The organism is Pseudomonas sp. Root71 (assembly GCF_001429045.1).
GTDB classification, from domain to species: Bacteria; Pseudomonadota; Gammaproteobacteria; order Pseudomonadales; family Pseudomonadaceae; genus Aquipseudomonas; species Aquipseudomonas monachiensis.
The window spans coordinates 227,329-309,497 of the sequence record NZ_LMHY01000030.1 but is presented as its reverse complement, the minus strand read 5'-3'; the positions used below and the strand labels follow the sequence as shown (position 1 = coordinate 309,497).

At 59.0% G+C, this 82,169-nt stretch carries 87 protein-coding genes, 4 tRNA genes, 1 rRNA gene and 1 pseudogene (1 of these 93 running past the window's edge); 73 read left to right on the top strand and 20 right to left on the bottom strand.

The genetic code is table 11. The features are described from left to right. The 50 genes from rrf to bfr all read left to right on the top strand — a co-directional run. Positions 1–81, top strand: a 5S ribosomal RNA gene (rrf, locus tag ASD95_RS30465); the annotation flags it as partial. A 135-nt stretch (positions 82–216) separates the two neighbouring features. Further along, on the top strand, positions 217–1,176 hold the full coding sequence (gene birA, locus ASD95_RS28155) for a bifunctional biotin--[acetyl-CoA-carboxylase] ligase/biotin operon repressor BirA (protein WP_056728984.1): 960 nt from the start codon (positions 217–219) through the stop codon (positions 1,174–1,176). Beyond that, complete coding sequence (locus tag ASD95_RS28150) at positions 1,166–1,915, top strand: pantothenate kinase (RefSeq protein ID WP_056728982.1); 750 nt, start codon at positions 1,166–1,168, stop codon at positions 1,913–1,915. The genes birA and ASD95_RS28150 overlap by 11 nt, the downstream gene beginning before the upstream one ends. Positions 1,916–1,922: 7 nt before the next feature. Continuing rightward, complete coding sequence (locus ASD95_RS28145; RefSeq protein ID WP_056728980.1) at positions 1,923–2,363, top strand: hypothetical protein; 441 nt, start codon at positions 1,923–1,925, stop codon at positions 2,361–2,363. Positions 2,364–2,506: 143 nt separating this feature from the next. After that, a tRNA-Tyr gene (locus ASD95_RS28140) sits at positions 2,507–2,591 on the top strand. Between the two features lie 24 nt (positions 2,592–2,615). Then, positions 2,616–2,689: transfer RNA gene (locus ASD95_RS28135), tRNA-Gly, on the top strand. Between the two features lie 26 nt (positions 2,690–2,715). Next, a tRNA-Thr gene (locus ASD95_RS28130) sits at positions 2,716–2,791 on the top strand. 174 nt (positions 2,792–2,965) lie between these two features. Beyond that, a tRNA-Trp gene (locus ASD95_RS28125) sits at positions 2,966–3,041 on the top strand. Positions 3,042–3,086: 45 nt separating this feature from the next. Continuing rightward, a complete protein-coding gene (secE, locus tag ASD95_RS28120) occupies positions 3,087–3,455 on the top strand; it encodes a preprotein translocase subunit SecE (RefSeq protein WP_007984402.1) in 369 nt (122 codons plus the stop codon). A gap of 9 nt (positions 3,456–3,464) precedes the next feature. Further along, positions 3,465–3,998 carry a transcription termination/antitermination protein NusG gene (nusG, locus tag ASD95_RS28115; RefSeq protein WP_007984405.1) on the top strand — a complete coding sequence of 178 codons (534 nt, stop codon included), beginning with the start codon at positions 3,465–3,467 and terminating at the stop codon, positions 3,996–3,998. Positions 3,999–4,115: 117 nt separating this feature from the next. Beyond that, entirely contained in the window at positions 4,116–4,547 is a 432-nt protein-coding gene (rplK, locus tag ASD95_RS28110) for a 50S ribosomal protein L11 (RefSeq protein WP_007933726.1), read from the top strand. Continuing rightward, on the top strand, positions 4,547–5,242 hold the full coding sequence (gene rplA / locus ASD95_RS28105; protein ID WP_003186095.1) for a 50S ribosomal protein L1: 696 nt from the start codon (positions 4,547–4,549) through the stop codon (positions 5,240–5,242). The genes rplK and rplA overlap by 1 nt, the downstream gene beginning before the upstream one ends. A 198-nt stretch (positions 5,243–5,440) precedes the next feature. Beyond that, on the top strand, positions 5,441–5,941 hold the full coding sequence (gene rplJ, locus ASD95_RS28100) for a 50S ribosomal protein L10 (RefSeq protein WP_007970413.1): 501 nt from the start codon (positions 5,441–5,443) through the stop codon (positions 5,939–5,941). 75 nt (positions 5,942–6,016) lie between these two features. Continuing rightward, positions 6,017–6,382, top strand: a complete 366-nt coding sequence (gene rplL / locus ASD95_RS28095; protein WP_007970414.1) for a 50S ribosomal protein L7/L12 — start codon at positions 6,017–6,019, stop codon at positions 6,380–6,382. A 220-nt stretch (positions 6,383–6,602) separates the two neighbouring features. Continuing rightward, positions 6,603–10,676: a DNA-directed RNA polymerase subunit beta gene (rpoB, locus tag ASD95_RS28090; protein ID WP_053162836.1), complete on the top strand. Its 4,074-nt coding sequence runs from the start codon at positions 6,603–6,605 to the stop codon at positions 10,674–10,676. 64 nt (positions 10,677–10,740) lie between these two features. Next, positions 10,741–14,940, top strand: a complete 4,200-nt coding sequence (gene rpoC, locus ASD95_RS28085) for a DNA-directed RNA polymerase subunit beta' (RefSeq protein ID WP_056728978.1) — start codon at positions 10,741–10,743, stop codon at positions 14,938–14,940. Between the two features lie 216 nt (positions 14,941–15,156). Further along, positions 15,157–15,528 (top strand): 30S ribosomal protein S12, encoded by a 372-nt coding sequence (gene rpsL / locus ASD95_RS28080; RefSeq protein WP_003186084.1) that lies wholly within the window; start codon positions 15,157–15,159, stop codon positions 15,526–15,528. Between the two features lie 108 nt (positions 15,529–15,636). Continuing rightward, positions 15,637–16,110, top strand: a complete 474-nt coding sequence (rpsG, locus tag ASD95_RS28075) for a 30S ribosomal protein S7 (RefSeq protein WP_007994653.1) — start codon at positions 15,637–15,639, stop codon at positions 16,108–16,110. Positions 16,111–16,140: 30 nt separating this feature from the next. After that, positions 16,141–18,246 carry an elongation factor G gene (fusA, locus tag ASD95_RS28070; protein ID WP_007994652.1) on the top strand — a complete coding sequence of 702 codons (2,106 nt, stop codon included), beginning with the start codon at positions 16,141–16,143 and terminating at the stop codon, positions 18,244–18,246. A 30-nt stretch (positions 18,247–18,276) separates the two neighbouring features. Next, positions 18,277–19,470: an elongation factor Tu gene (tuf, locus tag ASD95_RS28065; protein WP_008053875.1), complete on the top strand. Its 1,194-nt coding sequence runs from the start codon at positions 18,277–18,279 to the stop codon at positions 19,468–19,470. A gap of 157 nt (positions 19,471–19,627) precedes the next feature. Beyond that, entirely contained in the window at positions 19,628–19,939 is a 312-nt protein-coding gene (gene rpsJ, locus ASD95_RS28060) for a 30S ribosomal protein S10 (RefSeq protein WP_003186070.1), read from the top strand. Positions 19,940–20,019: 80 nt separating this feature from the next. Beyond that, positions 20,020–20,655: a 50S ribosomal protein L3 gene (gene rplC, locus ASD95_RS28055; protein WP_003186059.1), complete on the top strand. Its 636-nt coding sequence runs from the start codon at positions 20,020–20,022 to the stop codon at positions 20,653–20,655. Between the two features lie 12 nt (positions 20,656–20,667). Beyond that, complete coding sequence (gene rplD, locus ASD95_RS28050) at positions 20,668–21,270, top strand: 50S ribosomal protein L4 (RefSeq protein ID WP_003228735.1); 603 nt, start codon at positions 20,668–20,670, stop codon at positions 21,268–21,270. Then, a complete protein-coding gene (gene rplW, locus ASD95_RS28045; RefSeq protein ID WP_002555488.1) occupies positions 21,267–21,566 on the top strand; it encodes a 50S ribosomal protein L23 in 300 nt (99 codons plus the stop codon). Before rplD ends, rplW begins: the two co-directional genes overlap by 4 nt. Positions 21,567–21,580: 14 nt before the next feature. Beyond that, on the top strand, positions 21,581–22,405 hold the full coding sequence (gene rplB, locus ASD95_RS28040) for a 50S ribosomal protein L2 (protein ID WP_003176423.1): 825 nt from the start codon (positions 21,581–21,583) through the stop codon (positions 22,403–22,405). A gap of 16 nt (positions 22,406–22,421) precedes the next feature. Then, the gene (gene rpsS, locus ASD95_RS28035) at positions 22,422–22,697 is read left to right on the top strand and encodes a 30S ribosomal protein S19 (RefSeq protein WP_002555486.1); all 276 of its coding nucleotides are present in this window, start codon (positions 22,422–22,424) and stop codon (positions 22,695–22,697) included. An 11-nt stretch (positions 22,698–22,708) separates the two neighbouring features. Beyond that, on the top strand, positions 22,709–23,041 hold the full coding sequence (rplV, locus tag ASD95_RS28030) for a 50S ribosomal protein L22 (RefSeq protein WP_003103908.1): 333 nt from the start codon (positions 22,709–22,711) through the stop codon (positions 23,039–23,041). Between the two features lie 13 nt (positions 23,042–23,054). Beyond that, the gene (gene rpsC / locus ASD95_RS28025) at positions 23,055–23,741 is read left to right on the top strand and encodes a 30S ribosomal protein S3 (protein WP_007970424.1); all 687 of its coding nucleotides are present in this window, start codon (positions 23,055–23,057) and stop codon (positions 23,739–23,741) included. Positions 23,742–23,753: 12 nt separating this feature from the next. Beyond that, positions 23,754–24,167 carry a 50S ribosomal protein L16 gene (gene rplP, locus ASD95_RS28020; protein ID WP_003228729.1) on the top strand — a complete coding sequence of 138 codons (414 nt, stop codon included), beginning with the start codon at positions 23,754–23,756 and terminating at the stop codon, positions 24,165–24,167. Continuing rightward, entirely contained in the window at positions 24,167–24,358 is a 192-nt protein-coding gene (rpmC, locus tag ASD95_RS28015; RefSeq protein WP_002555481.1) for a 50S ribosomal protein L29, read from the top strand. Before rplP ends, rpmC begins: the two co-directional genes overlap by 1 nt. A 2-nt stretch (positions 24,359–24,360) precedes the next feature. Further along, on the top strand, positions 24,361–24,627 hold the full coding sequence (gene rpsQ, locus ASD95_RS28010; RefSeq protein ID WP_003176419.1) for a 30S ribosomal protein S17: 267 nt from the start codon (positions 24,361–24,363) through the stop codon (positions 24,625–24,627). A 23-nt stretch (positions 24,628–24,650) separates the two neighbouring features. Further along, on the top strand, positions 24,651–25,019 hold the full coding sequence (gene rplN / locus ASD95_RS28005) for a 50S ribosomal protein L14 (RefSeq protein WP_002555479.1): 369 nt from the start codon (positions 24,651–24,653) through the stop codon (positions 25,017–25,019). An 11-nt stretch (positions 25,020–25,030) separates the two neighbouring features. Beyond that, complete coding sequence (gene rplX / locus ASD95_RS28000; RefSeq protein ID WP_003176416.1) at positions 25,031–25,345, top strand: 50S ribosomal protein L24; 315 nt, start codon at positions 25,031–25,033, stop codon at positions 25,343–25,345. A 22-nt stretch (positions 25,346–25,367) separates the two neighbouring features. Next, a complete protein-coding gene (gene rplE, locus ASD95_RS27995) occupies positions 25,368–25,907 on the top strand; it encodes a 50S ribosomal protein L5 (protein WP_003210069.1) in 540 nt (179 codons plus the stop codon). A 13-nt stretch (positions 25,908–25,920) separates the two neighbouring features. Next, positions 25,921–26,226 (top strand): 30S ribosomal protein S14, encoded by a 306-nt coding sequence (gene rpsN / locus ASD95_RS27990; protein WP_003176414.1) that lies wholly within the window; start codon positions 25,921–25,923, stop codon positions 26,224–26,226. Positions 26,227–26,435: 209 nt separating this feature from the next. Continuing rightward, positions 26,436–26,828: a 30S ribosomal protein S8 gene (gene rpsH, locus ASD95_RS27985; protein WP_003186040.1), complete on the top strand. Its 393-nt coding sequence runs from the start codon at positions 26,436–26,438 to the stop codon at positions 26,826–26,828. 12 nt (positions 26,829–26,840) lie between these two features. Further along, positions 26,841–27,374: a 50S ribosomal protein L6 gene (gene rplF, locus ASD95_RS27980; protein ID WP_003176412.1), complete on the top strand. Its 534-nt coding sequence runs from the start codon at positions 26,841–26,843 to the stop codon at positions 27,372–27,374. Positions 27,375–27,384: 10 nt separating this feature from the next. Further along, on the top strand, positions 27,385–27,735 hold the full coding sequence (rplR, locus tag ASD95_RS27975) for a 50S ribosomal protein L18 (RefSeq protein ID WP_003186037.1): 351 nt from the start codon (positions 27,385–27,387) through the stop codon (positions 27,733–27,735). Between the two features lie 3 nt (positions 27,736–27,738). Beyond that, entirely contained in the window at positions 27,739–28,239 is a 501-nt protein-coding gene (gene rpsE / locus ASD95_RS27970; RefSeq protein WP_003186035.1) for a 30S ribosomal protein S5, read from the top strand. A gap of 2 nt (positions 28,240–28,241) precedes the next feature. Further along, positions 28,242–28,418 carry a 50S ribosomal protein L30 gene (rpmD, locus tag ASD95_RS27965; protein ID WP_003186033.1) on the top strand — a complete coding sequence of 59 codons (177 nt, stop codon included), beginning with the start codon at positions 28,242–28,244 and terminating at the stop codon, positions 28,416–28,418. 3 nt (positions 28,419–28,421) lie between these two features. After that, positions 28,422–28,859 carry a 50S ribosomal protein L15 gene (gene rplO, locus ASD95_RS27960; protein ID WP_003228720.1) on the top strand — a complete coding sequence of 146 codons (438 nt, stop codon included), beginning with the start codon at positions 28,422–28,424 and terminating at the stop codon, positions 28,857–28,859. After that, positions 28,860–30,188: a preprotein translocase subunit SecY gene (secY, locus tag ASD95_RS27955; protein WP_003228718.1), complete on the top strand. Its 1,329-nt coding sequence runs from the start codon at positions 28,860–28,862 to the stop codon at positions 30,186–30,188. It abuts the gene before it with no gap. 24 nt (positions 30,189–30,212) lie between these two features. Then, entirely contained in the window at positions 30,213–30,329 is a 117-nt protein-coding gene (rpmJ, locus tag ASD95_RS29320; RefSeq protein WP_002555468.1) for a 50S ribosomal protein L36, read from the top strand. Positions 30,330–30,459: 130 nt separating this feature from the next. Then, positions 30,460–30,816: a 30S ribosomal protein S13 gene (gene rpsM / locus ASD95_RS27950; protein ID WP_009045849.1), complete on the top strand. Its 357-nt coding sequence runs from the start codon at positions 30,460–30,462 to the stop codon at positions 30,814–30,816. A gap of 30 nt (positions 30,817–30,846) precedes the next feature. Beyond that, on the top strand, positions 30,847–31,236 hold the full coding sequence (gene rpsK, locus ASD95_RS27945; RefSeq protein ID WP_002555466.1) for a 30S ribosomal protein S11: 390 nt from the start codon (positions 30,847–30,849) through the stop codon (positions 31,234–31,236). An 18-nt stretch (positions 31,237–31,254) separates the two neighbouring features. Next, complete coding sequence (gene rpsD / locus ASD95_RS27940; protein ID WP_003176404.1) at positions 31,255–31,875, top strand: 30S ribosomal protein S4; 621 nt, start codon at positions 31,255–31,257, stop codon at positions 31,873–31,875. A gap of 22 nt (positions 31,876–31,897) precedes the next feature. Further along, positions 31,898–32,899 carry a DNA-directed RNA polymerase subunit alpha gene (locus ASD95_RS27935; protein ID WP_007970428.1) on the top strand — a complete coding sequence of 334 codons (1,002 nt, stop codon included), beginning with the start codon at positions 31,898–31,900 and terminating at the stop codon, positions 32,897–32,899. A gap of 42 nt (positions 32,900–32,941) precedes the next feature. Further along, positions 32,942–33,328: a 50S ribosomal protein L17 gene (gene rplQ / locus ASD95_RS27930; protein ID WP_046041617.1), complete on the top strand. Its 387-nt coding sequence runs from the start codon at positions 32,942–32,944 to the stop codon at positions 33,326–33,328. A gap of 237 nt (positions 33,329–33,565) precedes the next feature. Further along, entirely contained in the window at positions 33,566–35,020 is a 1,455-nt protein-coding gene (locus ASD95_RS27925; protein WP_056728976.1) for a catalase, read from the top strand. Positions 35,021–35,168: 148 nt separating this feature from the next. Next, positions 35,169–35,633, top strand: coding sequence for a bacterioferritin (gene bfr / locus ASD95_RS27920; RefSeq protein ID WP_008053867.1), 465 nt, complete (start codon positions 35,169–35,171; stop codon positions 35,631–35,633). Positions 35,634–35,698: 65 nt separating this feature from the next. Here bfr and uvrA read toward each other — a convergent pair whose 3' ends face one another. Continuing rightward, positions 35,699–38,533, bottom strand: a complete 2,835-nt coding sequence (gene uvrA / locus ASD95_RS27915; protein WP_056728975.1) for an excinuclease ABC subunit UvrA — start codon at positions 38,531–38,533, stop codon at positions 35,699–35,701. Between the two features lie 191 nt (positions 38,534–38,724). On the opposite strand from uvrA, the gene ASD95_RS27910 reads away from it, so the two are divergent. Next, positions 38,725–40,122 carry an MFS transporter gene (locus ASD95_RS27910; RefSeq protein WP_056728973.1) on the top strand — a complete coding sequence of 466 codons (1,398 nt, stop codon included), beginning with the start codon at positions 38,725–38,727 and terminating at the stop codon, positions 40,120–40,122. A gap of 9 nt (positions 40,123–40,131) precedes the next feature. Further along, on the top strand, positions 40,132–40,650 hold the full coding sequence (locus tag ASD95_RS27905; protein WP_007984430.1) for a single-stranded DNA-binding protein: 519 nt from the start codon (positions 40,132–40,134) through the stop codon (positions 40,648–40,650). Between the two features lie 110 nt (positions 40,651–40,760). Here ASD95_RS27905 and ASD95_RS27900 read toward each other — a convergent pair whose 3' ends face one another. Beyond that, a complete protein-coding gene (locus ASD95_RS27900) occupies positions 40,761–41,309 on the bottom strand; it encodes a cysteine hydrolase family protein (RefSeq protein ID WP_056728971.1) in 549 nt (182 codons plus the stop codon). Between the two features lie 101 nt (positions 41,310–41,410). Between ASD95_RS27900 and ASD95_RS27895 the strand changes: the two genes are divergently transcribed. The 3 genes from ASD95_RS27895 (at position 41,411) to ASD95_RS27885 (ending at position 44,564) form a co-directional block, all read left to right on the top strand. Continuing rightward, positions 41,411–42,403 carry a GlxA family transcriptional regulator gene (locus tag ASD95_RS27895; RefSeq protein ID WP_056728969.1) on the top strand — a complete coding sequence of 331 codons (993 nt, stop codon included), beginning with the start codon at positions 41,411–41,413 and terminating at the stop codon, positions 42,401–42,403. A 303-nt stretch (positions 42,404–42,706) separates the two neighbouring features. Continuing rightward, positions 42,707–43,816, top strand: coding sequence for a DUF3182 family protein (locus ASD95_RS27890; protein ID WP_056728967.1), 1,110 nt, complete (start codon positions 42,707–42,709; stop codon positions 43,814–43,816). After that, positions 43,806–44,564, top strand: a complete 759-nt coding sequence (locus tag ASD95_RS27885) for an alpha/beta hydrolase family protein (protein ID WP_056728965.1) — start codon at positions 43,806–43,808, stop codon at positions 44,562–44,564. Before ASD95_RS27890 ends, ASD95_RS27885 begins: the two co-directional genes overlap by 11 nt. A gap of 168 nt (positions 44,565–44,732) precedes the next feature. On the opposite strand, the gene ASD95_RS27880 is transcribed toward ASD95_RS27885, so the two are convergent. The 5 genes and pseudogenes from ASD95_RS27880 to ASD95_RS29000 form a co-directional block, all read right to left on the bottom strand. Continuing rightward, positions 44,733–45,719 (bottom strand): lysylphosphatidylglycerol synthase domain-containing protein, encoded by a 987-nt coding sequence (locus ASD95_RS27880; protein ID WP_056728963.1) that lies wholly within the window; start codon positions 45,717–45,719, stop codon positions 44,733–44,735. Continuing rightward, positions 45,706–46,998 carry a cardiolipin synthase ClsB gene (gene clsB, locus ASD95_RS27875; protein WP_056728961.1) on the bottom strand — a complete coding sequence of 431 codons (1,293 nt, stop codon included), beginning with the start codon at positions 46,996–46,998 and terminating at the stop codon, positions 45,706–45,708. Before clsB ends, ASD95_RS27880 begins: the two co-directional genes overlap by 14 nt. Continuing rightward, on the bottom strand, positions 46,995–47,792 hold the full coding sequence (locus ASD95_RS27870; RefSeq protein ID WP_056728959.1) for an endonuclease/exonuclease/phosphatase family protein: 798 nt from the start codon (positions 47,790–47,792) through the stop codon (positions 46,995–46,997). The genes clsB and ASD95_RS27870 overlap by 4 nt, the downstream gene beginning before the upstream one ends. Next, entirely contained in the window at positions 47,789–48,715 is a 927-nt protein-coding gene (locus ASD95_RS27865; protein ID WP_056728957.1) for a DUF72 domain-containing protein, read from the bottom strand. The genes ASD95_RS27870 and ASD95_RS27865 overlap by 4 nt, the downstream gene beginning before the upstream one ends. A 101-nt stretch (positions 48,716–48,816) precedes the next feature. Continuing rightward, positions 48,817–49,054 (bottom strand): annotated as a pseudogene (locus ASD95_RS29000) (MFS transporter); the annotation flags it as partial. Positions 49,055–49,226: 172 nt separating this feature from the next. On the opposite strand from ASD95_RS29000, the gene ASD95_RS27860 reads away from it, so the two are divergent. Continuing rightward, positions 49,227–51,356, top strand: a complete 2,130-nt coding sequence (locus tag ASD95_RS27860; protein ID WP_056728955.1) for a mechanosensitive ion channel family protein — start codon at positions 49,227–49,229, stop codon at positions 51,354–51,356. A 163-nt stretch (positions 51,357–51,519) separates the two neighbouring features. Here the strand turns inward: ASD95_RS27860 and ASD95_RS27855 are convergent, their stop codons facing one another. Then, on the bottom strand, positions 51,520–55,827 hold the full coding sequence (locus tag ASD95_RS27855) for a DEAD/DEAH box helicase (RefSeq protein ID WP_056728952.1): 4,308 nt from the start codon (positions 55,825–55,827) through the stop codon (positions 51,520–51,522). A 305-nt stretch (positions 55,828–56,132) separates the two neighbouring features. Between ASD95_RS27855 and ASD95_RS27850 the strand changes: the two genes are divergently transcribed. Continuing rightward, a complete protein-coding gene (locus tag ASD95_RS27850) occupies positions 56,133–57,017 on the top strand; it encodes a sugar nucleotide-binding protein (RefSeq protein ID WP_008053852.1) in 885 nt (294 codons plus the stop codon). Continuing rightward, the gene (locus ASD95_RS27845; protein ID WP_056728949.1) at positions 57,010–57,939 is read left to right on the top strand and encodes an NAD-dependent epimerase/dehydratase family protein; all 930 of its coding nucleotides are present in this window, start codon (positions 57,010–57,012) and stop codon (positions 57,937–57,939) included. The genes ASD95_RS27850 and ASD95_RS27845 overlap by 8 nt, the downstream gene beginning before the upstream one ends. Positions 57,940–58,202: 263 nt before the next feature. On the opposite strand, the gene ASD95_RS27840 is transcribed toward ASD95_RS27845, so the two are convergent. The 5 genes from ASD95_RS27840 to ASD95_RS27820 form a co-directional block, all read right to left on the bottom strand. Then, on the bottom strand, positions 58,203–58,901 hold the full coding sequence (locus ASD95_RS27840; protein WP_056728947.1) for an OmpW/AlkL family protein: 699 nt from the start codon (positions 58,899–58,901) through the stop codon (positions 58,203–58,205). A gap of 262 nt (positions 58,902–59,163) precedes the next feature. Beyond that, a complete protein-coding gene (locus ASD95_RS27835) occupies positions 59,164–59,682 on the bottom strand; it encodes a DUF3299 domain-containing protein (RefSeq protein WP_056728945.1) in 519 nt (172 codons plus the stop codon). Between the two features lie 11 nt (positions 59,683–59,693). Continuing rightward, positions 59,694–60,959, bottom strand: a complete 1,266-nt coding sequence (locus ASD95_RS27830) for an ABC transporter permease (RefSeq protein WP_056728943.1) — start codon at positions 60,957–60,959, stop codon at positions 59,694–59,696. Between the two features lies 1 nt (position 60,960). Continuing rightward, the gene (locus ASD95_RS27825; protein ID WP_056728942.1) at positions 60,961–61,671 is read right to left on the bottom strand and encodes an ABC transporter ATP-binding protein; all 711 of its coding nucleotides are present in this window, start codon (positions 61,669–61,671) and stop codon (positions 60,961–60,963) included. A gap of 130 nt (positions 61,672–61,801) precedes the next feature. Next, a complete protein-coding gene (locus ASD95_RS27820; protein ID WP_056728940.1) occupies positions 61,802–62,392 on the bottom strand; it encodes a DUF2796 domain-containing protein in 591 nt (196 codons plus the stop codon). Positions 62,393–62,527: 135 nt separating this feature from the next. Here ASD95_RS27820 and ASD95_RS27815 point away from each other — a divergent pair, with 135 nt between their 5' ends. Continuing rightward, entirely contained in the window at positions 62,528–62,869 is a 342-nt protein-coding gene (locus ASD95_RS27815) for a hypothetical protein (RefSeq protein ID WP_056728938.1), read from the top strand. An 89-nt stretch (positions 62,870–62,958) separates the two neighbouring features. Here ASD95_RS27815 and trxA read toward each other — a convergent pair whose 3' ends face one another. The 3 genes from trxA to ASD95_RS27800 form a co-directional block, all read right to left on the bottom strand. Beyond that, on the bottom strand, positions 62,959–63,831 hold the full coding sequence (gene trxA / locus ASD95_RS27810; RefSeq protein WP_008053844.1) for a thioredoxin: 873 nt from the start codon (positions 63,829–63,831) through the stop codon (positions 62,959–62,961). Positions 63,832–64,030: 199 nt separating this feature from the next. Beyond that, positions 64,031–64,684, bottom strand: a complete 654-nt coding sequence (locus ASD95_RS27805; protein ID WP_056728936.1) for a class I SAM-dependent methyltransferase — start codon at positions 64,682–64,684, stop codon at positions 64,031–64,033. After that, positions 64,681–65,145, bottom strand: a complete 465-nt coding sequence (locus ASD95_RS27800; RefSeq protein ID WP_056728934.1) for a YbaY family lipoprotein — start codon at positions 65,143–65,145, stop codon at positions 64,681–64,683. The genes ASD95_RS27805 and ASD95_RS27800 overlap by 4 nt, the downstream gene beginning before the upstream one ends. A gap of 127 nt (positions 65,146–65,272) precedes the next feature. On the opposite strand from ASD95_RS27800, the gene nrdR reads away from it, so the two are divergent. The 11 genes from nrdR (at position 65,273) to ASD95_RS27745 (ending at position 73,331) form a co-directional block, all read left to right on the top strand. Next, positions 65,273–65,737 carry a transcriptional regulator NrdR gene (nrdR, locus tag ASD95_RS27795; RefSeq protein ID WP_003228656.1) on the top strand — a complete coding sequence of 155 codons (465 nt, stop codon included), beginning with the start codon at positions 65,273–65,275 and terminating at the stop codon, positions 65,735–65,737. Then, complete coding sequence (gene ribD, locus ASD95_RS27790; protein ID WP_056728932.1) at positions 65,734–66,867, top strand: bifunctional diaminohydroxyphosphoribosylaminopyrimidine deaminase/5-amino-6-(5-phosphoribosylamino)uracil reductase RibD; 1,134 nt, start codon at positions 65,734–65,736, stop codon at positions 66,865–66,867. Before nrdR ends, ribD begins: the two co-directional genes overlap by 4 nt. Positions 66,868–66,914: 47 nt before the next feature. After that, positions 66,915–67,580, top strand: coding sequence for a riboflavin synthase (locus ASD95_RS27785; RefSeq protein ID WP_046815884.1), 666 nt, complete (start codon positions 66,915–66,917; stop codon positions 67,578–67,580). Positions 67,581–67,610: 30 nt separating this feature from the next. Continuing rightward, positions 67,611–68,702 carry a bifunctional 3,4-dihydroxy-2-butanone-4-phosphate synthase/GTP cyclohydrolase II gene (gene ribBA, locus ASD95_RS27780; RefSeq protein WP_007984459.1) on the top strand — a complete coding sequence of 364 codons (1,092 nt, stop codon included), beginning with the start codon at positions 67,611–67,613 and terminating at the stop codon, positions 68,700–68,702. A gap of 91 nt (positions 68,703–68,793) precedes the next feature. Then, positions 68,794–69,270, top strand: coding sequence for a 6,7-dimethyl-8-ribityllumazine synthase (gene ribH / locus ASD95_RS27775; protein ID WP_003228649.1), 477 nt, complete (start codon positions 68,794–68,796; stop codon positions 69,268–69,270). Continuing rightward, positions 69,267–69,767: a transcription antitermination factor NusB gene (gene nusB / locus ASD95_RS27770; protein ID WP_056728930.1), complete on the top strand. Its 501-nt coding sequence runs from the start codon at positions 69,267–69,269 to the stop codon at positions 69,765–69,767. The genes ribH and nusB overlap by 4 nt, the downstream gene beginning before the upstream one ends. A 28-nt stretch (positions 69,768–69,795) precedes the next feature. Then, positions 69,796–70,761, top strand: coding sequence for a thiamine-phosphate kinase (thiL, locus tag ASD95_RS27765; protein WP_056728928.1), 966 nt, complete (start codon positions 69,796–69,798; stop codon positions 70,759–70,761). Continuing rightward, the gene (locus ASD95_RS27760) at positions 70,758–71,261 is read left to right on the top strand and encodes a phosphatidylglycerophosphatase A family protein (protein ID WP_007970166.1); all 504 of its coding nucleotides are present in this window, start codon (positions 70,758–70,760) and stop codon (positions 71,259–71,261) included. Before thiL ends, ASD95_RS27760 begins: the two co-directional genes overlap by 4 nt. Before the next feature lie 236 nt (positions 71,262–71,497). Further along, a complete protein-coding gene (gene ribA, locus ASD95_RS27755) occupies positions 71,498–72,115 on the top strand; it encodes a GTP cyclohydrolase II (protein ID WP_056728926.1) in 618 nt (205 codons plus the stop codon). Further along, the gene (locus ASD95_RS27750) at positions 72,112–72,531 is read left to right on the top strand and encodes a hypothetical protein (RefSeq protein WP_056728924.1); all 420 of its coding nucleotides are present in this window, start codon (positions 72,112–72,114) and stop codon (positions 72,529–72,531) included. The genes ribA and ASD95_RS27750 overlap by 4 nt, the downstream gene beginning before the upstream one ends. Next, positions 72,531–73,331 (top strand): cobalamin-binding protein, encoded by an 801-nt coding sequence (locus tag ASD95_RS27745; protein ID WP_056728923.1) that lies wholly within the window; start codon positions 72,531–72,533, stop codon positions 73,329–73,331. The genes ASD95_RS27750 and ASD95_RS27745 overlap by 1 nt, the downstream gene beginning before the upstream one ends. Before the next feature lie 149 nt (positions 73,332–73,480). Here the strand turns inward: ASD95_RS27745 and ASD95_RS27740 are convergent, their stop codons facing one another. The 4 genes from ASD95_RS27740 to ASD95_RS27725 form a co-directional block, all read right to left on the bottom strand. Continuing rightward, positions 73,481–75,364, bottom strand: a complete 1,884-nt coding sequence (locus ASD95_RS27740) for a TonB-dependent receptor domain-containing protein (RefSeq protein WP_056728921.1) — start codon at positions 75,362–75,364, stop codon at positions 73,481–73,483. 151 nt (positions 75,365–75,515) lie between these two features. Further along, positions 75,516–77,414 carry a 1-deoxy-D-xylulose-5-phosphate synthase gene (gene dxs, locus ASD95_RS27735; protein WP_056728919.1) on the bottom strand — a complete coding sequence of 633 codons (1,899 nt, stop codon included), beginning with the start codon at positions 77,412–77,414 and terminating at the stop codon, positions 75,516–75,518. Positions 77,415–77,505: 91 nt separating this feature from the next. After that, positions 77,506–78,393, bottom strand: coding sequence for a polyprenyl synthetase family protein (locus ASD95_RS27730; RefSeq protein ID WP_056728917.1), 888 nt, complete (start codon positions 78,391–78,393; stop codon positions 77,506–77,508). Next, entirely contained in the window at positions 78,390–78,632 is a 243-nt protein-coding gene (locus ASD95_RS27725; RefSeq protein ID WP_056728915.1) for an exodeoxyribonuclease VII small subunit, read from the bottom strand. The genes ASD95_RS27730 and ASD95_RS27725 overlap by 4 nt, the downstream gene beginning before the upstream one ends. Before the next feature lie 497 nt (positions 78,633–79,129). Here ASD95_RS27725 and ASD95_RS27720 point away from each other — a divergent pair, with 497 nt between their 5' ends. The 3 genes in view from ASD95_RS27720 to ASD95_RS27710 are tightly spaced (at most 39 nt apart) and all read left to right on the top strand, a layout consistent with a single transcriptional unit that may run on beyond the window. After that, on the top strand, positions 79,130–79,921 hold the full coding sequence (locus tag ASD95_RS27720) for a YfaP family protein (protein ID WP_056728913.1): 792 nt from the start codon (positions 79,130–79,132) through the stop codon (positions 79,919–79,921). 39 nt (positions 79,922–79,960) lie between these two features. Next, complete coding sequence (locus tag ASD95_RS27715) at positions 79,961–81,673, top strand: DUF2138 domain-containing protein (RefSeq protein WP_056728911.1); 1,713 nt, start codon at positions 79,961–79,963, stop codon at positions 81,671–81,673. Further along, positions 81,643–82,169 carry the 5' portion of a DUF1175 domain-containing protein gene (locus tag ASD95_RS27710; RefSeq protein ID WP_056728909.1) on the top strand. It continues 139 nt past the right edge of the window, so only the first 527 of its 666 coding nucleotides appear in the window; the start codon lies at positions 81,643–81,645; the stop codon falls past the right edge of the window. Before ASD95_RS27715 ends, ASD95_RS27710 begins: the two co-directional genes overlap by 31 nt.

Here is an 82,169-nt window from a genome sequence, read left to right as displayed (position 1 = left end):
CATCCCGAACTCAGCAGTGAAACGATGCATCGCCGATGGTAGTGTGGGGTTTCCCCATGTGAGAGTAGGTCATCGTCAAGATTAAATTCCGAAACCCCAATTGCGAAAGCAGTTGGGGTTTTGTTTTTGTCCGCAAGAAAGCCACGGCTGCTGGATTTCTATGCAATCGCTCGATGCGTGGCTATCATGCGGGCCTCATTGTGAGTCGAGACCTGCATGCTGACGTTGTTAAAGCTTCTTAAAGATGGCCGATTCCATTCGGGCCAAGCATTGGGTGCCGCCCTGGGCGTCAGTCGTAGTGCTGTGTGGAAGCAGCTTCAGCATTTGGAAGCTGAGCTGGGTCTGTCTATTCATAAGGTTCGTGGGCGCGGCTATCAACTGTCCGCGCCATTGGCGCTGCTCGATCCTGCCGAGATTAGCGCTCAGGCGCACTCCTGCGCCTGGCCCGTCCAGGTTTACGACTCAATCGACTCCACTAATGCCGAAGCACTGCGTGCTATCGAGCGTGGGCAAGCGGCACCCTTTGTGGTGCTTTCGGAGCGGCAGACAGCCGGACGCGGGCGACGTGGTCGCAAGTGGGTCAGTCCATTCGCAGAAAACGTCTATTACAGCCTGGTGCTACGCATTGATGGTGGGATGCGCCAGCTGGAGGGCTTGAGTCTTGTCGTTGGGCTCGCTGTCTTGCAGGCGTTGCGCGAGCTCGGTATTGCATCCGCTGGATTGAAGTGGCCTAACGATGTCCTTGTAGGCCAGAAAAAGATCGCGGGAATACTGCTCGAGTTGGTTGGTGATCCTGCTGATGTGTGCCACGTGGTCCTGGGGGTGGGGATCAATGTGAACATGCAGTCCGCTGATGAGGTGGACCAGCAATGGACATCCCTGCGGCTCGAGTCAGGCAAATTTTTTGACCGCAACCAATTGGTTGCGGTGCTGGGGGAGATGCTGCAGCGATACCTGGCTCGTCACCAGGCGGGTGGTTTTTTGGCCATCCAGTCGGAGTGGGAGCAAAATCACCTATGGCAGGGGCGAAGCGTGTCCTTGATTGCCGGCGTCAATCAAATTGATGGTGAAGTACTTGGTATTGATGGCCAGGGCGCTTTGCGCCTGAAGGTGGATGGTGTGGAGAAAGTCTTCAGTGGTGGTGAGTTGAGCCTGAGGTTGCGTGATGATTCTTGAGCTCGATTGTGGGAATAGTTTCATCAAGTGGCGTGTGCTTGCCGCTAATGCCGGGCAGGTGCTCGGTGAAGGGGTCGTCGATTCCAATCTTGGATTGCTGGAGGGTTTGGGGGCGATCAAAGGGCTTGCCCTCACGTTTTGCCGGTTGGTGAGCGTCAGGACCGCGGAGGAAACCGCTGCGTTGACGTCATTGCTCGGCGATACCTTTGATGTGCCGGTTGTATGCGCAACGCCTGCTCGCGAAATGTCAGGCGTGCGTAATGGGTATGAAGAGTTTGAGCGGTTGGGGCTGGATCGGTGGCTCGCAATGCTCGGAGGCTTTCATCTGGCCTCGGGTGCGTGTCTGGTGCTCGATTTCGGTACGGCCGTGACCGCTGACTTTATCGCGGCGGATGGAGGACACCTGGGTGGTTTCATCTGTCCAGGGATGCCGTTGATGCGCAACCAGTTGCGCACCCACACCCGCAAAATTCGTTATGGGGATCTGGCGGCCGAGCAGGCTCAGGAAAGTCTTGTTCCTGGTCGCGCGACTGTCGAGGCTGTAGAGCGTGGTTGTCTGTTGATGTTGCGCGGCTTCGTGCTGACCCAGCTCGAGTTGGCGCGCAGTTACTGGGGTGAGGACTTTGTCGTGTTCCTCACCGGGGGGGATGCGAGCCTGGTTGCCGAGGTCGTGCCTCAGGCCAGGGTTGTTCCGGACTTGGTGTTTGTCGGATTGGCCATGGCCTGTCCCTTGTCCTGAGGTTTTTATGCGTTGGTTGTTTCTGCTGCTGCTTGTCCTCAATGGCTTCTACTACATCTGGCATCAACAAGAGGCTCCTTTGCGCGCGAAGGATGTCACGCCTTTGAGTCTGTATCGCGGATCTCAACAAGATATTCGCTTGTTGAGCGAAGCAAGTGACGTATCCAAGGATAAGGGAAAAGCTGCCTCGGCAGACAATGGCTGCCTTTATCTGGGCGGCTATGCGCGCCAGGAGGCCGCACAGGCGGTTGAGCGTCGTTTGAGCGGGATGGAGGTCAAGTTTCAGTCCCTGCCGAAAGCTGCGGCTGAAGGAGCGGCGTATTGGGTGCGTATCGCACCGGAAAGCCGGCGTTGGCTGGACGATTTGCAGCTGCAAAACCTTTCTAAAGAATTCAATGAGTTAAAACATAAAATAATGCCGTGCGAGGGGGTTGCACCCACCGAATAGTTTGCATAGAATGGCGCCCGCTCCACAGCGAACACCGGAAACGGTAAGCGGTGTGAAGCGAGGTCAACGCAGCTAAGCTCAGGTTTTTAATGAGAAAAATGCTTGACAGAAGGCTGGCATGATGTAGAATGCCGGCTCGCTTAGGAGGGGTTCCCGAGCGGCCAAAGGGATCAGACTGTAAATCTGACGTCTACGACTTCGAAGGTTCGAATCCTTCCCCCTCCACCATTTTTAGCGAGAGCTGTAAGCCTCGCGGGTATAGTTTAGTGGTAGAACCTCAGCCTTCCAAGCTGATGATGCGGGTTCGATTCCCGCTACCCGCTCCAAGTTTACGGGTTTTGCACAGTGTTACGCTCTTGTAGCTCAGTTGGTAGAGCACACCCTTGGTAAGGGTGAGGTCAGCGGTTCAAATCCGCTCAAGAGCTCCATATAACAAGGCAGATATGAAAATATCTGCCTTTGTTTTAGGTGGTAGTGGTTGCGCCTGATTGTGTTTCTGAGGGTTGCCGGTGTCATGGATATCGGTGTTGCAGCCAGGATTGCCTCGTAAGTGTTGTAAAGTCTTTTTCGGGTCGGCATAATGGTCGGCCTGATTTTGTTTTAGGTCAGTAGCTCAATTGGCAGAGCGACGGTCTCCAAAACCGTAGGTTGGGGGTTCGATTCCCTCCTGACCTGCCAGATTCACTCGGTGTGTCTGGCTTTCTTTTCACAGGATCTTCATAGATGACTCCTAAAGCTGAAGCTCAAGGCTCTCGTTTCGACCTCCTCAAGTGGCTTGTAGTAGTCGCTCTGGTGGTTGTTGGCGTTGTTGGCAATCAGTACTTTTCTGCTTCGCCGATCCTGTACCGCGTACTCGCATTGCTTGCTATTGCTGCCGTAGCTGCCTTTGTAGGCCTGCAGACAGTCAAGGGCAAGTCTTTCTTTGTACTGGTTAAGGAAGCGCGCACCGAAATTCGTAAAGTCGTTTGGCCAACTCGCCAAGAAACCACGCAGACCACGTTGATCGTTGTGGCTGTTGTCCTGGTTATGGCGTTGCTGTTGTGGGGGCTTGATTCCCTGCTCGGCTGGCTTGTTTCCTTGATCGTCGGCTAAGGGTGTCCCGTGGCTAAGCGTTGGTATGTTGTGCATGCTTACTCCGGTTACGAGAAGCATGTAATGCGCTCGCTGATCGAGCGCGTAAAGCTGGCTGGTATGGAAGATGGCTTCGGCGAGATTCTGGTTCCCACTGAAGAAGTGGTTGAAATGCGCAATGGCCAGAAGCGCAAAAGCGAACGCAAATTCTTCCCTGGCTATGTGCTGGTGCAAATGGATATGAACGAGGGTACTTGGCACTTGGTCAAGGATACGCCTCGGGTGATGGGTTTCATTGGCGGTACTGCCGATAAGCCTGCGCCAATCACCGATAAAGAAGCAGAAGCGATTCTGCGTCGCGTTGCCGATGGCAGCGACAAGCCGAAGCCGAAGACGTTGTTCGAGCCGGGCGAGTCGGTGCGTGTCAATGACGGTCCGTTCGCAGACTTTACCGGTGTTGTTGAAGAAGTTAACTACGAAAAGAGCCGGATCCAGGTCGCAGTGCTCATTTTCGGTCGCTCTACTCCGGTGGAGCTCGAGTTCAGCCAGGTCGAAAAGGTCTAGTTGAGCAAAAATCCCAACCCCGCAGCCGTAGGCTGTGGGGTTTTGTCGTCACTGGGATAAACGCGCAAGTAACCGGGGAGCCTCTCGAGGCGTTCGAACCCGTAATTGGAGTGCCTCATGGCCAAGAAGATTACCGCTTACATCAAGCTGCAAGTGAAGGCCGCTCAGGCTAACCCAAGCCCACCTGTTGGTCCTGCTCTGGGTCAGCACGGCGTGAACATCATGGAATTCTGCAAGGCTTTCAACGCCCGTACTCAGGGTCTTGAGCCAGGTCTGCCGACTCCAGTGATCATCACTGTCTATAGCGACCGTAGCTTCACTTTCGAAACCAAATCCACCCCTGCTTCGGTTCTGCTGAAGAAGGCGGCCGGTCTGACCAGCGGTTCCGCTCGTCCGAACACCGTTAAGGTTGGCACCGTGACTCGTGCTCAGCTGGAAGAAATCGCGAAAACCAAAAACGCGGATCTGACTGCAGCTGATATGGAAGCAGCCGTGCGTACTATCGCCGGTTCTGCTCGTAGCATGGGCCTTAACGTGGAGGGTGTGTAATGGCTAAGCTGACCAAGCGTCAAAAGGCTATCGCCGGCAAAATCGAAGCAGGCAAGGCCTACAACTTTGTAGACGCCGCTGCCCTGCTGGCTGAGCTGTCGACTGTCAAGTTCAGCGAGTCGTTCGACGTAGCTGTAAACCTGGGTGTTGACCCGCGTAAATCCGACCAGGTCGTTCGTAGCGCTACTGTGCTGCCACACGGCACTGGCAAGACCGTTCGCGTTGCTGTGTTCACCCAGGGTCCAGCTGCTGAAGCCGCTCTGGCTGCTGGCGCTGACCGCGTAGGCATGGACGACCTGGCTGCCGAAATGAAAGGCGGCGACCTGAACTATGACGTAGTGATCGCATCCCCGGATGCAATGCGTGTTGTAGGTCAGTTGGGTCAGATCCTCGGTCCACGTGGCCTGATGCCTAACCCTAAAGTCGGCACCGTAACTCCAGACGTAGCTACCGCGGTTAAGAACGCCAAGGCTGGTCAGGTTCGTTATCGCACCGACAAAAACGGCATCATCCACACTTCCGTTGGCAAGATCGGCTTCGACGCCGTCAAGCTGAAGGAAAACGTTGAAGCCCTGATCGCTGATCTGAAGCGTATCAAGCCAGCTTCCTCGAAAGGCATTTACGTCAAGCGCGTTACCCTGAGCACCACTATGGGCCCAGGTCTGGTCATCGACCAGAGCTCGCTCGACGCGTAAGACACAAATTGGCGCAAGCGATTGCGCCAATTGAAAAATTGGGGTCCCTGCCTGGCGGGGGCTATCCAAGACCGTAGGCGACGCAAGTCTTAAACCACAAGCCTACGCAGATGGTGCTCCCGGTTCCTTACCGAATCAGACACCAAAACGACATCCGGTTTCGACCAGATGAAACGGTAACAAGCAGGAGTTAAACCCGTGGCAATTAAACTCGAAGACAAGAAGGCCATCGTCGCTGAAGTCAACGAGGCTGCCAAAGTCGCTCTGTCCGCTGTCGTGGCTGATGCCCGTGGCGTAACAGTAGGCGCGATGACCGGACTCCGTAAAGAGGCTCGTGAAGCTGGCGTTTACGTACGTGTTGTACGTAACACCCTGCTCAAGCGCGCTGTTGCTGACACTGAATTCAGTGTCCTCAACGACGTGTTCACTGGCCCTACCCTGATTGCGTTCTCCAAGGAACATCCAGGCGCTGCTGCCCGGATCTTCAAGGAATTCGCAAAGGGTCAGGACAAGTTCGAGATCAAGGCAGCTGCGTTCGAGGGCAAGTTCCTCGCAGCTAACCAAATCGACGTACTGGCAACTCTGCCGACCCGTGACGAAGCAATTTCTCAGCTGATGAGCGTGATTCAAGGCGCTACCAGCAAGTTGGCTCGTACTCTGGCGGCAATTCGCGACCAGAAAGAAGCTGCTGCAGCCTAAGGCTCGTCAACTTCTCGCGTTTTTTGTTTTTTTCGATGGTCGCGTAGGCCGTCCCCAATATCAGGAATTAGATTCATGTCTATCTCTCAGAACGATATCCTTGAAGCAGTTGGCAACATGTCCGTAATGGAAGTTGTTGAGCTGATCAAAGCTTTCGAAGAAAAATTCGGTGTTACCGCTGCTGCTGCATCGGCTGGTCCAGCTGTTGCTGCTGCCGTTGCTGAAGAGCAAACCGAATTCAACGTCATGCTGACCGAAGCTGGCGAGAAGAAAGTTAACGTGATCAAGGCTGTACGTGAACTGACCGGTCTGGGCTTGAAAGAAGCCAAGGCTGTAGTTGACGGCGCACCTGCCATGGTTCTGGAAGCTGTTGCCAAAGACGCAGCTGACAAAGCCAAAGCAGCTCTGGAAGAAGCAGGCGCTAAAGTCGAGCTGAAGTAAGCATCGACTTTGCTCCTCCAGCCCGAGCGTTAAGCGACAGGCTGATGGCTGGTGGCTCTTGCCACCGGCCTTTTTCCGTTATTGGCAGCCGACTGGGTCGGTGCCGATAACGTGCTGTAACCACCCGATGCGGTGGCGCAAACCATGGGGTTTGCACGATTTTCTGGCTGCTCCCGTCGGGAGGGGCCAAACAAGCAGGTGACCAAGCTGGGGAACGCTGATGGCTTACTCATATACTGAGAAAAAACGTATCCGCAAGGACTTTAGCAAGTTGCCGGACGTCATGGATGTGCCGTACCTCCTGGCCATCCAGCTGGATTCGTATCGTGAATTCTTGCAAGCGGGAGCGACTAAAGATCAGTTCCGCGACGTGGGCCTGCATGCGGCCTTCAAATCCGTTTTCCCGATCATCAGCTACTCCGGCAATGCTGCGCTGGAGTACGTCGGTTATCGCCTGGGCGAACCGGCATTTGATGTCAAAGAATGCGTATTGCGCGGTGTAACTTACGCCGTACCTTTGCGGGTAAAAGTGCGCCTGATCATTTTCGACAAAGAGTCGTCGAACAAAGCGATCAAGGACATCAAAGAGCAAGAAGTCTACATGGGTGAAATCCCCCTGATGACTGAAAACGGTACCTTCGTAATCAACGGTACCGAGCGTGTAATCGTTTCCCAGCTGCACCGTTCCCCGGGCGTGTTCTTCGACCACGACCGTGGCAAGACGCACAGCTCCGGTAAACTGCTGTACTCCGCGCGCATCATTCCTTACCGCGGTTCGTGGCTGGACTTCGAGTTCGACCCGAAAGACTGCGTATTCGTGCGTATCGACCGTCGTCGCAAGCTGCCTGCATCGGTACTGCTGCGCGCGCTGGGCTATACCACTGAAGAAGTGCTGGACGCGTTCTATACCACCAACGTATTCCATGTGAAGGGCGAGACCCTGAGCCTGGAGCTGGTGCCTCAGCGCCTGCGTGGTGAAATCGCTGTCCTCGATATTCAGGATGACAAGGGCAAGGTTATTGTCGAGCAGGGTCGTCGTATCACCGCTCGCCACATCAACCAGCTGGAAAAAGCCGGGATCAAAGAGCTGGATGTGCCTCTGGACTACGTCCTGGGTCGTACAACCGCCAAGGTCATCGTGCACCCGGCAACCGGCGAAATCCTGGCAGAGTGCAACACCGAGCTGAACACCGAGATCCTGGCCAAAATCGCCAAGGCTCAGGTTGTTCGCATCGAAACTCTGTACACCAACGATATCGACTGCGGTCCGTTCGTCTCCGACACCCTGAAGATTGACTCCACCAGCAACCAACTGGAAGCGCTGGTCGAGATCTATCGCATGATGCGTCCTGGCGAGCCGCCAACCAAAGACGCTGCCGAGACCCTGTTCAACAACCTGTTCTTCAGCCCTGAGCGCTATGACCTGTCTGCGGTCGGCCGGATGAAGTTCAACCGTCGTATCGGTCGTACCGAGATCGAAGGTTCGGGCGTGCTGTGCAAGGAAGATATCGTCGCGGTACTGAAGACCCTGGTCGACATCCGTAACGGTAAAGGCATCGTCGATGACATCGACCACCTGGGTAACCGTCGTGTTCGCTGCGTAGGCGAAATGGCCGAGAACCAGTTCCGCGTTGGCCTGGTACGTGTTGAGCGTGCGGTCAAAGAGCGTCTGTCGATGGCTGAAAGCGAAGGCCTGATGCCGCAAGACCTGATCAACGCCAAGCCAGTGGCTGCGGCGGTGAAAGAGTTCTTCGGTTCCAGCCAGCTGTCCCAGTTCATGGACCAGAACAACCCGCTGTCCGAGATCACCCACAAGCGTCGTGTTTCCGCACTCGGCCCTGGCGGTCTGACTCGTGAGCGCGCCGGCTTCGAAGTTCGTGACGTACACCCGACTCACTACGGTCGTGTATGCCCGATTGAAACGCCGGAAGGTCCGAACATCGGTCTGATCAACTCCCTGGCCGCTTATGCGCGCACCAACCAGTACGGCTTCCTGGAAAGCCCGTACCGCGTGGTGAAAGACGCTCTGGTCACCGACGAGATCGTGTTCCTGTCCGCCATCGAAGAAGCCGATCACGTGATCGCTCAGGCCTCGGCCACGATGAACGACAAGAAAGTCCTGATCGACGAACTGGTAGCTGTTCGTCACTTGAACGAATTCACCGTCAAGGCGCCGGAAGACGTCACCTTGATGGACGTATCGCCGAAGCAGGTAGTTTCGGTTGCTGCGTCGCTGATTCCGTTCCTCGAGCACGACGACGCCAACCGTGCGTTGATGGGTTCGAACATGCAGCGTCAAGCTGTACCAACCCTGCGCGCTGACAAGCCGCTGGTAGGTACCGGCATGGAGCGAAACGTAGCCCGTGACTCCGGCGTTTGCGTCGTGGCTCGTCGTGGCGGCGTGATCGACTCCGTCGACGCCAGCCGTATCGTGGTTCGTGTTGCCGATGACGAAGTTGAAACCGGTGAAGCCGGTGTCGACATCTACAACCTGACCAAGTACACCCGCTCCAACCAGAACACCTGCATCAACCAGCGTCCGCTGGTGCGTAAGGGTGATCGGGTTCAGCGTAGCGACATCATGGCCGACGGCCCGTCCACCGATATGGGTGAACTGGCACTGGGTCAGAACATGCGCATCGCGTTCATGGCATGGAACGGCTTCAACTTCGAAGACTCCATCTGCCTGTCCGAGCGTGTTGTTCAGGAAGACCGCTTCACCACGATCCACATCCAGGAACTGACCTGTGTGGCTCGTGACACCAAGCTTGGCCCAGAGGAAATCACCGCCGACATCCCGAACGTGGGTGAAGCGGCTCTGAACAAGCTGGACGAAGCCGGTATCGTTTACGTAGGTGCCGAAGTTGGCGCAGGCGACATCCTGGTCGGTAAGGTCACTCCGAAAGGCGAGACCCAGCTGACTCCGGAAGAAAAACTGCTGCGTGCGATCTTCGGTGAAAAAGCCAGCGACGTTAAAGACACTTCCCTGCGCGTACCTACCGGTACCAAGGGTACTGTCATCGACGTACAGGTCTTCACTCGCGACGGCGTTGAGCGTGATGCTCGTGCCCTGTCGATCGAGAAGTCCCAGCTGGACGAGATCCGCAAGGACCTCAACGAAGAGTTCCGTATCGTTGAAGGTGCTACTTTCGAACGTCTGCGTTCCGCTCTGGTCGGCCACAAAGCCGAAGGCGGCGCCGGTCTGAAGAAAGGCCAGGACATCACCGACGAAGTTCTCGACGGTCTTGAGCACGGCCAGTGGTTCAAACTGCGCATGGCTGAAGATGCTCTGAACGAGCAGCTCGAGAAGGCTCAGGCCTACATCGTTGATCGTCGCCGTCTGCTGGACGACAAGTTCGAAGACAAGAAGCGCAAACTGCAGCAGGGCGATGACCTGGCTCCAGGCGTGCTGAAAATCGTCAAGGTTTACCTGGCAATCCGTCGTCGCATCCAGCCGGGCGACAAGATGGCCGGTCGTCACGGTAACAAGGGTGTGGTCTCCGTGATCATGCCGGTTGAAGACATGCCGCACGATGCCAATGGCACCCCGGTCGACGTCGTCCTCAACCCGTTGGGCGTACCTTCGCGTATGAACGTCGGTCAGATCCTTGAAACCCACCTGGGCCTCGCGGCCAAAGGTCTGGGCGAGAAGATCAACCGCATGATTGAAGAGCAGCGCAAGGTTGCCGAGCTGCGCAAGTTCCTGCACGAGATCTATAACGAGATCGGCGGTCGTCAGGAAAGCCTCGATGACTTCTCGGACCAGGAAATCCTGGACCTGGCTCAAAACCTGCGTGGCGGCGTTCCAATGGCCACTCCAGTGTTCGACGGCGCCAAGGAAAGCGAAATCAAGGCCATGCTGAAACTGGCGGACCTGCCAGAAAGCGGCCAGATGCAGCTGACCGACGGCCGTACCGGCAACAAGTTCGAGCGCCCGGTTACCGTTGGCTACATGTACATGCTGAAGCTGAACCACTTGGTAGACGACAAGATGCACGCTCGTTCTACCGGTTCGTACAGCCTGGTTACCCAGCAGCCGCTGGGTGGTAAGGCGCAGTTCGGTGGTCAGCGTTTCGGGGAGATGGAGGTCTGGGCACTGGAAGCATACGGTGCCGCTTACACTCTGCAAGAAATGCTCACAGTGAAGTCGGACGATGTGAACGGCCGTACCAAGATGTACAAGAACATCGTGGATGGCGATCACCGTATGGAGCCGGGCATGCCCGAGTCCTTCAACGTGTTGATCAAGGAAATTCGTTCCCTCGGCATCGATATCGATCTGGAAACCGAATAACACGTGACGCGAATCGAGAGCGGGGCAGGATTGCCCGCTCTCTGCTCCGCCAGGAGGAAAGGCCTTGAAAGACCTACTGAATTTGCTGAAAAACCAGGGTCAAGTCGAAGAGTTCGACGCCATCCGTATTGGATTGGCATCGCCTGAGATGATCCGTTCGTGGTCGTTCGGTGAAGTTAAAAAGCCGGAAACCATCAACTACCGTACGTTCAAACCTGAACGTGACGGCCTGTTCTGCGCCAAGATCTTTGGCCCGGTAAAGGATTACGAGTGCCTGTGCGGTAAGTACAAGCGCTTGAAGCACCGTGGTGTGATCTGCGAGAAGTGCGGCGTTGAAGTCGCGCTGGCAAAAGTTCGCCGTGAGCGCATGGCGCACATCGAACTGGCCTCGCCAGTTGCCCACATCTGGTTCCTGAAATCGCTGCCGTCCCGTATCGGCTTGCTGATGGACATGACCCTGCGTGATATCGAGCGCGTTCTCTACTTCGAGAGCTACGTCGTTATCGATCCAGGCATGACCACCCTTGAAAAAGGTCAGCTGCTCAACGACGAGCAGTACTTCGAAGCGCTGGAAGAGTTCGGCGACGATTTCGATGCCCGCATGGGTGCCGAAGCTGTCCGCGAACTGCTGCACGCTATCGACCTGGAACACGAGATTGGCCGCCTGCGTGAAGAAATTCCGCAAACCAACTCCGAAACCAAGATCAAGAAGCTGTCCAAGCGTCTGAAGTTGATGGAAGCCTTCCAGGGTTCCGGCAACCTGCCAGAGTGGATGGTGCTGACCGTTCTGCCGGTTCTGCCGCCAGATCTGCGTCCACTGGTCCCGCTCGATGGCGGTCGCTTCGCGACTTCCGACCTCAACGATCTGTATCGTCGAGTGATCAACCGTAACAACCGTTTGAAGCGCCTGCTGGATCTGTCCGCTCCGGACATCATCGTGCGCAACGAAAAGCGTATGTTGCAGGAAGCCGTCGACGCACTGCTCGACAACGGTCGTCGTGGCCGCGCTATCACAGGTTCCAATAAGCGTCCTCTGAAGTCCCTGGCTGACATGATCAAGGGTAAGCAGGGTCGTTTCCGTCAGAACTTGCTCGGTAAGCGTGTTGACTACTCCGGCCGTTCGGTAATTACCGTAGGTCCGACCTTGCGTTTGCACCAGTGCGGTCTGCCGAAGAAAATGGCTCTCGAGCTGTTCAAGCCGTTCATTTTCGGCAAGCTTGAAATGCGTGGTCTTGCTACCACCATCAAGGCTGCCAAGAAGATGGTCGAGCGCGAGCTGCCAGAGGTTTGGGACGTTCTCGCTGAAGTGATTCGCGAACACCCGGTTCTTCTCAACCGTGCACCGACCCTTCACCGTCTGGGTATCCAGGCGTTTGAACCGGTACTGATCGAAGGTAAGGCTATCCAGCTGCACCCTCTGGTCTGCGCCGCGTACAACGCCGACTTCGACGGCGACCAAATGGCCGTGCACGTACCGCTGACGCTGGAAGCCCAGCTCGAAGCGCGTGCGTTGATGATGTCGACCAACAACATTCTGTCGCCAGCCAACGGTGAGCCAATCATCGTTCCGTCGCAGGACGTTGTATTGGGTCTGTACTACATGACTCGTGAAGCGATCAACGCCAAGGGCGAAGGTCGTGTGTTCGCGGATCTGCAGGAAGTTGACCGTGTGTTCCGTGCCGGCGAAGCCGCACTGCACGCCAAGGTTAAAGTCCGGATCAACGAAACCGTCAACGACCGTGATGGCGGCAGCGTGAGCAACACCCGTATCGTCGACACCACTGTCGGCCGTGCTCTGTTGTTCCAGGTTGTGCCAAAGGGTTTGTCGTACGACGTCGTCAACCTGCCGATGAAGAAGAAGGCAATCTCCAAGCTGATCAACCAGTGCTATCGCGTGGTTGGTTTGAAAGAGACTGTGATCTTCGCTGACCAGTTGATGTACACCGGTTTTGCGTATTCGACCATTTCCGGCGTTTCCATTGGTGTTAACGACTTCGTTATCCCGGATGAAAAAGCCCGCATCATCAATGCTGCCACTGATGAAGTGAAAGAGATCGAAAGCCAGTACGCCTCCGGCCTGGTAACCCAGGGCGAGAAGTACAACAAAGTGATCGACCTTTGGTCGAAAGCGAACGACGAAGTTTCCAAGGCAATGATGGCCAACCTCTCGAAAGAGAAGGTTATCGACCGTCATGGCGTTGAAGTCGATCAAGAGTCTTTCAACTCGATGTACATGATGGCCGACTCGGGTGCGCGGGGTTCCGCAGCGCAGATTCGTCAGCTGGCCGGTATGCGTGGTCTGATGGCCAAGCCGGACGGTTCCATCATTGAAACGCCGATTACTGCGAACTTCCGTGAAGGTTTGAGCGTACTTCAGTACTTCATCTCCACTCACGGTGCTCGTAAGGGTCTTGCGGATACCGCGTTGAAAACGGCTAACTCCGGTTACCTGACTCGTCGTCTGGTAGACGTTGCACAAGATCTGGTTGTAACCGAGATCGATTGCGGCACTGAACACGGTCTGCTGATGACTCCGCACATTGAAGGCGGTGACGTTGTAGAGCCGCTGGGTGAGCGCGTATTGGGTCGTGTTATCGCCCGTGACGTATTCAAGCCAGGTACCGAGGACGTCATCGTTCCTGCCGGCACCCTGGTAGACGAAAAGTGGGTCGAGTTCATCGAACTCAACAGCATCGACGAAGTGATCGTGCGTTCGCCGATCAGCTGCGAAACCCGCTTCGGTATTTGCGCCAAGTGCTACGGCCGCGATCTGGCTCGTGGTCACCAGGTGAACATCGGTGAAGCGGTCGGCGTTATCGCTGCCCAGTCCATCGGTGAGCCGGGTACCCAGCTGACGATGCGTACGTTCCACATCGGTGGTGCGGCAAGCCGGACCTCCGCAGCCGACAGCGTTCAGGTGAAGAATGGCGGTACCGTCCGTCTGCATAACCTGAAGCACGTTGAGCGAGTGGATGGTCACCTGGTTGCTGTGTCCCGTTCCGGTGAGCTGGCCATCGCTGATGACTTCGGTCGTGAGCGTGAGCGTTACAAGCTGCCGTACGGTGCCGTGATTTCGGTTAAAGAGGGTGACAAGGTCGAAGCTGGCGCCATCGTGGCCAAGTGGGATCCGCACACTCACCCGATCGTTACCGAAATGAAAGGTACCGTGACCTACGTGGGCATGGAAGAAGGCATCACGATCAAGCGTCAGACTGACGAATTGACCGGTATGACCAACATTGAAGTACTCGACGCCAAAGATCGTCCAGCTGCCGGTAAGGACATCCGTCCTGCCGTGAAGATGGTCGACGACAACGGCAAGGATCTGTTGCTGCCAGGCACTGACGTTATCGCTCAGTACTTCCTGCCAGCCAACGCCCTGGTCGGTGTAGCGGATGGTGCGAAGATCGCGATCGGTGATGTTATCGCTCGTATCCCGCAAGAGACTTCGAAAACTCGCGACATCACCGGTGGTCTGCCGCGTGTTGCCGACTTGTTCGAAGCCCGTCGTCCGAAAGAAGCGTCGATTCTGGCTGAAGTCAGCGGCACCATCGCGTTCGGTAAAGAGACCAAAGGCAAACGCCGTCTGGTTATCACCCCGAACGACGGTACCGATCCGTACGAAGAGCTGATTCCGAAGTGGCGTCACCTGAACGTGTTCGAAGGCGAACAGGTAAACCGCGGCGAAGTTATCTCCGACGGTCCGAGCGATCCACACGACATCCTGCGTCTGCTGGGTGTGAGTGCGCTGGCCAAGTACATCGTCAACGAGATCCAGGACGTTTACCGTCTGCAAGGCGTGAAGATCAACGACAAGCACATCGAGACCATCCTGCGTCAGATGCTGCGTAAAGTTGAGATCGCTGAATCCGGCGATTCCAGTTTCATCAAGGGCGACCAGATGGAATTGACTCACGTACTGGTAGAGAACGAGCGTCTGAGCGGCGAAGACAAGTTTGTCTCCAAGTTCACTCGCGTTCTGCTGGGTATCACCAAGGCGTCGTTGTCCACCGAATCGTTCATCTCGGCGGCTTCCTTCCAGGAAACCACTCGCGTACTGACCGAAGCGGCGGTAACCGGCAAGCGCGATTACCTGCGCGGCCTGAAAGAAAACGTGGTCGTGGGTCGTCTGATCCCGGCTGGTACCGGCCTGGCTTATCACAGCGAGCGTAAGCGCCGCCGTGATGCAGACAAGCCGTTGCGCGTAAGCGCCAGTGAAGTGGAAGCTGCACTGACCGAAGCGCTGAACTCGAGCGGTAACTGAGTTCTGCGGTAAATGAGTGTGAGGCCCTGGTCACTCCGTTCATCGAATCGAGACAATTTGTCGAGATTGGATGAGCGGGGAGGGCGGGGCCTTGCCTTGACTGGGGACAAGATCCTCTTTAGACTCTTGTACCCCTAAATTTGGCGGGAACTCGTTCCTGCCATTTTGCTTTTCTTGCAAGACAATAGCGTCGCAAGACAACAGTGGAGCTAGTAGATGGCAACTATCAACCAGCTGGTACGTCAGCCGCGTAAGCGTATCGTCGAGAAATCCGACGTGCCTGCGCTGCAGAACTGCCCGCAACGCCGTGGCGTGTGCACCCGTGTGTACACCACCACGCCGAAAAAACCTAACTCGGCACTGCGTAAAGTATGCCGTGTGCGCCTGACCAACGGTTTCGAGGTTTCCTCGTACATCGGCGGTGAAGGCCACAACCTGCAAGAGCACAGCGTGGTACTGATCCGCGGCGGTCGTGTAAAAGACTTGCCAGGTGTTCGTTACCACACCGTTCGCGGTTCGTTGGATACTTCCGGTGTTAAAGGTCGTAACCAGGGTCGTTCGAAGTACGGTACCAAGCGTCCGAAGTAATCGGCCGTTTTGCAGTTTTTCATTTTATTGAGTCGATAAGAGTAAGGTCGGGCACGCATCCATAGGAGCTGTCCCGGGCTAACCTGAAGACCGTTTGAGGGCTTATCAATGCCAAGACGTCGCGTAGCAGCCAAGCGTGAGATTCTGGACGATCCGAAATACGGAAGCCAAATCCTCGCCAAATTCATGAACCACGTAATGGAAAGCGGCAAGAAAGCCGTTGCCGAGCGTATCGTTTATGGTGCCCTGGATACCGTGAAGGCTCGTAAGGCCGGCACCGATCCCCTGGAACTCTTCGAAAAAGCACTCGACGCCATCGCTCCGCTGGTCGAAGTGAAGTCGCGCCGCGTTGGTGGTGCTACTTACCAGGTTCCGGTCGAGGTTCGTCCTTCCCGTCGTAACGCTCTGGCAATGCGCTGGTTGGTAGACTACGCCCGCAAGCGCGGCGAGAAGTCTATGGCTCTGCGTTTGGCTGGCGAACTGTTGGACGCTGCCGAAGGTAAAGGTGCTGCAGTTAAGAAGCGTGAAGACGTTCACCGTATGGCTGAAGCCAACAAGGCTTTCTCGCACTACCGCTTCTAATTTTAGCGTCACTAATTTTGCGAGGGCTTTATGGCTCGTACAACACCGATTAATCGCTACCGTAACATTGGTATCGTTGCACACGTGGATGCTGGTAAAACCACCACCACTGAGCGCGTCCTTTTTTACACTGGCAAAAGTCACAAAATGGGCGAGGTGCATGACGGCGCCGCGACCACAGACTGGATGGTTCAGGAGCAGGAGCGTGGTATTACCATTACTTCTGCTGCCATTACCGCCTTCTGGCAGGGTTCCGCCAAGCAGCACAAAGACCAGTACCGTTTCAACGTCATCGATACCCCGGGCCACGTAGACTTCACTATTGAAGTTGAGCGTTCCCTGCGTGTACTCGACGGCGCGGTCGTTGTGTTCTGCGGTACTTCCGGCGTTGAGCCTCAGTCCGAAACCGTATGGCGTCAAGCCAACAAGTACGGTGTTCCACGTATCGTTTACGTGAACAAGATGGACCGTGCCGGTGCGAACTTCCTGCGCGTGATCGCTCAGATCAAGCAGCGTCTGGGTCACACTCCGGTGCCTATCCAGCTGGCTATCGGTTCCGAAGACAACTTCCAGGGTCAGATCGATCTGATGACCATGGAAGCCGTTTACTGGAACGATGCCGACAAGGGTATGACCCCTCGTCGTGAAGCCATCCCTGCTGAACTGCAGGAACTGGCTGAAGAGTGGCGCAACAACATGGTTGAGGCTGCGGCCGAAGCCAGCGAAGAGCTGATGAACAAGTACCTTGAAGGTGAAGAACTCACCATCGAGGAAATCAAGGGTGCTCTGCGTCAGCGTACTATCGCTGGTGAGATCGTTCTGGCTGTTTGCGGTTCTTCCTTCAAGAACAAGGGTGTTCCCCTGGTTCTCGACGCCGTTATCGACTACCTGCCGGCTCCAACCGACATTCCTGCCATCAAGGGTACTGACCCGGATGACGAGGAAAAGCAGATGGAGCGTCATGCAGACGACAACGAGCCGTTCTCGGCTCTGGCGTTCAAGATCGCTACCGACCCATTCGTGGGTACCTTGACTTTCGTCCGTGTTTACTCGGGCGTGTTGGCCTCCGGCGACGGCGTGATCAACTCGGTCAAAGGCAAGAAAGAGCGCGTGGGTCGTATGGTGCAAATGCACGCAAACGCCCGTGAAGAGATCAAGGAAGTACGCGCTGGTGACATCGCGGCCCTGATCGGCATGAAGGACGTCACCACTGGTGAAACCTTGTGCAACGCTGACAAGCCAATCATCCTGGTTCGCATGGACTTCCCGGAGCCGGTTATTTCGGTTGCCGTTGAGCCTAAGACCAAGGATGACCAGGAAAAAATGGGTATCGCTCTGGGCAAGCTTGCTCAGGAAGACCCGTCTTTCCGCGTCAAGACTGATGAAGAGACTGGTCAAACGATCATCTCTGGCATGGGCGAGTTGCACCTGGACATCCTGGTTGACCGGATGCGCCGTGAGTTCAACGTCGAAGCCAACATCGGTAAGCCTCAGGTTTCGTATCGTGAGCGCATCACGAAGAATTGCGAAATCGAAGGCAAGTTCGTTCGTCAGTCCGGCGGTCGTGGCCAGTTCGGCCATTGCTGGATCCGTTTTGCTCCTGCTGACGAAGGTCAGGAAGGTCTGCAATTCGTGAACGAAGTAGTGGGTGGTGTGGTTCCTAAGGAATACATCCCGGCTATCCAGAAGGGTATCGAAGAGCAGATGAAGAACGGCGTAGTTGCCGGCTATCCGCTGATCGGCCTGAAGGCTACCGTGTTTGATGGTTCTTACCACGACGTCGACTCGAACGAGATGGCGTTTAAGGTGGCTGCTTCCATGGCGACCAAGCAACTGGCCCAGAAGGGCGGTGGTGAGTTGCTGGAGCCGATCATGGCGGTAGAGGTTGTTACGCCTGAAGACTATATGGGTGACGTGATGGGCGACCTTAACCGTCGTCGCGGCATGATTCTGGGTATGGAAGACACGGTCTCCGGTAAGGTGATCCGTGCTGAAGTTCCGTTGGGCGAGATGTTCGGTTATGCGACCGACGTTCGTTCGATGTCCCAGGGTCGCGCAAGCTACTCTATGGAATTCAAAAAATACAATACAGCTCCGTCGCACATCGTCGAAACTGTAACCAAAAAACAAGGCTGATTCAGTCCTTTAGGCAAGGAGTTAATTGTCGTGGCTAAAGAAAAATTTGATCGTTCCCTACCGCACGTCAACGTTGGCACCATCGGTCACGTTGACCACGGTAAAACCACTCTGACCGCAGCTCTGACTCGCGTTTGCTCCGAAGTTTTCGGTTCCGCAATCGTTGATTTCGATAAAATCGACAGCGCTCCAGAAGAAAAAGCTCGTGGTATCACCATCAACACCGCGCACGTCGAGTACAACTCGAAGATCCGTCACTACGCTCACGTTGACTGCCCAGGTCACGCTGACTATGTGAAGAACATGATCACCGGTGCTGCCCAGATGGACGGCGCGATCCTGGTTTGCTCGGCCGCTGATGGTCCGATGCCGCAAACTCGTGAGCACATCCTGCTGTCCCGTCAGGTAGGCGTTCCGTACATCGTGGTTTTCCTGAACAAGGCTGACCTGGTAGACGACGCTGAGCTGCTGGAACTGGTCGAGATGGAAGTTCGCGACCTGCTGTCCACCTACGACTTCCCGGGCGATGACACTCCAATCATCATCGGTTCGGCTCGTATGGCGCTGGAAGGCAAAGACGATAACGAAATGGGCACCACTGCCGTTCGTAAGCTGGTTGAGACTCTGGACAGCTACATCCCAGAACCAGAGCGTGCTATCGACAAGCCATTCCTGATGCCAATCGAAGACGTATTCTCGATCTCGGGTCGTGGTACTGTTGTGACTGGTCGTATCGAGCGCGGTATCGTTCGCGTTCAAGATGCACTGGAAATCGTTGGTCTGCGTGACACCACCACCACCACCTGCACCGGTGTTGAAATGTTCCGCAAGCTGCTCGACGAAGGTCGTGCTGGCGAGAACTGCGGCGTTCTGCTGCGTGGTACCAAGCGTGACGACGTTGAGCGTGGCCAGGTTCTGGTTAAGCCAGGTTCGGTTAAGCCGCACACCAAGTTCACCGCAGAAGTTTACGTTCTGAGCAAGGAAGAAGGCGGTCGTCACACTCCGTTCTTCAAAGGCTACCGTCCACAGTTCTACTTCCGTACTACTGACGTGACTGGTAACTGCCAGCTGCCAGAAGGCGTTGAAATGGTAATGCCAGGTGACAACATCCAGATGGAAGTTACCCTGATCAAGACCATCGCAATGGAAGACGGCCTGCGTTTCGCTATCCGTGAAGGCGGTCGTACCGTCGGCGCTGGCGTCGTAGCCAAAATCATCGAGTAAGCATCTCTTTTGAGATAGCTTCGATGCTTTGAAAAGCCCCCGCTCAGCGGGGGCTTTTTTATTGGGTTGACACCCATCTGGGGCGTCTATAGAATTGCGCCTCCTTTTAACGGGCGTATTGCGCTCGGTGGGAATAGCAGCCGGAGTCTGAAATCCAATGCAAAATCAGCAAATCCGTATCAGGTTGAAGGCTTTCGACCATCGCCTGATCGACCAATCAACCCAGGAAATCGTGGAAACCGCGAAACGTACTGGTGCTCAAGTGCGTGGTCCAATTCCACTGCCTACCCGTAAAGAGCGGTTCACCGTTCTGGTCTCCCCGCACGTCAACAAAGACGCGCGTGACCAGTACGAGATCCGTACTCATAAGCGCGTTCTGGACATCGTCCAGCCAACGGATAAAACCGTTGATGCTCTTATGAAGCTTGATCTTGCGGCCGGTGTGGAAGTGCAGATCAGCCTCGGCTAAGACTCGGTCTTAGTCGTGTAACGCTCTGAAATGGGCGGCCATAGCGGGTGAAAGCCCCGTACACTCATGAGGTTTACAACATGACTATTGGTGTAGTCGGTCGTAAATGCGGTATGACCCGTATTTTCACCGAAGAAGGTGTCTCCATTCCGGTCACGGTCATTGAGATCGAACCGAATCGCGTCACCCAGTTCAAAACTGAAGAGACCGATGGCTATCGTGCAGTGCAAGTCACTGTCGGCGAGCGTCGTGCTTCGCGTGTAACAGCAGCTCAGGCTGGCCACTTCGCTAAAGCGAACGTTGCCGCTGGTCGTACCGTAATGGAATTCCGCCTTGAAGAAGGCGAGTACCAGGCCGGCGATCTGATCAACGCTGAAATCTTCGCCGCTGGTCAACTGGTTGATGTAACCGGTCAGTCCAAGGGTAAAGGCTTCCAGGGTACGATCAAGCGTTGGAATTTCCGCGGGCAAGATAACACCCACGGTAACTCCGTATCCCACCGCGTTCCAGGCTCTATCGGCCAGTGCCAGACTCCTGGTCGTGTATTCAAGGGCAAAAAAATGTCCGGTCATATGGGCGCTGAGCGCGTGACCGTGCAGTCCCTCGAAGTAGTGCGCGTGGACGCTGAACGCAATCTGTTGTTGGTCAAGGGCGCTGTTCCTGGCGCTACTGGCGGCAACTTGGTTGTACGTCCAGCAGCCAAGGCTCGCGGTTAAGGGGAAGCTGACATGCAATTAAATGTAAATGACGCTCAAGCGATCGAAGTTTCCGAACTGACATTTGGCGGCGAGTTCAACGAGACGCTGGTTCACCAAGCAGTCGTAGCCTACATGGCTGGCGGTCGTCAGGGTTCCAAGCAGCAAAAGACCCGTTCCGACGTTCGTGGTGGCGGTAAGCGCCCATGGCGTCAGAAAGGTACTGGCCGTGCTCGTGCCGGTACTATCCGTAGCCCAATCTGGCGTGGCGGCGGTACCACTTTCGCAGCTCGTCCTCAGGATCACTCCCAGAAGCTGAACAAGAAGATGTATCGCGCAGCAATGCGTTCCATCCTTGCTGAGCTGGTGCGTACTGATCGTCTGGTCGTGGTTCAGGATTTCGCCGTTGAAACGCCGAAAACCAAAGACCTGCTGGGCAAACTGAACAACATGAGCCTGACCGACGTTCTGATCGTGTCCGACGCTGTTGATCAGAACCTGTACCTGGCTGCTCGTAACCTGCCACACGTAGATGTACGTGACGTGCAAGGTTCCGATCCAGTTAGTCTGATCGCATACGACAAGGTGTTGATCACCGTGTCGGCCGTGAAGAAATTCGAGGAGCTGCTGGGATGAACCAGGAACGCGTATTTAAAGTTCTGCTTGGCCCGCACGTTTCCGAGAAGGCTACGGTTCTGGCAGACAAGAAAGGCCAGTTCGTTTTCAAGGTTGCTACCGACGCAACCAAGCTGGAAATCAAGAAGGCCGTCGAAAGCCTGTTCAGCGTGAAAGTAGAGCGTGTTACTACCCTGAATGTTCTGGGTAAGAGCAAGCGCACTGCTCGCGGTCTGGGCAAGCGTAATGACTGGAAGAAGGCAGTTATCTCCCTTCAGCCAGGCCAAGATCTCGATTTCAGCAGCAGTGCTGAGTAAGGAAGGGGTGCATCATGGCAATCGTTAAATGCAAACCGACTTCCCCTGGCCGCCGTTTTGTGGTCAAGGTGGTCAACCAGGAGCTGCATAAAGGCGCTCCTCACGCACCGCTGCTCGAGAAGAAATCGAAGACTGGTGGTCGTAACAACAATGGCCGTATTACCACTCGTCACATCGGTGGTGGTCATAAGCAGCATTATCGTCTGGTCGACTTCCGTCGCAACGACAAAGATGGCATCTCTGCCACTGTCGAGCGTATCGAATACGATCCAAACCGTACTGCTCACATCGCTCTGCTGCTGTACGCAGATGGCGAGCGTCGCTACATCATCGCCCCTAAAGGCGTGAGCGCTGGCGACCAGCTGATCGCAGGTGCCCTGGCACCGATCAAGCCGGGCAACGCTCTGCAACTGCGCAACATTCCAGTTGGTAGCACCGTACACGGCATCGAATTGAAGCCAGGTAAAGGCGCTCAGATCGCTCGTTCCGCTGGTGCTTCGGCTCAGCTGATCGCTCGTGAAGGCGTGTACGTTACCCTGCGTCTGCGTTCCGGTGAAATGCGTAAAGTCCTGGCTGAATGCCGTGCGACCCTGGGCGAAGTCTCGAACTCCGAGCACAGCCTGCGTTCGCTGGGTAAAGCTGGTGCCAAACGCTGGCGTGGCGTTCGCCCAACCGTTCGTGGTGTTGCCATGAACCCGGTTGACCACCCACATGGTGGTGGTGAAGGTCGTACCTCTGGTGGTCGTCATCCGGTATCGCCATGGGGCTTCCCGACTAAGGGCGCGAAGACTCGTGGTAATAAGCGTACCGACAAAATGATCGTCCGTCGTCGCAAGTAAATAGAGGGATACGACAGTGCCACGTTCTCTGAAAAAAGGTCCTTTTATCGATCTTCACCTACTGAAGAAGATCGAAGTGGCGGCGGAAAAGAACGATCGCAAGCCGGTGAAAACCTGGTCGCGTCGTTCGATGATCCTGCCACAAATGGTCGGTTTGACCATCGCAGTACACAACGGTCGTCAGCACGTCCCAGTTCTCGTGAACGAAGACATGGTCGGCCACAAACTGGGCGAGTTCGCCGGTACCCGCACTTATCGCGGGCACGTGGCAGACAAGAAAGCCAAGCGTTAAGGGGTTAGGAAATGGAAGTAGCCGCTAAGTTGTCGGGCGCTCGAATCTCCGCCCAGAAAGCCCGCTTGGTCGCCGACCAGATCCGCGGGAAGAAGGTGGGCGAAGCGCTCAACCTGTTGGCTTTCAGCAGTAAGAAAGCCGCCGAGATCATGAAGAAAGTGCTGGAGTCGGCCGTAGCCAACGCCGAGCATAACGAAGGCGCAGACGTTGATGACCTGAAGGTCAGCACTGTTTTCGTCAACGAAGGGCGTTCGCTGAAGCGCATCATGCCACGTGCCAAAGGCCGTGCTGATCGCATCGTCAAGCGGTCTTGCCATATCACTGTCAAGGTTGCTGACAAGTAACGGAGTCGAAGAGATGGGTCAGAAAGTACATCCCATTGGCATTCGCCTGGGAATCGTCAAGGAGCACACCTCCGTCTGGTACGCAGACGGTCGGACTTATGCGGACTATTTGCTCGCAGATCTGAATGTGCGTGAGTACCTCCAAGACAAACTAAAAAGCGCATCCGTAAGCCGTATCGATATCCATCGTCCGGCCCAAACTGCACGCATCACCATCCACACCGCTCGTCCAGGTATCGTTATCGGGAAGAAAGGTGAAGATGTTGAGAAACTGCGTCAGGACCTGACCAAGCAAATGGGTGTGCCTGTGCACATCAATATCGAAGAGATCCGCAAGCCGGAGCTCGACGGTATGCTGGTTGCGCAGAGCGTAGCTCAGCAGCTGGAGCGTCGCGTAATGTTCCGTCGCGCTATGAAGCGCGCTGTACAGAACGCCATGCGCATTGGTGCCAAAGGCATCAAAATCCAAGTGAGCGGTCGTCTCGGCGGTGCTGAAATCGCACGTACTGAATGGTATCGCGAAGGTCGTGTGCCGTTGCACACCCTGCGTGCCGACATCGACTATGCCAACTACGAAGCTCACACCACTTACGGTGTGATCGGTGTAAAGGTTTGGATCTTCAAAGGCGAAGTAATTGGTGGTCGCCAAGAAGAACTGAAACCACAAGCACCAGCGCCTCGTAAAAAAGCTGCTAAGTAAGGGGTACGCCAAATGTTGCAACCAAAGCGTACGAAGTTCCGCAAGCAAATGACTGGTCACAACCGTGGCCTGGCATTGCGCGGTAGCAAAGTCAGCTTCGGCGAGTTCGCGCTGAAGTCTGTTGCTCGTGGTCGTCTCACCGCTCGTCAGATCGAGTCAGCGCGTCGTGCTCTGACCCGTCACGTAAAACGTGGCGGCAAGATCTGGATCCGTGTATTCCCGGACAAGCCTATTTCCAAGAAGCCACTCGAAGTTCGGATGGGTAAAGGTAAGGGTAACGTCGAATACTGGGTTGCCCAGATTCAGCCAGGCAAAGTCCTGTATGAAATCGAGGGTGTTTCTGAAGAGCTGGCGCGTGAGGCTTTCGCCCTGGCTGCTGCAAAGCTGCCGCTCGCCACCTCCTTTGTTAAACGGACGGTGATGTGATGAAAGCGAATGAACTTCGTGAAAAATCCGCACAGCAGCTGAACGAGCAACTGCTCGGCTTGCTGCGCGACCAGTTCAATCTGCGTATGCAGAAAGCAACTGGCCAGTTGGGGCAGTCTCATCTGCTCTCGCAAGTTAAGCGTGACATCGCTCGCGTGAAGACTGTGCTCAACCAGCAGGCAGGTAAGTAATCATGGCTGAAGCCGAAAAAACTGTCCGTACGCTGACTGGCCGTGTTGTCAGCGACAAGATGGACAAAACCATCACCGTTCTGATCGAGCGTCGCGTTAAGCACCCGATCTACGGTAAATACGTTAAGCGTTCGACTAAGCTGCACGCGCACGACGAAACCAATCAGTGCCACATCGGCGACAAAGTCACTATTCGTGAAACTCGTCCTTTGGCCAAGACCAAGTCTTGGGCGCTGGTTGATGTTCTCGAACGCGCTGTGGAAGTCTAAGGACTAGGGGTCGGAGAAATTATATGATTCAGACTCAATCCATGCTCGATGTGGCCGATAACAGCGGCGCTCGCCGCGTTATGTGCATCAAGGTGCTGGGTGGCTCCCATCGTCGTTACGCTGGTATCGGTGACATCATCAAAGTTACCGTGAAGGAAGCAATTCCTCGCGGTAAAGTGAAAAAAGGCCAAGTGATGACTGCTGTTGTAGTCCGCACTCGTCACGGCGTACGTCGTGCTGATGGCTCCATTATCCGCTTTGATGGCAACGCTGCTGTTCTGTTGAACAACAAGCAAGAGCCGATCGGCACCCGTATCTTTGGGCCAGTGACCCGTGAACTTCGTACTGAGAAGTTCATGAAGATCGTCTCGCTCGCCCCAGAAGTGCTGTAAGGAGATCCGACATGCAAAAGATTCGTCGTGACGACGAGATCATCGTGATCGCCGGCAAAGACAAAGGTAAGCGCGGTAAGGTGCTTAAGGTTCTCGCTAACAACCGTCTGGTTATTGGTGGTCTGAACCTGGTCAAGCGTCATACCAAGCCTAACCCGATGTCGGGCGTGCAGGGCGGTATCGTCGAAAAAGAAGCTCCACTGGATGCTTCTAACGTCGCCATTTTCAACGGCGAAACCAACAAGGCTGACCGCGTTGGTTTCAAAGTAGAAGACGGCAAGAAAATTCGTGTCTTCAAGTCGACCCAAAAAGCGGTTGATGCTTGAACACTGCTAGGTAGATGAGACCATGGCACGACTAAAAGAGATTTACCGGAAGGAAATTGCTCCGAAACTTAAGGAAGAACTTAAGCTTTCGAACGTGATGGAAGTTCCGCGCGTTACCAAAATCACCCTGAACATGGGTCTGGGCGAAGCGATCGGTGACAAAAAAGTCATCGAGCACGCTGTTGCTGACCTGGAAAAGATCACCGGCCAGAAAGTCGTTGTGACCTACGCTCGCAAATCCATCGCTGGCTTTAAAGTCCGTGAAGGTTGGCCGATCGGCGTCAAAGTGACCCTGCGCCGTGAGCGTATGTACGAGTTCCTGGATCGTCTGCTGTCGATCTCCCTGCCTCGGGTTCGCGACTTCCGCGGCCTGAATGCCAAGTCCTTCGATGGTCGTGGCAACTACAGCATGGGCGTGAAAGAGCAGATCATCTTCCCGGAAATCGACTACGACAAGATCGATGCTCTCCGCGGTCTGGACATCACCCTGACCACCACTGCCAAGAACGATGATGAAGGCCGCGCTCTGCTGCGTGCGTTCAAATTCCCGTTCCGCAACTGATTGGAGTAGGACCATGGCCAAGATGAGCATGAAAAACCGCGAGCTGAAGCGTCAGCTCACGGTTGCCAAGTACGCCAAGAAGCGTGCAGCACTGAAAGCTATCATCGTTGATCTGAACGCAAGTCCAGAAGCGCGTTGGGAAGCTACAGTAGCCCTGCAGAAGCAGCCACGTGACGCAAGCGCTTCGCGCATGCGTAACCGCTGCCGCCTGACCGGTCGTCCACACGGCGTTTACCGCAAGTTCGGCCTCGGCCGTAACAAGCTGCGTGAAGCTGCCATGCGTGGTGACGTACCGGGTCTGGTTAAAGCCAGCTGGTAAGTACTGTCAAAGTCTCGGTGTCCAGGATCGCAAGATCCTGACCACCGGTGGCCTTGAATCTGGATCAAGCCCCTTTTGGGGCTTGATTCATTTCCGGGGTGTGTCTAGAATACCCGGCTCGCCTGAGCCCGTGTTTTTCATGCTCGGAGATTCTCGGCGACACGTAATAGCCGCAAGGCTAATTTTTTTGTATTAGGAGCGTCTAGCCCATGAGTATGCAGGACCCGTTAGCGGACATGCTAACTCGTATCCGTAATGCCCAGATGGCTGAAAAGTCCGTCGTAAGCATGCCATCTTCCACGTTGAAGGTAGCTGTTGCCAAAGTCCTGAAGGACGAAGGTTACATTGCGGGTTATCAGATCAGCAGCGAAATCAAACCACTGCTGTCCATCGAGCTGAAGTACTTCGAAGGCCGTCCGGTTATCGAAGAAGTGAAGCGCGTTAGCCGTCCAGGCCTGCGTCAGTACAAGTCCGTCGATGATCTGCCAAAAGTTCGTGGCGGTCTCGGTGTGTCTATCGTCTCCACCAACAAGGGTGTGATGACTGATCGTGCTGCGCGCGCTGCCGGTGTCGGCGGCGAAGTTCTTTGCACTGTGTTCTAAGGGGGGATAAGCATGTCTCGCGTCGCTAAGAACCCCGTTAAGCTGCCAGCCGGTGTCGAAGTAAAATTCGCAGGCCAACAGCTTTCGGTGAAGGGTGCCAAGGGCACTCTTGAACTGAACATCCATTCGTCCGTTGAGATCGTTGAAGAAGCCGGTGAGCTGCGTTTCGCTGCTCGCAATGGCGATCAACAGACTCGCGCAATGGCTGGTACCACTCGTGCGTTGGTAAATAACATGGTCCAAGGCGTAAGCCAAGGCTTCGAGCGCAAGCTCCAGCTGGTCGGTGTTGGTTACAAAGCGCAAGCAAAAGGCACAGTGCTGAACCTGGCTCTTGGCTTCTCGCACCCAGTGGATTACGAACTGCCGGAAGGCATCACCGCTGAGACTCCTAGCCAGACCGATATCCTGATCAAGGGCATCGACAAGCAGCTGGTAGGTCAAGTGGCCGCCGAGATCCGCGACTTCCGTCCACCAGAGCCGTACAAAGGCAAAGGTGTGCGCTACGCGGACGAAGTCGTCCGTCGTAAAGAAGCCAAGAAGAAGTAGGGCATAGCAAATGACCGACAAAAAAGTTACTCGACTGCGTCGCGCTCGCAAAGCACGCCTGAAAATGCACGAACTCGAAGTCGTGCGTCTCTGCGTGTTCCGCTCTTCGCAGCACATCTACGCCCAGGTCATTTCGGCCGACGGCAACAAAGTCCTGGCAAGCGCCTCGACTTTGGATAAAGAACTGCGTGATGGTGCCACCGGCAACATCGACGCGGCCACTAAGGTTGGCCAGCTGGTCGCTACGCGTGCTAAGGCCGCTGGCGTCTCGCAAGTGGCTTTCGACCGCTCTGGCTTCAAGTACCACGGCCGCGTTAAAGCGCTGGCTGATGCTGCTCGTGAAGCTGGGCTGGAGTTCTAAGTTATGTCAAATAACGACCAAAAGCGCGACGAAGGCTACATCGAGAAGCTGGTTCAAGTTAACCGCGTAGCCAAAACCGTTAAAGGCGGCCGTATCTTCACTTTCACCGCGTTGACCGTGGTTGGTGATGGTAAGGGCCGTGTTGGCTTCGGCCGTGGCAAGTCGCGTGAAGTGCCTGCTGCGATCCAGAAGGCAATGGAAGCTGCTCGCCGCAACATGATCCAGGTTGATCTGAACGGCACCACTCTGCAGTACGCAATGAAGTCCGCTCACGGCGCTTCGAAGGTGTACATGCAGCCTGCTTCTGAAGGTACCGGTATCATCGCTGGCGGCGCTATGCGTGCTGTCCTCGAAGTTGCTGGCGTTCAGAACGTTCTGGCCAAGTGCTACGGCTCGACTAACCCGGTAAACGTGGTTCACGCCACTTTCAAGGGTTTGAAAGCAATGCAGTCTCCTGAATCCATTGCCGCCAAGCGTGGCAAAAGTGTCAAGGAGATCTTCTGATCATGGCTACCGTAAAAGTAACGCTGATCAAAAGCATGACCGGCCGTATCCCTAACCACAAACTGTGCGTTAAGGGTCTGGGTCTGCGTCGCATCGGTCACACTGTAGAAGTCCTGGATACTCCCGAGAATCGCGGGATGATCAACAAGGCTTACTACATGCTGCGTGTCGAGGGTTAATCGATGAAACTCAATGATCTGAGTCCAGCGCCGGGTTCCCGTCGCGAAAAGCATCGTCCGGGCCGTGGTATCGGTAGCGGTTTGGGTAAGACTGGTGGCCGTGGTCACAAAGGTCAGACCTCCCGCTCCGGTGGCACCATTGCTCCAGGCTTTGAAGGCGGTCAACAGCCGCTGCATCGTCGCCTGCCGAAGTTCGGTTTCGTTTCCCTGAAGGCCATGGACCGCGCAGAAGTGCGTTTGTCCGAGCTGGCTAAAGTGGAAGGCGACATCGTCACCGTGCAGTCCCTGAAAGATGCCAACGTGATCAACGTCAACGTACAGCGTGTGAAAATCATGCTGTCCGGTGAAGTGACTCGCGCTGTCACTATCGGCAAGGGAATCGGCGCCACCAAAGGTGCGCGTGCGGCTATCGAAGCAGCTGGCGGCAAGTTCGAGGAATAAATGGCTAAGCAAGGTGCTCTCTCTGCGCTCGGCAAAGGCGGTATGTCTGAACTCTGGGCTCGTCTGCGTTTTCTGTTCCTGGCGATTATCGTCTACCGAATAGGCGCACACATCCCGGTTCCAGGTATCAACCCGGACCGACTCGCGGACCTGTTTCGACAGAATGAGGGGACCATTCTTAGCTTGTTCAACATGTTTTCCGGCGGCGCGCTGGAACGGATGAGCATCTTTGCACTGGGGATCATGCCGTACATCTCGGCATCGATCATCATGCAACTGATGACCGCCGTCAGCCCGCAGCTGGAGCAGTTGAAGAAGGAAGGTGAAGCTGGCCGTCGCAAGATCAGCCAGTACACCCGCTACGGCACTGTCGTCCTCGCTCTCGTCCAGGCCATTGGCATGTCCATTGGTCTGGCGGGGCAGGGCGTTGCGTTCACTGGTGACTTTGGCTTCCATTTCGTCGCGGTATCCACTTTTGTGGCTGGTGCGATGTTCATGATGTGGCTGGGTGAGCAGATTACTGAGCGTGGTGTTGGCAACGGTATCTCGATGTTGATTTTTTCGGGTATCGTCGCCGGTCTTCCGAGAGCGATCGGGCAGTCTTTCGAGTCTGCACGTCAGGGTGATATCAACATCTTCGCCCTGGTTGCCATCGGTTTGCTGGCAGTAGCGATTATCGGTTTCGTGGTGTTCATTGAGCGTGGTCAGCGTCGTATTGCTGTTCACTACGCCAAGCGTCAGCAGGGCCGTAAGGTCTTCGCTGCGCAGACCAGCCACTTGCCGCTGAAGGTGAACATGGCCGGTGTTATTCCGGCTATTTTCGCGAGCAGCATTTTGCTGTTCCCGGCTTCGTTGGGTGCCTGGTTCGGTCAGTCTGAAGGTATGGGCTGGTTGCAGGACATCTCGCAGTCGATCGCTCCTGGTCAGCCGTTGAATATTCTGCTGTTTAGTGCAGGGATTATTTTCTTCTGCTTCTTCTATACGGCGTTGATGTTCAATCCGAAAGACGTAGCGGAAAACCTGAAGAAGTCCGGTGCCTTTATTCCGGGCATCCGTCCAGGTGAGCAGTCTGCGCGCTACATTGATGGCGTTCTGACTCGCTTGACCATGTTCGGTGCTCTTTACATGACGGCCGTCTGCCTGTTGCCCCAGTTCCTGGTGGTTGCAGCCAACGTACCGTTCTACCTTGGCGGGACCTCGTTGCTGATCGTCGTCGTGGTTGTGATGGACTTCATGTCCCAAGTACAATCGCACCTCGTTTCGCACCAGTACGAATCCCTGATGAAGAAAGCCAACCTGAAGGGTTACGGCAGCGGCATGCTGCGCTGACCCATAAGGTTCGAGGAGTTGGTGATGAAAGTTCGTGCATCGGTGAAAAAGCTGTGCCGTAACTGCAAGATTATTCGCCGCGAAGGTGTTGTTCGAGTAATTTGCAGCGCGGAACCGCGTCACAAACAGCGCCAAGGCTGAGTGTGATTGTGCTTCAAGCCCGGCAGCTAGTGCGCTGCCGGGTTGATTATTTGTTATTACAGCGATATTATCTCGCGCCCTATTTCTTGGCTTCCGGGGCGTAGGTAGCTGTCAATTGGAGTCCCACTGAATGGCCCGTATTGCAGGCGTTAACATTCCAGATAACAAGCATACTGTTATCTCGCTGACCTACATCTATGGTGTTGGTCGCACTACTGCACAGAAAATTTGTGCAGAGACTGGGGTAAACCCAGCAGCAAAGATCAAAGATCTGAGCGACGAGCAGATTGAACAGCTGCGTGGCGAAGTGGCGAAGTTCACCACTGAAGGTGACCTGCGTCGCGAAATCAACATGAAAATCAAGCGCTTGATGGACCTCGGTTGCTATCGCGGTCTGCGTCATCGTCGCGGTCTTCCAGTACGCGGTCAGCGTACCAAGACCAACGCGCGTACCCGTAAAGGTCCGCGTAAGCCGATCCGCAAGTAATCGCCCCAGCGAATCGACAGGAATTTAATCATGGCAAAACCTGCTGCTCGTCCTCGTAAAAAAGTTAAAAAGACAGTGGTTGATGGCATCGCCCACATCCATGCATCTTTTAACAACACCATCGTGACCATCACCGACCGTCAAGGTAACGCTCTTTCCTGGGCTACCTCCGGTGGTTCGGGTTTCCGCGGTTCCCGCAAGTCCACCCCGTTTGCTGCTCAAGTAGCTGCTGAACGTGCTGGTCAAGCTGCGCTGGAATACGGCCTGAAAAACCTTGACGTCAACGTCAAAGGTCCAGGTCCAGGTCGTGAATCCGCAGTCCGCGCTTTGAACGGCTGTGGCTACAAGATCGCCAGCATCACCGACGTGACGCCAATCCCGCACAACGGGTGCCGTCCGCCGAAGAAGCGCCGCGTGTAATCCAGGAGATTGTAAAGAATGGCTCGTTACATTGGTCCAAAATGCAAACTCGCTCGTCGCGAAGGCACCGATCTCTTCCTGAAGAGCGGCGTGCGCGCGATCGAATCGAAGTGCAACATTGAAGCAGCACCTGGTATCCACGGCCAACGCCGCGGTCGCCAGTCCGACTACGGCACCCAACTGCGTGAAAAGCAGAAGGTCCGTCGTATCTACGGCGTTCTCGAGCGTCAATTCAGCGGCTACTACAAAGAAGCTGCTGGCAAGAAAGGTGCAACCGGTGAAAACCTGCTGCAACTGCTCGAATGCCGTCTGGACAACGTTGTATACCGTATGGGCTTTGGTTCGACTCGCGCCGAATCCCGTCAGCTGGTATCGCACAAGTCGATCAGCGTAAACGGTCAGACCGTTAACGTTCCGTCCTACCAGGTTCGTGCTGGTGACGTGGTCGCTGTTCGCGAGAAAGCAAAAAATCAACTTCGCATTGTCCAAGCTCTCGATCTGTGTGCCCAACGTGGCCGCGTAGAATGGGTAGAAGTAGACACTGAGAAGAAGTCGGGCGTTTTCAAGAACGTTCCAGCTCGCAGTGATCTGTCCGCCGACATCAACGAAAGCCTGATTGTCGAGCTCTACTCCAAGTAAGGGCTAGAAAATAGGTGCATCCATGCAGATTTCGGTAAATGAGTTCCTGACACCCCGCCACATTGATGTGCAGGTTGTCAGTCCAACCCGCGCCAAGATCACTCTCGAGCCTCTCGAGCGTGGCTTTGGCCATACCCTGGGCAACGCGCTGCGCCGCATCCTGTTGTCCTCAATGCCCGGCTGTGCAGTAGTCGAGGCCGAGATTGACGGTGTGCTCCACGAGTACAGCGCCATCGAAGGTGTACAGGAAGACGTAATTGAAATCCTGTTGAACCTTAAAGGTCTGGCTATCAAGCTGCACGGTCGTGACGAAGTTACGCTGACCTTGTCGAAGAAGGGTTCGGGGGTGGTTACCGCTGCCGATATTCAGCTGGATCATGATGTCGAGATCGTTAATCCCGATCACGTAATCGCTAACCTGGCGTCTAACGGCGCCCTGAACATGAAGCTCGTAGTGGCTCGTGGTCGTGGTTATGAACCGGCAGACTCGCGTCAGAGCGATGAAGACGAAAGCCGCAGCATCGGTCGCTTGCAGCTTGACTCTTCGTTCAGCCCGGTTCGCCGTATCGCATACGTGGTGGAAAACGCCCGTGTCGAGCAGCGTACTAACCTGGACAAGCTGGTTATTGATCTGGAAACCAACGGTACTCTGGATCCTGAAGAGGCAATTCGCCGCGCTGCAACCATCCTGCAACAGCAGTTGGCTGCGTTCGTCGACCTCAAGGGTGACAGTGAGCCAGTGGTTGTCGAGCAGGAAGACGAGATCGATCCGATCCTGCTTCGCCCGGTTGACGATCTGGAACTGACTGTACGTTCGGCTAACTGCCTTAAGGCGGAAAACATCTACTACATCGGTGACCTGATTCAGCGTACCGAAGTAGAGCTGTTGAAGACTCCGAACCTGGGCAAGAAATCCTTGACTGAAATCAAGGACGTTCTGGCCTCCCGCGGTCTGTCCCTCGGCATGCGCCTCGACAACTGGCCGCCTGCAAGTCTTAAGAAGGACGACAAGGCGACTGCCTGATCGTCGTAATCACCGAACGTAGTGTTTGGTAAGGAATGAACCATGCGTCATCGTAAAAGTGGTCGTCACCTGAGCCGCACCAGCTCGCACCGCAAGGCCATGTTCCAAAACATGGCGGTGTCGCTGTTCGAGCACGAGCTGATCAAAACTACTCTGCCAAAAGCTAAAGAACTGCGCCGCGTTGCCGAGCCGCTGATCACTTTGGCCAAGATAGATAGCGTTGCTAACCGCCGTCTGGCTTTCGACCGTACTCGTTCGAAAGCTATCGTTGGTAAGCTCTTCAACGACCTGGGCAAGCGTTACGCTACCCGTGAGGGTGGCTACCTGCGCATCCTCAAGTGCGGTTTCCGCGCTGGCGACAACGCGCCTATGGCGTACGTCGAGTTGGTTGATCGTGCTACTGCCGGCGAAGCTGTATCTGCCGAGTAAGACGTCAGTCTGAAACAAAGAACCGGGCCTAGTGCCCGGTTTTTTGTGCCCGTAAGAAACGCGCCGTTTGTACAAGCGTCTCCTTCGTCCGCATCGGCATTATGTGATGGGGATGATCATTAGTTTTTCTCTATCGATGTCTGCAAGTTAATGAATTTGTAGCTGTCGTATTGATGATCAATACTCCTTCTCAGCCGATAGCCGGCAGTTCAAGACCGACAGAGGAAGGAAGATCGCATGAGCCAAAACAAAACGCTTACCACCGCCAGTGGCGCTCCTGTTGCCGATAACCAGAATTCCCGTTCCGCCGGCCCTCGTGGCCCGCTGCTGCTCGACGACTTTCACCTGATCGAGAAGCTTGCCCACTTCAACCGTGAAAACATCCCTGAGCGCCGTGTACACGCCAAAGGCTCGGGTGCCTACGGTACGTTCACTGTGACGCGCGATATCACTCAATACACCAGCGCGAAGCTGTTCGAGGCAGTCGGCAAGCAAACCCCGACTTTCCTGCGGTTTTCCACCGTGGGCGGCGAGCGTGGTTCGGCCGATACCGAGCGTGATCCGCGCGGGTTCGCCTTGAAGTTCTACACCGAGGAAGGCAACTGGGACATCGTTGGCAACAATACCCCCGTGTTCTTCATTCGTGATCCACTGAAGTTTCCAGACTTTATCCACACCCAGAAGCGTTTACCGCAAAGCAACCTGAAGAGTGCCCAGGCGATGTGGGACTTCTGGTCGCATTCGCCCGAGGCGCTGCACCAGGTCACCATCCTGTTCTCTGACCGGGGTATCCCTGACGGATACCGCCACATGCACGGCTTTGGCAGCCACACTTACAGCCTCATCAACGCTCAAGGTGAGCGTCACTGGGTGAAGTGGCACTACAAGACCAAACAGGGGATCAAGAACCTTGCTCCTGCCGAGGCTGCGCGCCTGGCGGGTACTGATCCGGATTACGCCCAGCGCGACTTGTTCAATGCAATCGACCAGGGTGATTTTCCGAAATGGCGCGTGTGCATTCAGATCATGAGCGAGGCTCAAGCAGCGGCGCACTACGAGAACCCGTTTGATGTCACCAAAACCTGGTCGCAGAAAGAGTTTCCACTGATTGAAGTCGGAGAACTTGAGCTCAATCGCAATCCGCAGAACTACTTCGCGGAAGTCGAGCAAGCCGCGTTCGGGCCCAGCAACATGGTTCCAGGCGTTGGACTATCGCCGGATCGTATGCTGCAAGGTCGGGTCTTCGCCTATGCGGACGCTCATCGCTACCGTGTCGGCACCAATCACCAGCAGTTGCCCGTCAATGCTCCTCGGAGTCCGGTCAACAGTTATCAGCGCGATGGTTCGATGGCTTTTGGCAGCAATGGCGGTGCGACGCCGAACTACGAGCCCAACAGCTACGTCGAGTCGCCGAAGCAGGCGCCTCGTTACGCAGAGCCGGCGTTGGCCCTCAGTGGTGCCGCCGATCGTTACGACCACCGTGAAGACACGGACTACTACAGTCACGCCGGCGCATTATTCCGCTTGATGACTGAAGAGCAGAAATCACTGCTGGTCAGCAACATCGCCGGTGCGATGGCGGGTGTGTCGAGTGATGTGGTTGACCGCCAGTTGCAACATTTCTACAAGGCTGACCCGGCGTATGGAGACGCAATCGCAAAGTTGCTCAACGTACAGCTTAACGAAGTCTAAATGAGAAGCAGAACCGCCCTTGTTTGGGCGGTTTTTGCGTTATTTCAGCCGGTTTTCTCAGAATATCTTCGCTTTTATTGCGTCTTGCGAGTGACGATACCGGCATGTTGGTTCAAACTACAACTTTCAAGCAGGGAGATGTAGGGCGATGCAGGGCCACCCAGATGTAATCGATTACCTCAACACGTTGCTGACCGGCGAACTGGCCGCGCGTGATCAATATTTCGTCCACTCGCGGATGTATGAGGACTGGGGTTTCACCAAGCTCTACGAACGAATCAACCACGAGATGGAAGAGGAAGCAGGGCACGCTGATGCCCTGATGCGCCGGATTCTGATGCTCGAGGGCACGCCGCGGATGCGTCCGGACGATCTCGATGTCGGCACCACAGTCACCGAGATGCTCGAAGCGGATTTGCGCCTGGAATACAAAGTGCGGGCAGCGCTGTGCAAGGGCATTAAGCTCTGCGAGCAACACAAGGACTATGTCAGCCGCGAAATGCTGCGGGTTCAATTGCATGACACCGAAGAAGATCACACCTACTGGCTCGAGAAGCAGTTGGGTCTGATCAAGTTGATCGGTCTTGAGAACTACCTGCAATCCCACACCTGATTGCTGCGAATACAAAAAAGCCCCTGTCACTGATGAAGTGACAGGGGCTTTTTCATGGGGCCCGGTTAAGCCCTGTCGCGTTCCAGCAGCGGCTTGAGGTAGTAACCGGTGTGGGATTGCTTCATCTCTGACACCTCCTCCGGCGTGCCGACGGCAATGATCTGTCCGCCCTTGGAACCGCCCTCCGGACCCAGGTCCACCAGCCAGTCGGCGGTCTTGATCACGTCCAGGTTGTGTTCGATCACCACCACTGTATTGCCGTGGTCGCGCAGGCGGTGCAAAACGTCCAGCAGTTGCTGGATATCCGCGAAGTGCAGCCCGGTAGTGGGTTCGTCGAGGATGTACAGGGTCTTGCCGGTATCGCGCTTGGACAGTTCGCGGGACAGCTTCACCCGCTGGGCTTCACCGCCGGAAAGCGTGGTCGCCGATTGCCCCAGCTTGATGTACGACAGTCCGACGTCCATCAAGGTTTGCAGCTTGCGCGCCAGGGCCGGTACGGCATCGAAGAACACCCGTGCTTCCTCGATGGTCATCTCGAGGGTCTCGTGGATGCTCTTGCCCTTGTACTTGATCTCCAGGGTCTCGCGGTTGTAACGCTTGCTCTTGCACACGTCACAGGGCACGTAGATGTCCGGCAGGAAGTGCATTTCCACCTTGATCAGGCCATCGCCCTGACAAGCCTCGCATCGCCCGCCTTTCACGTTGAAGGAGAAACGCCCCGGCCCGTAGCCCCGGGAGCGGGACTCCGGTACGCCGGCGAACAACTCGCGGATCGGTGTGAACAACCCGGTGTAGGTCGCCGGGTTGGAGCGCGGTGTACGGCCGATCGGGCTCTGGTCGATGTCGACGACCTTGTCCAGGTGTTCCAGACCCTTGATGCTGTCGTGAGCGGCAGCTTCAAGCGTCGTCGCGCCGTTCAGCGCCGTGGCGCTCAATGGAAACAGCGTGTTGTTGATCAGCGTCGACTTGCCCGAGCCGGACACGCCGGTCACGCAGGTCAACAAACCGATTGGAATCTCCAGGTCGACATTGCGCAAGTTGTTGCCGCGAGCGCCCTTGAGCGACAGCGACAGCTTCTTGTTGCGCGGCGTGCGGTTGGCCGGGACTTCGATCTTCACCCGGCCCGACAGATATTTGCCGGTCAGGGAGTCAGGGTGAGCCATGACTTCGGCCGGTGTGCCTTCGGCGACGATGTGCCCGCCGTGCACGCCTGCGCCCGGTCCGATGTCCACCACGTAATCGGCCAGACGGATCGCGTCTTCGTCGTGCTCGACCACGATCACCGTGTTGCCGATATCGCGCAGGTGCTTGAGGGTGCCGAGCAACCGGTCGTTATCGCGCTGGTGCAGGCCAATCGAAGGTTCGTCGAGGATGTACAGCACGCCGACCAGGCCAGCGCCAATCTGGCTGGCCAGACGAATACGCTGGGCCTCGCCACCGGACAGGGTGTCCGCGCTGCGATCCAGCGACAGGTAGTCGAGGCCGACGTTGACCAGGAATTGCAGGCGCTCGCGAATTTCCTTGAGGATCTTGTCGGCGATTTCGCCACGTCGGCCGGTGAGCTTGAGCCCGCCAAAATAATCGGATGCATCGCCGATTGGCAGGTTGGTCACCGCCGGCAGGGTTTTCTCGCCAACCCACACGTGCCGCGCTTCACGCCGCAGACGGGTGCCACGGCAATCCGGGCACGACTGGGTGCTGAGGAACTTGGCCAGTTCTTCGCGCACCGATGCCGATTCGGTTTCGCGGTAACGGCGTTCCAGGTTCGGCACGATGCCTTCGAACGGGTGCGAGCGTTTGACGATATCGCCACGGTCGTTCAGGTATTTGAAATCGACGTTTTGCGAGCCGCTGCCGTGCAGGATGAATTTCTGCTGATCGGCGGGCAGTTCGTTGAACGGAACTTCCAGGCTGAATTTGTAGTGCGAGGCCAGCGAGCCGAGCATCTGGAAGTAATAGACGTTACGCCTGTCCCAGCCACGAATCGCCCCTTCGGCCAGGGTCAGTTCGCCATTGACCAGGCGCTTGATATCGAAGAACTGCTTCACCCCCAAACCATCGCAGGTCGGGCAAGCGCCGGCCGGGTTGTTGAAGGAGAACAGCTTGGGTTCCAGTTCGCTGATCGCGTGGCCGCAGATCGGGCAGGCGAAGCGTGCGGAGAAGATCATCTCTTCACCCGGCTCGTCGTCCATCGGCGCCACCAGGGCGATACCGTCCGCCAGTTTCAGCGCGGTCTCGAAGGATTCGGCCAGGCGCTGTTGCAGGTCGGCGCGAACCTTGAAGCGGTCGACCACGACATCGATGGTGTGTTTTTTCTGCTTGTCGAGCTTGGGCGCTTCGTCCAGTTCATAGAGCTTGCCGTTGATTCGGGCGCGGACGAAGCCCTGTGCGCGCAGCTCTTCGAAAACCGACAGGTGCTCGCCTTTGCGCTCGCGGATGACCGGCGCCAACAGCATCAGCTTGCTGCCCTCCGGTTCGGCGAGGACCAGGTCGACCATCTGGCTGACGGTCTGCGCTTCCAGCGGGATGTCGTGATCCGGGCAGCGGGGAATACCCACGCGTGCATAAAGCAGACGCAGGTAGTCGTAGATTTCGGTGATGGTGCCGACCGTCGAACGCGGGTTATGCGAGGTCGACTTCTGTTCGATGGAAATCGCCGGCGACAGGCCTTCGATGGTGTCGACGTCGGGCTTTTCCATCATCGACAGGAACTGCCGGGCATAGGCCGACAGCGATTCGACGTAGCGACGCTGACCTTCGGCGTACAGGGTGTCGAAAGCCAGGGACGACTTGCCGGAGCCGGACAGGCCGGTGATGACGATCAGCTTGTCCCGCGGCAGGGTCAGGTCGATGTTCTTCAGGTTGTGGGTTCGAGCCCCACGAATCAGGATCTTGTCCAAGGTGGCCTCGCTCGGCGGGCGTCGAAAACGTAGGAGTATACGGCCAAATACTGGATGGATGCACACTATCAAACGAGTGGGCTACTGTCTTACATGAAGAGTGTGTCAGCAATGCGCGTCAAAGCGTCGCGATATACCCTGCCAATCGATGGGACTGGTAGAATCGCCGCCGGTTCACATGAGGTTTTTCCATGCACGATCCCCACAGCGAGCGCATGAGTGGCAGCGAGACCCGCGCGGCAAGCGGTCTGGCCCTGGTGTTCGCCTTCCGTATGCTTGGCATGTTCATGGTGTTGCCGGTACTGGCGACCTATGGGATGGATCTGGCTGGCGCCACGCCGGCGCTGATCGGTCTGGCGATTGGCGCCTATGGCCTGACCCAGGCAGTGTTCCAGATTCCTTTCGGTTTCATTTCCGACCGCATCGGTCGCCGCCCGGTGATTTACCTGGGCCTGATCGTGTTTGCCCTCGGCAGTCTGCTGGCAGCCAATGCCGACTCGATCTGGGGCGTGATTGCCGGCCGGATCCTGCAGGGCGCCGGGGCGATTTCCGCGGCGGTCATGGCCTTGCTGTCCGACCTGACCCGCGAGCAGCACCGGACCAAGGCCATGGCCATGATCGGCATGACCATCGGCCTGTCGTTTGCGGTGGCCATGGTGGTCGGCCCGCTGCTGACCCGCGCCTTCGGGTTGTCCGGGCTGTTCCTTGCCACGGGCGGTATGGCGCTGTTCGGCATCGTGATCGTGATGTTCATGGTGCCGCGCTCCACCGGCCCGTTGCAGCACCGTGAGTCCGGTGTCGCGCGCCAGGCGCTGATCCCGACCCTCAAGCATCCGGACCTGTTGCGCCTGGACCTGGGCATTTTTGTGTTGCACGCGATGCTGATGTCCAGCTTCGTCGCCTTGCCGCTGGCGCTGGTCGAGAAAGCCGGGCTGCCCAAAGAGCAGCACTGGTGGGTATACCTGACCGCGTTGCTGATTTCTTTCTTCGCCATGATCCCGTTCATTATCTACGGCGAGAAGAAACGCAAAATGAAACGAGTTTTACTCGGCGCCGTCGTGACGCTGATGCTCACTGAGCTATTCTTCTGGCAGTTCGGCGACAGCTTGCGGACTCTGGTGATCGGTACGGTGGTGTTCTTCACCGCGTTCAATCTGCTGGAAGCTTCGTTGCCGTCGCTGATCAGCAAGGTTTCACCGGCCGGCGGCAAGGGCACGGCGATGGGGGTTTACTCCACCAGCCAGTTCCTCGGCTCGGCACTGGGGGGAATCCTCGGTGGCTGGCTGTTCCAGCATGGCGGTCTGTCGGTTGTGTTCCTCGGATGCGCCGCTCTCGCTGCCCTCTGGCTGGCCTTTGCTGTTACCATGCGCGAACCTCCCTACGTCACGAGCCTGCGCTTGCCGTTGTCGCCCGAGGCGATCCGCGAAGCGGGTCTGGTCGAGCGCCTGAAGGCGGTCGTAGGGGTAACAGATGCAGTCATCGTCGCGGAAGAGGCGGCGATTTACATCAAACTGGACACCGAACTATTGGATCGCACCACCCTTGAGCGCCTGGTGAACAACCCGGCCGGGGCAGCGTGCGTAGCCTAGGAGAACGTTATGGCCCGTGGGGTTAACAAAGTCATATTGGTCGGCACTTGCGGCCAGGATCCCGAAGTTCGCTACTTGCCTAACGGTAACGCCGTGACCAACCTGAGTCTGGCGACCAGCGAACAGTGGACCGACAAGCAAACCGGTCAGAAAGTCGAAAAGACCGAATGGCACCGTGTGTCGATGTTCGGCAAGGTTGCAGAAATCGCTGGCGAATACCTGCGTAAAGGTTCGCAGGTCTACATCGAAGGCAAGCTGCAGACCCGCGAGTGGGAAAAAGACGGTATCAAGCGCTACACCACCGAAATCGTGGTCGACATGCAAGGCACCATGCAACTGCTGGGCGGCCGTCCACAGGGCGACCAGCAAGGCCAGGGCGGCGGTAACAACTACCAGCAATCCGCTCCGCGCCAGCAGGCTCCGCGTCCACAGCAGTCGGCACCGCAACAGTCGCGCCCGGCTCCACAGCAGGCGGCTCCTCAGCCGGCTCCGGATTTCGACAGCTTTGATGACGATATTCCGTTCTAGCCTGGCTGCAAGCCTCAAGCCTCAAGCTACAAGCGGCAAGCTGAAACACAAAACCCGCACTTCACTTCGAAGTGCGGGTTTTTTATGGGCGGTAAAATTTGGTTGCAGACTCAGGCCGCTAGGAACTCGTTGGTCGACACCACGCTGGCATAAGCAAACGCCAGGGCTGCCATGAACGCCGCATGAACCTGCACCGCCGCAACCGTCACGCCATTGAACTCCAGGTCACGGGTGGCGCAGGCGTCGTGGATCACGGTGACCGTATAGCCAAAGTCCGCCGCCGCACGGGTGATGCCGTCGACGCACATGTGGCTCATGCTGCCCACGACCACCAGTTCCTTGATGCCTTGCTCGTCGAGGATCGATTTCAATTCGGTTTCGCGGAATGAGTTGACGAAGTGCTTGAGTACCACCGGTTCGTCGGCGCGGTTGAGCACTTTCGGATGCAGCTTGGCGCCTTCGGAGTTCGGAGTGAAAAACGGCGCCTCTTCGGAGGTGAATTCGTGGCGGATGTGCACCACCGAATCCCCCGCGTCGCGGAAGGCCTTGATCAGGCGGACGGCGTTGTCGGCGGCGGCGTCGGCACCGACCAGCGGCCACTTGCCTTGGGGGAAGTAGTCGTTCTGGATATCGACTACGATGAGCGCTTGCTTGGCCATGACTGTTTCCTCGAAGTGTGTGTTGGTGTGGAATGAAGTATTGGCTGTGGCAGGCAATCCGAGGATTGGCCGCACCGACAATAGAAGGGGGAAAACTGACAATGGACGCAGAAAGGGCAATCGCCGAACTCGGTGTGCTGATCTATCCCGGCGCGCAGATGGCGGCGGTGCACGGCTTGACGGACTTGTTCGGGGTGGCGAACCGGATCGCCGCCGAGCATCAGGCTGCGCAGTTACCGCTGTTGCGGGTCAGCCATTGGCAGGTCGAGGGTGATCAGCCGCCGGTTCGGGTATTCGATAGTCATTCCGGCCCGGGGCGCGCCCTGGTGGCCGTGTTGATTCCGCCGTCGATCGGCGGTTTTTCCGAGGGCCAGGCGCCACAGGGATTGATCCGCTGGTTGCGTGAGCAACATGCCAGCGGTGCGACACTGGGCGGGGTTTGCGTGGGTTCTATCCTGTTGGCCGAAAGCGGTCTGCTTGACGGTCGCAGCGCCACTACCCACTGGACCTCGGCCAAAGCCTTCGCCGAGCGTTATCCGGCGATCAGACTCAAGGCCGATACGCCGATTGTCGATGACGGCGACCTGATTACCACCGCCGGGCTGATGGCCTGGTCCGAACTGGGTCTGCGCCTGGTCAATCGACTGCTGGGGCCGAGCATCGCCACCAACACCGCACGTTTTCTGGTGGTGGAACACAGCGACAGCGCCAGTGAGTGCGGCAGCAACTTTGCGCCGATCCTCAGTCATGGCGATGCGGCGATCCTCAAGGTGCAACACTGGCTGCAAAGCACCGGGGCGACCGATGTGTCGCTGGCGGCGATGGCCGAAAAGGCAGGGCTGGAAGAACGTACCTTCCTGCGCCGCTTCCGCGCGGCCAGCGGGCTCAAACCCACCGAATACTGCCAGCATCTGCGGGTCGGCAAGGCCCGGGAAATGCTTGAGTTCACCAACGGCACTATCGATCACATCGCCTGGACCGTGGGGTATCAGGACCCCGGGGCATTTCGTGCGACGTTCAGGAAAATCACCGGGTTGGCGCCGAGTGATTATCGGACGCGGTTTGGGGTGACGCCGGGGGCCGCGGCGCGGTAGGCCGTTCACAACAAATCCCCCTGTGGGAGCGGGCTTGCTCGCGAATGCGGACTTTCAGTCAACATTTGCGGTGAATGACACTCTGCTTTCGCGAGCAAGCCCGCTCCCACATGTGTTCTGTGCCAGTCTGGAATCGTGCAAAATGCCGGAGTATCAAAGGGCGTCGTGCAGAATAAAACAGGCCTAATGCCATCGCTGTCTGTGCAACTGGCTGATTTTAAACCACTTTTCCCTCGACGGGCCTTGGCCTGATCTCTGCACCCCTTCAGCTACATTCATCAAGCGTCGATTGAAGGGGGATGCATGACCCCAGCAAACTCCAGGAGACTGGTGGTCGCCCATTCGGTGCTCGCCGATGCACCGCAGCACGAAGTTGAAACCAACCGTGCGCTGGCCCGCTGGCTGGCTCAGATACTGGGGCTCAAGTATGGCGGCAGCTACGACCCGCAACTGCATGTCGGGCGGGACCTCTACCTGTTGCCGACCCAGACCCTGGTGGGCGCTGCGATTGCCCGGCAACTGGGGGTCAAGGGGCCGGAGGATTTGTGGGGTGGTTATGTCGACCACGACTTCATTTGCACCAAGGCCATCAGCCACGGATTGCTCAACCGCCACGCCCATGCGCCGCCAGGCTGGGCTCCGTTGTTTTCCGAGCGGGTGCGCAGCGTGGTGCTCGACGGTCTCAGTGTGTTCTCTCTGAAGGATGCGCGTCCGGCGGCAGAGCATTTGCTGTACACCGGGCCGATCCGCCTGAAACCGATTCATGCCTGTGCCGGACGTGGTCAGGAAGTGATCAAAAGCCTCGACGAGTTCGATGAGCTGCTTGCCCAGCCGGAGGCTGAGGCGATGTTCACCGAAGGCGTGGTACTCGAACAGGACCTGGACCAGGTGATCACCCACAGCGTCGGCCAGAGTCGTATCGGCGGCCACGTACTCAGTTACTGCGGTGATCAATATTTGACCGAGGACGCTCAGGGGGAACAGGTGTATGGCGGGTCCAACCTGCTGGTGGTGCCAGGCGGCTATGACGCATTACTGGAACTGGATCTTCCGGAAGACGTGCGCCTGGCGATCCATCAGGCACAGGTGTTCGACAGCGCGGCGGATGAAGCCTATCCCGGTTTCTATGCCTCGCGGCGCAACTACGACATCGCCCAGGGCGTCGGCAGCGACGGCCGGCCACGCAGCGGTGTGCTGGAGCAGTCTTGGCGCATGGGCGGTGCCAGCAGCGCCGAGGTGGCGGCCTTGCAGAGTTTCGTCAACGATCCGGGGATATGCGCGATTCGTGTGTCTTCGGTGGAAACCTACATCGACCAGCCGCTACCGGCGGACGCCATCGAGGTGTACCGCGGGCCGGCGCAGGCCAGTGACTTTCTCCTCAAGTACGTGACGGTTGAATCCTATGACGGCTAGAAGCGAATCCATTCAGATCGACATCGACGACGAACAGATGAGCGGGACCTTCCTGAGTCCCAAATCGAAAGTTCCCGGTGTGCTCTTCGTGCACGGTTGGGGCGGCAGCCAGGAGCGGGACCTGGAGCGCGCCAAAGGCATCGCCGGCTTGGGATGCGTGTGCCTGACATTCGATTTGCGCGGGCACACCAATGGCACCGGTATCCCATTGACACGGGTGACCCGGGAAGACAATTTGCGCGACCTGCTGGCGGCCTATGACCGCTTGCTCGCGCACCCGGCTCTCGATACCTCGGCGATTGCCGTGGTCGGCACCAGTTACGGGGGGTATCTGGCCTCGATCCTGACCTCGCTCAGGCCGGTTCGCTGGCTGGCGTTGCGGGTGCCGGCGCTGTATCGCGACGAGCAATGGCACGCGCCGAAACGCGATCTGGACAAGCTGGACCTGCGTGATTACCGAAGCACCCTGGTGCGTGCCGACAGCAATCGCGCCTTGCATGCCTGCTCGCAATTCACCGGGGATGTCCTGCTGGTGCAGTCCGAGACCGACGACTATGTGCCCCATTCGACGATCATGAGTTACCGCGCGGCGTGCCAGCAGACTCACTCGCTGACCCATCGCATCATCGATGGTGCCGACCACGCGCTGAGCGACCCGGTTTCGCAGCAGGCCTACACCTCGATCCTTGTCGGCTGGATTACCGAGATGGTGGTGGGGGAGCGGTTGAGCATTATTCAATCCCGGTGATTTGCGGTGTGCTTGTGGACGCCTTCGCGGGCAAGTCGGATCGCCGCACCGCCGCTCCCACATGGATCGAGGGTGTACATAGAATCTGCATCCACCAACAGACCCTGTGGGAGCGGCGGTGCGGCGATCCGACTTGCTCGCGAAGGCGTCTTCACAACCAGCACAAAATCACTTGGGTTTTTTCTCTATCCGCAGCGCCTTGGCCTTGGCTTCCACCAGCAAATACATCACCAGGGTAATCAACAGCGGCAGGATGAAATAAATCGCCCGATAGGCCAGCAGTCCCGCCACCAGGCTGCCCCGCGAAGCCTCGTGTTGCAGCAGGGCCACAAACACGGCTTCCAGCACGCCGAGCCCGGCCGGGATGTGAGTGATGACCCCGGCGATGGCGCTGATCAACAGCACGCCCAACACCAGTGGATAGTCCAGTTTGCTCGGCAGCAAGGTGAAAATCACCGCCGCCATCAGCGACCAGTTCAGGGCACCGAGGGCCAGTTGCAGCACCGCCATGCGCAAGGATGGCAGGTCGATTTCGATGCCGCGAATCGCCCACTCCCGACGCCTGGCAAACCGGCACGCCGCCAGGTACCCGGCGCTCAGCAGCAACAACAAGACCCCCACGCCTTGCAGCGTGCTACTGCTGAGCTTCCAGCCCGGAGGCATGCGTACCAGCCCGCTGCTGAACACGGCGCCGGCAATTACCATGTACCCAAACCAGTTGGTCGCCAGGCTCAGGCCGAGGATTTTCGCGATGTTGCTCTTGCTGACCCCGAGCCGCGAATACAACCGGTAACGCATGGCGATGCCGCCGACCCAGGCGCTGAGGTTCAGGTTGAAGGCGTAGCTGATGATTCCCACCGGCAGGATTTGCTTCCAGGTCAGGTTCTGGCGGATGTAAGTGCGGCCGATCAGGTCGAAGCAGGCGTACACCAGAAAACTCACCAGGGTCAGCCCCGACGCAATGATCAGTGTGCGCACCTTGAAGTCCGCCAGGTTATCGAACACTTCGTTCCATTCCAGGCGCTGGGCGAGCATCGTGAACAGCACGATCAGCATCAGGAAGAACAGCATCGTCAGCGGTCGTTTCCAGCGGCTCCAGTGCGACTTGCCCGGGCTTTTGGCGTGAGTTGCCGTGTGGGGATCAGCGCGGTTCATGGTCAGCGCTCTCGGTCGGAGGGGGGAAGGGTTTCAGGCGAGGTTTATGCGCCGGCAACCAACCGGCCCATGCCGGGAAATGTCGCAGGAAGTGAAACACCAGAAAACCGATGGTCATGTGCCAGACACGCCCGCGTGGCGCGATGTCGTGAGACATGACCTTGCAGTGGTTGTCGCTGAGGTCTTCCAGGCGATCGAACAGAACTCGATTGAAGCCACGGTCGCGGATCAGCACGTTGGCTTCCAGATTCATCGACAGGCTCAACGGGTCGAGATTGCTCGAGCCAACGGTGCTCCAGTCCTCATCCACCAGTGCGACCTTGCCGTGCAGTGGGCGGTCGCAATATTCGTAGATCTTCACCCCGGACTTGAGCAAGTAATCGTAGGTCATGCGCGCCGCGAGCTTGGCCACCCGCATGTCTGGCTGTCCCTGCAGGATCAACCGCACATCCACCCCTCGGCGTGCCGCGTTGCGGATCTCGCGCAGCAAGCGGAAACCGGGAAAGAAGTAGGCGTTGGCGATCACCACCCGGCGCTGCGCCTGGCGCAACACCTGGCGGTAAACCTCCTCGATGTCGGTCTGGTGTTCCCCGTTGTCGCGGTACACCAGCCGCACCTGGCCATCGTGATCACTGAAGGCCAGTTCCGAACGCCGCTGCCGACGGCGCTGCCACCAGTATTTGGCGTGTGCCGGGCGACCGCATTGCAGCAGGGCAAAGTGATGGATGTCGGCAACGGCCGGACCCTGAACCTCTACGGAATAATCCTGTTTGGCCTCGGGGCCGAAATCGGCCAGATGATCGGCGGAAAAGTTGATCCCGCCGACGAACGCGACGGTGCCATCGACCACCACAATCTTGCGGTGCAGGCGCCGGAACCAGTTGGTGCGGATGCCCAGGCGTTTCGGTGCCGGATCGAACATTTGCAGGTGCACGCCGGCGGCTGTCAGGGCGGTGAGGAACCCGGTACTCAGTTCGCCGCAGCCAAAGCCGTCGAGGCTGACGGTGGTGCGCACGCCCCGTTGAGCAGCTTCGATCAGGATTTGTTGCAGCTCATTGCCCACCTTGTCCTCGAACAGAATGAAGGTTTCCAGCAAGATTTCACTTTGCGCCCGGCGCAGGGCTTCAAACACCCGGGGAAAATACGCCTCACCGTTTTCCAGCAACTCGACACGATTGCTGCCTTGCCAGCCGTATTCGACATCGACCGCTGTCGGCTCGCGGGTCGGCGGAGCGGGGATGTGTTCCAGCGTGGTTTTTTCCATCGACTGGCTGCTCATAGCTCGATCTCCACCGACAGCGGGACGTGGTCGGAAAGGTGCGACCAGGGCCGGGAGGTCAGCACTCGCGGATGGCTGGCCTTGAGGTTGCGCACGTAGATTCGGTCCAGGCGCAATGCCGGCAAGCGCGCGGGGAAACTGCGTGCCGGTTTGCCATGGTGCGCGGCGAAGACTTCACGCAAACCACTGGGTTTTAGCAACGCATCGGCGCGCTGGCGCCAATCGTTGAAGTCACCGGCGACAATCACCGGGGCGTCGCCGGGCAGTGCGTCCAGGCGTTGGGCGAGCAGCTTCAGTTGTGCGGTGCGATGGGTTTCGAGCAACCCCAGGTGTACGCAAATGGCATGCACCTCCTGGCCATCGCCGGGCAGGCGCAACACGCAATGCAGGAGCCCGCGGTTCTCGTGGCCGCTGATGGATACATCGAGGTTGTCGTGGCGGATGATCTGGAACTTCGACAACAGCGCATTGCCGTGATCGCCCGCCGGATACACCGCATTGCGGCCATAGGCGAACTGTGGCCACAGGCTGTCGGCGAGGAATTCGTATTGCGGCATCGCCGGCCAGTTGGTGTAGCGCCTGGGATGCTGTTCGTGGGTGCCGTGGACTTCCTGCAAAAACACCACATCGGCAGACACACTGCGCACCGCTTCACGCAGTTCCGGCAGGATGAAACGGCGATTGAGCGCGGTGAAACCTTTGTGGGTGTTGACCGTCAGCACTGTGAAGCTGCGCACTGTCGTATTGATGGGTGTCTGCTCGTCCGTGACGCCGACCGGCTCGGGAATGTTCATGGCAACACGCCCTCGGTGGCAGGCTCACCGGGGACGGTGGCGAGGTTTTTGTCGAGGTGCAGGCGTTGCAGCAAATGGCGTGCATCAAAGGGGGCGCGGATTTTGATGTCGTTATCGAAATAGCAGAATACCTCCCGGGATTTGCACGCCTTTGGTTTCTGCCGGGGCGCGATCAGTTGTGCATCATCCGGTTGCCGGCCGTGATGCCAGGCTTCGATTCGTTCGCCCCAGTGTTTTAGTGCCTGCGGGGTGTAGCCGCTGGCATAGAGTGTTTCGGCGCCATGCAGGCGCAGGTAGACGAAATCGCTGGTGATGTCTTCGCGGTACGGCCATTTACCTGCCGTGTCGGCGATGACCAGGGCCGTGTTGTAGCGCTTGAGCAAGCGGACGAACAGCGGATCGATAAAACTGTCGTGACGGATCTCTACGGCATGGCGCAAGGGCTGTTTTTTGTGAGCCTTCAGACTCGCATGGCCGGTGACGTGGGAGTCGTGCTGGCGGGCGAGGGCGGCGGCCTGTTCGGTATTGTGGGGCAATTGGTCGAGGAAGTTTTCGAACAACTCGGCATCGAATTTGAAACTGGGGGGAAACTGCCAGAGGACAGGGCCGAGCTTTTCTTTTAATTCCAGCACTCCGGACGCAAAGAAATTGGCCAGCGGTCTGTGGATGTCCCGCAGCCGCTTGATATGGGTAATGAAGCGCGGGGCCTTGACGCTGAAAACGAAGTCGAGCGGGGTTTCGCCGTACCACTGGGCATAACGTTCGGGCCGCTGCAGCGCGTAGAACGATCCATTGATTTCGATGCTGTTGACCGCCCGCGAGGCGAATTGCAATTCGCGCTTGTGGGTCAGGCCACTGGGGTAGAAATCTCCCCGCCAGGGCGTGTAGCGCCAGCCTGAAATACCGATATGAATCGTCGCCATGTCGCCTCCGGTCTGACAGCGCCTGTCTTGAGATGACTACGAGGCTGCGGCGAAAGTTTCGATGGCGCTACGGACGGTAAATTTTCTACAGAGCACCACTTGTGGGCGATATATTCCGGCACGTAGCTGCCGATGAGGGCGATTACACCCGGAGCCAAAACGGCAAGGACGGTTTCACACCAGTCCAAATGCTGGCCGATGAATGTCCCCAGCGGCACGCCGGTGACCAACGCCGGCCAGGCTGGTGAACATGCTCGCAATCGTGCTGGCGGCTTTTTCCTTCGGCACTAGACTGGTGGCGATAGTCGAGTTGATCGAGAAAAACACCCCGTGGGCAGCGCAGCGTCTGGATTTGGCTCGTTCAGAAAAATACAGGGAAGGACATTTGATATTTGCCTCGGGCGCAAAGATCGCGAGCGCGGGTGTTAGTCTGTGGCGAGGGATCTATATCCGAACTTGTCCGGCATTTCTCGATCAGTTCCCTACCGACACAGCCAAAGGAGCGGGTGTTTTGATCAGGCTCAAGACCGCGATACTGCTCGGAGCGTTGCTGTTTGTGGGCAGCGAGCAACTGGAAGCCGCCGCGATACCGGGGCTGCCCGCCACCGCGACCGCCGCGACGCCGCCGGCCCACCCCGAGCCGCTGGTGCAAGGCGGGTTACTGGGGGCCATCAGTTCAAGCATCGACGAGGTCCAGACCAAACTCGATCTCAATGAAAATCTCGTCGACGTCTGGCGCCTGCGTGCCGACCTCGCAGTCGATGAAGTGGATCAGTTAGTCAATCAGCCTTCGGCCCGTTCGCCCTGGAGCGTGGCTGGCGATTTCCTGCTGCTGACCTGCGTGTGGGCGGTGGTGTTTGCCTGTCTTTGGCTGCTTGGGCGGATGGCCGTCAGGCGCCTGTGCGAGCATCGTCTGCTGCTCAGTCGTGAGCGGGGCCAGGCGTTGCTCGGCTACGTGCTGCCCTACACCCTTGCGGCGGTGATCAGTCTGCCGTTGACGATTTATGCCAGTCAGTTCTTGTCGATATCGGCGGGACGGGCGCTGGCGCTGTGTCTGGCTTATGCCGCCAGCGCGGGGATATTTGCCGCGTCATTGGTGCTGTCGCTGGTGGTGGTGTTCAATGTCGGGCACAAGCGGCGGGCGGTGCAGATCATCCGCGAGAAGAGTCCCCGCCCCTTGTTCGTCATCGGCTTTCTGGTTGCATTGAGCGATGCCCTGACCAGCCCGCAGATCGCCCATCAACTGGGCAGCAACCTCACCAGCAGCATCGCCGTGTTCACCGGGTTGGCAGCATCGATGTCCTTCGGCTTACTGGTGATCCGCATGCGCCGACCGGTCGCCCAGGTGATCCGCATCCTGCCGCTGGCCCAGCGCCTCAGGCAGCCGGCGCTGCGTGAAACCCTGCGGATATTTTCCGGGCTCTGGTATTGGCCGATTCTGTTGATGGTACTGGTTTCGATCATCAACCTGATCGGTGCCGGGGCCGACAACCAGAGAGTGCTGCGCAGCGCCTTGTTCACCACGGTGTTGCTGATTGCCACGGTGTTCCTCAGCACCACGCTGCACCATTTGTTCAAGGCCCGCAGCGAGACGGAGCTGCGCCGCAGCAGCGCCTACAAGGAACGCTTTCTCAATCTGTCCCACGCCTTGCTGCGCATCGGCATGGCCATCGTGTTCATCGATATCCTCGGACGGATCTGGGGCGTGTCGCTGTTCGAATTCGCAGTGACCAATGCCGTGGGCCGGGCGATCAGCGATTCCCTGAGCCACATCGGTTTGATCCTCCTGGTGACCTGGATGGTCTGGGTGTTGCTCGACACGGCCATTCAGGAAGCCCTGAAACCACCCACCAACAAGCGCTCGGCGCGCCAGCCGAGTACGCGGGTGAAAACCATCCTGCCGCTGCTGCGCAACGCGATCAAAATCATCCTGGTGGTGATTTGCGCGATCACCACCATGGCCAACCTGGGAATCAACGTCGCGCCATTCCTGGCCGGTGCCGGGGTCATCGGCCTGGCGATCGGTTTCGGTTCCCAGCAACTGGTGCAGGATGTGATTACCGGGTTGTTCATCATCATCGAAGACACCTTGTCCATTGGTGACTGGGTGGTGCTCGATTCCGGCCACGCAGGCACCGTCGAAGGCCTGACCATCCGCACCTTGCGCCTGCGCGACGGCAAGGGATTCGTGCACTCGGTGCCGTTCGGGCAGATCAAGGCCGTGACCAACCAATCGCGGCAATTCGCCTATGCGTTTTTCTCGGTGCAGTTCACTTACGACACCGATGTCGACAAGGCCATCGAACTGATCCGCGAGGCCGGGCACTCCATCAGCAACGACCCGTTCCTGCGCTACAACCTGCAAGGATCGCTGGATGTGTTTGGCGTCGACAAGATGGACCTCAACGGTGTGGTGCTGACCGCGCAATTCCGCACGGTGTCCGGTGGTCAATACGCGGTGAGCCGGGCCTTCAACCAGCGGTTGAAAAAGCTTGTGGATAACTGCCCGTGGGTGAACTTCGCGCAGACTTATCCACAGCAGGCATTGGTGCCGCGGCATCCGGTCGAAGCGCAACCCGAGGCAGGGCATGAGCCGGATCACTCGGCGGTGCTGATGCCGGATCGGCCGCGGTCTCAGTAGAAGGTTTTGTCCTGAGGTTCTTTGTTGGCTGTGATGGCCTCTTCGCGGTCGGATCGCCGCACCGCCGCTCCCACAGGGTTTTGTGTTGGAACACCAATCTGCGTCCGAACATAGATCCAATGTGGGAGCGGGCTTGCTCGCGAAGGCGCCAGACCAGACAACTTCAATGCCGGATCAGTTTGTTGCGCACCTCGGCACCACCGAGCTGATCCAACTCCCCCCAGAACTGCTGCTTGCCGGCAATCTCGGCAGCCACCGGCAACCCGTCCCGATACACCAGCCGATTGCTCGCCAGCGCTGGGACTTTCATGCCGGGCAATAGCGTGCCAGCGAGGTTCAGCGGATCGCCCCCGCACACCGCGACCAGGCTGCCGTCATGGGGCCGACGCCGCACCTCTCGCAACAAGGGGATCGCCTCGGGCAGGGCGAATTGCTCGCCCGCCAGGCCACTGACAAACCGCCCGCCGCGAATCTCGCCGCGTGCCTCCAACCGATGGAAGGTACGCAGCAGTTCCCGCCAGCTCGGCAACCAGTCCGCCTCGCGTTCCAGCAAGCGCCAGAACACCACGCCGTAGCGGCGCAGCAAGGTCATGGCGATGTGTTCAAGGGTTTCGGCAGACATCCGCAGGTTTTGCACCATCGGCCCGGTAGGTGCGCGTCGCAACAGGGCCCAGCGTCCGGCGTCGTCCATGCCACCGATGAATGCTCCGCGTCCACGCCGACTGTTGCGCGGCTGGCGCTTGCTGGCCGGGGTAATCAGGGCGCGCAATCCGGCGAAGCTGTCGGCGTTCACCAGCCCCGCGCCCACCAGTTCCTGCAGGGCGATTTCCAGCTCTGAACGCAGCAGGTGGGCCTCATGGATCAGCTCATCGAAAAACAGCGCGCCATGCTGGCTGAGGGCGGCGTGGACCTTTTGCGTTTTCGGCGACAGTTCGCTGACCGGCGTCTGTTCGGTCAAGCTGCTCCAGAGGCCGACCTGGTTGCGCGGCAGCAACACGATCGGCGTGCTGCGCAGGGCGGTGCTGGCGCTTTTGTTGTGCGCAGTCAGGCGTGTCCATACCAGTCTGCCGCTGCGGCACAACTCATCCAGCCAGGTCGCCGAGTAGTCCTTGATTCGCGCTGGCAGGATATCGCTGTCCCAGGCTGAAGCAGCGGCGGGGTAGCCTTCGAATTGCGCAATAACGGCCGGCAAAACCGCCGCGCCCTGGCCCTGGCTTGCGCTCGATACATGCTGCCAGTCGAACAGGAATCGCATGAAATCCTGCAACGCCACCGGCTCGATTTCCCGGCGCAGGCGCTTGACCGTATAGCGGTGAATCCACGCCAGCAAATGCCGCTCGCACCATTCTTCCTGGGCGGTGCCCGGGGTGAATCGGCCGCGCAGCACGTAACCTTCGCGTTCCAGTTGCGCCAGGGCCTGGTTGACCTGCGCAGCGGGCAAACCGAGCGGTTCGGCAATGCGCTCGAGCGCCAGCGGCCCGAAGGCACTGAGCCGTGCACGAATCAGTTCGAGGATGGCGTCGTCGGGTTCCCAGGCCTCGTCGAAGTCCGGCAGCGCTTGCAGCGATGGCGTCAATTCGGCCTGTGGATAAATCGCCCGCAGGCAGGTCAGGCGTTCCAGTGCCAGCCACAGCGATTGCCCGGCGTTGATCTGCAAACGGCTCGCGCGCCCACTGTCGGCCAGGGTTGTGAGCCAGTCTAGCCACTGCGGATTGGCGCAGGCCTCGGCATTGGTGATGCACGCCAGGCTCATCAAGGCCTCATGCATTTCATCGACACCGGAGGGCGTCGGCCAGGCTTCGTCGCGCACGGCGGCAATCGCCTCGGCGTCCAGCGCACCAAGATCATCGGTGGATTGCGGGTCGCTCCAGCGGCGGTTGAGTACGGCTTGAGTGCGGCGTTCTTCCAGTGGTGCATCGTCGAGAAAGGTATAGGGCCGGGCGCTGAGAATCTCCGCCGCCAGCGGCGAGGGTGCCGGCAAGTCGCGGCTGATCAGGCGAATGTCGCCGCGCTCCATGCGTCGAAGCAAAGCCAGCCAGCCTTCGGTGTCCATGGCGTCGTGCAGGCAATCGTCGAGGGTCTGTTCCACCAACGGATGGTCGGGAATCTCCCGTTCGCCAGCGAGGTTTTCCACGCAGGCGATCTGATCGGGAAACACGCTGGCGATCAGGTCTTCGCTTTTCATCCGCTGGATCTGCGGCGGGACCTTGCGCCCGCCGCTGTAGCGCGGTAGCGCCAGGGCCACGCCGGCATTCCAGCGCCAGCGCACGCCGAACAGCGGCGCGTCGAGCACGGCTTGAATCAGGATGTGTTCGGCACTGTTGCTGTGCAGGTAGCGCCAGACGTCATCCAGTTCAAAACTGTGGCCGGTGGACAACGACAGCACGATGGCGTCTTCGCTGGCGGCTGCCTGCAACTCGAAGTTGAAGGTGCGACAGAAGCGCTTGCGCAAGGCCAGGCCCCAGGCGCGGTTGATGCGGCTGCCGAACGGCGTGTGAATGACCAGTTGGGTGCCGCCGGACTCGTCGAAAAAGCGTTCCATCAGCAGCGTGTCCTGGGATGGCAGGGCACTCAGCGCTTGCCGTGCGCGAGCCAGGTAGTCCACCAGTTGTTCGGCGCTGGCAAGGTTCAGGCCCAGGGTCTCGGTCAGCCAGTCGAGTGCTGGTTGCAAGTTGCCTGGCGCAGCCCCCAGCAGGTCGTCGAGTTGTGCCTGCAAGCGCGCCACCGCCGCGGACAATTCGGCGCTGCGCCCCGGTGCTTCACCGAGCCAGAACGGAATGGTCGGCGGCAGGCCCCGGGCATCCTCGACCCGGACTTTGCCGGTTTCCACCCGCAGGATCCGATAGGACGTGTTGCCCAACTGGAAGATATCCCCGGCAATGCTTTCCACTGCGAAGTCTTCGTTGATGGTGCCGATGTTCAGCCCTTGAGGCTCCAGCAGCACGCTGTAGTCGGCGTTGTCCGGAATGGTCCCGCCACTGGTCACCGCCGTCAGTTTTGCGCCCCGGCGCCCGCGCAGGGTGCGGCTCACGGCGTCGCGATGCAGATAGGCGCTACGGATGCCCTGACGGCCGTTGTAGCCCTCGGCGAGCATGTGCAGCAGTGCCTGATAGTGTTTGTCGTCGAGTGCGGCGTAGGGCGAGGCGCGGCGCAGCATGTGCAGCAGCGCTTGCTCCGGCCATTCCTGACAACTGACCTCGGCGATGATCTGCTGCGCCAGCACGTCCAGCGGCGCTTGCGGGATCAGCAAGGTATCGAGTTCGCCCCGGCGCACGCAGTCGAGCAGCGCGGCACATTCGATCAGGTCGTCGCGGGTGGTGGCGAACAAACGGCCCTTGGGCGTGCCGCCGACCTGGTGCCCGGAACGGCCGACCCGTTGCAGAAACCCGGCAATCGAACGCGGCGAGGCGATCTGGCACACCAGGTCGACGTCGCCGATGTCTATCCCCAGTTCCAGCGATGCCGTGGCAATCAGCACTTGCAGGTCGCCGCGCTTGAGTCGCTGCTCGGCATCCAGGCGAAATTCCTTGGCCAGGCTGCCGTGATGGGCGGCCACGGCATCCTTGCCCAGGCGCTCGCTCAGGTGCCGGCTCAGGCGCTCGGCGAGGCGCCGGGTGTTGACGAAAATCAGCGTGGTCCGGTGTTCCCGGGCGAGGGCGGCGAGGCGGTCGTACACCAGTTCCCAGACATCGTTGGCCATCACGGCCGATAGCGGCACGGGCGGCACTTCGATGTCCAGGTCGCGGGGGCGGGCGTGGCCGATGTCGACGATCTCGCACGGACGATCGCCACCGACAAGGAAGCGCGAAACGGCTTCGATGGGCTTTTGCGTGGCCGACAGACCGATGCGCAGCAGCGGCTCCGGGCAGAGTGCTTGCAGGCGTTCAAGGCTCAGTGCCAGGTGGCTGCCGCGTTTGCTGGCGGCCATGGCGTGGATCTCGTCGACGATCACCGTGCGTGCCGTGCCGAGCATCTGCCGGCCGGAATCGGAGCCGAGCAGCACATACAGGGATTCCGGCGTGGTCACCAGAATGTGCGGCGCCGTTTTGCGCATCGCCGAACGGTCTTTTTGCGGTGTATCGCCGGTGCGCACGGCAGTGCTGATCTGCAGTTGCGGCAGGCCCATCACGCCCAATTGCTCGGTAATGCCGGCCAGCGGGTTTTGCAGGTTGATCTGGATGTCGTTGGACAGCGCCTTGAGGGGCGAGACGTAGACCACCAGGGTGGCGTCGGGCAAGCCTTCGGGGTTTTCCAGGCCGCGGTGTACCAGGTCATCGATGACAGCGAGAAAGGCTGTAAGGGTCTTGCCGGAACCGGTGGGCGCGGCGACCAGGGTCGAGCGGCGCTGGCGGATCAACGGCCACGCCCGGGCCTGGGCGGCGGTGACGGCCGGGAACGTATGGTTGAACCAGGCGCTGACGGCAGGGTGAAAGCCGCTCAGGGCACTGTCTGCGGGGATGGGCAGGTTCATGCAGCAATTTATGCGGGTGGGGACGGGAAGTTGCAAGTACCGCTCAAGACCTTCGCTGGTCTTCAGGGCCTCATCGCGAGCAAGCTCGCTCCCACAGGGGGGCGGTTTACACAAAACCATTGTGGGAGCGAGCTTGCTCGCGATGAGGCCAGTGGCGGCAACGCAAAAGTCGGACATCTACACTTTACGGGTGACGGTTGCGCACTAAACCCGCAAAATGCAACGATTCCGGCAATTATCAACGACATCGCCTGGGGCGGTGTCGATAAAGCCATCGTTTCAATCAGACTGGGCCTGCTGACTCTATGCGAATGCGCCTTATGTTACTGGGCGGCGGAAATGCCCTTGGGCAGGCGCTGATTCGCCTTGGTGCGGAGGAAGACATCGGATTCCTCGCCCCCCGCCCGCCCGAAGACGGCTGGGATGCCGCGAGCCTGACACAACTGCTCGACGACACCCGTCCCGATGCATTGATCAACCTTGCCTACTACTTCGACTGGTTTCAGGCCGAGGCAGTGAGCGAATCGCGCCTGGCCGGCCAGGAGCGCGCTATCGAGCGTCTGGCGGAACTGTGCCAGCACCACAACATCGTTCTGCTGCAACCCTCCAGCTATCGCGTGTTCGACGGCTCCCGCGCCACGGCCTACAGCGAAAAAGACGAACCGGTACCCCTGGGTCTGCGGGGTCAGGCATTGTGGCGGATCGAGCAAAGTGTGCGCGCTACCTGCCCCCAGCACGTGCTGCTGCGTTTCGGCTGGCTGCTGGACGATAGCCCGGACGGCGCCCTTGGCCGCTTCCTCGCCCGTGCCGAGCAACCCGAAGAGCTGCTGATGGCCGACGACCGACGGGGCAATCCGACGCCGGTCGACGATGCGGCCCGCGTGATCATTTCAGTGCTCAAGCAACTCGATTGCGCCGCGCCGCTGTGGGGCACCTACCACTACGCCGGGCATGAGGCGACCACGCCGCTGGCGCTGGGGCAGGCGATCCTGACCGAAGCCCGCAGCCTGCATCCGCTGGCTATCGAAGCCCCGACCGCCCAGGCCCACGCCGCGCGTCCGGATGCCGCCGAAGAACCGCAACACGCGGTACTGGCCTGCAAAAAAATTCTGCACACCTTTGGAATCAAACCGCGCGCCTGGCGTGCGGCGCTTCCCGGTCTACTGGACAGGTTTTATCGCCATGGCTGACGGCCCCGTTTTGATCACCGGTGGTGCCGGTTTCATTGGTTCTCACCTGACTGACGCGCTGCTTGCCAAGGGCCACTCGGTGCGGATTCTCGATGACCTGTCCACGGGCAAACGCAGCAATCTGCCGCTGGACAATCCCAGGGTCGAACTGATCGTTGGCGACGTGGCCGATGCAGCTTTGGTTGCCCGGACGATGGCCGGTTGCAGCGCCGTGGCGCACCTGGCGGCCGTGGCTTCGGTGCAGGCCTCGGTAGACGATCCGGTGCGCACGCACCAGAGCAACTTCATCGGCACGCTGAACGTCTGCGAAGCCATGCGCCAGACCGGGGTCAAGCGTGTGCTGTTTGCTTCGAGCGCGGCGGTGTATGGCAACAACGGCGAAGGTGAGTCGATTGACGAAGACACGCCCAAGGCGCCGTTGACGCCTTACGCGGTGGACAAACTGGCCAGCGAGCATTACTTCGACTTCTACCGCCGCCAACATGCGCTGGAGCCGGTGATTTTCCGCTTCTTCAACATCTTCGGTCCGCGCCAGGATCCGTCCTCGCCGTACTCCGGGGTAATCAGCATATTCAGCGAGCGCGCACTGAAGGGCTTGCCGATCACGGTGTTCGGCGATGGCGAGCAGACCCGGGATTTTGTCTATGTCGAAGATCTGGTCGACTTGCTGGTGCAGGCCATCGAGAAGCCCCGGGTCGAAGACGGTGCGGTCAACGTCGGCTGGAACCAGGCGACGACCCTCAAGCAAATGCTCGAAGCGCTCGAAGCGGTGGTCGGCAAGCTGCCACCGGTGAGCTACGGCCCGGCGCGCTCCGGTGACATTCGTCATTCCCGGGCGAACAACCGGCGCCTGTTGGAACGCTTCAGTACCACTGAGCAGACCCCGATGCGCGAGGGGCTGGCGCGGTTGCTGGGGCGATAGATCGCTTCCATGCGGACATGAAAAAGGCGCCTTTTTACAGGCGCCTTTTTCATGGCCGGAATTTACGTACAACTTGTGCAACTCCTGTGGCGAGGGAGCTTGCTCCCGCTCGACTGCGCAGCAGTCGTAAATCCAGTCAATGCGGTTTGTTTGAATCACCGCTTTTGTCGGTTTTAGGGTCGCTTCGCAACCCAGCGGGAGCAAGCTCCCTCGCCACAACAGCCAGGTTCACCACCACGTGAACATTCTTCCAGCAGTGTCGCTTAGAACTTGTAACCCAGACCCACCATGTAGACGAACGGATCCACATCAACGTCTACCTTGGCCCGGGTGCCGGGTGCAATGGCGTTGTTTTCCACAGTGGCGGTGGTATCGATGTCGATGTAGCGCACCTGGGCGTTAATCATCACGTTGTCGGTCAGCATGTAGTCGGCACCGACCTGCCAGGCCAGCCCCCAGGAATTATCCGCCTTGAAGTTACTGAAACCGGCGGACTGGGCTCGGCTGCCGACATGTTCGTCGTAGATATAGGTGTAGTTGATGCCACCGCCGATGTACGGCTGGAACGCCGACTTGGGATCCAGCGGGTAATACACCAGGCTCAAGGTCGGCGGCAGCTGTTTGATGCTACCGAGCTTGCCGTTGGCGGGTGCCAGCGCGGTGCCCTTGATTTTTACATCATGTTCAAATGGGGTCGCCGCCAGCAGCTCGATGCCCAGGTGGTTGGTGAGCATGTAGGCGAAGTTCAAGCCCAGTTGCGTATCGCTGCTCAGTGTCGCCTTGCCACCCAGGTCGGCACCCGCCAGCGGGCCTTGATCAACCTTGACACTGGAGCTGTCGGCTTCCGGGTTGACGGTGATTGCACCGGCGCGAAGGAGAATGTCGCCCGCCTCGAAGGCGTGGGCGAGCGGGGCTGCAAGCGCGAGGGCAACCAGCGAAGCGCTGAGCATGGACTTGTTCATGGGGGCTCCAGAGGACGTTAAAAAGTTCGATGTCCAATGGTAAGCGGGCTAACTATTCGGTCTTTTGATGCAGCTCAATGAAAGTGGGGTGGGAGTGATTTTTGTGGTGTTTTTCATGGCCTCATCGTCGGATCGCCGCCCGGAGCAAGCTCGCTCCCACAAGGAGTTGTGGTGTGCTGAAGATTTGTGTTTCAGCACTTGACCCTGTGGGAGCGAGCTTGCTCGCGATGGCGGACAGACAGTTGACACAATACAGTCGGACTCACTCCGGCAGTTCATACAGGTAAATCTTGTCCGCCTCCATCTGATATCCGGCATCCGCCAGTTCGCTGGTGGACGCCTTGACCTGCAACGCGCCTTCGATCCAGTAAGGCTGATACAACTCGTCGAGCTTCACGCCAACCTCACTTTTGACGTGCACGATCTGGTTCGACGGCGGTGGCGGCACATGGATGCAGGCGCCGAAATACGGCACCAGCAGAAACTCCGTGGTGCGGCCTTCCTCGCTCACTTCCAGCGGCACGATGTAACCCGGCAGGCGAATGTTCTGGCCATCGAGGGTCTTGACCACCGGTGCATTGGGCAGGTCTTGCTTGGCGGCGGGCGCCGATTCGGCCGACAGAGCATTGCTCATCTGCGAAAGATCGTGCAGCGGCGTCATGTTCGGCACTTCTTTTGGCGCGTCGGGCGGGATCATCTCCGACCAGGTCAGGTCTTTTGGCTGGGCCGCCCACAGCGGCAGGGCGACCAGCATCAACAGCGCAAGTACGGCGCGAGGCATTTTCAACGTCCTCATAAACGAATCGACAGGCCATCGGCCAGGGATTGGCGATAGGCGCGCCAGGCCGGCACACTGCCCATCAGCAGCGCGGCGATCAGGATGCCACCGAGCAGCGTCCATTCATATTCGCTCGGCCAGGACAGCGGCAGGAACAGACCGTAGTTGGCTTGCACATAGCCCTGGGCCGCCGCGATGCACACATACAACAACGCCACACCGGCGATCACGCCCGACAGCGCCAGGGCAAAGGCTTCCAGAACCAACAGCGTCGCGATGTGCCAGGGGCGTGCGCCCACCGAGCGCAGGATCGCCATCTCCCGGCGGCGTTCATTGAGGCTGGTGAGAATCGCCGTAAGCATGCCGATCAACCCGGTCAGCACCACAAACAGCGAGACCACGAACAAAGCCTTTTCCGCGGTGCCCATCAGACTCCACAGCTCCTGCAACGCCACGCCCGGCAGGATCGCCAGCATCGGCTCACCACGGAACTCGTTGATTTCCCGTTGCAGGGCAAAGGTCGAAATCTTGTTGTTCAGGCCGAGCATGAACGCGGTGATCGCTTGCGGCGTGAGGTCCATGTTGCGCGCCTGGTCGGCGGTGATGCGCCCCTCGCCCCGGGCCGGCACGCCGTTATGCCAGTCGATGTGAATCGCTTCCATGCCACCGAGGCTGATGTGCAGCGTGCGGTCCACCGGTGTGCCGGTGCGTTTGAGAATGCCGACCACGGTGAATGGCTTGTCGTCGTGCTTGACCAGGCTGATCGCCGCCACGCCGTGGGCCAGCACCAGTTTGTCACCGAGTTTGTAGTGCAGTGCATCGGCCACTTCGGCGCCGAGCACCACTTCGAACGGGTCAGTGGCAAAAGCCCGGCCATCGGCCAGTTGCAGGTGTTGCTGGCGTCCGTACTGGTAATGTTCGAAGTACGCTTCAGTGGTCCCCATCACCCGATAACCACGATGGGAGTCGCCGAGGGACATAGGGATCGCCCACTTCACTTTCGGGTTGCTGGCGAAGTGTTCGAAGCTGTCCCAGCGGATGTTGTTGGTGGCGTTGCCGATACGGAACACCGAATACAGCAACAGGTTCACCGAGCCTGAGCGGGCGCCGACGATCAGGTCGGTGCCGCTGATGGTGCTGGCGAAACTGGCCTTGGCTTCGGTGCGCACGCGCTCCACCGCCAGCAACAGGCACACCGACAGGGCAATGGCGAACGCGGTGAGGATCGCAGTGAAGCGACGGTTAGCCAGGCTGGCCATGGCTAGACGAAACAGATACATCTCAGACCTCGGGCGGGGTGGCGGCGCGATTGAGTTCGGCCAGCGACAGGTTGTGGTCGAACAGCGGCGCCAGGCTCTGGTCATGGCTGACGAACAACAGGCTCGACCCGGCTTCGCGGCACTCGGCGAACAGCAGGCGAATGAAGTTCTCGCGGGCGTCGTAATCGAGGGCCGAGGTCGGCTCGTCGGCGATCACCAGTTCCGGTTGACCGATCAGTGCGCGGGCGGCGGCGACCCGTTGCTGCTGGCCGATGGACAGCGAGTCGGCGCGGCGACCGAGGATGTTTTCATCCTTCAAACCCAGGTGGGCGAGCAGCGTGGCGGCGGCTTTGTCGACGCTGCCGTGGCGTTGTTTCGCCCGTTCGGCGCGCAGTTTCGAGAAGTGGCAGGGCAGTTCGACGTTCTCGCGCACCGACAGAAACGGCAGCAGGTTGAACTGCTGGAAGATGTAGCCGGTGTGATCGACGCGGAAGTGGTCGCGGGCGCCGGCCGAGAGTTGCGTCAGTTCCTGGCCGAGCAGGCGGATGCTGCCGCGATCAGGCTTTTGCACGCCGCCGAGCAAGCCGAGCAGGGTGGTCTTGCCGCTGCCGCTGGGGCCTTTGAGGAACAGGGTTTCGCCGCGCTCCAGGCGAAACGCCGGGATGTCCAGCAGCGGCGGGTGACCGGGCCAACTGAAGCCCAGGTCGGACAGTTCGATGAGTGCTTGGGTCATTTAGCCGATTTCATGGGTGTTGATTGACCTGTGTAGGAGCTGCCGCAGGCTGCGATCTTTTGATCGTTGAAGGTCAAAAGATCGCAGCCTCGTTTCACTCCGCAGCTCCTACAGGGGGGCTTCAGTGAATTCAGAATTTCAGCGCAGCAGCCTTGGCCGTCACATCAACCCCTTGCTGCCCGCTCGGGCCGATCAGTTGTACCTGAATTTTCCGGGTGGCCGGGAAGCGGGTGAAAATATTCGCCAGGTCCAGGGTCTTCAATGCATCTGGCGTGGCGCAGGTGAACTGATAGCGAGCGTGGATTTCGCTGTGATCATGATGATGTTCGTGGCCGTCTTCGTCCTTGGCGTCTTCATCGTGATCATCGTCGGCCTCGGGTTTGTCGCCGAACAGCGGGCTTTCCAGTTCCTGGTTTTCCACCACGCAACCGGCGGCTTTCGGCAGGTTGAACAGGGCCAGTGGTTGCTCGAGTTGCGCGCGGGTGGCGGCGACCTTGGCTTTGTCGGCGTCGCTGGTGGCGACGTGCTCGAAACCCACCAGGTTCATGGCTGGGCTTTCCAGCTCCAGCTCCAGGGTCTTGCCGTCCAGCGCCGCGTTCAGGCGTCCCACGCCATGTTCGTGGGCGGCCAGGCTGCCATGCTCATGATCGTGTTCGTCGGCGGCATGGGCGACAGCCAGCGGCAACATGGCAAACGGCAGGGCGAGAAGCAGACGGCGCATGACGAGTCTCCGAAAAGTAAAATGAAGAAAATGTTATGTAATCTTATAACGTAAGTGCGGAGAGTTTGACTGCCTGCTTGGCGTTGCACAAGTCCCATGGGAGCATGCCGGGAAGAAATGTGCGGGAGCAGACCTATGTTGCGAATTCGCGGAAGCATCGGCGATTGGCCGGTGGATTTGACCCTGGAGATGGACGACGCGGACTGGGCGCGGCTAGGGGCGCAGTTGCAGGTGGAAAAATCCGCCGTCAGCGTGCCAGCGGCGAAACCACTGAATCAGGATGATGCGCTGTGGCAGATCGCCAGGGATTTGCTGCGCAAGGCAGGGCAGCTCAGCGGGCCGGACCTGCTTGATCAACTCGAAGGGCTGACCGGCAGCGCGGCGGCGGGCAAACGCCTGCTGGTGCGTTTGCGCCATAGTCCGGACGTGAAGGTAGTGAGCGGCGGGGATACGCCGCTCTACAGCTGGATCGAGTAGACCGTAAAAAGATCGCAGCCTGCGGCAGCTCCTACAGGGTGAATACATATTCTCTGTAGGAGCTGCCGCAGGCTGCGATCTTTTGATTTTTAATAGAGGGCGGCAAACAACTTGCGGCGGTAGGTGCTCACCAACGGATGATCATTGCCCAGCAACTCGAACACCTGCAGCAAGGTCTTGTGTGGCAGGCCTTCGCTGTAGCTGCGGTTGCGGGTGAACAGCTTGAGCAAAGCATCCAGAGCGGCGTCGTACTGCTGACGGGCCAGTTGCTGGATCGCCAGTTGATAGACCGCTTCATCGTCCAGCGGGTCTTTTGCCAGCCGGGCCTTCAGATCGGCGGCATCCGGCAGGTCCTTGGCCAGACCGAGAAACTTGATCTGTGCCTTGGCGCCAGCCAGCGCGGCCTTGTGCTCGTCGCTCTTGACCGCATCCAGCACGGCTTGCGCTTCGCCCAGTTCACCGCGCTCGGTCAGGCAGCGGGCGTAGAGGATCAGTGCCTTGGCGTTGGTGTTGTCTTCACCCAGGATCACTTTGAGCAGCGCTTCGGCATCGGCAAAGCGGCTGTCGTCGAACAGCGCCTGGGCCTGTTCGAACGGATCGGCGGCGGCCGGTGGCGGCATCTGCACGTGGGGTTCGAGCAGGGCGCGCACGGCGGATTCCGGCTGGGCACCGGCAAAGCCGTCGACAGGCTGGCCGTCCTTGAACAGCACCACGGTCGGCAGGCTGCGGATGCCGAAGCGGGCGACGATGTCTTGTTCGAGGTCGCAATTGACCTTGGCCAGCAGCAATTCACCCTGATAGCTCTCGGCAATGCTCTGCAACATCGGCATCAGCACTTTGCAGGGCGCGCACCATTCGGCCCAGAAATCCACCAGCACCGGCTTGTGGAAAGAGTTCTCGATCACCGACTGGTCGAAATCGGCAGTCGTGGCGTCGAAGATGTACGGCGTTTCCTGACTCATGGGCAATCTCGTAAAAGCGTGAATGGGGCAACTATACGGCTTGGTGGGGGCGCGCCGGAAGCGGGGTGGCCGTTAGAGATGTTTCGTCTGACAAGACGTCATCGCGAGCAAGCTCGCTCCCACAGGGATTGAAGTCGGCCACAAGACTTGTGGTTCACACCAACCACTGTAGGAGCGAGCCTGCTCGCGATGCTTTTAGCTAGCGCTGCGCGTGGTACAGGCTCACATGCCGAAACTCGTGGGGCTCGGCCAGATCCGGCAGGGTCATCGCCTCCAGCATCTCTATGCGCCGGTACAACGGATGGCGAAAATCCCGCACTCGAGAATCCGCCACCAGCGCCTCTCGGCCGCGGCTGAGGAACTGGTCGAGCAGCGGCAGGTTGGCCCTGTCGTACAGCACATCCGCCACCAGAATCAGGTCGAAGCGATCAGCCTCAGCAAAAAAATCCGTCGAGTAGTTGAGCTCTACGTCATTGAGCTCGGCATTGGCCCGACACGCGGCAATCGCCAGTGGGTCGAGGTCGCAGGCCAGCACTTCCAGCGCGCCGGCCTTGGCAGCGGCAATCCCCGCCACCCCGGAACCGGCACCGAAATCCAGCACGCGCTTGCCTTCGACCCAATGCGGGTTGTCGGCCAGATAACGGGCCACGGCCAGGCCGCTGGCCCAGCAGAAACTCCAGTACGGCGGCTCATGCAGGATGCGCCGGGTCTCTTCCGGGCTGAAGGCGCGGTCCATGTTGTCGCCGTCGATCAGCCACAACTTCAGGTCGGTCCCTGGTAACTCACAGGCAACCAATTGCGCATCACCGAGCAGTTCACCCAACGCCTTTTGCAGGTCGAGCGGTGCACTCATGGGGCTTTGACGAATTGCAGTTGACCCAGGGCCTGGGTGGTCGGCTGGGTAATCAGCTGCGACGGCAAGTGCAGGATCAGCTGCCCGGACTGACTGGCGCGGCCTCGCAGTTCAACACGGCCCCCGGACGGGAAGGATTGCGGATTGAAACGCAGGTGAAATGGCAGCACCTGGTTGTTGCCGATCAGGCTGGAACTGGCGAGCAATTGTTGCGGGCGGTCCTTATCGTCGATCACCAGCAATGCCAGTTCGACCTCAGCGCCGGCTGGAACGCCTTGCAGGGTACCGCTCAGTTCACGCTGATAGGCGGGCAGAGGGCCGAGGTCAGCCGCCTCCCGGGCTTTCTTCTGCGCTTGCTGCGGCGCCGGGCCTGGCGTTGGCGGCTGGGACTTGGGGGCATCGCTGCCGCAAGCCACCAGCAGACTGAAAACACTGAGCAAAATGAGCGGACGTAACGACATTGGTGGCTCCATAAAGCTGAATTCCATGGATCAAGTGATCATCCCGTCTGTATACCGCAAACCCTATGGCTTGTCTTGCCACCGGGATGCGCTACCATGGCCCTCCCTTTTTTTGTTGCCTGCCACCATGCACTGTCCCTTCTGCGGTGCCAACGACACCAAGGTCATCGACTCGCGTCTGGTCGCCGAGGGCGAACAGGTGCGCCGCCGGCGTGAATGCCTGGCCTGCGGCGAGCGTTTCACGACGTTCGAGACGGCTGAACTGGTGTTGCCGCGCCTGATCAAAACCGACGGCAGTCGCCAGCCGTTCGACGAAGAAAAACTCCGCGCCGGCATGCAGCGCGCGCTGGAGAAGCGCCCGGTGAGTGTCGAGCGCCTCGAGTCGTCGCTGGTGCACATCAAACACAAACTGCGCGCCACGGGCGAGCGCGAGGTCAAATCCCTCGTGGTCGGCGAACTGGTGATGGCCGAGCTGCAGAAGCTCGACGAAGTCGCCTATATCCGCTTCGCTTCGGTATATCGTCGCTTCCAGGATCTCAATGAGTTCCGCGAAGAGATCGATCGCCTGGCCCGTGAACCGGTGAAAGAATGACCATACCCGCAGAACAAGCCATCCTCGACGCCCATTTCATGGCTCGTGCCCTGGAACTGGCGCGCAAGGGACATTACACGACGCACCCCAATCCGCGTGTCGGTTGCGTGATCGTGCAGGGCGGGCAGATTGTCGGCGAAGGCTGGCACGAGCGCGCCGGCGAGCCCCACGCTGAAGTCCACGCCTTGCGCGCGGCCGGTGAGCAAGCTCGTGGCGCCACCGCATACGTGACGCTTGAGCCTTGCAGCCACCACGGCCGCACACCGCCTTGCGCCGATGCACTGGTCAATGCCGGTGTGGCTCGCGTGGTCGCAGCGATGCAGGACCCGAATCCGGAAGTCGCCGGTCGCGGTCTGCAACGCCTGGCCCAGACCGGTATCGCCACTGAAAGCGGTGTGCTGGAAGGCGAGGCGCGCAAGCTTAATCAAGGCTTTCTGAAACGCATGGAACACGGCTTGCCGTTCGTGCGGGTCAAGCTGGCCATGAGCCTGGACGGGCGCACGGCGATGGAAAGCGGCGAAAGCCAGTGGATCACCGGCCCGGCAGCGCGTTCGGCGGTACAACGGCTACGTGCCCAGGCGAGTGTGGTGCTGACTGGTGCCGATACAGTGCTGGCGGACAGTGCTCGTTTGACCGTGCGCGCCGATGAGTTGGGTCTGGATGCCGGGCAAACGGCACTGGCCATGAGCCGTCCACCGCTGCGGGTGCTGGTCGACGGGCGCCTGCGGGTGCCGCTGGATGCACCGTTCTTCAAGGCCGGGCCGGCGCTGGTCGCGACCTGCGTGGCAGTGGAAGAGCAATACGCCAACGGTCCGGAATGCCTGATCGTGCCGGGCTACGATGGCCAGGTCGATCTGCGCCAGCTGCTGGTTGAGCTCGCCGCCCGTGGTGCCAACGAGGTGCTGGTCGAGGCCGGCCCGCGTCTGGCGGGTGCCTTTGCCCAGCTCGGTCTGGTGGACGAGTTCCAGATTTTTATTGCCGGCAAGTTCCTGGGTTCCTCGGCGCGGCCGCTGCTGGACTGGCCGCTCGCGCAAATGAAGGATGCGCCCGAGCTTAAAATCATCGAAATTCGCGCGGTGGGCGATGACTGGCGAGTCATTGCCATTCCTACGCCAGCAGCGAGCGTATAATTTCCGGCCATCGCTATAGCGCTGGCTTTGTTCTCGAGGAGAACCTCATGTTTACCGGCATCATCGAATCCATCGGCAGTATTCGTGCATTGACCCCAAAGGGCGGTGATGTGCGGGTTCACGTCGAAACCGGCAAGCTCGACCTGAGCGACGTCAAACTGGGCGACAGCATCGCGGTCAACGGCGTGTGCCTGACGGCCGTGGAATTGCCGGGCAATGGCTTTGCGGCGGACGTCAGTCGCGAAACCCTCGACTGCACCGCCATGAACGACCTGAAAAGCGGCAGCCCGGTCAATCTGGAAAAAGCCCTGACCCCGACCACTCGCCTCGGCGGGCATCTGGTCAGCGGTCACGTCGACGGCGTGGGCGAAGTGGTTGCCCGTACCGAGAACGCGCGCGCCGTGGAATTCCGCATCCGCGCGCCGAAGGACCTGGCCAAATACATCGCCCATAAAGGCTCGATCACCGTCGACGGCACCAGCCTGACCGTGAACGCAGTCGATGGCGCCGAGTTCCTGCTGACCATTATTCCCCACACCCTGAGCGAAACCATCATGGCGTCGTATCAGCCAGGCCGCCGGGTGAACCTGGAGGTGGACTTGCTGGCCCGTTACCTGGAGCGCCTGCTTCTGGGCGACAAGGCCGCAGAGCCGACTGCCGGCAGCACCATTACCGAAAGCTTTCTGGCCCAAAACGGCTACCTCAAATCCTGAGCTCTAATTTCGAAAGAAGGGGGGTGCCTTGTGGCGCTCAATAGCATCGAAGAACTGGTTGAAGACATCCGCCAAGGCAAGATGGTCATCCTCATGGATGACGAAGACCGCGAGAACGAAGGCGACCTGATCATGGCCGCCGAGTGCTGCAAGCCCGAGCACATCAACTTCATGGCCAAGCATGCCCGTGGCCTGATCTGCATGCCGATGAGCCGCGAGCGTTGCGAACTGCTCAAGCTGCCATTGATGGCGCCGCGCAACGGTTCCGGTTTCGGCACCAAGTTCACCGTATCGATCGAAGCGGCCACCGGCGTGACCACCGGCATCTCGGCCGCCGACCGTGCGCGCACCGTGCAGGCTGCCGCTGCCCGTGATGCCAAGGCTGAAGACATCGTCAGCCCGGGCCACATCTTCCCGCTGATGGCTCAGGCCGGCGGTACCCTGGCCCGTGCCGGCCACACCGAAGCGGCGTGCGACCTGGCGCGCATGGCCGGTTTCGAGCCGAGCGGCGTGATCTGCGAAGTGATGAACGACGACGGCACCATGTCCCGTCGCGCCGAGCTGGAAGCTTTTGCCGCTGAACACGACATCAAGATCGGCACCATCGCCGACCTGATTCACTACCGGATGATCCACGAACGTACCGTTCAGCGGATTGCCGAGCAGCCACTGGACAGCGAACTGGGCCAATTCAACCTGGTGACCTATCGTGATTCGGTGGAAGGCGACGTGCACATGGCGCTGACCCTGGGCAATGTATGTGCCGAAGAACCAACCCTGGTTCGCGTGCACAACATGGACCCGCTGCGTGACCTGCTGATGGTCAAGCAACCCGGCCGCTGGAGCCTGCGCGCCGCCATGGCCACGGTTGCCGAGGCTGGCAGCGGCGTGGTGCTGTTGCTCGGTCACCCGCTCGATGGCGACGTGTTGCTCGCGCATATCCGCGAAACCGCCGATCACGCAGCGGTGAAAAAACCGACCACCTACAGCACTGTCGGTGCCGGTTCGCAGATCCTGCGTGACCTTGGCGTACGCAAAATGCGCCTGATGTCGGCACCCATGAAATTTAATGCGATATCCGGTTTCGATCTGGAAGTTGTAGAATACGTGCCCTCCGAATAATGACCGGTTGTTTCCGGCCTTGAATTCGCGGTTCAAATATCACCGAGGGACGCGTACGAGACGCGTCCCGGCTCTTTAAGAGATCTATCGAATGACCCTGAAGACCATCGAAGGTACCTTCATCGCCCCTAAAGGCCGCTACGCTCTGGTAGTGGGCCGTTTCAACAGCTTCGTCGTTGAAAGCCTGGTCAGCGGTGCAGTTGATGCCCTGGTTCGCCACGGCGTGAGCGAAAGCGACATCACCATCATCCGCGCACCTGGCGCCTTCGAAATCCCGCTGGTTGCGCAGAAAGTCGCCCAGAAAGGCGAATTCGCGGCAATCATCGCCCTGGGCGCGGTCATTCGTGGCGGCACCCCGCACTTCGAATACGTGGCTGGCGAGTGCACCAAGGGCCTGGCCCAGGTGTCCATGGAGTTCGGCGTACCGGTCGCTTTCGGCGTCCTGACCGTTGATTCCATCGAGCAAGCCATCGAACGTTCCGGCACCAAGGCCGGCAACAAAGGTGCTGAAGCTGCCCTGTCCGCTCTGGAAATGGTCAGCCTGCTGGCGCAGTTGGAGGCCAAGTGATTAGCGACGAAAGCGATCGTTTCAACCCGCGCGATCCAAAGCCTGCGGATGCCGGCAAGCCATCGAAAAGCGTCAAGCGTCGCGAAGCCCGTCAGCTCGCGACTCAGGCGCTGTACCAATGGCACATGGCCAAGCAGTCGCTGAACGAGATCGAAGCGCAGTTCCGGGTCGATAACGATTTCAGTGATGTCGACGGCGCGTACTTCCGCGAAATCCTGCACGGGGTTCCGCAATTCAAGACCGAAATCGACACCGCGCTCACGCCTTGCCTGGACTTGACCATCGATGAGCTGGACCCGGTTGAACTGGCGGTTCTGCGTCTGTCCACTTGGGAGCTGCTCAAGCGCGTCGACGTGCCGTACCGCGTTGTGATCAACGAGGGTATCGAACTGGCCAAGGTCTTCGGTTCCACCGACGGCCACAAGTTCGTCAACGGTGTGCTCGACAAGCTGGCCCCGCGTCTGCGTGAAGCTGAAGTGAAGGCGTTCAAGCGCTGATCGGCGCTTGGAATGTCGACACGAAGCCATGGGCGAGTTTGAGCTGATCCGCAATTTCTTCGCCGCCGCGCCTTGTGCGCAGGGCGGCGAAGGCGTTGCCCTCGGGATCGGCGATGACTGCGCCTTGCTGGCTGTTCCCTCCGGGGAGCAGATGGCGATCTCTACCGATACGTTGGTGGCCGGTGTGCATTTCGCCGATCCCTGCGATCCGTTTCTGCTCGGTCAGCGCTCGCTGGCCGTGGCCGTCAGCGACCTGGCCGCCATGGGCGCCACCCCGATTGCCTTTACCCTTGCCCTGACTTTGCCGACGGTGACCGCCGATTGGCTGCAAGCCTATGCCCGTGGTTTGAACCAGATGGCGCAAAGCTGCGGCGTGGCGCTGGTGGGGGGCGACACGACCCGCGGGCCGCTGAGCCTGACCATGACCGTGTTCGGACGCGTGCCGGCCGGCCTGGCGCTGACCCGCAGTGGAGCGCAACCGGGCGACCTGCTGTGTGTCGGCGGCAACCTGGGCAATGCCGCCGGTGCCTTGCCCTTGGTGCTCGGCCAGCGCACAGCCGAAGCACGCATTGCCGAGCCATTGCTGGCGCATTACTGGTCGCCGCAACCGCAGCTCGGTTTGGGTCAGGCGCTACGGGGCAAGGCCACTTCGGCAATGGATATCTCCGACGGCCTGCTCGCGGATTGCGGGCATATCGCGCTGGCGTCGAAGGTCGGAATCGAAGTCGAGCGGGATCGATTGCCGCTGTCGCAGAGTCTGGTCGACTTTCTCGGTCAGTCGGACGCACAGGCTGCAGCCCTGAGCGGCGGCGACGATTACGTCCTGGCCTTCACCTTGCCGCCCGTCGAATTGCCGCTATTACTGGCCGGTGGCTGGCCGATCCATGTAATTGGCCAGGTTGTGACAGGGCAGGGCGTGAGGCTGCTGGACGCCGATGGCAAAGACATCACCCCGCAATCCCGGGGTTATCAACATTTTCGGGAGTCACCGTGACAGATCATCCCAAACAGGTCCCGGCGGAGTTCGTACCGCCGTCGGTCTGGCGCAATCCATGGCATTTCCTGGCGTTCGGCTTTGGCTCGGGCACCTTGCCAAAGGCGCCCGGCACTTGGGGGTCGTTGGTTGCGCTGCCCTTTATCCCGTTGTGGCAGATGCTGCCCGACTGGGGTTACTGGCTGATGCTGGGCATCACCATGCTGTTCGGCTTCTGGCTGTGCGGCAAAGTGGCCGACGATTTGCGGGTACACGACCATGAAGGCATCGTCTGGGACGAAATGGTCGGGATGTGGATCACCCTGTGGCTGGTGCCGGAAGGCTGGCAGTGGTTGCTGGCGGGTTTCCTGATGTTCCGCTTCTTCGACATCCTCAAGCCATGGCCGATTCGCTGGATTGACCGGCACGTACATGGCGGCGTCGGCATCATGCTCGATGATGTCCTGGCCGGGGTGTTCGCCTGGTTGGCGATGCAGGGACTGGTGTGGTTTTTCGCCTGACCGGGGATTCCAGGCGTTGATCATGAGAGCTGTTGATTCGAACTGACACGGTTCTTAAGGTAGATGATGTATCCATTGTGGGATCGCCGCACCGCCGCTCCCACATTGATTGTGGTGCGGTGTATATCAAACATTTTGATAGTTATCGCCGATAATTCAGCCTAAGCGTCCTCCGGAACCTGCTGTTACAATGCCGGCTCTGCGAATCTTCAGACTTTTAGATCAGGAGCACACCGGTGCCTGTCGTTTTTGTCGCCGCTTCCAAGCTGCCAACGCCTTTTGCGCAATTCACCATGCATGGCTTTCTCGATGAAGCCACCGGCCGCGAGCACGTTGTGCTGAGCCTGGGTGAGATTGCCGACGGTGCCCCGGTACTCGGCCGGTTGCACTCCGAATGCCTGACGGGCGATGCCTTGTTCAGCCAGCGCTGCGACTGCGGGTCGCAACTGGAGGCCGCCTTGCAGGCCATCGCCCGCGAAGGTCGTGGCGTCTTGCTCTACCTGCGCCAGGAAGGCCGGGGCATTGGCCTGCTCAACAAGATCCGAGCCTATGAGTTGCAGGACGGTGGCGCCGATACCGTCGAAGCCAACGAACGCCTGGGCTTTGCCGCCGACCAGCGTGACTACGCCATGTGCCTGCCGATGCTGGAGCACCTGGGCGTGAAGTCCTTGCGCCTGATGACCAACAACCCGCGCAAGGTCAAGGCCTTGACCGACATGGGTATCGTGGTCGCCGAGCGCGTGCCGCTGCACACCGGCCACAATCCGCATAACCGACTCTACCTGGCGACCAAGGCCAGCAAGCTCGACCACATGATGGGCAATGAGCATCAGGGCGAGGTAGATCGGGCGTGACCCGCGGTCAGGTGCGGCGGCGATTGTCCTTCAACTGGTGGCAATACCTGGCGCTGGCCTTGTTGCCGCTGTTTGTGATCAACGCGGTATTCGGTCAGAGCGAAGCGATTCTGCCGGTGCTGGCGATGCCGTTGTTCATCGCCGGAGTCGCCTCGATGTTTGTCAGCCTGAAATTTTTCGGTGCCTACAAACACGCGCTTATCGCCACCCAGAAAGCCCTCGATACCCCTGAAGAACCTGGCGCCTGGATCAGTCTGGCGGCCAAGCGGCGCACGGCATTCCTGGCCGCCGGGCTGCCGGCCTGGATCGGTGCCCTGGCGGTGTTCGTCGGTCTCGAAGCCGTGCCGCTGATGCTGCTGGCCCTGTCGACCGCCGTGCTGTTCTACCTTTACCGTATTCCGCGTCAACTCGGTTGATGCGCGCGCTCTGGCTGGCGGTGTTGCTGCTGGCCGCCAGCGGCTCGGCATTCGCGGTCGAACGGGTTGTCAGCCTCGCTCCGTCGCTCTCTGAAATCGTCGTTGAACTGGGTTCCGCCGACCTCCTGGTAGGGGTGCTGGACGCCGGTGAACGACCTGCCGAACTCAAGAACCTGCCCTCCGTTGGTCGCTATGGCCAGTTGGACATGGAGCGCCTGCTCAGCCTGAAACCCGATCTGTTGCTGCTATGGCCCGGTAGCGTCGGCCCGGCCCAGCGTGACCAGCTCAAGCGACTGAATATGCCCACCTACGTCGCCGAACCCCACAGCCTGAACCAGCTCGCCGCACAGATCGAGGCCATTGCCGCTCAGCTCGGTCGGCCTGAGCGCGGAACTTCATTGGCCGGCGATTTACGCCAGCGGCTGTATGAATTGCGTCAGCGCTATCGCCGGGACAAGCCGTTGCGAGTGTTCTATCAGGTCTGGGATCGGCCGCTGTATACGGTTGGCGGCGAGCAGATCATCAGCGATGCGCTGGAGGTCTGCGGTGCGCAAAACGTATTTGATGACCTGAAGCTGCCGGCACCGCAAGTCAGCGTGGAAGCCGTGTTGCAGCGCAATCCCGAGGTAATCCTGGCCAGCGATCAGGCGCAGCTCGATGCGTGGAAAGCCTGGCCGCAGGTGGCGGCCGTGGCACAAGGGCAATTGCGACTGGTGACGGACAAGGGCCTGGAGCGGCCGAGCGGGCAGATGATTGAGGCAACTGCAAAACTGTGCCAGTTGATCGCGCCGAATTTGTAACTGTGGCGAGGGAGCTTGCTCCCGCTGGGCTGCGAAGCAGCCCTAAAAACCAACACTGCAATTTGTCTGATTGCCCTGTCAGCTTTGATTGCGACTGCTGCGCAGTCGAGCGGGAGCAAGCTCCCTCGCCACAATGATTTGCGTCAGCCTCAGATCTCCGGCGTCCAGGTTACCCCGAACATCCACGCCCGACCTTCCTCGCGATACCCGTACTGGCTCCCTTGGAAGCTGTACAGCGCCCGGCTGTAACCCTTGTCCAGCAGGTTGTCGACCTTCAGCTCCAGCCGGACTTCACGATTGAGCTCCCAACTGCTGCGTAGTCCCAACAAGGCATAACCGCCCAATGGCTGTTGATTGTTCAGGTCGTCATAGCTGCTGCTGACCGCTTGCCAACTGGCGCCAAGGCCCAGGCGATCGAACTGACGGTCCAGATCCCAACTCAAGGTGCGGCGCGCGCGACGGGCCAGGGTGTGACCCGTGTCACGATCTCGTGGGTCGATAATCGCCACGCCAAGGTTGCTCTGCCAGCCGAACAGTTCCTGTTTCAGCGCTGCTTCGAAGCCGTTGATCCGTGCCGAGGCAACGTTCTCGGGGCGCGAGTTGCTGCCGAAAATGATCGCGTCTTCAAGGTCGGTGCGATACAGCGACGTCTCCAGGCGACTGTCCTCGGTCAATTGGCTACGCCATTGCAGCTCATAGCTTTTCGAGGTTTCAGGCTTCAGGTCGGGGTTGCTGAAGTCAGGGTAATACAGGTCGTTGAAGGTCGGCGCGCGGAAGCCTTCGCTGTAGGTCAGCAGCACTTCGTTGTCCGGGTTCAGCGGCAGGGTGAAGGTGCCGCTCCAGGTGTTCTGGCTGCCGAACTGCTGGTTATCGTCGTGGCGCAGGCCCAACTCCGTGGAAAAACTGTCAGCCTGATAGCGATGCTGGATAAATGCGGCGCGGTTCCAGCGGCTGTCTTCGTCGAATGCCGTGGTGCTATTGATCCGGTCTTCGTACCAGTCGCCGCCGAGCATCAGGCTGTTGCGCTCATTGAGCGTCAGGTCGTTTTGCCAGGTCACCGAGTCGCGATAGGTGTTGAACACGGTGCGCTCATCGCTGAGCTTGTCGAGGGTCTTCTCGCGGTTTTCACTGTGGCCGACATCAACGCGGGTTTTCCAGAGATCGTTGATCCGTGCATCGACATAGCTGCTGACGCTGCTCACGTCGAAGTCGCTGTAGGGCTGTTGCTGGACCGATTCGAACGTATTCATGTCGAAGCGACCGAACGGGTTGTCGAACTCGCTCTTGCCACGGTTATCCAGCAGGTTGGCGCCGACTTCGATGTCTTGCGTCAGGGCGTGACTCAGGCTCAGGCTGAGCGACTTGTTGCGATATTCGTCATGGTCGCCATCACTGGGATACGACTCATGGGTGCGATTGATGCCGGCGGTTTCGTCGAGGCTGGCGCCGAGGTTGAAGCGGGTTTGCTCATCACCGCCGGATAAACCGAGACTGCGCTCCCAGGTCTGGTTGCTGCCAAATCCCATGTGCAATCGAGGTTGCAGGCCTTGCTCGCCACCACGGCGGGTGAAGATCTGGATCACCCCGCCAATCGTATCGCTGCCATAAATCACCGAGCGGGAGCCGCGCAGCACTTCCACGCGCTCGACCTGCTCGATATTGATGTGTTGCAGGTTGCTGTCGCCGGAGGTCGAACTGCCGATGCGCTGGCCATCCACCAACACCAGGCTCTGGGCCGACTGGGTGCCACGGATGTAGACACCCGGAATGCTGCCGCGCCCGCCGGACTGCGAGACTTGCACGCCCGGCACCCGACGCAACAGGTCAGTGACGCTATAGGGTTGCAGGCGATCGATGTCTTCGCGGGTGAATACGGTGTTGGCGGCGCTGCTGTCGTTGCGCGCTTCGACCTGGCGGTTGGCGCTGATCAACACGTCGGGCAGCTTCAGGGCCTGGTCGCGTTCGAAGGCGTCGGCCAGCAATTGACCGGCCGGCAGCAGGGTCAGCGTCAGGGCGAAGGGAGAGAGTTTCATGGAGTATCCGAGATTTCAGATGCGACGCAACTCTCCGTAGGAGCTGCCGAAGGCTGCGATCTTTTGATTTTGATTTTTTCAGATATGGAGTTGTCGAGGGCCAGGATCAAAAGATCGCAGCCTTCGGCAGCTCCTACACAGGGTTTTGCGTTTAGAGGTTGAGCAGTTGCAGGCGTTCGCGAATGGACGCTTCGATTCCCGCCTCGTCCAAGCCACACTCGGCCAGCATTTGCGCCGGCTTGGCGTGCTCGACGTAAATATCCGGCAAGCCCAGGTGCAGCATCGACTTGAGGATGTTTTCGCGGGCGAGGAATTCGCTGACCGCGCCACCGGCGCCGCCCATGATCGCGTTTTCTTCGACGGTCACCAGCAAGTCGTGGCTGCCGGCGATTTCGCGAACCAGCGCTTCATCCAGCGGTTTGACGAAACGCATGTCGACCACGGTCGCGTCCAGCGTCTCGGCGACTTTCAGGGCTTCGGCCAGTTGCACGCCGAACACCAGCAGGGCGACTTTGCTGCCCTGTCGGCGAATCACACCCTTGCCGATCTCGATCGGTTCGAGGTCTTTCTCGATGGTCGCGTTCGGGCCGTTACCCCGTGGATAACGCACCGCCGCCGGACCTTCGTACAGGTGGCCGGTAGTGAGCATCTTGCGCAGCTCGTTTTCATCGCTCGGGGTCATCACCAGCATGCCGGGGATGCAGCGCAGGAACGACAAATCGAAGCTGCCGGCGTGGGTCGGACCGTCTTCGCCCACCAGGCCTGCGCGGTCGATGGCGAACAGTACGTCGAGATTCTGCACCGCGACGTCATGCACCAACTGGTCGTAGCCGCGCTGCAGGAAGGTCGAATAGATGGCCACCACGGGTTTGGCGCCTTCGCAGGCCATGCCGGCCGCGAGGGTGACGGCGTGTTGCTCGGCAATGGCGACGTCGAAGTAGCGCAGCGGGAAGCGTTCGCTGAAAGCAACCAGGTCCGAGCCTTCCTTCATCGCCGGGGTAATCCCGACCAGACGCGGGTCGGCAGCCGCCATGTCGCACAGCCATTCGCCGAACACACCGGAGTACTTCGGCCCGCTGGCTTTTTTCGGCGCGGCGGCCGGGGCGTCCAGGGGTTCGAGCTTGGTGATGGCGTGGTAACCGATCGGGTCGACTTCCGCCGGGGCGAAGCCTTTGCCTTTCTTGGTGACGACGTGCAGGAACTGCGGGCCTTTCAGATCGCGCATGTTGCGCAGGGTGGCGATCAGGGTCGGCAGGTCGTGGCCATCAATCGGGCCAATGTAGTTCCAGCCCAGTTCTTCGAACAGCGTGCCGGGAACCAGCATGCCTTTGGCATATTCTTCGGTCCGGCGAGCGATTTCCCAGGCACCGGGCAGGCGCGACAGCACTTTCTTGCTGCCTTCGCGCATGCTCGCGTAGGTGCGGCTGGAAAGGATCTTCGCCAGGTAGTTCGACAAGCCACCGACGTTACGCGAGATCGACATGTCGTTGTCGTTGAGGATCACCAGCATGTTGGCGTCCACTTCCGGTGCATGGTTCAGCGCCTCGAACGCCATGCCCGCGGTCAACGCGCCGTCGCCGATCACCGCGATCGCCTTGCGCTCGCTGTTTTGCAGGCGGGCGGCAATCGCCATGCCCAGCGCGGCACTGATCGAGGTGCTGGAGTGACCGACGCCAAAGGTGTCGTACTCGCTCTCGGAGCGGCGCGGGAACGCAGCGACGCCGTCCTTCTGGCGCAGGGTGCCCATGCGCTCGCGACGACCGGTGAGGATCTTGTGTGGATAAGCCTGATGACCCACGTCCCACACCAGCCGGTCGTCCGGGGTGTCGAAGACGTAATGCAGCGCGATGGTCAGCTCGATCACGCCCAGGCCGGCACCGAAATGCCCACCGGTCTGGCCGACCGTGTAGAGCAATTCCAGGCGCAACTCATCGGCCAGGGTTTCCAGCTCGGCTTCGCCTAACCGGCGCAGGCCGTCCGGCGTGTTCGCGCGGTCGAGCAGGGGCGTGGTCGGGCGCTTGCGGGGAATCTCATGAAACGTCGTGGGCATCAGGCGAATCGTTATAGGTATAAAAGATGCGGCAGTTTACCTGATGCATCGCCCCCTGCCCACGCGTTGGGCTTTTTTGGCGCAATCGCCTTCAGCTGCGGCGATCGACGATATACCGGGCCAGATCACGCAAGGGTTCGGCCGCCGCGTCAAACGGTCGCAGCGCGTGCAGGGCCTGGTCGCGCAGCTCCAGGGCATAGGCCTTGGCGGCGTCGAGGCCGAGCAGGGCCGGGTAGGTCGGCTTGTCCCGGGCAATGTCGGCGCCCTGGCGTTTGCCGAGGGTTTCGGTATCGCTTTCGACGTCGAGAATGTCGTCCTGGACCTGGAATGCCAGGCCGATGGCCTGTGCATAAGTCTGCAGGGACTTGAGTTCGTCTTTTTCGGCACGGCCGCTGGCCAGGGCACCGAGCTTGACGCTGACCTCGATCAGCGCGCCGGTCTTGTGCCGGTGCATGTACTCCAGGGCTTTCTGGTCAAGCTTCAGTCCGACCGAGCCGAGGTCGATGGCCTGACCGCCGACCATGCCCGCCGGGCCTGCGGCCAGTGCCAGGGCGCTGACCATTTGCAGGTGGATTTCGGCATCCAACGCGCTCAGGCGCGGGTCGAGCAGGGCGCTGAAGGCCAGGCTCTGCAAGCCGTCGCCGGCGAGGATCGCGCAGGCTTCATCGAATTTCTTGTGGGTGGTGGGCTGGCCGCGACGCAGATCGTCATCGTCCATCGCCGGCAAATCGTCATGCACCAGCGAATAAGCATGGATCAGCTCCACGGCACAGGCTGCGCCGTTGGCTTGCTCGGGTTTGCCGCCCAACGCTTCGCAGGCGGCGTAGCTCAACAGTGGACGCACGCGTTTGCCGCCATTCATCACGCTGTAGCGCATGGCCTCGTACAGCCGCGCCAGCTCGGGGCTCGGGGCAGTGAACAGGGTTTCCAGAGCCGCATTGACGCGGGCCTGGCTGGTTGCCGAGTACGCTGCAATCATTCTGGCTGATCCGCTTCGAAGGGTTCCTCGGCCAGCTCGCCATCACGCTCGAGCAGCACCTGAACCTTTTGCTCGGCCTGGGCCAGCGCCGCCTGGCAATCGCGGGTCAGACCGATGCCTTGCTCGAAAGCGGCCAGCGAGTCCTCCAGCGACAATTCGCCATTCTCCAGACGCTCCACCAGCGTTTGCAGGTCGGCGAGGGACTGTTCGAAATCCAGTGCAGCTTTTTTGCGGGCCATGGCGGCGATTTCCGGTTGACGTTAAACCGGCGCGACACTAGCAGATAGGGGGTTCATGGGCAAATGAGCGGGGTGTTTGACACGCGAAAAGCGGAGCCCTGTGGCGAGGGAGCTTGCTCCCGTTGGGGCGCAAAGCGGCCCTAAATTCATCTGCCAAGTTTTTCAGGAATACTGAGGTCAATTGATTGGGCCTGCCTCGCAAGCCAGCGGGAGCAAGCTCCCTCGCCACAAAGTAAGTGGACCTCAAGTGTACTGAGGATTATTCGGCTCACTTTATGAGCCGAATAACATCGCTATTCGGCTCACCGTCCACCCATTACCGTGATTCCCACCGCAATTTCGCAGCCGTCCGATTGTTAAAAAACACCCGAATGGATAACCTTCGAGCCCTATACGACCTGGTAGTCACGGGTCTTTCAGACGAAACGCAGTATTCGCATCTGTAACGTGCCCAGGATCAGGCGCAAGGTTTCGTCATGCATGGCAGGAGGCGTCGCATGCGCTCATTTCTATTGCTGCTGATCGGGCTGGTTTTCGCCCCCGTGATTCTGGCCGCGCCGAATGCCGAGTTGGCGGAACCGGTGGGTGGTTGGCGTTACAACGGTCTGCTGGACCGCAGCGAAAACCCGCAAGTCGCCTATCCCACGCCGCCGATTGATCGGGGTGTGCAGCGCAATCGCACGATGATCGAAGGCCAACTGAAGGCCCTGGGCACCCAGCGCGGGCCGCACACCTTGGCGGTCAACGGCAATCCGCTGAATCTCTATACCGACGAGCAAGGGCGTTTCGCCCGGCCCTATGCATTTGGCGCCGGTTCCAACAGCGTCGAAGTGCGCAGCGCCGAAGGCCAGTCCCTCAAGCGTGTTCAATTCTATGAAGCCAACAACCTGCGCACCCCGGCGCGGATTCGCGTGGTGCTGGGTTGGGATGATCCGAAAGCCGAACTCGACCTGCATATTGTCACGCCCGATGGCCAGCATGCCTTCTGGGCACATTCGGCCTTGACCAATGGCGGCGGCCTCGACCCCGACGGCGTCGATGGCCCGGGTCCGGAAATGTTCACCATGACCGCGCCGCTGCGTGGCACCTATCTGGTTTACGTGAACTATTGGGGCAACTTCGGCAGCGGCGGCTATAACTTCGATGAGTCCGGCAACCAGAACGAGGTGATTACCTCGCAGATCAACCTGGTGCTCAACGAAAACACCGTCGATGAAAAACGCGAGACGTTCATCGTGCCCCTGCGCGCAATCGGCGACCTGCTGCTGGTCAAGACTTTCAACTACTAGGCATCCCCGCTCCACGGATGAACATCGGGTTTTGTGAACATGAGTGATAGCACTGTTACTCCGGCCGCAGGCGCACCAGCGGCCAAACCTTCTCTGCATTGGCCGACGCTGCTGATCGGGATATGCCTGGTCATTGGCGTGGCCGGTGGGCTGGGGTGGTTCATGCACAAGCCCAAGGCCCCGGCGCCTGTGTTGGCCAGTGACAAACTGGGCATGAGCCGCCCGGATGGCTTGCTGGAAACCCACTCCTTGAGCCAGTTACCCAAGGACTTGTTGGCAGTGCCGTTCCTCAAGGAAACCCTGACCGAAGATTTCGTCTTCTATTACGAAACCCACGCCGATCGCCTGGGGTTGATCGGCAGCTTGCGGCGGATCATCTACGAACATGACTTGAAACTGCAGGACACCTTGATCGAGCAACTGTTCGATCAACCGGCGGACGTAGCGTTGTGGCGCGGGGCGGATGGGCGGCTCAAGGATTTCCTGCTGGTGATGGATCGCGGCGGGCTGGCCAAGGTGCTGGAGCCGCTGGCCAAAGTGGCGCTGGACGACTCGCAGTTGAGCAAAGTCGCTGACGTGAAGGTCGGCACCGACGACGTGGGGCTCTATCAACTCGGTTACAACGCGAGCAAGGCGCTGCTGTTCGCGTCCCATGGCGACAAATTGGTGGTGCTGTCCAATCCGGCGAAACTCTACGATCCGCAAAGTGGCGCAACGGAAGAATCGGGCAGCGTGTCGACCACGGCCATTGCCGCGTTGCTCAATGGCGACAAACTGTTCCCCGAAGCCTTCGGCCTGCCGCCTCGTACGCCGGAGGTGAAACAACGCCTGTCGGTGAATGCCAGCGTGCTGGCCATGGGTTATCAGCGCTTCATTCCGAATTTCGCCGGTTTGCGTTTCGACATGGACGACAAGGGCTGGCACAGCTTCCTGGCCATGGATGAACTGGAGAATCAGCCGGACTTCGATTTCAAACCGATCTGGCAAGCCATGCCCATGGGCGCCAGCGCTTGCGTGGCGTTGCCGCTGGCTGCCGAACAACAGAAGCCGCTGCTGGTGAAACTCGGTGCCGAAGATAGCGTGGCACAAGCGTTGACCGAACACATGGCCGGCGCGGCGGGGCTCTGCTGGTACGCTGATTCGCGTCTGTACACGCCGTTGCTGGTGGCCAGTCTGAGCGACGAGGATAGCGGCACGCTCGATGGCAATCTGGGCAAGCTGTTCGGCTCGATGGTCGGCGCCTATGAAAGCAATGTCGCCGGGCACGCATTCCCGGTGGTGGAGAAACAGGAGGGGCAGAGCCATCAGTGGCAGCGGCAAGTCAGTTCCAGTTTCGGCCCGTACAAAGCCAAGGACGCCGAAAATCCGGAGGCGATCAGCGGCAAGGCGTTCATGCGTGTGAGCCTGGCCCGCCACGGTTCAACCTTGCTGTTTTCCCTCGATGACAAACTCGTCGACAAGGCTCTAGGCACCCTCGACAAACGCTTCCCGCCGATGGCCGACGTGGTGCCCAAGGACCTGCTGATGCCGGTCTATTTCGGCCCGGATTCCATGGCGCAACTGATGCAGCAGGAAACCCTCGACAGCCTGCCCCAGGACATGGAACCGGTGTTCTACAACGCCGCGCAAACCTACCTTATCCCGAAGCTGCGCAAGCTCGGCGGCTACGGCAAGTACGCCCTGACCTTGCCCGAAGGCAGTGAGCCCGACGGCCATTGGCAATGGCTGCCGCTGGAGTGGAAAGCCCTGTGACGGCATTGATCCGAAGTCTCGGCCTGCTGGCGTTGTTGTTGAGCGCGGGTGCCCACGCTGTCGAGGCACCATCGCTCGACCCGCAGCAATCCCAGGTGTTTCGCGCCTGGTTCGTGCGTATCGCCCAAGAGCAACTGAGCCAGGGCCCGAGCCCCCGTTGGTATCAGCAAGACTGCGCCGGACTGGTGCGCTTCGCTGCCAATGAAGCGCTGAAAGTCCATGACGACAAATGGCTGCGCAGCAATGGCCTGTCCAATCGTTACCTGCCGCCGGAACTGCAACTGAGCGACGCCCAGCGCAGCCTTGCCCAGCAATGGCAACAGGGCGGCGGCAAGGTCGGGCCATACGTCAATGCGATCAAGTTGATCCAGTTCAACAGCCATCTGGTCAGCCGCGATGTGTCTCAGGCACGCCCTGGCGACCTGATGTTTTTCGATCAGGGCGACGACCAGCACCTGATGATCTGGATGGGCCGCTACATCGCCTATCACACTGG

Excerpts from the sequence above, each read along its gene's own strand:
- rplE (WP_003210069.1), top strand. The coding sequence starts at position 25,368 with ATGGCACGACTAAAAGAGATTTACCGGAAGGAAATTGCTCCGAAACTT.
- ASD95_RS27925 (WP_056728976.1), top strand. The coding sequence starts at position 33,566 with ATGAGCCAAAACAAAACGCTTACCACCGCCAGTGGCGCTCCTGTTGCC.
- rpsL (WP_003186084.1), top strand. The coding sequence starts at position 15,157 with ATGGCAACTATCAACCAGCTGGTACGTCAGCCGCGTAAGCGTATCGTC.
- ASD95_RS27785 (WP_046815884.1), top strand. The coding sequence starts at position 66,915 with ATGTTTACCGGCATCATCGAATCCATCGGCAGTATTCGTGCATTGACC.
- bfr (WP_008053867.1), top strand. The coding sequence starts at position 35,169 with ATGCAGGGCCACCCAGATGTAATCGATTACCTCAACACGTTGCTGACC.
- ASD95_RS27815 (WP_056728938.1), top strand. The coding sequence starts at position 62,528 with ATGTTGCGAATTCGCGGAAGCATCGGCGATTGGCCGGTGGATTTGACC.
- rpsG (WP_007994653.1), top strand. The coding sequence starts at position 15,637 with ATGCCAAGACGTCGCGTAGCAGCCAAGCGTGAGATTCTGGACGATCCG.
- rplX (WP_003176416.1), top strand. The coding sequence starts at position 25,031 with ATGCAAAAGATTCGTCGTGACGACGAGATCATCGTGATCGCCGGCAAA.
- ASD95_RS27855 (WP_056728952.1), bottom strand. The coding sequence starts at position 55,827 with ATGAACCTGCCCATCCCCGCAGACAGTGCCCTGAGCGGCTTTCACCCT.
- nrdR (WP_003228656.1), top strand. The coding sequence starts at position 65,273 with ATGCACTGTCCCTTCTGCGGTGCCAACGACACCAAGGTCATCGACTCG.
- rplF (WP_003176412.1), top strand. The coding sequence starts at position 26,841 with ATGTCTCGCGTCGCTAAGAACCCCGTTAAGCTGCCAGCCGGTGTCGAA.
- rpsM (WP_009045849.1), top strand. The coding sequence starts at position 30,460 with ATGGCCCGTATTGCAGGCGTTAACATTCCAGATAACAAGCATACTGTT.
- dxs (WP_056728919.1), bottom strand. The coding sequence starts at position 77,414 with ATGCCCACGACGTTTCATGAGATTCCCCGCAAGCGCCCGACCACGCCC.
- rplK (WP_007933726.1), top strand. The coding sequence starts at position 4,116 with ATGGCCAAGAAGATTACCGCTTACATCAAGCTGCAAGTGAAGGCCGCT.
- ASD95_RS27895 (WP_056728969.1), top strand. The coding sequence starts at position 41,411 with ATGGACGCAGAAAGGGCAATCGCCGAACTCGGTGTGCTGATCTATCCC.
- rpsJ (WP_003186070.1), top strand. The coding sequence starts at position 19,628 with ATGCAAAATCAGCAAATCCGTATCAGGTTGAAGGCTTTCGACCATCGC.
- rplQ (WP_046041617.1), top strand. The coding sequence starts at position 32,942 with ATGCGTCATCGTAAAAGTGGTCGTCACCTGAGCCGCACCAGCTCGCAC.
- rplC (WP_003186059.1), top strand. The coding sequence starts at position 20,020 with ATGACTATTGGTGTAGTCGGTCGTAAATGCGGTATGACCCGTATTTTC.
- fusA (WP_007994652.1), top strand. The coding sequence starts at position 16,141 with ATGGCTCGTACAACACCGATTAATCGCTACCGTAACATTGGTATCGTT.
- ASD95_RS27890 (WP_056728967.1), top strand. The coding sequence starts at position 42,707 with ATGACCCCAGCAAACTCCAGGAGACTGGTGGTCGCCCATTCGGTGCTC.
- ASD95_RS27865 (WP_056728957.1), bottom strand. The coding sequence starts at position 48,715 with ATGGCGACGATTCATATCGGTATTTCAGGCTGGCGCTACACGCCCTGG.
- rpsK (WP_002555466.1), top strand. The coding sequence starts at position 30,847 with ATGGCAAAACCTGCTGCTCGTCCTCGTAAAAAAGTTAAAAAGACAGTG.
- ASD95_RS27845 (WP_056728949.1), top strand. The coding sequence starts at position 57,010 with ATGGCTGACGGCCCCGTTTTGATCACCGGTGGTGCCGGTTTCATTGGT.
- ASD95_RS27800 (WP_056728934.1), bottom strand. The coding sequence starts at position 65,145 with ATGTCGTTACGTCCGCTCATTTTGCTCAGTGTTTTCAGTCTGCTGGTG.
- thiL (WP_056728928.1), top strand. The coding sequence starts at position 69,796 with ATGGGCGAGTTTGAGCTGATCCGCAATTTCTTCGCCGCCGCGCCTTGT.
- rplR (WP_003186037.1), top strand. The coding sequence starts at position 27,385 with ATGACCGACAAAAAAGTTACTCGACTGCGTCGCGCTCGCAAAGCACGC.
- ASD95_RS27880 (WP_056728963.1), bottom strand. The coding sequence starts at position 45,719 with ATGAACCGCGCTGATCCCCACACGGCAACTCACGCCAAAAGCCCGGGC.
- birA (WP_056728984.1), top strand. The coding sequence starts at position 217 with ATGCTGACGTTGTTAAAGCTTCTTAAAGATGGCCGATTCCATTCGGGC.
- ASD95_RS27725 (WP_056728915.1), bottom strand. The coding sequence starts at position 78,632 with ATGGCCCGCAAAAAAGCTGCACTGGATTTCGAACAGTCCCTCGCCGAC.
- ASD95_RS27825 (WP_056728942.1), bottom strand. The coding sequence starts at position 61,671 with ATGACCCAAGCACTCATCGAACTGTCCGACCTGGGCTTCAGTTGGCCC.
- ASD95_RS27835 (WP_056728945.1), bottom strand. The coding sequence starts at position 59,682 with ATGCCTCGCGCCGTACTTGCGCTGTTGATGCTGGTCGCCCTGCCGCTG.
- rplW (WP_002555488.1), top strand. The coding sequence starts at position 21,267 with ATGAACCAGGAACGCGTATTTAAAGTTCTGCTTGGCCCGCACGTTTCC.
- secY (WP_003228718.1), top strand. The coding sequence starts at position 28,860 with ATGGCTAAGCAAGGTGCTCTCTCTGCGCTCGGCAAAGGCGGTATGTCT.
- ASD95_RS27730 (WP_056728917.1), bottom strand. The coding sequence starts at position 78,393 with ATGATTGCAGCGTACTCGGCAACCAGCCAGGCCCGCGTCAATGCGGCT.
- ASD95_RS27715 (WP_056728911.1), top strand. The coding sequence starts at position 79,961 with ATGAGTGATAGCACTGTTACTCCGGCCGCAGGCGCACCAGCGGCCAAA.
- ribH (WP_003228649.1), top strand. The coding sequence starts at position 68,794 with ATGACCCTGAAGACCATCGAAGGTACCTTCATCGCCCCTAAAGGCCGC.
- ASD95_RS27830 (WP_056728943.1), bottom strand. The coding sequence starts at position 60,959 with ATGTATCTGTTTCGTCTAGCCATGGCCAGCCTGGCTAACCGTCGCTTC.
- ASD95_RS27805 (WP_056728936.1), bottom strand. The coding sequence starts at position 64,684 with ATGAGTGCACCGCTCGACCTGCAAAAGGCGTTGGGTGAACTGCTCGGT.
- rpmJ (WP_002555468.1), top strand. The coding sequence starts at position 30,213 with ATGAAAGTTCGTGCATCGGTGAAAAAGCTGTGCCGTAACTGCAAGATT.
- rplA (WP_003186095.1), top strand. The coding sequence starts at position 4,547 with ATGGCTAAGCTGACCAAGCGTCAAAAGGCTATCGCCGGCAAAATCGAA.
- secE (WP_007984402.1), top strand. The coding sequence starts at position 3,087 with ATGACTCCTAAAGCTGAAGCTCAAGGCTCTCGTTTCGACCTCCTCAAG.
- ASD95_RS27850 (WP_008053852.1), top strand. The coding sequence starts at position 56,133 with ATGCGAATGCGCCTTATGTTACTGGGCGGCGGAAATGCCCTTGGGCAG.
- rplB (WP_003176423.1), top strand. The coding sequence starts at position 21,581 with ATGGCAATCGTTAAATGCAAACCGACTTCCCCTGGCCGCCGTTTTGTG.
- rplL (WP_007970414.1), top strand. The coding sequence starts at position 6,017 with ATGTCTATCTCTCAGAACGATATCCTTGAAGCAGTTGGCAACATGTCC.
- ASD95_RS27910 (WP_056728973.1), top strand. The coding sequence starts at position 38,725 with ATGCACGATCCCCACAGCGAGCGCATGAGTGGCAGCGAGACCCGCGCG.
- ASD95_RS28145 (WP_056728980.1), top strand. The coding sequence starts at position 1,923 with ATGCGTTGGTTGTTTCTGCTGCTGCTTGTCCTCAATGGCTTCTACTAC.
- rpsD (WP_003176404.1), top strand. The coding sequence starts at position 31,255 with ATGGCTCGTTACATTGGTCCAAAATGCAAACTCGCTCGTCGCGAAGGC.
- ASD95_RS27900 (WP_056728971.1), bottom strand. The coding sequence starts at position 41,309 with ATGGCCAAGCAAGCGCTCATCGTAGTCGATATCCAGAACGACTACTTC.
- ASD95_RS28150 (WP_056728982.1), top strand. The coding sequence starts at position 1,166 with ATGATTCTTGAGCTCGATTGTGGGAATAGTTTCATCAAGTGGCGTGTG.
- rpoB (WP_053162836.1), top strand. The coding sequence starts at position 6,603 with ATGGCTTACTCATATACTGAGAAAAAACGTATCCGCAAGGACTTTAGC.
- ASD95_RS27720 (WP_056728913.1), top strand. The coding sequence starts at position 79,130 with ATGCGCTCATTTCTATTGCTGCTGATCGGGCTGGTTTTCGCCCCCGTG.
- rplP (WP_003228729.1), top strand. The coding sequence starts at position 23,754 with ATGTTGCAACCAAAGCGTACGAAGTTCCGCAAGCAAATGACTGGTCAC.
- rpsN (WP_003176414.1), top strand. The coding sequence starts at position 25,921 with ATGGCCAAGATGAGCATGAAAAACCGCGAGCTGAAGCGTCAGCTCACG.
- rplO (WP_003228720.1), top strand. The coding sequence starts at position 28,422 with ATGAAACTCAATGATCTGAGTCCAGCGCCGGGTTCCCGTCGCGAAAAG.
- rpsH (WP_003186040.1), top strand. The coding sequence starts at position 26,436 with ATGAGTATGCAGGACCCGTTAGCGGACATGCTAACTCGTATCCGTAAT.
- ASD95_RS27820 (WP_056728940.1), bottom strand. The coding sequence starts at position 62,392 with ATGCGCCGTCTGCTTCTCGCCCTGCCGTTTGCCATGTTGCCGCTGGCT.
- rplV (WP_003103908.1), top strand. The coding sequence starts at position 22,709 with ATGGAAGTAGCCGCTAAGTTGTCGGGCGCTCGAATCTCCGCCCAGAAA.
- ASD95_RS27885 (WP_056728965.1), top strand. The coding sequence starts at position 43,806 with ATGACGGCTAGAAGCGAATCCATTCAGATCGACATCGACGACGAACAG.
- ASD95_RS27870 (WP_056728959.1), bottom strand. The coding sequence starts at position 47,792 with ATGAACATTCCCGAGCCGGTCGGCGTCACGGACGAGCAGACACCCATC.
- ASD95_RS27935 (WP_007970428.1), top strand. The coding sequence starts at position 31,898 with ATGCAGATTTCGGTAAATGAGTTCCTGACACCCCGCCACATTGATGTG.
- rpsC (WP_007970424.1), top strand. The coding sequence starts at position 23,055 with ATGGGTCAGAAAGTACATCCCATTGGCATTCGCCTGGGAATCGTCAAG.
- rplN (WP_002555479.1), top strand. The coding sequence starts at position 24,651 with ATGATTCAGACTCAATCCATGCTCGATGTGGCCGATAACAGCGGCGCT.
- rpsQ (WP_003176419.1), top strand. The coding sequence starts at position 24,361 with ATGGCTGAAGCCGAAAAAACTGTCCGTACGCTGACTGGCCGTGTTGTC.
- rplD (WP_003228735.1), top strand. The coding sequence starts at position 20,668 with ATGCAATTAAATGTAAATGACGCTCAAGCGATCGAAGTTTCCGAACTG.
- ASD95_RS27740 (WP_056728921.1), bottom strand. The coding sequence starts at position 75,364 with ATGAAACTCTCTCCCTTCGCCCTGACGCTGACCCTGCTGCCGGCCGGT.
- ribD (WP_056728932.1), top strand. The coding sequence starts at position 65,734 with ATGACCATACCCGCAGAACAAGCCATCCTCGACGCCCATTTCATGGCT.
- ASD95_RS27905 (WP_007984430.1), top strand. The coding sequence starts at position 40,132 with ATGGCCCGTGGGGTTAACAAAGTCATATTGGTCGGCACTTGCGGCCAG.
- clsB (WP_056728961.1), bottom strand. The coding sequence starts at position 46,998 with ATGAGCAGCCAGTCGATGGAAAAAACCACGCTGGAACACATCCCCGCT.
- rpsE (WP_003186035.1), top strand. The coding sequence starts at position 27,739 with ATGTCAAATAACGACCAAAAGCGCGACGAAGGCTACATCGAGAAGCTG.
- rpmD (WP_003186033.1), top strand. The coding sequence starts at position 28,242 with ATGGCTACCGTAAAAGTAACGCTGATCAAAAGCATGACCGGCCGTATC.
- rpmC (WP_002555481.1), top strand. The coding sequence starts at position 24,167 with ATGAAAGCGAATGAACTTCGTGAAAAATCCGCACAGCAGCTGAACGAG.
- ASD95_RS27840 (WP_056728947.1), bottom strand. The coding sequence starts at position 58,901 with ATGAACAAGTCCATGCTCAGCGCTTCGCTGGTTGCCCTCGCGCTTGCA.
- ASD95_RS27745 (WP_056728923.1), top strand. The coding sequence starts at position 72,531 with ATGCGCGCGCTCTGGCTGGCGGTGTTGCTGCTGGCCGCCAGCGGCTCG.
- trxA (WP_008053844.1), bottom strand. The coding sequence starts at position 63,831 with ATGAGTCAGGAAACGCCGTACATCTTCGACGCCACGACTGCCGATTTC.